Source organism: Rhizobium favelukesii (assembly GCF_000577275.2).
Lineage (GTDB): Bacteria > Pseudomonadota > Alphaproteobacteria > Rhizobiales > Rhizobiaceae > Rhizobium > Rhizobium favelukesii.
The window spans coordinates 455,328-567,400 of the sequence record NZ_HG916852.1; the positions used below are offsets into that span (position 1 = coordinate 455,328).

Annotated in this window: 104 protein-coding genes, 1 tRNA gene and 6 pseudogenes (1 of these 111 only partly in view); 50 read left to right on the forward strand and 61 right to left on the reverse strand. The window is 61.0% G+C overall.

The annotated features are described in order from the left end of the window. From LPU83_RS40560 to LPU83_RS40580, 5 genes are all read right to left on the reverse strand, one after another. A protein-coding gene (locus LPU83_RS40560; RefSeq protein WP_007789348.1) for a NifU family protein crosses the window boundary here: on the reverse strand, positions 1–233 show its start. Its footprint begins 334 nt before the window's first position; the window shows 233 of its 567 coding nt (coding positions 1–233); it begins with the start codon at positions 231–233; the stop codon falls past the left edge of the window. A gap of 110 nt (positions 234–343) precedes the next feature. Beyond that, on the reverse strand, positions 344–835 hold the full coding sequence (locus LPU83_RS40565; RefSeq protein ID WP_007789346.1) for a universal stress protein: 492 nt from the start codon (positions 833–835) through the stop codon (positions 344–346). Between the two features lie 82 nt (positions 836–917). After that, entirely contained in the window at positions 918–1,343 is a 426-nt protein-coding gene (locus LPU83_RS40570) for a cupin domain-containing protein (RefSeq protein WP_024314520.1), read from the reverse strand. Positions 1,344–1,445: 102 nt separating this feature from the next. Beyond that, positions 1,446–2,510, reverse strand: a complete 1,065-nt coding sequence (gene trpS, locus LPU83_RS40575) for a tryptophan--tRNA ligase (RefSeq protein WP_024314521.1) — start codon at positions 2,508–2,510, stop codon at positions 1,446–1,448. 97 nt (positions 2,511–2,607) lie between these two features. Beyond that, a complete protein-coding gene (locus tag LPU83_RS40580; RefSeq protein WP_024314522.1) occupies positions 2,608–3,003 on the reverse strand; it encodes a VOC family protein in 396 nt (131 codons plus the stop codon). Between the two features lie 528 nt (positions 3,004–3,531). Here LPU83_RS40580 and LPU83_RS40585 point away from each other — a divergent pair. Next, a complete protein-coding gene (locus LPU83_RS40585; RefSeq protein WP_024314523.1) occupies positions 3,532–3,957 on the forward strand; it encodes a YcbK family protein in 426 nt (141 codons plus the stop codon). Positions 3,958–3,966: 9 nt separating this feature from the next. On the opposite strand, the gene murJ is transcribed toward LPU83_RS40585, so the two are convergent. The 4 genes from murJ to mutS form a co-directional block, all read right to left on the reverse strand. After that, entirely contained in the window at positions 3,967–5,547 is a 1,581-nt protein-coding gene (gene murJ / locus LPU83_RS40590) for a murein biosynthesis integral membrane protein MurJ (protein ID WP_024314524.1), read from the reverse strand. A gap of 10 nt (positions 5,548–5,557) precedes the next feature. Further along, positions 5,558–8,467, reverse strand: coding sequence for a [protein-PII] uridylyltransferase (locus LPU83_RS40595; protein ID WP_024314525.1), 2,910 nt, complete (start codon positions 8,465–8,467; stop codon positions 5,558–5,560). 105 nt (positions 8,468–8,572) lie between these two features. Continuing rightward, the gene (locus tag LPU83_RS40600; protein WP_024314526.1) at positions 8,573–8,848 is read right to left on the reverse strand and encodes a hypothetical protein; all 276 of its coding nucleotides are present in this window, start codon (positions 8,846–8,848) and stop codon (positions 8,573–8,575) included. Positions 8,849–8,851: 3 nt separating this feature from the next. Further along, positions 8,852–11,584, reverse strand: a complete 2,733-nt coding sequence (gene mutS, locus LPU83_RS40605; protein ID WP_024314527.1) for a DNA mismatch repair protein MutS — start codon at positions 11,582–11,584, stop codon at positions 8,852–8,854. A gap of 112 nt (positions 11,585–11,696) precedes the next feature. Here mutS and LPU83_RS40610 point away from each other — a divergent pair, with 112 nt between their 5' ends. Beyond that, positions 11,697–13,982, forward strand: a complete 2,286-nt coding sequence (locus LPU83_RS40610) for an NADP-dependent malic enzyme (RefSeq protein ID WP_024314528.1) — start codon at positions 11,697–11,699, stop codon at positions 13,980–13,982. Positions 13,983–14,035: 53 nt separating this feature from the next. Here the strand turns inward: LPU83_RS40610 and olsB are convergent, their stop codons facing one another. From olsB to LPU83_RS40635, 5 genes are all read right to left on the reverse strand, one after another. Continuing rightward, the gene (gene olsB, locus LPU83_RS40615; protein ID WP_024314529.1) at positions 14,036–14,908 is read right to left on the reverse strand and encodes a l-ornithine N(alpha)-acyltransferase; all 873 of its coding nucleotides are present in this window, start codon (positions 14,906–14,908) and stop codon (positions 14,036–14,038) included. Positions 14,909–15,017: 109 nt separating this feature from the next. Continuing rightward, positions 15,018–17,288, reverse strand: coding sequence for a hybrid sensor histidine kinase/response regulator (locus LPU83_RS40620; protein ID WP_024314530.1), 2,271 nt, complete (start codon positions 17,286–17,288; stop codon positions 15,018–15,020). A gap of 55 nt (positions 17,289–17,343) precedes the next feature. Next, the gene (lspA, locus tag LPU83_RS40625) at positions 17,344–17,847 is read right to left on the reverse strand and encodes a signal peptidase II (protein ID WP_024314531.1); all 504 of its coding nucleotides are present in this window, start codon (positions 17,845–17,847) and stop codon (positions 17,344–17,346) included. Beyond that, the gene (locus LPU83_RS40630) at positions 17,844–18,704 is read right to left on the reverse strand and encodes a TrmH family RNA methyltransferase (RefSeq protein WP_024314532.1); all 861 of its coding nucleotides are present in this window, start codon (positions 18,702–18,704) and stop codon (positions 17,844–17,846) included. Before LPU83_RS40630 ends, lspA begins: the two co-directional genes overlap by 4 nt. Continuing rightward, positions 18,701–19,789, reverse strand: coding sequence for a class I SAM-dependent methyltransferase (locus LPU83_RS40635; RefSeq protein WP_024314533.1), 1,089 nt, complete (start codon positions 19,787–19,789; stop codon positions 18,701–18,703). Before LPU83_RS40635 ends, LPU83_RS40630 begins: the two co-directional genes overlap by 4 nt. Positions 19,790–19,906: 117 nt before the next feature. Between LPU83_RS40635 and LPU83_RS40640 the strand changes: the two genes are divergently transcribed. Next, positions 19,907–20,359 carry an SRPBCC family protein gene (locus tag LPU83_RS40640; protein WP_024314534.1) on the forward strand — a complete coding sequence of 151 codons (453 nt, stop codon included), beginning with the start codon at positions 19,907–19,909 and terminating at the stop codon, positions 20,357–20,359. Positions 20,360–20,368: 9 nt separating this feature from the next. Then, positions 20,369–20,842 (forward strand): GNAT family N-acetyltransferase, encoded by a 474-nt coding sequence (locus LPU83_RS40645; RefSeq protein WP_051166648.1) that lies wholly within the window; start codon positions 20,369–20,371, stop codon positions 20,840–20,842. Positions 20,843–20,864: 22 nt separating this feature from the next. Here the strand turns inward: LPU83_RS40645 and LPU83_RS40650 are convergent, their stop codons facing one another. The 4 genes from LPU83_RS40650 to sppA form a co-directional block, all read right to left on the reverse strand. After that, the gene (locus LPU83_RS40650) at positions 20,865–21,770 is read right to left on the reverse strand and encodes a S1C family serine protease (RefSeq protein ID WP_024314536.1); all 906 of its coding nucleotides are present in this window, start codon (positions 21,768–21,770) and stop codon (positions 20,865–20,867) included. Positions 21,771–21,959: 189 nt separating this feature from the next. After that, positions 21,960–22,292 (reverse strand): DUF1049 domain-containing protein, encoded by a 333-nt coding sequence (locus tag LPU83_RS40655; protein ID WP_024314537.1) that lies wholly within the window; start codon positions 22,290–22,292, stop codon positions 21,960–21,962. A gap of 118 nt (positions 22,293–22,410) precedes the next feature. Next, positions 22,411–22,710, reverse strand: coding sequence for an integration host factor subunit beta (locus LPU83_RS40660; protein WP_003544934.1), 300 nt, complete (start codon positions 22,708–22,710; stop codon positions 22,411–22,413). 29 nt (positions 22,711–22,739) lie between these two features. Beyond that, complete coding sequence (sppA, locus tag LPU83_RS40665; protein ID WP_024314538.1) at positions 22,740–23,690, reverse strand: signal peptide peptidase SppA; 951 nt, start codon at positions 23,688–23,690, stop codon at positions 22,740–22,742. Between the two features lie 212 nt (positions 23,691–23,902). Here sppA and lptC point away from each other — a divergent pair, with 212 nt between their 5' ends. The 6 genes from lptC (at position 23,903) to ptsN (ending at position 29,088) form a co-directional block, all read left to right on the forward strand. Further along, positions 23,903–24,568, forward strand: a complete 666-nt coding sequence (gene lptC, locus LPU83_RS40670; protein ID WP_024314539.1) for an LPS export ABC transporter periplasmic protein LptC — start codon at positions 23,903–23,905, stop codon at positions 24,566–24,568. A gap of 13 nt (positions 24,569–24,581) precedes the next feature. Beyond that, positions 24,582–25,190, forward strand: coding sequence for an LptA/OstA family protein (locus LPU83_RS40675; protein ID WP_024314540.1), 609 nt, complete (start codon positions 24,582–24,584; stop codon positions 25,188–25,190). A 39-nt stretch (positions 25,191–25,229) separates the two neighbouring features. Next, the gene (lptB, locus tag LPU83_RS40680; RefSeq protein WP_024314541.1) at positions 25,230–26,015 is read left to right on the forward strand and encodes an LPS export ABC transporter ATP-binding protein; all 786 of its coding nucleotides are present in this window, start codon (positions 25,230–25,232) and stop codon (positions 26,013–26,015) included. A gap of 156 nt (positions 26,016–26,171) precedes the next feature. After that, positions 26,172–27,731, forward strand: a complete 1,560-nt coding sequence (gene rpoN / locus LPU83_RS40685; RefSeq protein WP_024314542.1) for an RNA polymerase factor sigma-54 — start codon at positions 26,172–26,174, stop codon at positions 27,729–27,731. A gap of 253 nt (positions 27,732–27,984) precedes the next feature. Next, positions 27,985–28,560 (forward strand): ribosome hibernation-promoting factor, HPF/YfiA family, encoded by a 576-nt coding sequence (gene hpf, locus LPU83_RS40690; protein WP_024314543.1) that lies wholly within the window; start codon positions 27,985–27,987, stop codon positions 28,558–28,560. Between the two features lie 63 nt (positions 28,561–28,623). Then, complete coding sequence (gene ptsN, locus LPU83_RS40695) at positions 28,624–29,088, forward strand: PTS IIA-like nitrogen regulatory protein PtsN (RefSeq protein WP_007529605.1); 465 nt, start codon at positions 28,624–28,626, stop codon at positions 29,086–29,088. Positions 29,089–29,161: 73 nt separating this feature from the next. Here the strand turns inward: ptsN and LPU83_RS40700 are convergent. From LPU83_RS40700 to LPU83_RS40710, 3 genes and pseudogenes are all read right to left on the reverse strand, one after another. After that, positions 29,162–31,502 (reverse strand): annotated as a pseudogene (locus LPU83_RS40700) (methyl-accepting chemotaxis protein). A 220-nt stretch (positions 31,503–31,722) separates the two neighbouring features. Continuing rightward, positions 31,723–32,622: a ribokinase gene (locus LPU83_RS40705; RefSeq protein WP_024314545.1), complete on the reverse strand. Its 900-nt coding sequence runs from the start codon at positions 32,620–32,622 to the stop codon at positions 31,723–31,725. A 47-nt stretch (positions 32,623–32,669) separates the two neighbouring features. Further along, positions 32,670–33,902, reverse strand: a complete 1,233-nt coding sequence (locus LPU83_RS40710) for a DNA recombination protein RmuC (protein ID WP_024314546.1) — start codon at positions 33,900–33,902, stop codon at positions 32,670–32,672. 197 nt (positions 33,903–34,099) lie between these two features. Here LPU83_RS40710 and LPU83_RS40715 point away from each other — a divergent pair, with 197 nt between their 5' ends. From LPU83_RS40715 to truA, 4 genes are all read left to right on the forward strand, one after another. Continuing rightward, a complete protein-coding gene (locus tag LPU83_RS40715) occupies positions 34,100–35,599 on the forward strand; it encodes a globin-coupled sensor protein (RefSeq protein WP_024314547.1) in 1,500 nt (499 codons plus the stop codon). 94 nt (positions 35,600–35,693) lie between these two features. Beyond that, positions 35,694–36,212 (forward strand): peptide deformylase, encoded by a 519-nt coding sequence (gene def, locus LPU83_RS40720; RefSeq protein ID WP_024314548.1) that lies wholly within the window; start codon positions 35,694–35,696, stop codon positions 36,210–36,212. A 173-nt stretch (positions 36,213–36,385) separates the two neighbouring features. After that, a complete protein-coding gene (gene fmt, locus LPU83_RS40725) occupies positions 36,386–37,321 on the forward strand; it encodes a methionyl-tRNA formyltransferase (RefSeq protein WP_024314549.1) in 936 nt (311 codons plus the stop codon). Continuing rightward, positions 37,321–38,127 carry a tRNA pseudouridine(38-40) synthase TruA gene (gene truA, locus LPU83_RS40730; protein ID WP_024314550.1) on the forward strand — a complete coding sequence of 269 codons (807 nt, stop codon included), beginning with the start codon at positions 37,321–37,323 and terminating at the stop codon, positions 38,125–38,127. Before fmt ends, truA begins: the two co-directional genes overlap by 1 nt. 6 nt (positions 38,128–38,133) lie before the next feature. Here truA and LPU83_RS40735 read toward each other — a convergent pair whose 3' ends face one another. After that, positions 38,134–39,291, reverse strand: a complete 1,158-nt coding sequence (locus LPU83_RS40735) for a serine hydrolase domain-containing protein (RefSeq protein WP_024314551.1) — start codon at positions 39,289–39,291, stop codon at positions 38,134–38,136. Positions 39,292–39,463: 172 nt separating this feature from the next. Here LPU83_RS40735 and LPU83_RS40740 point away from each other — a divergent pair, with 172 nt between their 5' ends. After that, positions 39,464–40,363, forward strand: a complete 900-nt coding sequence (locus LPU83_RS40740; protein ID WP_029709985.1) for a LysR family transcriptional regulator — start codon at positions 39,464–39,466, stop codon at positions 40,361–40,363. A 16-nt stretch (positions 40,364–40,379) separates the two neighbouring features. Here the strand turns inward: LPU83_RS40740 and LPU83_RS40745 are convergent, their stop codons facing one another. The 3 genes from LPU83_RS40745 to dapD form a co-directional block, all read right to left on the reverse strand. Next, the gene (locus LPU83_RS40745) at positions 40,380–40,976 is read right to left on the reverse strand and encodes a hypothetical protein (protein ID WP_024314553.1); all 597 of its coding nucleotides are present in this window, start codon (positions 40,974–40,976) and stop codon (positions 40,380–40,382) included. After that, positions 40,963–42,156: a succinyl-diaminopimelate desuccinylase gene (gene dapE / locus LPU83_RS40750; protein ID WP_024314554.1), complete on the reverse strand. Its 1,194-nt coding sequence runs from the start codon at positions 42,154–42,156 to the stop codon at positions 40,963–40,965. Before dapE ends, LPU83_RS40745 begins: the two co-directional genes overlap by 14 nt. A gap of 159 nt (positions 42,157–42,315) precedes the next feature. Next, positions 42,316–43,176 carry a 2,3,4,5-tetrahydropyridine-2,6-dicarboxylate N-succinyltransferase gene (gene dapD, locus LPU83_RS40755; protein WP_024314555.1) on the reverse strand — a complete coding sequence of 287 codons (861 nt, stop codon included), beginning with the start codon at positions 43,174–43,176 and terminating at the stop codon, positions 42,316–42,318. 192 nt (positions 43,177–43,368) lie between these two features. Between dapD and LPU83_RS40760 the strand changes: the two genes are divergently transcribed. After that, positions 43,369–44,235, forward strand: coding sequence for an LOG family protein (locus LPU83_RS40760; protein ID WP_024314556.1), 867 nt, complete (start codon positions 43,369–43,371; stop codon positions 44,233–44,235). 45 nt (positions 44,236–44,280) lie between these two features. Here the strand turns inward: LPU83_RS40760 and LPU83_RS40765 are convergent, their stop codons facing one another. Both LPU83_RS40765 and LPU83_RS40770 read right to left on the reverse strand, forming a co-directional pair. Continuing rightward, positions 44,281–44,919 (reverse strand): EF-hand domain-containing protein, encoded by a 639-nt coding sequence (locus LPU83_RS40765; protein WP_024314557.1) that lies wholly within the window; start codon positions 44,917–44,919, stop codon positions 44,281–44,283. A gap of 110 nt (positions 44,920–45,029) precedes the next feature. Beyond that, entirely contained in the window at positions 45,030–45,737 is a 708-nt protein-coding gene (locus LPU83_RS40770) for a pyrimidine 5'-nucleotidase (RefSeq protein WP_007802038.1), read from the reverse strand. A 157-nt stretch (positions 45,738–45,894) separates the two neighbouring features. Here LPU83_RS40770 and LPU83_RS73395 point away from each other — a divergent pair. Next, positions 45,895–46,044, forward strand: a pseudogene (locus LPU83_RS73395) (magnesium-protoporphyrin IX monomethyl ester cyclase); the annotation flags it as partial. Here the strand turns inward: LPU83_RS73395 and LPU83_RS40775 are convergent. Next, positions 46,039–46,254: pseudogene (locus LPU83_RS40775) on the reverse strand (magnesium-protoporphyrin IX monomethyl ester cyclase); the annotation flags it as partial. The pseudogenes LPU83_RS73395 and LPU83_RS40775 sit on opposite strands and share 6 nt — an antisense overlap. Positions 46,255–46,268: 14 nt before the next feature. On the opposite strand from LPU83_RS40775, the gene LPU83_RS40780 reads away from it, so the two are divergent. From LPU83_RS40780 to LPU83_RS75720, 4 genes and pseudogenes are all read left to right on the forward strand, one after another. Continuing rightward, positions 46,269–46,451 (forward strand): hypothetical protein, encoded by a 183-nt coding sequence (locus tag LPU83_RS40780; protein WP_037068977.1) that lies wholly within the window; start codon positions 46,269–46,271, stop codon positions 46,449–46,451. Positions 46,452–46,505: 54 nt separating this feature from the next. After that, on the forward strand, positions 46,506–47,585 hold the full coding sequence (locus tag LPU83_RS40785) for a bifunctional transcriptional activator/DNA repair enzyme AdaA (RefSeq protein ID WP_024314559.1): 1,080 nt from the start codon (positions 46,506–46,508) through the stop codon (positions 47,583–47,585). Next, positions 47,582–48,355, forward strand: coding sequence for an isocitrate lyase/PEP mutase family protein (locus LPU83_RS40790; RefSeq protein ID WP_024314560.1), 774 nt, complete (start codon positions 47,582–47,584; stop codon positions 48,353–48,355). The genes LPU83_RS40785 and LPU83_RS40790 overlap by 4 nt, the downstream gene beginning before the upstream one ends. Further along, positions 48,339–48,488, forward strand: a pseudogene (locus LPU83_RS75720) (hypothetical protein); the annotation flags it as partial. The gene LPU83_RS40790 and the pseudogene LPU83_RS75720, both read left to right, overlap by 17 nt. On the opposite strand, the pseudogene argB reads toward LPU83_RS75720, so the two are convergent. Then, positions 48,446–49,249 (reverse strand): annotated as a pseudogene (argB, locus tag LPU83_RS40795) (acetylglutamate kinase); the annotation flags it as partial. The pseudogenes LPU83_RS75720 and argB sit on opposite strands and share 43 nt — an antisense overlap. A 134-nt stretch (positions 49,250–49,383) precedes the next feature. On the opposite strand from argB, the gene LPU83_RS40800 reads away from it, so the two are divergent. The 3 genes from LPU83_RS40800 to LPU83_RS40810 all read left to right on the forward strand — a co-directional run bounded on the left by LPU83_RS40800 (position 49,384) and on the right by LPU83_RS40810 (position 51,313). Next, positions 49,384–49,923: a sigma-70 family RNA polymerase sigma factor gene (locus tag LPU83_RS40800; RefSeq protein ID WP_024314562.1), complete on the forward strand. Its 540-nt coding sequence runs from the start codon at positions 49,384–49,386 to the stop codon at positions 49,921–49,923. Continuing rightward, the gene (locus tag LPU83_RS40805) at positions 49,920–50,639 is read left to right on the forward strand and encodes an anti-sigma factor (protein WP_024314563.1); all 720 of its coding nucleotides are present in this window, start codon (positions 49,920–49,922) and stop codon (positions 50,637–50,639) included. The genes LPU83_RS40800 and LPU83_RS40805 overlap by 4 nt, the downstream gene beginning before the upstream one ends. A gap of 116 nt (positions 50,640–50,755) precedes the next feature. Beyond that, positions 50,756–51,313 (forward strand): fasciclin domain-containing protein, encoded by a 558-nt coding sequence (locus tag LPU83_RS40810; RefSeq protein ID WP_024314564.1) that lies wholly within the window; start codon positions 50,756–50,758, stop codon positions 51,311–51,313. Positions 51,314–51,365: 52 nt separating this feature from the next. On the opposite strand, the gene yihA is transcribed toward LPU83_RS40810, so the two are convergent. The 5 genes from yihA to rpmH all read right to left on the reverse strand — a co-directional run bounded on the left by yihA (position 51,366) and on the right by rpmH (position 55,914). Beyond that, entirely contained in the window at positions 51,366–52,025 is a 660-nt protein-coding gene (gene yihA, locus LPU83_RS40815) for a ribosome biogenesis GTP-binding protein YihA/YsxC (protein WP_007802023.1), read from the reverse strand. 163 nt (positions 52,026–52,188) lie between these two features. Further along, positions 52,189–53,502 (reverse strand): IS4 family transposase, encoded by a 1,314-nt coding sequence (locus tag LPU83_RS40820; protein WP_197901944.1) that lies wholly within the window; start codon positions 53,500–53,502, stop codon positions 52,189–52,191. A gap of 66 nt (positions 53,503–53,568) precedes the next feature. Then, positions 53,569–55,356 carry a membrane protein insertase YidC gene (gene yidC / locus LPU83_RS40825; protein ID WP_024316743.1) on the reverse strand — a complete coding sequence of 596 codons (1,788 nt, stop codon included), beginning with the start codon at positions 55,354–55,356 and terminating at the stop codon, positions 53,569–53,571. Next, positions 55,356–55,757: a ribonuclease P protein component gene (rnpA, locus tag LPU83_RS40830; protein ID WP_024316742.1), complete on the reverse strand. Its 402-nt coding sequence runs from the start codon at positions 55,755–55,757 to the stop codon at positions 55,356–55,358. The genes yidC and rnpA overlap by 1 nt, the downstream gene beginning before the upstream one ends. A gap of 22 nt (positions 55,758–55,779) precedes the next feature. Next, positions 55,780–55,914, reverse strand: coding sequence for a 50S ribosomal protein L34 (gene rpmH, locus LPU83_RS40835; protein WP_016552555.1), 135 nt, complete (start codon positions 55,912–55,914; stop codon positions 55,780–55,782). Between the two features lie 92 nt (positions 55,915–56,006). Between rpmH and LPU83_RS40840 the strand changes: the two genes are divergently transcribed. The 4 genes from LPU83_RS40840 (at position 56,007) to LPU83_RS40855 (ending at position 60,236) form a co-directional block, all read left to right on the forward strand. After that, complete coding sequence (locus LPU83_RS40840) at positions 56,007–56,243, forward strand: hypothetical protein (protein ID WP_141652588.1); 237 nt, start codon at positions 56,007–56,009, stop codon at positions 56,241–56,243. Positions 56,244–56,358: 115 nt separating this feature from the next. Beyond that, on the forward strand, positions 56,359–58,359 hold the full coding sequence (locus tag LPU83_RS40845; protein ID WP_024316741.1) for a methyl-accepting chemotaxis protein: 2,001 nt from the start codon (positions 56,359–56,361) through the stop codon (positions 58,357–58,359). Between the two features lie 153 nt (positions 58,360–58,512). Further along, a complete protein-coding gene (locus LPU83_RS40850) occupies positions 58,513–60,036 on the forward strand; it encodes an ATP-binding protein (protein WP_024316740.1) in 1,524 nt (507 codons plus the stop codon). Positions 60,037–60,159: 123 nt separating this feature from the next. Then, positions 60,160–60,236, forward strand: a tRNA-Arg gene (locus LPU83_RS40855). Positions 60,237–60,721: 485 nt separating this feature from the next. Here the strand turns inward: LPU83_RS40855 and LPU83_RS40860 are convergent. The 3 genes from LPU83_RS40860 to LPU83_RS40870 all read right to left on the reverse strand — a co-directional run bounded on the left by LPU83_RS40860 (position 60,722) and on the right by LPU83_RS40870 (position 63,549). Then, the gene (locus tag LPU83_RS40860) at positions 60,722–61,915 is read right to left on the reverse strand and encodes a M14 family metallopeptidase (RefSeq protein ID WP_024316739.1); all 1,194 of its coding nucleotides are present in this window, start codon (positions 61,913–61,915) and stop codon (positions 60,722–60,724) included. 401 nt (positions 61,916–62,316) lie between these two features. Next, positions 62,317–62,787 carry an aminoacyl-tRNA deacylase gene (locus LPU83_RS40865; RefSeq protein WP_024316738.1) on the reverse strand — a complete coding sequence of 157 codons (471 nt, stop codon included), beginning with the start codon at positions 62,785–62,787 and terminating at the stop codon, positions 62,317–62,319. Positions 62,788–62,961: 174 nt separating this feature from the next. Then, positions 62,962–63,549 (reverse strand): cysteine hydrolase family protein, encoded by a 588-nt coding sequence (locus LPU83_RS40870; protein WP_024316737.1) that lies wholly within the window; start codon positions 63,547–63,549, stop codon positions 62,962–62,964. 118 nt (positions 63,550–63,667) lie between these two features. Here LPU83_RS40870 and LPU83_RS40875 point away from each other — a divergent pair, with 118 nt between their 5' ends. The 4 genes from LPU83_RS40875 to LPU83_RS40890 all read left to right on the forward strand — a co-directional run bounded on the left by LPU83_RS40875 (position 63,668) and on the right by LPU83_RS40890 (position 67,457). After that, entirely contained in the window at positions 63,668–64,657 is a 990-nt protein-coding gene (locus LPU83_RS40875; RefSeq protein WP_024316736.1) for a GlxA family transcriptional regulator, read from the forward strand. Positions 64,658–64,768: 111 nt separating this feature from the next. Further along, the gene (locus tag LPU83_RS40880; protein ID WP_024316735.1) at positions 64,769–65,092 is read left to right on the forward strand and encodes a hypothetical protein; all 324 of its coding nucleotides are present in this window, start codon (positions 64,769–64,771) and stop codon (positions 65,090–65,092) included. A gap of 205 nt (positions 65,093–65,297) precedes the next feature. After that, on the forward strand, positions 65,298–65,669 hold the full coding sequence (locus LPU83_RS40885; RefSeq protein WP_024316734.1) for a hypothetical protein: 372 nt from the start codon (positions 65,298–65,300) through the stop codon (positions 65,667–65,669). A 750-nt stretch (positions 65,670–66,419) separates the two neighbouring features. Next, positions 66,420–67,457, forward strand: a complete 1,038-nt coding sequence (locus tag LPU83_RS40890; RefSeq protein ID WP_024316733.1) for a 4-hydroxyproline epimerase — start codon at positions 66,420–66,422, stop codon at positions 67,455–67,457. 3 nt (positions 67,458–67,460) lie between these two features. On the opposite strand, the gene LPU83_RS40895 is transcribed toward LPU83_RS40890, so the two are convergent. Together LPU83_RS40895 and LPU83_RS40900 are read right to left on the reverse strand one after the other, a co-directional pair. Continuing rightward, entirely contained in the window at positions 67,461–67,943 is a 483-nt protein-coding gene (locus LPU83_RS40895) for an RbsD/FucU family protein (protein ID WP_024316732.1), read from the reverse strand. Then, entirely contained in the window at positions 67,927–69,174 is a 1,248-nt protein-coding gene (locus LPU83_RS40900; RefSeq protein WP_024316731.1) for an ROK family transcriptional regulator, read from the reverse strand. The genes LPU83_RS40895 and LPU83_RS40900 overlap by 17 nt, the downstream gene beginning before the upstream one ends. Before the next feature lie 230 nt (positions 69,175–69,404). Between LPU83_RS40900 and LPU83_RS40905 the strand changes: the two genes are divergently transcribed. The 9 genes and pseudogenes from LPU83_RS40905 (at position 69,405) to LPU83_RS40940 (ending at position 76,743) form a co-directional block, all read left to right on the forward strand. Continuing rightward, the gene (locus LPU83_RS40905) at positions 69,405–70,430 is read left to right on the forward strand and encodes a sugar ABC transporter substrate-binding protein (RefSeq protein WP_024316730.1); all 1,026 of its coding nucleotides are present in this window, start codon (positions 69,405–69,407) and stop codon (positions 70,428–70,430) included. Between the two features lie 153 nt (positions 70,431–70,583). Beyond that, positions 70,584–71,648 carry an ABC transporter permease gene (locus LPU83_RS40910; RefSeq protein WP_024316729.1) on the forward strand — a complete coding sequence of 355 codons (1,065 nt, stop codon included), beginning with the start codon at positions 70,584–70,586 and terminating at the stop codon, positions 71,646–71,648. 1 nt (position 71,649) lies between these two features. After that, entirely contained in the window at positions 71,650–72,432 is a 783-nt protein-coding gene (locus tag LPU83_RS40915; RefSeq protein ID WP_024316728.1) for an ATP-binding cassette domain-containing protein, read from the forward strand. Beyond that, complete coding sequence (locus tag LPU83_RS40920; protein WP_024316727.1) at positions 72,429–73,055, forward strand: nucleoside triphosphate hydrolase; 627 nt, start codon at positions 72,429–72,431, stop codon at positions 73,053–73,055. The genes LPU83_RS40915 and LPU83_RS40920 overlap by 4 nt, the downstream gene beginning before the upstream one ends. A gap of 116 nt (positions 73,056–73,171) precedes the next feature. Continuing rightward, the gene (locus LPU83_RS75725) at positions 73,172–73,396 is read left to right on the forward strand and encodes a DUF805 domain-containing protein (protein ID WP_231052197.1); all 225 of its coding nucleotides are present in this window, start codon (positions 73,172–73,174) and stop codon (positions 73,394–73,396) included. Then, positions 73,353–73,520, forward strand: coding sequence for a DUF805 domain-containing protein (locus tag LPU83_RS75730; RefSeq protein WP_425301910.1), 168 nt, complete (start codon positions 73,353–73,355; stop codon positions 73,518–73,520). The genes LPU83_RS75725 and LPU83_RS75730 overlap by 44 nt, the downstream gene beginning before the upstream one ends. 91 nt (positions 73,521–73,611) lie before the next feature. Continuing rightward, on the forward strand, positions 73,612–74,652 hold the full coding sequence (gene pyrC / locus LPU83_RS40930; RefSeq protein WP_024316726.1) for a dihydroorotase: 1,041 nt from the start codon (positions 73,612–73,614) through the stop codon (positions 74,650–74,652). Positions 74,653–74,837: 185 nt separating this feature from the next. Further along, positions 74,838–76,018 (forward strand): annotated as a pseudogene (locus LPU83_RS40935) (GGDEF domain-containing protein). Positions 76,019–76,206: 188 nt separating this feature from the next. Beyond that, positions 76,207–76,743 carry a glyoxalase superfamily protein gene (locus tag LPU83_RS40940; protein WP_024316725.1) on the forward strand — a complete coding sequence of 179 codons (537 nt, stop codon included), beginning with the start codon at positions 76,207–76,209 and terminating at the stop codon, positions 76,741–76,743. 37 nt (positions 76,744–76,780) lie between these two features. Here the strand turns inward: LPU83_RS40940 and LPU83_RS40945 are convergent, their stop codons facing one another. Both LPU83_RS40945 and LPU83_RS40950 read right to left on the reverse strand, forming a co-directional pair. Then, entirely contained in the window at positions 76,781–77,278 is a 498-nt protein-coding gene (locus tag LPU83_RS40945; protein WP_374046202.1) for an anthrone oxygenase family protein, read from the reverse strand. Beyond that, positions 77,263–78,090 carry an NmrA family NAD(P)-binding protein gene (locus tag LPU83_RS40950; protein ID WP_024316723.1) on the reverse strand — a complete coding sequence of 276 codons (828 nt, stop codon included), beginning with the start codon at positions 78,088–78,090 and terminating at the stop codon, positions 77,263–77,265. The genes LPU83_RS40945 and LPU83_RS40950 overlap by 16 nt, the downstream gene beginning before the upstream one ends. Positions 78,091–78,187: 97 nt before the next feature. On the opposite strand from LPU83_RS40950, the gene LPU83_RS40955 reads away from it, so the two are divergent. Then, the gene (locus tag LPU83_RS40955; protein WP_024316722.1) at positions 78,188–78,838 is read left to right on the forward strand and encodes a TetR/AcrR family transcriptional regulator; all 651 of its coding nucleotides are present in this window, start codon (positions 78,188–78,190) and stop codon (positions 78,836–78,838) included. A gap of 52 nt (positions 78,839–78,890) precedes the next feature. Here LPU83_RS40955 and LPU83_RS40960 read toward each other — a convergent pair whose 3' ends face one another. Then, complete coding sequence (locus LPU83_RS40960) at positions 78,891–80,162, reverse strand: MgtC/SapB family protein (RefSeq protein WP_024316721.1); 1,272 nt, start codon at positions 80,160–80,162, stop codon at positions 78,891–78,893. A gap of 240 nt (positions 80,163–80,402) precedes the next feature. On the opposite strand from LPU83_RS40960, the gene LPU83_RS40965 reads away from it, so the two are divergent. Together LPU83_RS40965 and LPU83_RS40970 are read left to right on the forward strand one after the other, a co-directional pair. After that, on the forward strand, positions 80,403–81,092 hold the full coding sequence (locus LPU83_RS40965) for an orotate phosphoribosyltransferase (protein ID WP_024316720.1): 690 nt from the start codon (positions 80,403–80,405) through the stop codon (positions 81,090–81,092). Between the two features lie 90 nt (positions 81,093–81,182). Beyond that, positions 81,183–82,109 (forward strand): carbohydrate kinase family protein, encoded by a 927-nt coding sequence (locus tag LPU83_RS40970; protein WP_024316719.1) that lies wholly within the window; start codon positions 81,183–81,185, stop codon positions 82,107–82,109. A 6-nt stretch (positions 82,110–82,115) separates the two neighbouring features. On the opposite strand, the gene LPU83_RS40975 is transcribed toward LPU83_RS40970, so the two are convergent. After that, positions 82,116–82,916, reverse strand: a complete 801-nt coding sequence (locus LPU83_RS40975; RefSeq protein WP_024316718.1) for an alpha/beta fold hydrolase — start codon at positions 82,914–82,916, stop codon at positions 82,116–82,118. Between the two features lie 269 nt (positions 82,917–83,185). Between LPU83_RS40975 and LPU83_RS40980 the strand changes: the two genes are divergently transcribed. Beyond that, on the forward strand, positions 83,186–83,470 hold the full coding sequence (locus tag LPU83_RS40980; RefSeq protein ID WP_024316717.1) for a BON domain-containing protein: 285 nt from the start codon (positions 83,186–83,188) through the stop codon (positions 83,468–83,470). Between the two features lie 181 nt (positions 83,471–83,651). Here LPU83_RS40980 and pgi read toward each other — a convergent pair whose 3' ends face one another. Together pgi and LPU83_RS40990 are read right to left on the reverse strand one after the other, a co-directional pair. Beyond that, positions 83,652–85,277 carry a glucose-6-phosphate isomerase gene (gene pgi, locus LPU83_RS40985; protein ID WP_024316716.1) on the reverse strand — a complete coding sequence of 542 codons (1,626 nt, stop codon included), beginning with the start codon at positions 85,275–85,277 and terminating at the stop codon, positions 83,652–83,654. Positions 85,278–85,415: 138 nt separating this feature from the next. Next, the gene (locus LPU83_RS40990; RefSeq protein WP_024316715.1) at positions 85,416–87,116 is read right to left on the reverse strand and encodes a long-chain fatty acid--CoA ligase; all 1,701 of its coding nucleotides are present in this window, start codon (positions 87,114–87,116) and stop codon (positions 85,416–85,418) included. A gap of 248 nt (positions 87,117–87,364) precedes the next feature. Here LPU83_RS40990 and LPU83_RS40995 point away from each other — a divergent pair, with 248 nt between their 5' ends. Then, the gene (locus LPU83_RS40995) at positions 87,365–87,757 is read left to right on the forward strand and encodes a PRC-barrel domain-containing protein (protein WP_024316714.1); all 393 of its coding nucleotides are present in this window, start codon (positions 87,365–87,367) and stop codon (positions 87,755–87,757) included. Between the two features lie 118 nt (positions 87,758–87,875). Here LPU83_RS40995 and LPU83_RS41000 read toward each other — a convergent pair whose 3' ends face one another. From LPU83_RS41000 to osmF, 6 genes are all read right to left on the reverse strand, one after another. After that, on the reverse strand, positions 87,876–90,326 hold the full coding sequence (locus LPU83_RS41000; protein ID WP_024316713.1) for a glycoside hydrolase family 2 protein: 2,451 nt from the start codon (positions 90,324–90,326) through the stop codon (positions 87,876–87,878). A gap of 9 nt (positions 90,327–90,335) precedes the next feature. Then, positions 90,336–90,731, reverse strand: a complete 396-nt coding sequence (locus LPU83_RS41005) for a VOC family protein (RefSeq protein ID WP_024316712.1) — start codon at positions 90,729–90,731, stop codon at positions 90,336–90,338. 47 nt (positions 90,732–90,778) lie between these two features. After that, positions 90,779–91,528 (reverse strand): ABC transporter permease, encoded by a 750-nt coding sequence (locus tag LPU83_RS41010; RefSeq protein WP_024316711.1) that lies wholly within the window; start codon positions 91,526–91,528, stop codon positions 90,779–90,781. Then, positions 91,525–92,469, reverse strand: a complete 945-nt coding sequence (locus LPU83_RS41015; protein ID WP_024316710.1) for an ABC transporter ATP-binding protein — start codon at positions 92,467–92,469, stop codon at positions 91,525–91,527. Before LPU83_RS41015 ends, LPU83_RS41010 begins: the two co-directional genes overlap by 4 nt. Continuing rightward, positions 92,466–93,632, reverse strand: a complete 1,167-nt coding sequence (locus tag LPU83_RS41020) for an ABC transporter permease (RefSeq protein WP_024316709.1) — start codon at positions 93,630–93,632, stop codon at positions 92,466–92,468. The genes LPU83_RS41015 and LPU83_RS41020 overlap by 4 nt, the downstream gene beginning before the upstream one ends. Before the next feature lie 68 nt (positions 93,633–93,700). Beyond that, complete coding sequence (osmF, locus tag LPU83_RS41025; protein WP_024316708.1) at positions 93,701–94,609, reverse strand: glycine betaine ABC transporter substrate-binding protein OsmF; 909 nt, start codon at positions 94,607–94,609, stop codon at positions 93,701–93,703. Between the two features lie 419 nt (positions 94,610–95,028). Between osmF and LPU83_RS41030 the strand changes: the two genes are divergently transcribed. After that, entirely contained in the window at positions 95,029–96,222 is a 1,194-nt protein-coding gene (locus LPU83_RS41030) for a LysR family transcriptional regulator (RefSeq protein WP_024316707.1), read from the forward strand. A gap of 30 nt (positions 96,223–96,252) precedes the next feature. After that, entirely contained in the window at positions 96,253–96,975 is a 723-nt protein-coding gene (locus LPU83_RS41035; RefSeq protein WP_024316706.1) for a copper homeostasis protein CutC, read from the forward strand. On the opposite strand, the gene LPU83_RS41040 is transcribed toward LPU83_RS41035, so the two are convergent. The 7 genes from LPU83_RS41040 to LPU83_RS41070 all read right to left on the reverse strand — a co-directional run bounded on the left by LPU83_RS41040 (position 96,972) and on the right by LPU83_RS41070 (position 104,935). Next, on the reverse strand, positions 96,972–97,991 hold the full coding sequence (locus LPU83_RS41040; protein WP_024316705.1) for a zinc-binding alcohol dehydrogenase family protein: 1,020 nt from the start codon (positions 97,989–97,991) through the stop codon (positions 96,972–96,974). The two genes, LPU83_RS41035 and LPU83_RS41040, sit on opposite strands and share 4 nt — an antisense overlap. A 67-nt stretch (positions 97,992–98,058) precedes the next feature. Continuing rightward, positions 98,059–99,030 (reverse strand): ABC transporter permease, encoded by a 972-nt coding sequence (locus LPU83_RS41045; RefSeq protein WP_024316704.1) that lies wholly within the window; start codon positions 99,028–99,030, stop codon positions 98,059–98,061. A gap of 24 nt (positions 99,031–99,054) precedes the next feature. Further along, positions 99,055–100,605, reverse strand: a complete 1,551-nt coding sequence (locus LPU83_RS41050; protein ID WP_024316703.1) for a sugar ABC transporter ATP-binding protein — start codon at positions 100,603–100,605, stop codon at positions 99,055–99,057. Positions 100,606–100,729: 124 nt separating this feature from the next. Then, entirely contained in the window at positions 100,730–101,716 is a 987-nt protein-coding gene (locus tag LPU83_RS41055; protein ID WP_024316702.1) for an ABC transporter substrate-binding protein, read from the reverse strand. A 206-nt stretch (positions 101,717–101,922) separates the two neighbouring features. Next, positions 101,923–102,369: an RbsD/FucU family protein gene (locus tag LPU83_RS41060; protein ID WP_024316701.1), complete on the reverse strand. Its 447-nt coding sequence runs from the start codon at positions 102,367–102,369 to the stop codon at positions 101,923–101,925. A 9-nt stretch (positions 102,370–102,378) separates the two neighbouring features. Continuing rightward, on the reverse strand, positions 102,379–103,398 hold the full coding sequence (locus LPU83_RS41065) for an aldo/keto reductase (RefSeq protein ID WP_024316700.1): 1,020 nt from the start codon (positions 103,396–103,398) through the stop codon (positions 102,379–102,381). Between the two features lie 34 nt (positions 103,399–103,432). Continuing rightward, positions 103,433–104,935 (reverse strand): UxaA family hydrolase, encoded by a 1,503-nt coding sequence (locus LPU83_RS41070; protein WP_037070171.1) that lies wholly within the window; start codon positions 104,933–104,935, stop codon positions 103,433–103,435. A 237-nt stretch (positions 104,936–105,172) separates the two neighbouring features. Between LPU83_RS41070 and LPU83_RS41075 the strand changes: the two genes are divergently transcribed. Beyond that, entirely contained in the window at positions 105,173–106,084 is a 912-nt protein-coding gene (locus LPU83_RS41075) for a GntR family transcriptional regulator (protein ID WP_024316698.1), read from the forward strand. A gap of 511 nt (positions 106,085–106,595) precedes the next feature. Here the strand turns inward: LPU83_RS41075 and LPU83_RS41080 are convergent. Both LPU83_RS41080 and LPU83_RS41085 read right to left on the reverse strand, forming a co-directional pair. Continuing rightward, positions 106,596–106,871, reverse strand: a complete 276-nt coding sequence (locus LPU83_RS41080) for a hypothetical protein (protein ID WP_024316697.1) — start codon at positions 106,869–106,871, stop codon at positions 106,596–106,598. A 122-nt stretch (positions 106,872–106,993) separates the two neighbouring features. Beyond that, complete coding sequence (locus LPU83_RS41085) at positions 106,994–108,487, reverse strand: MDR family MFS transporter (protein WP_024316696.1); 1,494 nt, start codon at positions 108,485–108,487, stop codon at positions 106,994–106,996. A gap of 1,033 nt (positions 108,488–109,520) precedes the next feature. Here LPU83_RS41085 and LPU83_RS41090 point away from each other — a divergent pair. Further along, positions 109,521–110,645: a helix-turn-helix transcriptional regulator gene (locus LPU83_RS41090; protein ID WP_024316694.1), complete on the forward strand. Its 1,125-nt coding sequence runs from the start codon at positions 109,521–109,523 to the stop codon at positions 110,643–110,645. A gap of 8 nt (positions 110,646–110,653) precedes the next feature. Here LPU83_RS41090 and LPU83_RS41095 read toward each other — a convergent pair whose 3' ends face one another. Next, complete coding sequence (locus tag LPU83_RS41095) at positions 110,654–111,973, reverse strand: hypothetical protein (protein WP_024316693.1); 1,320 nt, start codon at positions 111,971–111,973, stop codon at positions 110,654–110,656. Between the last annotated feature and the right edge of the window lie 100 nt (positions 111,974–112,073).

Below are 112,073 nucleotides of genomic sequence, written 5' to 3' on the forward strand. Positions count from 1 at the left end.
AGGATCGCCGGCTTCAGGTGCTGCCACTCGGCATTGTCCTTAGAGACGGAAATGAAGTCGTATCCAAAATAGACGCCGGTGACGCCCGCAATCTCGAACAGCCGAGCAGCAAGCGGCGAAGCCTGCGCTTCGTCGGCGCTACGGAATTCGGCCGTGCCGTTTTCCATCACGACCCGGCCCGGCAGAAACTTCTGCGTGGCGGGATTCGGCGTGGCTTCGGTCTGAATAAACATCTCGCTCTCCTGCGGCGGGCATTGGCCCTCAGCCATCTTTAGAATTCTTCAAAAGAGAAAATAAGCCGATTGGCAACTCTATTCAAGAGACTGGTACTCAAGAAATCGCTTTATGCGAGAGCATCCAGTTCCTCGTCGGTCAATGTATCAGGCAGGACCGTGACGGGGATGGGAAATGTCGCGCCACGCCCGGCGATCGAAGACACCAGCGGTCCTGGACCTTCCTTGGCCGAGCTTGCGGCAAGCACCAGGATCGCAATATCGCGGTCTTCCTCGATCACGGCGTTGATCTGCTCGGTGGCGCTGCCCTCGCGGATGACGATTTCAGGGTCGATGCCGATCGTTTCGCGAACCACATGCGCCGCCTTGGCGACCACAGCCTCGGCCTCCTCGCGCGCCTCGGCGCGCATGATCTCCTCCACCCCCAGCCACTGCTGGAAGTCACCCTCCGGAATCACGTACATCAGCACAAGGCCGCCATTCGAGTTCTTGGCGCGCCGGCCCGCATAATGGACGGCGCGGGAGCATTCGGGCGTATCGTCAATGACCGCCATGAATTTGCGGCGATGACCTTCGAGCCGGGAGAGTCGTTTCGATACCATGGCGCGGACTCTGACACCTGAACCCGAAAATTTGCAAGCCCTCGTTTTTGATCCTGGAAGGATCGTCGGCGCGGGGGCCGCGTCAGGCCGGAACCAGTCCATAGAGGCGCATGATTGCCTTCACATGTTCGATGTCGGGCTTTCCCTGAACGTTGATGGCCAGGGCCATCTCCTCGAAATACCGCCTGCCGATCAAGCCGGGCGTCATGGTGATCAAAGCCTTGGCGGTTTCCCCGTGCAGGTTCTCGTGGGTGTGGACATAGCCGCGCGGAATGAACAGGGTTTGCCCCGGCGCGATCTCGTGTTTGCGCCCGTCCAGCGTCGTCGTCATCGTGCCGGACAGTCCGTGGATCACTTCGTCGACGTCGCGGTGATAATGAGCGGCTGGGACACGCGCTTGAGGCGGGACGATGAATTCGAACATCACCAGACTGCCGGCACTCTGATCCTCGTCGATCAGAAGCCGGATCTCCATGGCGCCGATCTGGATGAGGTTGCGATCTCGCATCGAAGCCCCCTGGTGGTCCGTTCCCAAAAGATTACGCCGCAGGTCCGGGTTCGACAAGTCCGGGGCTGCAAGCCGCCCCGGAAAGGCTGGTGAGGCCGTATCTCAGTACAGGAAGCCGACGATGTCGCGCACTTCCTTCATCGTCACCTCGGCGCGTGCCCGTGCCCGTTCGCCGCCGTTGCGCAGGATCGCGTCGATGTGGCTGGTGTCCGACATCAGGCGGCGCATCTCGGCGGTGATCGGCGAGAGCACGTTGACGGCGAGATCGACGAGCGCCGGCTTGAAGACCGAGAACTGCTGGCCGCCGAATTCGGCAAGCACGTCAGCCTTCGACCTGTCAGCGAGTGCTGCATAGATGCCGACAAGATTGTCGGCTTCCGGCCGACCCTTGAGACCGTCGATCTCGCCAGGCAAGCCTTCCGGATCGGTCTTGGCCTTGCGGATCTTCTTCGAGATCGCGTCCTCGTCGTCCATCAGGTTGATGCGCGAAAGATCGGACGGATCCGACTTCGACATCTTCTTGGTGCCGTCGCGAAGCGACATGACGCGCGGCGCCGGGCCATCGATCAGCGGCTCGACCATCGGGAAATAGGCATGCACCGGCTCATTGCCGACGGTGATGTCAATGCCGTAGCCCGTCTTGCGGATGTGCCCCGCATAGTCGAGGTTGAACTTCATGGCGATGTCACGGGCGAGTTCAAGGTGCTGCTTCTGGTCGTCGCCAACCGGGACATGCGTGCCGCGGTAAACGAGAATGTCAGCGGCCATCAGGCTCGGATAGGCGTAGAGACCGAGCGAGGCCTGCTCGCGATCCTTGCCGGCCTTGTCCTTGAACTGCGTCATACGGTTCATCCAACCGAGGCGCGCGACGCAATTGAAGATCCAGGCGAGCTCGGCGTGCTGCGGCACGGCCGACTGGTTGAAAACGATGTGCCTTTCCGGATCGATGCCGGACGCGATAAAGGCGGCGGCGATCGAACGGATCTGGTTCGGCATGTCCTCATGGACGAGCTGGGCCGTCAACGCGTGCATATCCACGACACAGTAGATGCAGTCGTTGCCTTCCTGCAGCGCCACGAATTTGCGGATCGCACCGAGATAGTTGCCAAGATGGAGATTGCCGGTCGGCTGGACGCCGGAGAAAACGACTTTCTTGAATTCGCTCATTATGTCCTCGATTAGGCTGGTGGAGGGCCCCAGGGTTTGTAACCCATGTTGCTAACGGGCGCGCTTATGCACGCGGAAGACAGGGCAATCAAGGGGTTCAGCCTGTGGCGTGTTCGATCAGGTCGAAGGTGTTGCCGTAAGGATCCGAAAACACGGCGACCGTCCCATAAACCTCATGCCGCGGCGCCTCGAGAAAATGCACGCCCTTGGCCAGCATCGATGCATGGTCGCGGGCAAAATCGTCGCTCTTGAGAAAGAAGCCGACGCGCCCGCCGGTCTGGTTGCCGATCGCCGCCTTCTGCTGGTCGTTGGCAGCCTGCGCGAGCAAAAAGGCTGCGCCGTCGCCGCCCTTCGGCTTGACCACCACCCACCGCTTGCCCTCGGGCTGTCTGTCGTCCTGAAGGCAATCGAAGCCGAGCGCGCCGCAATAGAAATCCTTGGCGTGGTCGTAGTCGTCGACGACAAGGGTCACGAGGAAAAGCGATTGAGACATTGTGGCTCCGATTTGTGGCGTCGTGTTGTTACCAAGGGCGAGTGATCGGTCAAGGGGCGCGGTTTGGTGAACACGTCTTTACTTTCACACGGTCGTTCCTGCCCGTGGTTCGATCCTGCATTGCACTCGGACGGGGCGCTGGAAATTGCCTCGCTAGAGGAAAAAGCATATGGCGCTTCCCAACTCCGGATGAAGGAGCTTGCGTCGTTCTCCATCATCCAGCGCCGATCCCGCCTCGCCGCAACGCCTTGCGGTGTATCCGAAGATGGAACGGCACGATTGCAGGAAGAGCGCCGTAGGGCGGGGAGAATCGGCGACGAATTTCCTCTGTGAGTATCTCTCGCGAATTTACGAAAGGAAAGTTTATACTACCTTTGAGGTATCACTAACCTGCCAATTAGCGGTAGAATATGGGGATGCTGCGTAACGGAAGGTAAACAATTTCACAAAAAGGCCATTTTTAGGGAGAGCGTTCCATCCGCCAAAGGCTGCGCCGGCCGCTCCGGCGTATTTCGAGGGGAGGGAACCATGCAGTCCGCATTTTCCATCGCACTCGCCGGCCTGTTCTGTCTGTCGTGTTTCGACAGTGCCGACGCCCAGAATGTCAGAAGAGTGGCAATACCGCCGCTCAAGCATAATGAAACGCTCGCCTACTCTCTGCAGACTGTCAGCGTTCAGGCGAACTGCTTCCCGCCGCAACTCCGCGGCATTCTTGCCTATATCGCCACTAAGACCGGCCGCCGCCCGATGGTAACCTCGGGGTTGCGGGCGCGCGGGCGATCACACTCCCAACATCGCCATTGCGCGGCCGCCGATATCCGGATCCCCGGCGTATCGGAGCGAACGATCATTGCGATCGCGGCGTCGGCGCCAGGGATCGGCGGGATCGGCCGTTACTGCAACGGCATCGTCCATGTGGACATAGGTCCCAAACGACGATGGACCTACTGCTGAGGTCTAGCGCTAGCCGTCGACTTTTGCGGCGGGCTTGCGGTTCAGGTTGCGCCGGATCATGCCGAGGTTTGCGCCGCCGATCAGGAACGCCGTCGCGAAGTAAACGGCCATGGCGATGATGATCAGAAGGCCGAGTGTGCCGACCTTCGTCGCCAGGTGTGCGCCCGAGGCAAGCCACGGCTCCCACCGGTGCTGCAGGTACATGATCACGCCGCCCATCACGGCTGCGGATACGACGAGCAGCGCCGTGCGCCGCGCCAGGGCCCATTCCCAGGTGAGGTGACCGCGGCGCAGCAGCGTGGTGAAGAGAAGCACCGTGCTGATCCAGCCTGCCGTCGCTTCTGCAACCGCAATGCCGGGAGCGCCGAGAAACGGGAAGAGCGTCAGCGCCGTCGCGCAGTTGACGCCAACGGCAACGGCGGAAAAGCGCATCGGCGTCTTGGTGTCCTCGCGCGCATAGAAGCCCGGCTGCAACGCCTTGATCAGCACGAAGGCAGGTAGGCCGATGCCGTAAACGGCGAGGATGGAGCCGACGATCGCGGTGTTTTCCTGATGGAAGGCGCCGCGCTCATAAAGCACGCGGATGATCTCATCGGAGAGAATCCAGAGTGCAAAGGCGGCCGGGATGGTCAGGAATAGCACGAATTCGATCGACCGGTTCTGCAGGTTTCCGGCCTCGCGCAGATGGCCGCCCTTCAAGGCACGCGCCAATTCCGGCAGCAGCACCACGCCGACCGCGACACCGACGACGCCGAGCGGCAGCTGGTAGATGCGGTCCGCATATTGAAGTGCGGCGATCGCGCCTTCGCGCGCAGAAGCGATCGCCTGCCCGATCATCTGGTTGATCTGGGTAATGCCGCCGGTGACGGCGGCAGGGACTGCGAGGATCAGCAGCCGCTTGACGTTTGGCGTGATGCGGGGAAAGCGAAGGCCGATGCTCATGCCGGCATGCAGGACGCCGAGATAGACGACGACGAGTTGCAGGATGCCAGCTACGAGCACGCCCCATGAGAGGTACCAGGCGGTCTGAAGCGGTTCGGCGCCGATATAGAGCGAATAAAACAGCGCGCCGATCATCACCACGTTGAGGAAAATGGGCGCAATGGCTGCGGCGAAGAAATGATGCAGGGAGTTCAGCATCCCACTCATCATTGCCGTCAGCGACATGCACATGAGATAGGGGAACATCACCGCCGCCATGCGGACGGTGATCGAGAATTTTTCCGCATCGTCGGCAAAGCCCGGCGCGATGACGAAGCGCACGAGCAGCGGCATGCAGAGCTCCATGACGATGGTGATGAGCAGCAGCACGGAAAACAGCACGCCGAAGACTTCCTCGGAGAAGCGCTTGGCGCCGTCGATGCCGTGCGCCTCGATCTCCTTGGCAAAGAGCGGCACGAAGGCGGCGTTGAACGCGCCTTCGGCAAACAGGCGACGGAAGAGGTTCGGAAAGCGGAAGGCGGCGTAGAAGACGTCGGCCATCGGGCCCGTGCCGAGTGCGGCCGCCATCAGCGTTTCACGGGCAAAGCCGAAGATGCGGCTGCCGAGCGTGGCGCCGCCGACGGTGGCAAATTTCTTGACGAGGCTCATGCGTTTGGGCTCATGCGGGCGAATCCGCCTTCTTTTCTGTTTGCGTCGCGGCGCGAGCCGTGGTCGGCGGCGCGATGATGCCGGAGGGCATGCGCTCGCGCAGCTCGTCCTGCTCCTCGGCCATCACCGCCTTGAGGCGCGCGGTGATGTTCGAGCGCTTGCTGTCGCCCGAAATCTTCTGGCCGACGAGGTCGGTCACGTAGAAGGTATCGATGACCTTCTCGCCGAAGGTGGTGATGCGGGCCGACTGAATATCGAGCGAAAGATCCGAGAGAACCGCCGTGATTTCCGACAGCAGGCCTGTCCGGTCGAGGCATTCGACCTCGATGACGGTGAATTTGTTCGACAGGCTGTTGGAGATGTTGACCGACGGGGGAATGACGAAGGCCTTGCTCTTTTTGCGGTTCTTGGTGCGGGTCGCGATCACCTCTGGCAGGCGCTTGCGGCCGGAAAGCACGTCCTCGATCATCCGCCCGATGGTGCCGGCGCGACGCAGCTCGTCGGCATCGTCCTTGAATTCGCGGCTGACATGGATTGTGTCGAGCGCGCGGCCGTCCGAGGTCGTGAAGATCTGCGCATCGACGATGTTGGCGCCGGCGGCAGCGCAAGCGCCGGCGATGACGGCGAGCAGCCGCGGGTGGTCAGGCGATAGCACGGTGATCTCGGTGATCGCATGGAAGCTGTCTGTGCGCACCATGGTCGCCAGCGCCTGACCGGCCTTGTCGGCCTGGCGGATAAAGCCGGCATGACGCACCTGGTCCTCCAGGGGAACGGAGAGCAGATAGGGCTGATAGTGCAGCTTGCTGTAGATCTTGCGGTCCTTCTGGCTCCAGTCGGAGAGCGCGTTGAAGAGTGCTTCGGCTGCGAAGTTGGCGCGCTCCTTGCGAGACACCTCCGAGAAGCCGCCGGCAAGCAGCAGTTCGGTTTCATAGTAGAGCGTGCGCAGCAGCTGACCCTTCCAGCCGTTCCACACGCCCGGTCCGACGGCGCGGATGTCGCAGATCGTCAGGATCAGCAGCATCTTCAGGCGTTCGAGCGACTGCACGACATCGGCAAAGTCGATAATCGTCTTGCGGTCGGTGAGGTCGCGGGTCTGGGCGACCATCGACATCGCCAGATGTTCCTGGATCAGCCAGACGACCATCTCCGTCTGCTTCTGCGACAGGCCGAAGCGGGCGCAGAGCTTGCGGGCGACACGGGCGCCGGCGATCGAGTGGTCTTCCTGGCGGCCCTTGGCGATGTCGTGCAGCAGCACGGCGACATAAAGCGCCTCGCGGTCCTCGATGCCGGGCATCAGCTTGTTGGCAAGCGGATGCAGGTCGTCGGCCTTGCCCTTGTCGATCTCTGACAGCACGTCGAGGGTGCGGATCAGATGCTCGTCCACCGTATAGTGGTGGTACATGTTGAACTGCATCATTGCGACGATCTTGCCGAATTCTGGGATGAAGCGGCCGAGCACACCGGCTTCGTTCATCCGGCGAAGGATAAGCGCCGGATCGCGCTTCGAGGTCAGGATCGACATGAAGAGGCGGTTTGCCTCCTCGTTTTCGCGCAGATTGTTGTCGATCAGGCTGAGCGAGCGGGTGACGCGCTTCAGCGCATCGGGATGGAATTCCAGGCCGTTGATGTCGGCGACGTGGAAGAGGCGGATGATGCTGATCGGGTCGCGCTTGAAGACATCGGGGCTGGCAAGTGCGATGCGGCCGCGATCCTCGACGAACTCGGTGCTGCCGGCGATCTTGCGGCTGCGATGCGCAAAGCGGCTGATGACGCCGGTCAGCCCCGGCGTCGACTTCGCCTGCTGGTCTTCGAGTGCCGCGCAGAGAATACGCGTCAGATCGCCGACATCCTTGGCGACGAGGAAGTAGTGTTTCATGAAGCGCTCGACGGCCGAAAGGCCGGGCCGCGAATGATATCCGAGTGCCTCGGCAATCTCGCGCTGGATGTCGAAGGACAGCCGTTCCTCTGCTTTTCCGGTCAGGAAATGCATGTGGCAGCGCACCGCCCAAAGGAAGTCGTCCGCCTTCTGGAAGACGTGGTACTCGTGCTTCGAGAGAACGCCGAGCGGCACAAGTTCGGCGGTGTCGCGGACATGGTAGTAGTATTTCGAGATCCAGAAGAGCGTATGGAGGTCGCGCAGGCCACCCTTGCCCTCCTTGACGTTGGGCTCGACGAGATAGCGCGTGTCGCCGGCCTTGCGATGCCGTTCGTCGCGCTCTGCAAGCTTGGCGGCGATGAATTCCGGGCCGGTGCCGGTGACGATTTCCTTGTCGAAGCGCGTCTCCAGCTGCGTTTCCAGCGCGCGCAGGCCGCAGATATAGCGCATCTCGAGGATCGCCGTGCGAATCGTCATGTCGGACTTCGACAGCGCGATGCACTCTTCCAGGGTACGCGTGGCGTGGCCGACCTTGAGGCCCATGTCCCAGAGGACGTAGAGCATGAATTCGACCGCCTTGTGTGTCTCCTCCCCCGGTTTCGGCTGGAACAGGAACAGGAGGTCGATGTCGGAACCCGGCGCCAGCGTATCGCGGCCATAGCCGCCAACGGCGGTGACGGCGAACTTGTCCTTCTGCTGTGGGAAGACATGGGTGCAGACGAATTCATAGAGAACCGTGATGATTTGGTCCTGTAGCCAGGAGATGCGGCGGGCGCAATTGATGCCGCTGCCGTCGGCCAAGAGCAGGGTGCGTGCCTTCTGGCGACCCTCGCCGCTTGCCTTCTTGAGAATGGCCAACAGATCGGATCGCAAGACGTCAGGCCGCGTTTTGTTGGCCTCCGTTACAGCATCGCACATCTTCAGCAGATAGTCGGTGTCGAGGATATCGGAGAAATCGATGTCGTTCGTCGTCGCCATGCGCGGGGCGGCTTCCTGTTCGCGCGGCGCAGCTGCTTCTTGCTGCGCCTCTCGTTTCGTCTGCATGCGCTATAGCCTCTTTGCCCGCCGATGACACGGGCTTTCATACTGCAGAACCTTTAATTTTGGCGAAAAGGTGTTGCCACGTCCGAAACCGCCTGCATGCGGCAATCAGGCCGCCACCTGCGCCTGCACCGAATAGAGCACCTTGCGCGTCTCGCTGGCGATCTCCTCTAGTGTCTCGCGGTCACATTCTCGGTAGCCAGCCTTTGCGACACAGGAGGAAAGCTCCAGAATACCGGCACAACAGCGGATGATCTGGAGCAGGCCGAAGGGCGAGGCCCAGCCGCGTGGATTGCCACACTCGTCCGCAAGCCGCAATGCTTCGAGTGCGCTGAAAATCGCCGCAAGCCTCTGCGTCTCGTTGAATAGCCGGTCCATGAACATCGGCTAGCTCCGCTTCAGCTTCTTCTTGAGGTCGTAGAGTGCCTCCATCGCCTCGCGCGGGGTCATGTCATCGAGGCTCATGCCCTTCAACGCTTCTTCCACCTTCGACGGGCCGCGACTAGCGTCCTCGCGACGCACCGCCACCTGAAACAATGGCAGGTCGTCGATCAACTGGCTTGCCGGGTTCTTGCGGTCGGCGTCCTCGAGGCGTGTCAGCACGTCGCGGGCGCGCGCCACGACGGAAGCCGGCAGGCCGGCAAGCCGGGCGACCTGGATACCGTAGGAGCGATCGGCAGCACCCGGACCGACCTCGTGCAGGAAGATCACGTCGCCATCCCATTCCTTCACCCGCATCGTCGCGTTCGATAGCCGGGCAAGCTTTTCGGACAGCACGGTCAGCTCATGGAAGTGGGTGGCGAAGAGGCCGCGGCAGCGATTGGCCTCATGCAGATGCTCGACGGCTGCCCAGGCGATGGAAAGACCATCGAACGTTGCCGTGCCGCGGCCGATTTCGTCGAGGATGACAAGCGAGCGGTCGGTCGCCTGATTGAGGATCGCCGCCGTTTCGACCATCTCGACCATGAAGGTCGAGCGGCCGCGGGCAAGGTCGTCGGAGGCGCCGACGCGGGAGAATAGACGGTCGACGATGCCGATATGGGCGGAGGTCGCCGGCACGAAGGAGCCCACCTGCGCGAGGACCGAAATCAACGCGTTCTGGCGCAGGAAGGTCGATTTACCGCCCATGTTCGGGCCGGTCAGCAACCAGATCGCGCCATCCTTGCCGTCGGCGACAGGCGACAGATCGCAATCATTGGCAACAAACGGGCCCGACGATTGGCGTCGCAGGGCCTGCTCGACGACCGGGTGGCGTCCGCCCTCGATCGCAAACATCTTCGAGGCATCAACCAGCGGCCGGCAATAGGCCTGCTCGTCGGCGAGGAGGGCAAGGCCGCTGGCGACGTCGATGATCGCAAGCGCCCGGGCTCCCGCCTTGATCGCTTCCGCTTCGGCGACGACGGCGGATGTCATGTGGTCGAAGGCGGCGAGCTCGATTGCGAGCGCCTTGTCGGCAGCGTTTGCAATCCGACTTTCGAGGTCGGCAAGCTCGGTCGTGGTGAACCGCATCGCATTCGCCATCGTCTGGCGGTGGATGAATCGGCCCTTGGCTTCGGGTGTGTCGGTCATCGGTCCGGCATTGCCGGCGGTGACCTCGATGAAGTAGCCGAGGATGTTGTTGTGCTTGATCTTCAGCGACTTGATGCCGGTTTCCTCGGCATATTGCAGCTGCAGGCCGGCGATGACACGGCGGGACTGGTCACGCAGCGCCCTGACCTCGTCGAGCTCGGCATTGGCGCCGTCGCGCAGGAAGCCGCCGTCGCGCTTCAACAGCGGCAACGCGTCGCCGAGCGTTGCCGAAAGCAGCGCTGCGAGACCGCAGGGGAGGGCCTGGAGGCTCGAAAGCGCAAGTCTCAGCTCTTCCGGCAGCAGCGCTTCGGCCAGCAATCGGGCGAGATCGCCCGCCGCACTCAGCCCCTGGCGGATGGCGGCGAGGTCGCGCGGCCCGCCACGGTCGAGCGCGAGGCGCGAGAGCGCGCGCGGCATATCGGGCACATGCTTGAGGTGGTGGCGCAGGTCGCCACAGAGCGACGGCTCTTCCATCAGGAAGCCGATCGAATCCAGTCGCTCGTTGATGCGCGCGGGGTCGGTCAGCGGCGACATCAGCCGCTCGGCAAGCAGTCGCGCACCGCCGCCGGTCACGGTGCGGTCGATTGCTTTCAACAGAGAACCATTGCGATCGCCTGACAGCGTGCGGGCAAGTTCCAGGTTGGCGCGGGTCGCCGGATCGATGAAGAGCGTGGAAGCGGCGCTCTCGCGCTCCGGCCGCCCAAGCGGCGGCCGTTCGGCGATCTGCGTCTTCTCGACATAGGCGACGGCTGCAGCGGCAGCGGCAAGCTCGGCGCGCGAGAAGGTGCCGAAGCCGTCGAGTGTCGAGACACCAAAATAACGTGCAATCCGCCCTTCCGCTGTGGCGCTGTCGAACAGCACGGCCGGCTGCGGAACGGCGGTGCGGCCGAGCACGTCGAAGACCGGCTTCAGCTCGGGATCGTGAAAGATCGTGTCCGGCACGATGAGTTCGCGTGGATCGATGCGCAGGATATCGGCAAGCAGCCGTGAGCCTTCGGTCTCGGCAAGCCGGAAAATGCCCGTCGAGATATCGATCCAGGCAAGCGCCAGCAACGGCTCGGCGCTGCCGCGAATGCGGGTAAGTGCCATCAGATAGTTCGATTCCGACGGCGAAAGCAGTTTTTCCTCGGTGATCGTGCCCGGCGTGACAAGGCGAACGACGTCGCGCTTCACCACCGATTTCGAACCGCGTTTCTTGGCTTCGGCGGGGTCTTCGACTTGCTCGCAGACGGCGACGCGGAAGCCGAGGGCGATCAGCTTCTGCAGGTAGTCGTCGGCTGCATGCACCGGCACGCCGCACATCGCAATATCCTGCCCCATATGCTGGCCGCGCTTGGTGAGCGTGATGCCGAGAGCGCGGGATGCTTCCAGCGCGTCCTCGAAGAACAGCTCATAGAAATCGCCCATGCGGTAGAACAGCAGCGAGTCAGGGTTGTTCGCCTTGATGTCGATGAATTGCTCCATCATCGGCGTCGCCGATGCACGGCTTTCTTCCGTAGCAAGCTCGGCAGCCGAAAAGGCTTCTCTTCCAGTGTCTATTCGTTCGTTCACGGAGATGCAGTTTTTTCCAAAAAAGAGGTGCCAACCCTAGCCGCCCGCCGCTATAGATGACAACCGCGATTGAGGAAGAGCAAGGCGTCACCCACAAGACGTTGGAGGAAAAATGCCCGATACCGAGAAGAAGCAGCGGCCGGTTACATCAGTGACCGACAACGAGGCTCTTGAATTCCATGCCATGGGACGGCCCGGAAAGCTGGAGATCAACGCCACGAAGCCGATGGCGACCCAGCGCGATCTGTCGCTCGCCTATTCGCCGGGCGTTGCCGTTCCGGTGAAGGCGATCGCCGCCGATCCGGCCACGGCCTACGACTACACCACGCGCGGCAACATGGTCGCGGTGATCTCCAACGGTACGGCTATCCTCGGTCTCGGCAATCTCGGCGCATTGGCCTCCAAGCCGGTAATGGAGGGAAAGTCGGTGCTCTTCAAGCGCTTCGCCGACGTCGATTCCATCGATCTTGAAGTCGATACCGAAAATGTCGACGAGTTCATCAACTGCGTGCGCTTCCTCGGCCCGTCCTTTGGCGGCATCAATCTCGAAGACATCAAGGCGCCAGACTGTTTCATCATCGAGCAGCGCCTGCGCGAGCTGATGGACATCCCGGTTTTTCATGACGACCAGCACGGCACGGCGATCATTGCTGCCGCCGGTCTCATCAACGCGCTGGAGTTGACCGGTCGCGACCTGAAGACGACGAAGCTCGTCTGCAATGGCGCGGGTGCGGCCGCGATCGCCTGCGTCGAGCTCATCAAGGCCATGGGCTTCGTGGCTGAGAACATCGTCCTTTGCGACACCAAAGGCGTGATCTACCAGGGCCGCACCGAAGGCATGAACCAGTGGAAGTCGGCGCATGCGGTCAAGACCAAAGCGCGCACGCTCGAAGAGGCCATGAAAGGCGCGGATGTCGTGCTTGGCCTTTCGCAGAAGGGCGCCTTCTCCGAAAAGATGATCCGCTCGATGGCGGACCGGCCGATCATTTTCGCCATGGCCAATCCGGATCCGGAGATCACCCCGGAAGAGGTCGCCCGCATCCGCGACGACGCCATCATGGCGACCGGTCGTTCCGATTATCCGAACCAGGTCAACAACGTCCTGGGCTTCCCCTACATTTTCCGCGGCGCTCTGGATGTTCGCGCCACCACGATCAACGACGCCATGAAAATCGCCGCCGTCCAGGCGCTCGCGAACCTAGCCCGCGAAGACGTTCCGGATGATGTCGTTGCCGCCTACCAGGGGAACCGCCCGCGCTTCGGCGCCCAGTACATCATTCCGGTGCCGTTCGATCCGCGCTTGATCTCTGCGATCCCGGTTGCCGTGGCACAGGCCGCGATTGACAGCGGCGTCGCCCGCAAGCCGATCGCCGACATGGCCACCTACGCCCGCGAACTTTCTGCTCGTCGCGATCCCATCGCCTCGACGCTGGCAAGCCTTTACGAGCGCGTTCGCCGCCGTCCGAAACGGGTGGTCTTTGCCGAAGCCGAAGAAGAACAGGTCATGCGTGCGGCAATGTCCTATGCCAACCAGCAGCTCGGTACAGCGATCCTGCTCGGCCGTGAGGACCTGATTCACGCGACCGCCGAACGCGCCGGCATCGATCTCAACCGGCCGGGGCTGGAAATCGTCAATGCGCGCATTTCCACCCGCGTCGAAGTCTATATCGACTATCTCTATGCGCGCCTGCAGCGTAAGGGCTACCTGCATCGCGACGCCCAGCGCCTGATCCACCAGGATCGCAACCACTTCGCCGCGTGCATGGTGGCGCTTGGCGATGCGGACGGGATGGTCACCGGCATCACCCGCAATTATTCGACCGCGCTCGAAGATGTGCGCCGCTGCATCAACATGAAGCCGGGGCATCAGGTGATCGGTGTCTCGGTTGCACTCTGCCGAGGCCGCACCGTCTTCGTTGCGGATACCGCCGTCCACGATATGCCGTCGGCGGCGGAACTTGCCGACATCGCCGTGGAAGCGGCAGGCTTTGCGCGCCGCATGGGTTATCAGCCGCGCGTCGCCATGCTTGCCTATTCGACCTTCGGCCATCCATCGGGCGAGCGCTCGGAGCGCGTGCGCGAGGCCGTGAAGATCCTCGACAAGCGCCGCGTCGATTTCGAGTATGACGGCGAAATGGCGGCCGATGTGGCGCTGAACCGCAAGGTGATGGAGCAGTATCCGTTCTGCCGCCTATCCGGCCCGGCCAACGTACTCGTCATGCCGGCCTTCCACTCGGCCTCGATCTCCACGAAGATGCTGCAGGAACTCGGCGGTTCGACTGTGATCGGCCCGATCCTCGTCGGCCTCGACAAGGCGGTTCAGATCACCTCGATGGGCGCGAAGGATTCCGACATCGTCAATATGGCCGCGATCGCAGCCTATACGGCAGGATCGTAAGCGAATGTGGAGCGGGAGGCAGCCTCTCGCTCCATCTTTCCGTCGGTGGAAAATCAGCTCGCGAACCGCCCGGCATCGGCGCCGTAATAGTTCAGGTAGCGATCGGAAATGCTGGCGATCGGCAGGACGATCAGAACGTCCGTCGTATTGAAGGCCTCGTCGACCACGGCAGTCGAACCGACCATCGCGCCGAGGCGGAGATAACCCTTGATCAGCGGCGGTAGCGCCATCAGCGCCCGCTTCGGGTTGACCGCTTCTGCCGGCATCAGATCCATGTCACGGGCAAGGTGTGGAAGCGCGCCAACGGCCCACTCATCCTTGGCGGCAACGTTGTGATGTAGGAAGGACAGCGCCAGAGCATGGCTTTCCGGGTGAATGCCCGGGAAGGAGGCGCAGCCGAACATGGCACTCATGCCATGCTTCAGCGCATAGGCCCAGTTCCCCTGCCACAGGAGCTCGACGGTGCGCTTGGTGCGGTAGTCGGGCAGCACGCAGGAGCGGCCGAGTTCCATGAACCGCTTATCCGGGTGGCGGGCAAGCAGCTCGTCGATCGCGAATTCCGAAGCCGAGTAAAAGCCGCCGTTCGCCATCGCGACTTCCTGTCGTAGCAGGCGATAGGTGCCAACGATCTGGTCCTCGCCGTCGCCCTCGATCGAGCGATCGAGCACGAGCAGATGATCGCAGAATGCGTCGTAGGAATCGAAATCGCGCTTGCGGCGCATGGCTTCCGGCGAAAGCTGTGCACCCATTTCTTCGACGAAGACTCGGAAGCGGACGGCCTGGGCGGCATCGATCTCGCTGGCGGTGCGGGCTAGGCGGGTCTCAAGACTGCCGATGCGGCCGAGAATATCACCTTCCTTCGGCGCAAGCGGGCTCGACGGCCGATGGACCTCGGCGACGGCACTATTGAAAGCGTCTACTGACATGGCGATTCTCCCGTTGCCGGCTTTTGACACGCCATAAAACACTTATATGCGACAGGAAAGTGACATCATACAGCCGCCGCACGCAAGAAACGTGCCGGTTGTTTGATGGCTACCGCGCTTCCGCGCGGCGGGCCGAAAGCGCAGCAACAGCTTGGACTTCCGTCAGCAACCTTATCGGGTCAACCGGCTTTACCATGACGCGGTTTGCACCATTCAGCAAGACTTGTCTACGGGATTCGTCGCGCTTGTCGGCGGTCAGTACAATGATCGGGACGGGCGGAACATCGAGTCGGCGCTCATGGCCGCGTAGCCGGCCAAGCATATCGATACCGTCGCCGCCCGGCATGGAAAGATCGCTGATCACGATATCGGGGCGTACGCTTCCCTCTGATAGCGCACGGTCGAGAAGCGTCTCGAAATGTTCGACGTGCTCGACGGTATGGCCGGCCTTTTCGAGCATTGCCCGAATGAGCATAGCGTTGATCGGGTCATCTTCCGCGAGCAGAATGCGCAGCCCGCCCTGGAGCCCGGCTTCGGGGATGGAGACGCTGAACCCGGGCTGGTTGTCGTTCAACGCATCGCGCTTTTCCATCCCGCGCATCCGCCCACGCAGCACGTCGATCAGCGACTGTTCGCGCAGCGGCCGTATCAGCCAGGCGTCGAACAGGTCGAGGGGATGGGCGTTGCGCTCTTCGGGGTTGACCAGGAAGATCTTGCGTAGACCGAGTGCCGCGATCTCGGCACGGTCGGCGAGGTGGTCGGCGAACTCTGCCGACATGCGGTGGTCGACGATGATGTCAGTCGGCCCGCGGCCGCGCGACGCCATGGCGAGCAACATGTCACGCGCGCTCGTGCCATCTGTGACCAGGTGGCAATCGCCGCCGAGCGTTGCGATCGTCTCTGATATCGCCATGCGCGCCGCACCGGCAGGCGCCAGCAGCAGCACGACGCTGCCGGCAAGCACGGCGTTGTGGCGACCGCGGCTTTCCTCCGGAATGTCGATCGGAAACCTGATGCTGAATTCGCTGCCGGTTCCTTTCTCGCTGGCCACCGTAAGCGAGCCGCCGAACTCGCGCATGATGCGGGCGGAAATCGAGAGGCCAAGACCCGTCCCGGCGCTCTTCTCGATCGGCGTTCCACCCTGCTCGAACTCGCCGAAGATGCGGTTCTGTTCTTCCTCGGTCATGCCGGGCCCGGTGTCGGTGACGCTGATCAGGACGTCGTTGCCCTGCAGCGATGCCCGCACGAAAACACCGCCCGCCTGCGTGAATTTCACGGCGTTGCCGATGACGTTGAAGAGGACCTGACGCAGGCGTGCCGGATCGAAGCTCATGAGTTCCGGCAACTCGGAAGAAACCGTCGCCCCGATCTCGATACCTTTTTCATGGGCGCGGTGGGCGAGCATTTCGACGACGCTCTCAAGCAGCTTGCGAAGCGATTCCGCCCGCGGACGCAGCTGGAAACGACCAACCTCGATGGTCGAGAAGTCAAGGAGGTCTTCGACCAGCTGTGTCAAGGCATAGCCGGATTGGCGGATGCCTGTGAGATAGTTCTGCTGTTCCTGCGTCAGTCGGGTTTCGGTCAACAGATGCGTCATGCCGAGGATGCCGGATAGCGGCGTGCGGATCTCATGGCTGACGGTGGCAAGCAGGCGCGATTTGGCGGCGCTGTTGTATTCGGCTTTCTGCCGGGCCTCCTCGCGGGCTTGTGCCGTCAGCCGTTCTTCGGTGACGTCGCGAGCGATACTCTGGAGCAGCAGCCGTCCGTCGGCCGGGTCGCGGGTAACGACGTCACGCCAGAAGTAGATGCGCTGGCCCTCGGGTGTCGAAATCTCCACCTCGAAGCGATGCGGCGCCGTGCCGGGACGAAAGGCGATGCCGATTTCCTCACAGGTTAGCCCCTCGGGATTGAGCCGGCCCGTCAGCCGACGAAACGCCTCATTCGCGCCGATGATGCGCCGGTCCATGTGGCGCGTGACGGTAATGTCGCCAAGCGCGTCATGGATATCGGCAAAGAGAGCCGCACCCTGGCTCCATGCAGAGGAGACGCCGGTGGGGTACGTCCTCGAACTTCTCTGCCTGGCGGTCGAAAGGATTGCGAGAAGGACGATAAAGGCAAGTGGGGCGACGCCGAGGCCGATCGAAAGCAGCAACGGGCCCCCCGCCTGCGTTGCGGCGACAAGGACAGAGCCGGCAACAAGTCCAAGGCCGCCCAACCACCATGACAGAAGCTTGCGGCCCACGCGGTTGCGTTGGACTTGCGGAGAAACGAACTCGGTTTGATGAGCAGCAGCATCCGAACCCCGCTCACCTTCGCGATGAGCGGTAGGCCGCCCGAACGCGGCGGCAAGTTTTTCGTGCAATTGACCGAGACCTTGCATGGCCGCCGGATAACATAACGGCGGTTCCAAATGCCTTCAGCAAACCGGTAAGATTTTAACGGTCTGCGTTTTTAGGTTGTATCAGCTCATCCAGAATCACGCATCCCGCGCCGATGGTGATAAAACTGTCGGCCAGGTTGAAGACGGCGAACGACCATGTTTCGGTATGAAACAGGATGTAGTCGATCACGTGACCGTAGAGGAAACGATCGATCAGGTTGCCAAGCGCACCGGCGATAATCAGCGCATAGCCGAGATGGGCGAAGGTGCGTTGCTTGCCGGTGCGATGCCAGAGCCAGATGACGAAAGCGACGATGATCAGGCGCATGCCGACGATAAACCAGCCATCCATGCCCGACAGCATAGAGAAGGCGACACCGAGATTGTAGGTCCGGTAGAGGGCCAACATCGGGATGAGATGCACCGGCTCCTGCAGCGGCAGCGTATGGTCGACGACGATCTTGACGATCTGGTCGAGCACGACGGCGATGATGATGAAGACCAGGATCGGCAACGGGCGGGCAAACAGTGTCGGGCGTTCTAGCGTCTGTTCGGTCATTTGGCCTCGTCGAGTGAGAGGAGATGGCGCCGCGCCTCGAACAGCATGACGGCGCTCGCGACGGCAAGATTGAGCGAGTCGGCGCGGCCCTGCTGCGGAATGCGGGCAAGCGCGTCGGCTTCCTTGGCAAGATGCTCTGGCAGGCCGGACTGCTCGTTGCCCATCAGGATCACGACGGGCCTCTTCTTGTAGTCGATCGTCCGGTAGTCGACCGAGCCTGTCAGGTGCGTAGCGACGACGGAGACGCCGGCATGCTTCTTCCACGAAATGAATTCTTCCGGTGTCGCGCGGGCGACGGGAACGGCAAACACCGAGCCCATGGTGGCGCGCACCGTTTCCAGCGAAAAGGGATCGGTCGTCTCGCCGACAAGGATCACGCCGGAGGCACCGGCAGCATCGGCTGTGCGGATGATCGTGCCGAGATTGCCGGGGTCGCGCACGCGGTCGAGGGCGATCCAGGTCTCGCCCTGCTTCGGGTGGATCTCGCGGAGCGGCTTCCAGCGGCTTTCGAAGATGCCGACTACCATCTGCGGATTGTCGCGGCGGGTGATCGAGGAGATCACCTTCTCGCTGACCTCCAGCACCAGCCCGCCGGAGGCGACGGTCCTTGCCGCCATCTGCTCGACCAGCGGTTTGCCCTTGGCGGCCTTGGCGTAAACCAGCGTGCGGATCGTCCAGCCGAGCTCGATCGCATCGATCACCAGCTTCAGCCCCTCGGCCATGAAGGTGCCGCTCTCTTCGCGCGACTTCTTGTTCGTCAGCGCCTTAATGTCTTTGATGATCGGATTGGCGAGCGAAGTGACCTCTTTCACGTGCCCGACCTTGTGCGGGCCGTGGCCCCGGTGTTCATGGCTCATTTCGGCACCCAGCGGGAGAAGAGGGAGGTGGAGAGTGCGCGTCCCGGCGCTTTGCCGTCCAGTCCGGCCTCGCGAATGACGAGCTCGCCGGATTCGACGGCCCCGCCGGCGCCGCGCATCGTCTCGCGCATCAGTTCATGGATCGAATAGAAGCTGGCCCGGATCGAATAGGCCGTGAGCACCAGCCCAACCGCCTTCGGAGACAGGATCTCGCGGCAGATATCGAGCATCAGCGGCAGATGCTCGAAGAGATGCCAAACCTCGCCATTCGGTCCGCGGCCGAATTTCGGCGGGTCGGTGAGGATGATGTCGTAGCTGTTGCCACGGCGTTCCTCGCGCAGGATGAACTTCATCGCGTCCTCGCAGATCCAGCGGATCGGCGCCTTCTCCAGCCGGCTCAGCGCCTGGTTTTCGCGCGCCCAACCGATTGCCTTCTTGGAAGCGTCCACATGCGTGACCTCCGCGCCGGCGGCTGCCGCAACCAGGGAGGCGACACCGGTGTAGCCGAAGAGGTTCAGCACCTTCAGCGGCCGCCCGGCGGCCTCGACCTGCTGCTTCATCCAGGTCCAGTGGACGATCTGCTCGGGAAAGACGCCGACGTGGCGGAAAGACGTGAAGCGGCCGTAGAAATCCACACCGAGCAGATTGAGCGGCCAGGTCTCGCCGAGCGCTTCCTTGGGAAAGCGCCAGCGCCCTGTGCCTTCCTCGTCGGTATCGCCGGTGAAGACGGCATCGACCTTTTCCCAGACCTGCTTTGGCAACGATGGCTGCCACAGCGCCTGGCCTTCCGGGCGCACGATCCGGTAGGGCCCGTATTGCTCCAGCTTTTCGCCGTTGCCGCTGTCGATCAGATGGAAGTCGCCTGCGCCAAGGGATTCGAGGATGACGGGCACGCGTTCGGCCGGACGCTCGCCCGTACGCGCCATCAGGGGCCGGTCGATGGCGCCAGGCACGGAGGCCGGTTCGCGCACCTTCTCAAGGCCCGGCGCTGGCTTCGCCGGGCGTGTGCCTCGATCGTCGGCGCGGCGTCCGCCGGAGGGGCCGGCGGCGGATTTCAGGCCCGGCCGGCGTTCTTTCTGTCTCACGTGATCTTCCGCGTGCTTCAATTTTATAGAGCTCGTGCAAATAGCATTCCGTTTCACCTTGGCAAAGCGCTTTCCGGCTGTGATAAATTGAGGCAGGTCGAAATGGGAGGATTTCGGATGGACTTGACCGGCGAAGAACGGATTACCGCTCCTCGGGATGTCGTATGGGCAGCGCTCAACGACCCTGAGGTATTGAAGCAGTGCATTCCGGGCTGTCAGAGCCTGGAGATGAAATCTCCGACCGAGCTGGCAGCGGTGGTGAAGGTCAAAATCGGTCCGGTTTCTGCAACGTTCAACGGCGAGGTCTTGTTATCCAACATCAAGGCGCCCGAAAGCTATACGATCTCGGGCGAGGGCAAGGGCGGTATTGCCGGTTTCGCCAAGGGGGGCGCCGATGTGGTGCTGAAGGACGACGGCGGCGAAACGGTCCTGCAATATGCGGCAAAAGCCCAGGTTGGTGGCAAGATCGCGCAGCTCGGTGCGCGATTGATCGACTCGACGTCCACGAAGCTGGCGCAGCAGTTCTTTTCCAGTTTCAACGCTGCTGTCAGTGCCAAGGCCGCAGAATAAGGGTCCGAATTGACAGATTTCTCCGTCCAGACGAAGCCACAATCCGTAAAGTGGACGATCAGATCGCCACGTCAGTCGGATTTGGAGCGGCTTGCCGACATATATCTGGCTGTCCGCCGCGAGACGTTCGTGTGGGTTGATCCCGCCAGCTTCCGCCACGAGGACTTCAAAGCCCACACGCAGGGCGAACATCTGTGGCTCGCAGAGGCACCGAACGGCGAGGCCGCGGGTTTCATGACACTGTGGGCGCCGGACGATTTCATTCACATGCTTTATGTCAGCAAATTCTGGCGAGGGCAGGGGATCGGCGCTGCCCTGCTTGCGGCGCTGCCGGATTGGCCACATAAAAAGTATCGGCTGAAATGCCTGGTCAAGAACGATCGCGCGAACGCCTTTTATCGCTCCAAGGGGTTCATCGTCACGGGATCGGGCACGTCAGCGGAGGGCGACTATGAAGAGATGAGTTTCTATCCGGCCGTCTAGCACCGTTCTTCGCTTGGCAGGCCTATTGCAGTTGCGGCTTCCTCAGAAAAGCGTTGCGATCGGCGGACCTGATGCGCAGCCACGCCTCACGGCCGTCGCGCAGCACCCGCATCGGGATTTCCGCGCCGGCCGGGCCGCTGCTCCAGACCTTGCGGTAGAAATCGGCAAGTCCATCGACTTCGCCATCGCGGATCTCGGAAATGATGTCGCCTCGCCGCAAGCCGGCCTGAGCCGCCGGGCTTCCGTCAGCCACGCTCATCACAACCACATCGCCGTTGCTCTCTGCGGAAAAGGCTCCGAGCCACGGTCGCGGCGGCTTATTGACGCGGCCGCGTGTCATGAGGTCATCGAGAATTGGCGGAAGCAGGTTGATCGGCACGATCATGTTGATATCGGCAATCTCGTCGTTCTGGCTCATCTGCAGGCGCAGTGAACCGATCCCGAGCAGCTTGCCTTCGGCATCAATGAGTGCGGCGCCGCCCCAGGACGGATGGGCGGGTGTGGTAAAGATCGCCTCATCGAGCAGATATTCCCAATAGCCGGCGAACTCCTGCTTTGCCACGATCCTGGCTTCCACGAACTGGCCGATGCCATCCGCCAGCACGACAGGGTCGCCGAGGCTGGCTCCGGCGCCATCACCGAATTCCAATGCCGGCAGGCCGATATCCCCCAGCGCCTGAAGCAGGCCGAACCCGGTCTCCTGATCATAGGCGAGCGGATGGGCTGCGATGACGCGCCCGTCAAGCGTGGTCAGCCAAACTTCCTCGGCCTCGGTGATCAGGTAGCCGATGGTGAGGACCAGTCCGGATGGCTTGATGACGACGCCGCTGCCTTCCCGGCGGGTACCGAGCGTGCCTGCTGTAAAGGCATCTTCCGGAATTGAGGAGCGAACGGCCACGACTGACCGCAGGATTTCGTCGATATTCATGGTCTCATCCTCGCAAGGCGCGGGCGTGTGTCGCGAAACGACTGTGCCTAGCAGATGTGCAGTGGGTTCTATTTTATATAGCTATGAAGCTGGGTCTATGGCTGCAAGTGCTTGCTCGGCCTTATTTCAGCCTGCGCGCCACGCTCCGGTTTGTCGACCCGCTCTAACCTTTAGGCCCTGGCGAGCGCGTCACCTCGACGGCAGTTGCCCCGCAATTTCCTCGGCTCGGGTCTTGTGGCGGTCCGCCTCGGTCTGCCAGTGAACGGCTTCCTTGGCTTCGGTTCGCGCGCGCTTGCGGTATTTGCCCTGGGTGAGCCAGGTCGCAGCAGAGCCGACCAAAATGCCGATGATCAGCGTTATGAAAATGAACACGAAGAACGGCGCCGACAGGGAAAGGACCTGGTCATCCGGCCGGAACGGATTGAAGGCGAGCGTCACGATCTGCCTGTTGGCGACGCAGAAGATGATCAAGATGATTCCAAGTGGCAGAAAAATCAAAAGGTTGGTGATCTTCTTCGCCATGCTCGGCCTCCGTATTTCATCGCGCGCCATCGTCGACGCGGCGCTTTGATCTGGTCAGCAGGATAGTGGGCCGAGAGCCAAGTTCAAGTGCGGGCTTGCCGCAGGCTGCCATGCAGGATCAATCCTCTTCGTCGGCCTGTCCCGGGTTGAGGCGCTCGCGCAGTTCCTTGCCGGTCTTGAAGAAGGGAACCCACTTCTCCTCGACGAAAACGGTATCGCCGGTACGTGGGTTGCGGCCTGAGCGGGACGGGCGGTTCTTTACAGAGAACGCACCGAATCCGCGCAGCTCGACGCGGTTGCCCGCCGCAAGCGCGTCGGTGATCTCGTCGAGCACCGCGTTGACGATATTCTCGACGTCGCGATGGTAAAGATGCGGGTTGCGGGCTGCAACTATCTGCACCAGTTCGGACTTGATCACTTTCGCCCCCTTAAATTATTGATTTCTTATCAGTCATGGCCAACCTGCCAAACTGAAAGGAGCCCGTCAAGGAGCAACTTTTGCGGCAGGATTCCACCGAGATCGCGAGCCTTGGCAAGATCGTCGTAGCCAAGCAGCGTCAGGATCTGAGACGCGCTGTCTGCGAGCAGGAATGACGTGCTGCTCTTCTTGTCCCAATCGACCTCAGGCAAGCTCTTGCTGACCTTGCGTGTCTCAAGGTAGGCCCTGATATCGTCATCCCCGCCGATCTGGTCGATCAGCTTGATCTTGAGTGCCTGGCGGCCCGTGAAAATGGTGCCATCGGCAAGCTTCTGCACTTCCTCGCGCGGCAGCTTGCGGCGTTCGGCGACCAGATCGACGAACCAGCCATAGCTGTCAACAATCATATTGTTGATCATGGCCTTGGCCTCTTCGCTCGCTGGATGGAATGGCGAGGGCTCGGCCTTCAACGGTGAGGATTTGATCTCCTCGAGTGAAACGCCGATCTTGTCGAGCAGCGGCTTGACCTGCGGATATTGGAAGATCACCCCGATCGAGCCGGTGATCGAGCTGTCTCCGGCAATAATCATGTCGCCGGCGGTCGCGATCATGTAGCCGGCGGAAGCAGCCAGCGTGCGCACGTCGGATACAACAGGCTTCTTGGCGGCAATGGCGCGGATCGCCTTGAAGACCCTCTCGCCGCCATAGGTCGTGCCGCCGGGCGAGGAAATGGAGACGACGACGGCCTTCACCGCGTCGTTCTTTTCAATCTTTTTCAGCCGCTCCAGCAGCTCGTCATCATCGGTGATCAGCCCGGAAATGGTCACATGGGCGACGTGCGGCCGGCTGGTTGCGATGTCGCCAAGGAATACCCGGTAAGCAGCGAAACCCAATACCACAAGCAGCAATACCGCGACGACGCGCCAGAAACCGACGTTGCGGCGAAGCCTGCGGCGATCCGCGATCATCGAACTGTCCATTCATTCCTCCAGGGGGTGGCGAGCCGCGCGATCCCGTAAATCTAGGGCTCCTGCGCCGTTCGGACACATCGATTTACCACGCGTCGGCGCCTTTGTTGCTTGTTGCAGAAAAAAATCCATATTGGCAAGTCAGTGTAATAATGCGAAACGAACTGTGATCGGGCGCGGCAATGCCTATATACGCTGCCCGATCACCGACGCGGACCAGGTTTATGCTCAATACATTGAACTCCAGCGGAAGGGCTGACTACGTGAGGCCGCAGCGAAGCGCCTATGGCGCTGCGCGCTTCCATTCCGCACGTGTACGCCGCCTGAAGATCATACTTCCGATCGCAGCCGTTGCGGTGTCGCTGGTCTTCATTGGTGTTTCCGTAATTCGCACCTACCTGCCGGAGAACATCAAGATCGAGGGTGCCAAGATCGAGAACGGCAAGGTGGTGATGGAGAAACCCGCGATCTCGGGCCGCAATTCGGATGGGATCAACTATTCGATGCTGGCCGAGCGGGCGCTTCAGGATATCAAGAATCCCAACCTGATGACGCTTGAGAAGATCAAGGCTGCAGTGCCGATGAAGGATGATCTGATCGCCCGCGTCGAAGCGACGGCTGCAGACTACGACCGTGCGACCGACAATCTCGATGTCAAATCCCCCTTTGTCATCCTTTTGAGCAACGGGCTGACGGCCAACTTCCAGAGCGCCAAGGTCGACATCAAAGGCGGGAAGCTCACGAGCGAGGATCCCGTAAGTATTCAGAAAGATACCGCTTCTATTGTTGCGCAGTCGATCAAGATGACGGATAAGGGGCGGACGATCACATTCGAGGGGAATGTACGCATGAATGTCGATCCCTCCACTATTCACAAACAGGGCACTTAACAGCCGGGTCACCATGACAAACGATTGTCGCATTTCTACCCGCAAGGCGGGAGCAGTATTCCTCAACGGCGCGGTGGCGCTGCTGCTGTTGGCCGGAGGCGCATTGGCGCAGGCAACGACCAGCCAGATGGACGGCCTGAAGCTGAACAGGGACGAGCCGATCCAGATCGAGAGCGACAAGCTGGAGATCCACGATCAGGAACACACGGCCGATTTCACGGGCAATGTGAAAGTGGTGCAGGGCAAGACGACGCTGCAGGCCGGACATATGACGGTCTACTACAAGCCGAAGGGCGGCGACGCGAATGCGGCCCCGGCAGCCGGCGCCAAGGACGCTTCAGCGTCGATTTCATCGGGCAACACTGATATCGATCACATCATCGTGACGGACAAGGTGTTCCTGAACTCGGGCACGCAGACAGCCACCGCCGATAACGGCTCTTTCGACATGACCAAGCAGCTTTTCATCCTCAAGGGCGAAAAGGTTGTCCTTACCGATGGACCGAACGTCTTTACTGGTTGCCAGCTGACGGTGCACATGGAGACGGGACAGGCACAGCTGGATAGCTGCGGGGGGCGCGTCCAGATCCAGCTTGATCCGAAGTCACAGAAACAGAACTGACCCCGGCCTTACCACGTGAAGTTATTCTCGCTATCGACCATGTCCGGCAGGTCCGGCCCCCAAGCGGCTGCTGAGACCCCGGCCGGTGACAAAAGCCGTTACCAGGGCACGCTGATTGCGCGCGGTCTGACCAAGACCTATAGCACCCGGCGTGTCGTGAACGGCGTGTCGCTGGTCGTTCGACGCGGCGAGGCCGTTGGCCTGCTGGGTCCGAACGGCGCCGGCAAGACGACCTGCTTCTATATGATCACCGGGCTTGTGCCCGTTGACGAGGGTACGATCGAGATCGACGGCAATGACGTTACGACGATGCCGATGTATCGCCGTTCGCGACTGGGCGTTGGCTACCTGCCTCAGGAAGCCTCGATCTTCCGCGGTCTGACTGTTGAAGAAAACATTCGCGCGGTTCTGGAAGTGCATATCAACAACAGGGCTGCGCGCGAGAAGAAGCTCGATGAACTGCTCGACGAGTTTCACATTCGCAAGCTGCGCAAGAGCGCGGCCGTGTCGCTTTCCGGTGGTGAGCGTCGCCGCCTCGAAATCGCCCGCGCACTGGCGACCGATCCTACCTTCATGCTCCTCGACGAGCCGTTTGCGGGCGTCGATCCGATCTCTGTCGCTGACATCCAGCATCTCGTTCATCATCTGACGGCGCGCGGCATCGGCGTGCTGATCACCGACCACAATGTGCGCGAGACGCTGGGGCTGATCGACCGCGCCTATATCATCCATGCTGGCGAAGTCCTGACGCATGGTCGTGCCAACGACATCGTCAACAATCCGGAAGTGCGCCGCCTCTACCTGGGCGACAATTTCAGTCTTTGACGCGCTCCGGCGCCGCGGAAATTCACCTTCTGTGACAGTTCCGCTTGACCAAATAGAATAAAAAAGCAATTTTTGGGCCAACTTGGATTTCCGTGGCCTGAGCCCGTGACAGGACGCGGTTTCCCGGAGGAGACGAACGGGAGTTTAGCGTCCGCTATGGCACTGTCGGCCAATCTTTTCCTGCGCCAGAACCAGTCGCTGGTGATGACACCGCAACTGATGCAGTCCATTCAGTTGCTGCAAATGACGCATTTCGAGCTGACGCAGTTCATTGCCCAGGAAGTCGAAAAGAACCCACTATTGGAACTTCCGTCAAATGAAGCGGACGCAATCACCGAGCGCGGAGGCGCGGAGGATGAGGCCTACGCACCGCAGGTGGAAGAACCCGGCGATGGCGGCTACGACAGCCGAACCGAGGTTTTGTCGGGCGACTGGTACGAGAGTGGCAACACCGGCGGTGCAAGCCGCCTCAGCGACGAACTCGATGCCAACTATGCCAACGTCTTTCCCGATGACGGCGTCCCGCAGCGCGCCGACGCTCCAGAGCTGATCAGCCAGTGGAAGTCGATGCCCGGCAACGGCGAAGGGGCAGAAAGCTACGATCTCGATGATTTCGTTGCCGGTCAGATCTCGCTACGCGATCACCTTGCCCAGCAATTGCCCTTTATCTTGCCCGACATGTCCGATCGCCTGATCGCCCAGTACCTCGTCGATCAGCTGGACGAGGCAGGCTATCTCCAGGGCGATGCGACGGAAGCTGCCGATAGGCTGGGCGCGAGCGTCGACGATGTCGAGCGCGTGATCGCCGCCTTGCAGACGCTCGATCCGCCCGGCGTTTTCGCACGCAACCTGGCCGAATGCCTGGCGATCCAGCTTCGGCAGAAGGACCGCTTTGACCCCGCCATGCAGGCGCTGGTCTGCAATCTCGAGCTTTTGGGGCGGCGCGACTTCGCCACGCTGAAGCGGCTTTGTGGCGTGGACGAAGAAGATCTGCTCGATATGTTGGGCGAGATCCGCCAGCTCAATCCGAAGCCGGGCGCGGGCTTCGAAGCCGGAATGTCGGAGGCGATCATGCCCGACGTCGTCGTGCGCGCAGGCTCCGACGGCGGCTGGTTGGTCGAGCTTAATCCCGACACGCTGCCGCGCGTTCTGGTCAATCAAGCGTATTTTTCCAAAGTCACGAAGAGTGGTGACGATTACGCCTTTCTGTCGGAATGTCTGCAGACCGCCAACTGGCTGACCCGGAGCCTCGATCAGCGTGCCAAGACGATCATGAAGGTCGCAAGCGAGATCGTTCGGCAGCAGGATGCCTTCCTGATGGACGGTGTCGATCACCTGCGACCGCTCAACCTTAAGACGGTGGCCGACGCCATCAAGATGCACGAATCCACCGTTAGCCGCGTGACGTCGAACAAGTATATGCTGACGCCGCGGGGTCTCTTCGAGCTCAAATATTTCTTCAGCGTCTCCATCAGTGCTGTCGAAGGCGGCGACAGCCATTCGGCCGAGGCTGTGCGCCATAAGATTCGCGCCCTTATCATGCAGGAAAGCCCGGATGCCGTGCTTTCCGATGACGATATAGTGGATATCCTGAGGAAGGGCGGCGTCGATCTTGCCCGCCGTACGGTCGCGAAGTACCGTGAGGCAATGAATATCGCTTCGTCCGTCCAGCGCAGGCGGGAGAAACGGGCCTTGGCCAAGGTCGCGGGCTTTTGATTGTCGGGTGCGGCGACCAATGCGTGTATTTCCGAGTTCTAATGAATGTGTCTGTTGACATTTTGGTAACTTCTGGCTAGAAGCGCGCCGCAATTGGCGCTGTGGACAGCGTTGGAAGTTATCCCCATCATCCTCAGGGCGCCTGAAGCCGGGAACTTCGGCCGATCTTGCTTGGGATCGCGCGAAGTGCTTGGATGAGGGTGAGCCTTGGCGTAAACTGGTACTCGCAAACCACTATAAGAAGGGAAACTCCATGAGTGTGCGTGTATCCGGTAAACATATGGAAATTGGTGACTCGTTCCGTCAGCGGATTGAGGACCAAATCGGTGTAGCCGTCACGAAATACTTCGACGGAGGGTATTCTGGTCAGGTGATCGTGCAAAAGGCCAACGCCCGGTTTTCCGCCGACTGCAAGCTCCATCTCGATAGCGGAGTTGTATTGCATGCCGCCGGAGAGGCGATGGATCCGCAGTTGGCTTTCGATGCCGCTTCCGAACGGATCGAGAAGCGTCTTCGCCGCTACAAGCGCAAGCTGAAGGATCACCACTCCGGAAATCACCAGAATGGTTCTGCTGAAGTCGCGTACACCGTCATGGATGGGATGTCGGACCAGGACGACGAGATTCCAGACGACTTCGCGCCGGCGATTGTCGCTGAAAGTACCAAGCAACTGAAAACAATGTCGGTAGCGACCGCCGTGATGGCGCTCGACATGACGGACGAGCCGCTGCTGCTGTTCCGTAGCCCCGGCAAGGAACAACTAAACATCGTTTATCGTCGCCATGACGGTAACATTGGCTGGATTGATGCAGCCAGCATCAAAAGCTGAGATCAGGCGATGGGCGGCAGTTAGGCTGCCGCTCTCCCTTTCTTGGCGCAGAAGGAAAATAAAATGGCTTTGGCAGATTTGCTGCAGCAAAATGCGATCATTCCCGCCCTCAGGGTAAATTCCAAGAAACAACTCCTCCAGGAATTGGCTGCAAAGGCGTCGAAAGTCACAGGACTTTCGGAGCGGGAAATTTTCGATGTTGTCCTGCAGCGCGAGCGCCTGGGCTCGACCGGCGTCGGAAACGGCATCGCCATACCGCACGGCAAACTCGCAAGCGTCCACTCCATCGTCGGCATCTTCGCACGTCTCGATCAGCCGGTGGATTTTGAGGCGCTGGACGATCAGCCCGTCGATCTGGTGTTTCTGCTCCTCGCGCCGGAAGGCGCAGGCGCCGATCACCTCAAGGCGCTGTCGCGCATCGCCCGCGTGCTGCGCGACCACGATCTCGTCGCCAAGCTGCGTGCGACCGACTCTGCTTCGGCGATTTATGCCTTCCTCAACGAGGAGCAGACCTCGAACGCAGCTTGAGCATTCAATATTCCAGAAAAAAGGCGCCTGATTGTTCAGGCGCCTTTTTTCGTTTCAAGCCATCGGACTCGGCTTAGAACTCTTCCCAGTTGTCCTGGGCGAGCGCGGCCGAACCGTGCGCCTGAGGAACCGCGCGGCGTGGTGGTGGTGCGGCTGCCGGGCGATAGGCTGGTGCCGCGCTCGGCGCGCGCATCTGCTGAGCCGTGGAGCGCAGCGCCGAAGCGTGGCCCATGCCGGATACGCGGAAGCGCGTCACGAGTTGCTTCAGAGTCTGGGCTTCATCGTTGAGCGTGACGCTGGCGGCCGTCGTCTCCTCGACCATGGCGGCGTTCTGCTGGGTAACCTGGTCCATCTGGTTCATGGCCTGGTTGATCTCCTTCAGGCCAATCGTCTGTTCGCTGGCTGATGCCGAGATCTGGCGGATAAGGCCATTGATGCCCATGACCTGCTCGGAGATCTTGTGCAGCGTATCGCCGGCGCGACCGACCAGATCCACGCCTTCCTTGACCTGCACGGCCGAGGTGTTGATGAGCGTCTTGATCTCTTTGGCGGGCATTGGCGGAACGCTGTGCCAGCTCACGGACTTCCTGTGCGACAACGGCGAAGCCCTTGCCGGCTTCACCGGCACGCGCTGCTTCGACGCCGGCATTCAGCGCCAGCAGGTTGGTCTGGAAGGCGATCTCGTCGATGACGCCGATGATACGCGAGACCTCGGTGGACGACTGCTCGATGCCCTGCATCGAAGCGATCGCCTTGCGCACCACTTCGCCCGACTTTTCCGCATCCTCGCAGGCGAGGTTGACGTTGTCGGCAGCTGTGCGGGCGTTCTCCGCGCTGGAATTGACCTGCGCGGTGAGCTCGTTGAGGGCCGCTGCGGTCTCTTCCAGGCTTGCTGCCTGCTGCTCGGTGCGCTTGGCGAGATCGGAGGCGCTGCCACTGATTTCGCTCGTGCCCGAGCCGATGTTCACGACGCTGAGGTTCATCGTGTTGATGGTTTCTTCGAGGCTTTCCAGCGCCGCGTTGAAATCCTGCTTCAGCTTGGCGTATTCGCCCGGGAAGTCCTCGGTGATGCGGTGGCCGAGATTGCCTTGTGACAGCTCCGACAGGCCGGAGCCGACGATCGAGACGATGTGACGCTGCAACGTAATCGACTGATGCCGCCCGGTTTCCGACCGACCGCGCTCGGCTTCGGCTGCATCACGCTGGCTGTTTGCCTCGGCTTGAAGGCGCTGCGTGTCGGCGAGCGCAAAGCGGAAGCCTTCAAGGGCCTTGGCCACGGAGCCGATCTCGTCGGCGCGATCCTGACCGGCGACCGGCTGTTCGTAGCGGCCGTCGCTGAGCGCCTTGACGCTGGCAACGAGACTGCCGATCGGGCGCTGAACGAGGGAGCGGACGGCGAGATAGAGCGCGAGCATGACGGCTGCGAGCACGAGGATGCCGGCGGCGACCATCATGAAGGTCTGATCCTGAACGGGCGCGTTGATGGCCGTGTGCGGCACGTCGACGAGGATGACCCAGGTCGTGTTCACATCGGGCAGGGCGAAGGGATAGACGACGCGGTCGAACGGCTCGTAGCCGTCAAAGGTCAGATTTTTGACGACCGATGGCTGCAGGGTCGAGAGCGCGCTCTTCACCGCATCCGCGCCTTCGCCGTCATAGTCCTTCATGGAAAGCTCGGCGATTGGCGCGACGATCCATTTGCCGGTCTCTGAGAGCAGCGTGACGCGGCCAGAGCCGAAGGGATGAAGTGTCGAGAGCTTGTCCCGGAGCGACTTCAGGGAGATATCGACGCCACTGACGCCGATCAGCTTGCCGCCCGACATGACCGGGTAGGCAATCGAGGTCATGGCCGTATTCTCGCCGGTCGTCGTCTCGGCATAAGGCGGCGACAGCGCGCCCTTCTTGCTTTCCGCGGCGAGCGCGTACCAGGCAGCCTTGTAGTCGGAATCGAAGGTCGAGAAGGTGAAGCCGCCGTCCTTGCTCTTCGTCCAGTACGGGTTGAAGGTGCCATCCTTGGCGGCGCCGAAATCGACCTTGCCGGCCATCGAAGGCGACTGGCCGTCGAAGGCGTTCGGCTCTTCGGCAAACCAACTGCCGAAGGCGAACTGGTTGCGCTCGACGTTTGCCTTCAGCATGTCTAAAACGGCCTTGCGGTCGAGATACTTCCCTTCCTGACCGCGGCCGATGGTGCCGGCCATTGAGCGTGCGGCCCCTGCCAATTCGCCAACGGAGGAGGCGACCTCGTTGGCGATCGCCTTCGCCTCCAGATCGGCCTGATCCATGGTGAGCGTCTGGACACGGTTGCGCGTCTCACCGATGAGGAAGAAGTTCGAAACGAGGAGGACGAGGGCGATGGCAATGCCGGTAATGAGGATAAGCTTGGCTGCAAGCGACTTCATGCGAAAGATGAACATGGATTCCTCGGGGAGCAAGGATGTGCCGAACGGGGCATTCATCGGCACAGGGGACGAAGGCGTCGCCCCCTCATGGAGCAGCCGTTACAGAGGCCGGCCCCTGAGAGGGGTCCGGTGATGGCTGGAACATCGCCGGAAATCTCTTAAATTTGAATGAAATCCAAAGAAAATCGAAGGTATCCGCGCCAAGCGGCCCAAGCATGCCGCCGTGAGAATTGCTTTATAGCTTGTTTGCGACTTCGGCGCTGGACGGTATCGATGGCTGTGCACCTTGCTTGAGGCAGGCGAGCGAACCCGCGATCGCTGCTCGGCGTAGCGATGCCTCGAAATCGAGCCCTTCGTCGAGGCTTGCGGCGAAGTAGCCACAGAAGGTGTCGCCGGCGCCGACCGTATCGACCGGCTCGATCTTCAGCCCCTTGGCGCGCGAGATGCCGCCATCGCGGATTGCGATGACCCCGTCTGCACCGAGCGTCACGATCAGGGTTTGCCCGGTTTCGGCATTCAGACGCTTCAGCGCGGCCTCGCGATCGTCGGACCCCATGGTTTCCTGGCCGGCAAGGCGCTCGAACTCTGTTTCATTCGCAATCACGATGTCGGCAAGACGGCCGAGGCGTGCAGCGTCGTCGATCAGCGGCGCAAGGTTGAGCACCGTCGTGACCCCCTTCGCCCGGGCGCCGGCCAACGCGCGCTCCACGGCCGGAACCGGCACCTCGAGCTGCAGCATCAGAATGTCGCCTTTGTTCATCGCTGATATCGCTGCGTCGGCGTCGGCTGGTGTCACCGTGCCGTTCGCACCGGGCACCACCGCAATCATGTTCTCGCCGTCGCCGCCGACGAGGATCAGTGCGGTTCCGGTCGGCTCGTCGGCCTGCTTGACGGTTTCAAGCCCCGTGCCGGCCTCCTTCAGCAATGCGAGCGCCGCCTCGGCAAAGCCGTCCCGACCGACGGCCCCTGCCATGTGAACGGCGCGCCCGGCGCGTCGCGCGGCAAGCGCCTGGTTGGCGCCCTTGCCGCCCGCCGCCGTCGAGAATCCATTGCCGGCGACCGTTTCGCCGGGTTTAGGCAAGCGCGCAGTGGTGGCGATGAGGTCCATATTGATAGAGCCGAAAACTGTGATCATGGGTGTCCCGTCCAATGCTTTCTTGGGCGCGACACTGCCCGAAGGCCTTACTCGTCGTCAACCACCCTGAGCTTGAGAAGCCCACTGCGGCTGTCGACGGATTTCGGCGCGGCGTCATTGTCTCGTGCCGTGGTCTTGCTGTTGCTGTTGTCACCGCCCTCGAACTCCAGAGCCTCGATCTTCACTCCACGCTTGTTCAGCTTGTCGGCGGACGTGACGATCATGTCGACGTCCTTCTGCGCCAAAGCGAAATGCCCCTGCAGCTTGCGGACGCGCTCGTCGAGGCGACCGAGATCGTCCATCAGGTTTGCGACTTCACCCTGGATGACGTGTGCCTGGGCCCGCATCCGTTGATCCTTTAGGACGGCCTGAATGACCTGGATGGAGAGCATCAGCAGCGAAGGTGACACGATGACGATTCGCGATCGGTGCGCCTTCTGCACGACTGCTTCGAAATTCTCGTGGATCTCGGCGAAGATCGATTCAGACGGCACGAACATGAAGGCCGTGTCCTGCGTCTCTCCCTGGATCAGGTATTTCTCAGAGATATCGCGGATATGCGTTTCCATGTCGCGACGGAACTGCTGCGAGGCGACCTTGGCTCCATCCGGTCCGCCCGCGTCTCGGATCGCGTTCCAGGCTTCAAGCGGGAATTTCGCATCGATCACCAGGGGCGGCGCGCCGTTGGGCATCCGGATGGTGCAGTCGGGACGCGAGCCGTTGGACAGCGTTTGCTGGAATCCATAGGCGCCCATCGGCAGGCCATCGGCGACAATCGTCTCCATGCGCGATTGGCCGAAAGCGCCGCGTGTCTGTTTATTGGAAAGGATCGCTTGCAGGCCGACGACGTCCTTCGCCAGCGTTTGTATGTTGTTTTGGGCAGCATCGATGACGGCGAGACGCTCCTGCAGCCGTTGTAGGTTCTCGTGCGTCGACTTGGTCTGTTCGGTGATCGTCGTGCTGACGCGCTGCGACATTCCGTCCAGGCGCTGGTTGATCGCCTGGTTCAGCTCAGATTGCCTCGAGCCGAACACTTCGGCCATCGTCGACATGCGCCCGTGCATTTCCGCCTGGATCTTCAAAAGCTCGGCCATGCGCGCATCCGCCTCGGCGGCGCGGAAGCTCGCCACCTCTGCCTGCTCTCTTCGCACCTGCCCGCTGTGGGCGACAAGGACGATCAAAAGCAGGATCAGCGCGGCAATTGCGCCTCCGGCGAGCGCCAGCATGGCGGGGCTTATCTGCGACAGGGCGAGGAGAAGCGACTCAGCGTTGGTGTTCATGCTTGCAACAATAGCAAACTCAAATGAGATATCTAGATCAAAACGTGAACATCCCACAGGCGTGGCGGCAGGCGAGATGACCGGAGAGAACAAACGACGGCTGACGAATCGTAAGCGCATTTAACCATTGCTCAACCATATTGCGCAAAAGCTCTGCTCAAATTTCCTTTCAGCATCAATCGCAAAGCAGAGACATCATGACCAGCCAGCAGTCGGACAGCGCGCTCAAGCAACGCCTCGATTTCATCGAGTTGGATGATGGAGCCCGTACGGCGCTGCGCGAGATGCGCCCGGCAATCTCGGAGCTGCTCGGCGGCGCCCTCGACAAGTTCTACGCGAAGCTGGCGAAGACATCGGGGGTTGCGAACTTCTTTGCCGACAAGGCACATATGGGACACGCCAAGAAGCGTCAGGAAGAGCATTGGGCCAAACTGGCGGGCGGCAACTTCGACGAAAGCTACGTGAAGGGCGTGGTCGCGGTTGGCAAGACACACGCCCGCATCGGCCTCGAGCCGCGCTGGTACATCGGCGGCTATGCCTTGCTGATGAGCGAACTCGTGAAGGGCCTGATGGCCAAGCAGTGGCCCTCGATGTTTGCCAAGCAGCAGGGCAAGGTTCTGGCCGAGAAGCTTGCCGCCGTTATCAAGGCGGCGATGTTGGATATGGATTACTCGATCTCGGTTTACCTCGAAGCGCTTGAAGAGAGGCGCCGCAAGCTGGAGGAAGAGAGGGCGAAAGCCGAACAGGATCAGGCAATTGCGCTCGACCATCTTCGCCGCGGCCTGGAGGCCCTCTCGAACGGCGACCTCGAGGCGACCCTACCTCCTGACCTCCCTGGCAACTTCAGGGCGATGGCCGATGATTATAACCGCGCGGTTGCGGCTCTTCGCACCTCCTTCGCCTCGGTGCGGGCAACCTCTGGTGAAATCCTGAGGGGTACGGACGTGATCGCCAAGGCCACAGATGACCTTGCCGTGCGCACGGCCCAGCAAGCCGCCGGCGTCGAGGAAAGCTCGGCGGCGCTGCAGCAGCTCTCGGTCAGCGTCGGTCAGACAGCCGCAAACGCCGAAAAGGCGTCCGGCGCTGTTCGCGAGACGCAACAGAAGGCCAAGAATTCGGGCGAGCTCGTCACCAGCGCCGTTTCAGCGATGGCCGGCATCGAAAAATCGTCGACTGAGATCGCGAAGATCATCGGCGTGATCGATGAGATTGCGTTCCAAACCAATCTGCTGGCGCTGAATGCCGGCGTTGAAGCTGCGCGTGCTGGCGATGCGGGCAAGGGTTTTGCCGTCGTGGCGCAGGAGGTTCGCCAGCTCGCACAGCGCACGGCAGACGCGGCCAAGGCGATCAAGAATCTGATCTCGGAAAGCTCGACACAGGTGAACGAAGGGGTGGACATTGTCAGCAGCACCGGAGAGGCACTAAACGACATGATCAACCGCATCGATATCATCAACCGCTTCGTTGCCGATATCGCCGCTGCCGCACGCGATCAGGCAACCGGGGTTGACGAGGTCAGCGTCGCCATCCGCAACATGGACACGATCACGCAGCAGAACTCAGGAATGGTGGAGAACACCTCTTCCGAGACTCGGCGCCTGCGCGGCGAAGTCGACAATCTGATCGCGCTGCTGCAGCGCTTCCGTACCGGCGTCGAGCATCGTTCGCTGGCCGTTCCGCGCCGCGCCGCCCGATAGGAACGCGGCGAAATTCCGGGCTGGGGCGTAAAAAAGCGCTCCACCTGCCTGCCGGATAATTCCATCCTGGAAAAAGATGCGTTATGGGAACGCCATGACCATCAAGCCACTCATCATTCTTCCCGATCCGCTGCTTCGTCAGGTTTCCAAGCCGATCGAGCGCGTCGATGCCGATTTTCAGCGCCTTGCCGACGACATGCTTGAAACCATGTACGATGCGCCGGGTATCGGCCTTGCTGCCATCCAGATCGGCGTGCCGCGCCGCATGCTGGTCATTGATGTTTCCCGCGAAGGCGAAGAGAAGCAACCGCTGGTTTTCGTCAACCCAGACGTCGTCGCCTCTTCCGATGAACGTTCGGTGTATGAGGAGGGATGCCTCTCCATTCCCGACTATTACGCTGAAGTCGAGCGACCTGCGACCGTGACGGTCAAGTACCTCGACCGCGACGGCAAGGAGCAGATGGTGGAGGCCGACGGCTTGCTCGCCACCTGCCTGCAGCACGAGATCGACCACTTGAACGGCGTGCTTTTCATCGACCACATTTCCCGTCTGAAGCGCGACATGGTCGTCAAGAAGTTCACCAAGGCGGCGAAGTCGACGAAGGCTCTCTAACCCGGACGTCCGTCGGTGCGGCCCTGCTTGCGAGGCGCGCCGATCCGACGAAGGCGGGCAAATGCATGGCGCCCCGCGGGCCAGCAATGTCGCGGGCAGGTGCCTGAAGGGGCTTGATCTCAAGCTCGTAAACCCGTTTGAAGACGGCTGACCGGAAACATGGCGAGATAGAAATGTCGCTTCGCATCATCTTCATGGGTACGCCCGAATTTTCTGTCCCGACCCTGCGACAGCTGGTCGACGCCGGGCACACGATCCTCGCCGTCTACACCCAACCGCCAAGGCCAGGCGGACGGCGCGGGCTGGACCTGCAGAAGTCGCCGGTGCAGCAGGCGGCCGAACTGCTCGCCATTCCGGTCTTTACCCCGGTGAATTTCAAGGATCCGGAAGAACGCGAGCGCTTCAGGGCCCATGATGCGGACGTCGCTGTGGTCGTTGCCTATGGCCTGCTGCTGCCGGAGGCGATCCTGACCGGCACGCGCTACGGCTGCTACAATGGTCATGCCTCGCTACTGCCGCGTTGGCGGGGAGCCGCCCCGATCCAGCGGGCAATCATGGCCGGCGACGAAAAGACCGGCATGATGGTGATGAAGATGGACAAAGGCCTGGATACCGGGCCAGTGGCTCTCACCAGCGAAGTCGAGATCGGTGCCAACATGACGGCCGGAGAGTTGCACGACAAGCTGATGCATCTCGGTGCCAAGGCGATGGCGGAGGCGATGGTCAAGCTCGAGATGGGCGATCTTCCCCTGACGCCGCAGCCGTCGGACGGCGTGCTCTACGCCGCCAAGATCGACAAGGGTGAGACGCGGATCGACTTCTCCAAGGATTTTGCCGAAGTCCATAATCACATTCGCAGTCTGGCACCGTTTCCCGGCGCATGGTTCGAAGTTGCAATCGGCGGCAAGCCTGAGCGGGTGAAGGTGCTGGCCTCGGAGCTTGCGCAAGGCAGCGGCAGCGCCGGTGAACTGCTGACAGACGATCTGGTCGTTGCCTGCGAAACCGGCGCCGTTCGCCTGACCAAATTGCAAAAGGCTGGTGGCAAGCCGTTGCTGGCTGCCGACTTCCTGCGTGGAACGCCACTTGCATCAGGTACGAGGCTCCCTTGATGCACCGCTACCGCATGATCGTCGAATATGACGGTGGTCCTTACGTCGGCTGGCAGCGGCAGGAAAACGGGCCGTCCGTCCAGGGTGCGATCGAGAAGGCGATCCGATCGGCGAGCGGTGAGACGGTGTCGATCCGTGGGGCAGGCCGCACCGATTCCGGTGTTCATGCCACGGGTCAGGTGGTTCACGCCGATCTCGCCAGGGAATGGTCGGGCTTCAAGCTTCAGAACGCGCTCAACGCCCATCTCAAGCTGGCCGGCGAGCGCGTCGCGATCATCAGCGTGGAAGCGGCGAGTGAGTTCTTCGACGCACGGTTCTCGGCGCTGCGGCGCCACTATCTCTATCGCATCATCAGCCGCCGGGCGCCGCTGGCGCTTGAGGCCGGCAAGGCATGGTGGGTGCCGAAGACCCTTGATCACAAGGCCATGCATGCCGCCGCGCAGACACTTGTCGGCAAGCACGATTTCTCCACGTTCCGCTCCGCCCATTGCCAGGCCAACAGCCCGATCCGCACACTCGATCGGCTGGACGTGACAAGAAGCGGCGAACTGATCGAGATCCGCGCGACGGCCCAAAGCTTCCTGCACAACCAGATCCGGTCATTTGCGGGAACACTGAAGCTCGCCGGTGAGGGCAAATGGACGCCGAACGATGTCCGCGCTGCGTTGGATGCCCGCGACCGCAAGGCTTGTGGCCCCGTTGCGCCGCCCGACGGGCTCTATTTCATGCAGGTCGACTATCCAGACGTCATCACCGACCGCCACCGCTGGCTGGAGGGCAGCGATGACGGTGACGATCTATCATGACCTGGCCTACCGGGCTTGATAGATGGCCGTGCCGATATCGAATGGGAAGGCGCCGAACAACCCTTCGAGCGCCGTGTTCGTAAGCGCCACCACCGTCAGGCTCCTTTCCGGATCGATGAACCACGAGTGGCCGTAGACGCCGCCCCACTGGATCGCTCCCCGCGCCAGCGGCAGCCCGGCGCGGTCGGGATCGGTGACAACAGCCCAGCCGTAGCCGAAACCCAGCCCGGGTCGTTGAAGCCCGGTCAGGCCGTTCGTCTGGTCGCGGATCATCGCGGAAACGGTGCTCGCATCAAGCAGCGGCGCTCCGCCGCGTCTTATGGTTTCCAGTATGGCGAGGATATCGCCGGCTGTGCCTGCCATGCCGCCGCTGGCGGAATGATAGATATCGGGATCGAAGATGCGCCCCGGCGAATAGCCGAACACACCGGAAGGGGTAATGATCGAATCCTCCCATCCCATCGGCTCGGGTTGTGGCGCTGCATTCTTGTAGGGGACGGCAAGGCGGCCGCGGTCGGTTACATGAAACGCAGTGTCGGAAAGTCCAAGCGGCTTCGTGACGAGCGCGGCGACTGCCTCGCCTAGCGGCGCGCTGGTCTCCTTCTCGATGATGCCACCGAGAACATCCATCGAGATCGAATAGCGCCAGCCCTTGCCGGGCTCGTAGAGCAACGGTTCGGTTGCAAGACGGCGAAGCTCTTCTTCGAGCGCGATGCTGGGGTGTCTGCCCGCGATATCGGCGCCGTCGGGCTTCCGCTTGTTTGCATCCCCATTGAAGCCGTCGCCGAGACCTGCCGTATGCGTCAACAGATGATGGATGGTGATGACGGGTGCTGATCCGTCCGCCAGCGGGGGATAGAAATAGGGCAGCCAGCGGGCGACGGGATCGGCCGGATTGATGCGCCCCTGCTCGACAAGCCGCATGGCGGCGATGGCGACTATCGGCTTGGTCACCGAAGAAAGCCGGAAGATCGTGTCTGTGCTCATCGGCTGGCCGCTCTCCCGGTCCGCCATGCCGGCGGCACGGCTGTAGACAACGCGGCCCTCCCGCGCGACCAGGACGACGGTGCCGACGAGCCGCTTCTCGTCCAGCGCGGAGTCGATTGCGCTGTCGAGTAGCCGCGTCATTTTCGGGTCTGGCCTGACGATTGCGAAGGAAGACATGTTTTTCCTCTCGAAGGAACGGCGGGCGCACTCGGCCGCCTCAGGGACGGCTGGAAAATTTGGACGAGCCTTGGTGCCCGGCCCGTTGCATTGACTATGGGAGACCTTAATGCTTGCGTCCGACTGCGATAATCGTCTCTATATCCGCAAGAGCTTTGCGTGGAGGACAAAGATGACGGGTTTCGCGGATCGGCTGGATGTCTTTCTCAGGGTTGTTGCCGGAGGGAGCTTTTCCGCCGCCGGCCGGGATATGAATATGCAGGCATCATCGATATCGCGGCAGATCGACATGCTGGAAGGCGAGCTTGGGGTGGAGCTGTTCTACCGGTCCACACGCCGGCTCGCATTGACATCGGCAGGTGAGACGCTTTGCCACCGCGCCCGGCAGGTACTCGGCCAGCTCGAGGAGACCCGAAGCATCGTCGCGGCGATGGCGAACGAGCCGCAGGGATGGCTGATGATCTCGGCGCCGGTCTGCTTCGGCCAGCGTCACGTTGTTCCGCTGGTGCCGGTCTATCTGGAGCGGTTCCCGAAGGTGCATCTCGAACTGTCGTTGGAGGATCGGGCCGTGAATCCTCTCGAGGATGGCATCGATCTTGCCGTCCGCATTGGCAAGCTGCAGGATTCCGCGCTTCTCGCGACGAAGCTTGCGACAACGGAGAGCGTCGTCTGTGCCGCGCCGTCCTATCTTCAGCGGCACGGTGTTCCCGCGGTACCGGCAGACCTCGTGCATCACGCCTGCCTGACCACACCGAAGCCAATGAAGGCCGGGATGTGGCAGTTCGGCGAAACCAGCTCCGAAGACCGACTTGAGGTTTCGGGTCGTTTTGTTTGCGGCGACATGGACGGGCTTCTTGCAAGCGCCATCGCCGGGCTTGGGATCATCCACCTGCAGACATGGCTGGTGGCCGAGCCATTGAGAGATGGCAGGCTGGTGCGGCTCTTCCCGACAATGCTGCCGAGGCCAGATGGCAGCGGCATCTACGCACTCCGGCCGCCGGGCGCGCTGACGATGAAGGTGAAAGGGATGGTCGACCTCCTGAAGGCGCGCATGATTGCACTGTCGGAATAGGTCGATCCCGGTCGATTTATACCGGATAAATGCCGAGAAAGCGCTGCAGGTATTCCGACAGCATGAGCGATGGCACGAGCAGCAGCAGCGTGAGTGCCCCGATCATCAGGCCCTGGCCGTAGAAGATCATCCTGAGAATGCGTGCGATCGCAAAGACCTGCGCCAGCATGAAGGCAAGCAGCAGCAGCGAGACGACGCCGACAAGTTGGGGCAGGAAGAAGACTAGTGCGAGCAGCAGGCCGTTGATATAGGAGAGCGGGACACCCAGCCAATTGACGCTGACGATGACGGGCGCGAAACGCTCGCCCTTCTTGAAGGCCAGCAGCAGCAAGCCTGCAAAGACCAGCGGCACGAACCAATTGGCGGCTTCGACGAGCCCGAGCCGGAAATAGAAAAGCGCGCCGACATCGGTATGCGGCGGCATCGTCTGCAGGAACGCCTGGCGCCACCAGAGCCACGAGATTCCCATCGGCGGCAGGCACCATAGGATTGCCCAGAACGAGCGGTTGACGCCGCGCTCCGACATGTCGAGGAAGCGGAACCCACGCGGATCCATGCGGATCAGCAGCCAGATCCCCGCCAGATAATATTGAACTTCTCTAAAGCCCGGCATTCGCGAACCAGTGCTCGATGAACGTTTCATAGATTACTGTCAGTCGCTCGAGGTCGGAAACAGCGACGCGTTCATCGACCATGTGCATGGTCTGGCCGACAAGACCGAACTCCACGACGGGGCAGTAGTCCTTGATGAAACGGGCGTCCGACGTGCCGCCTGTGGTGGAGAGTTTCGGCGACTGGCCGGTCACACTCTCGACAGCGGAGGAGAGCGAGGCGATCAGCGCGTTGTTGCGCGTCAGGAAGACGTGGCTCGGCCGCTCTGCCCAGACGATATCGTACTTCAGTGGCGCGCGACCGGGACGGAACACGCTGTCGGCGGCGGCTGCGTCAAGGCGGCGCAGGATCTCCTGCTGCAGGCTCTGGGCCGTCCACGTGTCATTGAAACGGATGTTAAAGCTCGCCGTCGCATTGGCCGGTACGACATTCGTCGCAGGATTGCCGACATCAATGGTCGTCACCTCAAGGTTGGACGGCTGGAAATTGTCGGTACCGCCGTCGAACGGCGGGTCCATCAGCGCCTGAGTCAACTGTACGATACCCCGCACGGCATTGTCGGCCAGATGTGGATAAGCGGCATGGCCCTGTACACCGTGCACCGTGATCTTGCCGGAGAGCGATCCGCGCCGGCCGATCTTGATCATGTCGCCGAGCTTGTCCGGGTTGGTCGGTTCGCCGACGAGGCAGGCATCCCAGCGTTCGCCGCGCTCGGCTGCCCATTGTAGTAGTTTGATCGTGCCGTTGATCGCCGGGCCTTCCTCGTCGCCGGTGATCAGGAAGGAGACCGAACCCTTCGGCGCTCCATGCTTCTCGATATGGCGTGCGATGGCCGCAACGAAGCAGGCAACCCCGCCCTTCATGTCGACGGCACCGCGGCCGAAGAGCTCGCCACCTGATATCTCGGCGGCAAAGGGCGGGTGCGACCATGCCTGCTCGTCGCCAACCGGAACCACGTCGGTATGGCCGGCAAACATCAGATGCGGGCCGTCATCGCCAAGGCGCGCATAGAGGTTCTCGATGTCGGATGTTCCCGGTGCTGTCGCCTTCACCTTGTCCACCTTGAAGCCAAGCGGCGACAGCATGGCATCGAGCGCCGAAAGCGCGCCGCCCTCGGCTGGCGTGACAGACGGGCAGCGAATCAGAACCTGGAGATTGGCGACGGGATCGGTAGCGGTCATGGGTGAGGAACTATCCAGCGGTAGTGGCAAAGAAAAGGCAAGGCGGCGATACCGCCTTACTGAAATGTGCCGTCCATTTTGCCGGATCGATGTCCAGCGTCAGCGTTCGGGCGGCGCGTATCTCCCAAGACGCGCAGGCCGCCGGAACATCACGACTTGTCAGTCGCGCAACAGTTCGTTGATGCCGGTCTTCGAGCGGGTCTTTTCATCGACGCGTTTGACGATGACGGCGCAATAGAGGTGCGGTGCCGGCAGGCCGTTGGCCATCGTGGCGTTGCCCGACGGCATCGATCCCGCGACAACGACGGAGTAGGGCGGCACTTCGCCGTACATGACTTCGCCTGTCGCGCGGTCGACAATCTTGGTCGACTTGCCGATATAGACGCCCATGCCGAGAACCGAGCCCTCGCGGATGATGCAGCCCTCGACGACTTCCGAACGCGCGCCGATGAAGCAGTTGTCTTCGATGATGGTCGGGCCTGCCTGCATAGGCTCGAGCACGCCGCCGATGCCGACGCCGCCCGACAGGTGAACGTGCTTGCCGATCTGCGCGCAGGAACCGACCGTCGCCCAGGTGTCGACCATCGTGCCCTCATCGACAAAGGCGCCGAGATTGACGAAGGACGGCATCAGCACGACGTTTTTGGCGATGTAGGCCGAGCGGCGCACGACGCAGTTCGGCACGGCGCGGAAGCCCGCGGCGCGATACTGGTTTTCGCCCCATCCCTCGAACTTGGATGGCACCTTGTCCCACCAGGTCGAGTTGCCCGAACCGCCCTTGACGACTTCCATGTCGTTCAGACGGAACGAGAGGAGCACGGCCTTCTTCAGCCACTGATTGACCTTCCAGGCGCCGTCGCTACCGCGCTCGGCAACGCGTGCCTTGCCGCCGTCGAGGAGTTCGAGCGCTGCCTCGACGGCATTGCGGACCTCGCCCTTCGTGGACGTATTGACGTTGTCGCGGTTATCGAAAGCAGCTTCGATGGTCTTTTCGAGGGAAGAAAGGTCGGTGGCGCTCATGGGAATTCCTTAAACTTCGATCTCTATCGTGGAGACCGAAGCCTCCGGGAATTGTGATTGGCGGGATGCGATCTGCTCTATCCCATGCAAGGGTAAAATGGAATGATTTTTCGGGGCATGGTAATTCTCCCGATTCACGCATGAAACGACCTACCGGCAGTGTTTGCCGGCTATACTGAAAGGCATTTCGACATGGCAAAGGCAAGAAACGGCAGGCTGCGGCGCAAGGATGGCGTCTGGGACCCGCTGAAGACGAGCGCAACCGACAAGCACCGCGCCGAGGCCGTGCCGAAGACGCCGCAGACGCTGTCGCCCGCCTACCGTCTTGCTTATGCCGATGAGGACTTTCTGTGCCGCGAGGAGCTGCGGCCGATCCGCCTGCAGCTGGAATTGATGAAGCCGGAAATGTTGCTGACGGAGCGCGGCATCAAGTCGACCGTCGTCATGTTCGGCGGTGCGCGCATTCCGGCTCCCGGCCAGAGCGCCTGGGCGGCGAGAAACGAGACGCAGCGCGCCAATCTGGAAGCAGCGTCGGTGTACTACGACGAAGCACGCAAGTTCGCGCGGCTGTGCTCGAAATATTCGGCAGGCTTCGATTTTCATGAGTATGTCGTCGTCACGGGCGGCGGTCCGGGTGTGATGGAAGCCGGCAATCGCGGCGCGGCCGACGAGGGCGCCCCCTCGATCGGCCTCAACATCGTGCTGCCGCACGAGCAGGCGCCGAACGTCTACGTCACGCCGGAACTGAGCTTCAATTTCCATTATTTCGCGATCCGCAAGATGCACTTCATGGTGCGCGCCAAGGCGATCGCGGTCTTTCCCGGCGGCTTTGGCACGCTCGACGAGTTCTTCGAATGCCTGACGCTGATCCAGACGGGCCGCATGGAAAAGATGCCGCTCATCCTGTTTGGGGAAAAGTTCTGGCGCAGCATTATCGATTTCGAGGCGTTGGCTGAGTTCGGCACGATCGCGCCCGACGATGTCGATCTGATCAGCTTCGTCGACACTGCGGACGCCGCGTGGAAGATCATCGAGGATTTCTACGAGCACCACGAATAGAAAGGCCCGCCGGAGCGGCAGGCCTCGCTATCGGTAAGTCTTTGCTTACGGGAGCGGCCGATCCGGCATGTCGTCGAGCGAGATCACGCCGTTCTTGTCGCGGTCCATCCAGGTAAAGAACTTCTCGAAGGCGGCTTCGGCTTCCTGCTTGGAAATCTGGCCGTTCTCGTCGGTATCGAAGCGCTGCATCATCATCATGCCGCGCATCATCCCGCCATGCATGCCGCGGCGATCGGGGCCGCCGTCGGGTCCGGGCTGCGATGGTGCCGGCTGCGCGTTGTCGGCATCGGTCGGCGGTGCCATCGGTGCAGCATCGTCATCCGCGGCATCGTCGGCTGGAGCTTTCGCCTTGGCCATCTTGGCTTCGTGGTACTTGCGGATCTCGCCCGGCGTCAGCGAGCCGTCCTTGTCGGTATCGATGGCAACGAAGATTGCCTCCATGCCATCCTTGGCTTCCTGCTTGGAAATCTGACCGTCCTTGTTCGTGTCGAACTGCTTCAGCATCCGAACGAAGATGACTTCACGGATCGCGCCCATGCGCGGTCCCATCATCATGCCCATGCCGTGTTGCTGGCGAGGCGGATGATGCTTCTTGTCGTGTGACGCAGCAAAACTGGTGCCGGCTGCGGCACCGACGATCATGACGGAGGAGAGTGCGGCCAGTATCAGCTTGTTCCGAGACATTTCAATTCCTTTCAATCTGCAATCTTAATGGGGATTACAGATGAAAGGGTAGGGCCGGTGCGGCAAACTGCCCAATTAAAGATCGGTAAGCTGGATGAAACTTTGGTAATCTAGCCGGCAATCTTCGCAAGAAAATCAGTAAGATCGTCAGTCACGAAGTCGATGTGATCGTCCTCGCCGCTGGTCTTTTCCCACCATTCGACAACCGTATCCTCGAGGTTGTTCGGCACCAGCAGGACGGTCTGCATGCCAAGCGTCTTTGGAACTTTGAGATTGCGGGGCAGGTCCTCGAACATTGCCGCCTTGCCGGTCTCGATGCGCTTGAGCGCCGCGAACTTGTCATAGGTCGCCTGCGCTGGCTTCGGCACAAAGTCCGCCGCCACAATGTCGAAGATATCGTCGAAATGCTCGAGGATGCCGAGCGCGCCGGCCGCCATCTCGGCATGCTTGACGCTGCCGTTGGTGAAGATGAACTTGCGACCCGGCAGGGCCTTGATTGCCGCACCCAGTTCGGGCTGCGCCGTCAGGCTCGAATAGTCGATCGCATGCGCCTTCTCGAGGAAGTCATTCGGGTCGACGCCGTGGTGGATCATCAAACCCTGCAGCGTCGTGCCATGATCGAGATAGTATTGCTTCTGCAGCTTGCGCGCCTCGTCCCGCTCCATCTGCAGCAGCGTCGAGACGTAGGCCGTCATATTCTTGTCGATCTGCGCGAAAAGGTTGACGTGGTGCGGGTAGAGCGTGTTGTCGAGGTCGAAAACCCACTCGGTCACATGCGAGAAGTCCGCCTTGGTTGGCGTGCGATCTATCTTGGTCATGGGGGCGTTATGGCATGGCCTGCGGCCTGTGCCAAAGTCTTTCGGCGCAAATCTTCGCAAAAATGCCTTCGGAAGTTCTCAACTTTAAGACGATATTCGCTGATTTTTGCCATCGTGTGGGTCTGTTCTGCAGCGTCTGCAACCCGGGGGACAGCCAGTGAAGATCACCCTGATAAATCCGCCGCATACCGCAATCGGCAGCCGTATCCCGGATGATCATCTTCCGCCGCTTGGCCTACTTTCGATCGGCGTCCCGCTGATCGATGCCGGGCATGAGGTCACTTTGATCGACGCCGAGTTCGCGCCAGCGGGTCCAGAAACCACGCCGGCCGCAATAGTTGCAGAGATACGGACAGCCGCGCGAGAACTGCATGACGACCGCGCGCTTGCCGCCCCAATAGCTGTAGCGAGCGTGGTCGATCAGCTCCCAGGCGACACGGTAGCTGTCGAGCGATGCAATCGCTCGGGCGGGTTGGGTCGCGGATGCTTCGCCCCGGCGGTCCCGAAAAGCAATGCCGTGGACCTACGCAGATGGGAAGGCGCGTCTGGTTTCACGAGCTTGTCGAGTTCTTCGTTCGCAGACGGATGGTGAAGAATGGCCCGACGCTGGAGGCCTTCTGGGGAGCACCGCAGGATGCGGAGGAGGAATCAATGCTGCTGCCGGCGCGTTCGCCCAGGCGGTCGATACCAGCCGTCATTGATGCCGCCGAATAAAATAGACGCCCGATTTGCGGCAGACGCGGCCCGCAAGGGATGGTAGAACGCCTCATGCTTTTCGATCTTCCTAGTGACGATGCGCTCTACGATGCGCTGATTGCCCGTAGCCCGGCCTACGAAGGCCTTGCCTACGTTTGCGTCAAGACAACGGGTATCTTCTGCCGGCTGACCTGCCCGGCTCGCAAGCCCAAACGGGAAAACACGCTGTTCTATGATACCGTCGCCACCTGCATGCAATCGGGATTCCGACCCTGCCAACGGTGCCGGCCGCTGGAAGAGGCGGGCCGGGAGCCGCTCGTCGACGAGCTGCTCAATGCACTCGACGGCGATCCGGCAGCGCGTTGGACGGAGGACGACCTGATCGGTCGCGGCTACGATCCCTCGACCGTACGGAGGGCTTTCAAGCGGACGCTCGGCATGACTTTTCTCGATATCGCCCGCTACCGGCGTCTCGGCGAGGCGGCAAAACAACTGGCGAACGGCGCGCGGGTCATCGATGCTCAGATCGAGGCTGGATATGAGTCCGGCAGCGGGTTCCGCGCCGCATTTCGGCGGCTGATCGGCAAAGCGCCTGTCATGTCGCAGAACCGCGATCTTCTGGTTGCCGATTGGTTTGAAACGCCGCTCGGCCCCATGGTGGCGGTGGCCGACAAGACGCATCTGCATCTTCTTGAGTTCCATGACCGCAAGGCGTTGCCAGCAGAACTGGAGAAGCTGCAGCGCAAGACGCGCTCCTCGGTTGCATCCGGCCGCACGCCGGCGATCGAGCAGATCGATGCCGAGCTGAAAGCCTATTTCGGTGGCCGGTCCACGGCGTTCCGGACGCCGCTTGCGCTGGGATTCGGCACGGCTTTCGAGCGCCGGGTCTGGTCGAAGCTGATGGAAATACCCATTGGCGAGACACGCGCCTACGGCGACATTGCACGTGGCATGGAGAACCCGCAGATGGTGCGTGCCGTCGGCCGCGCCAACGGGGCGAACCAGATGGCGATTGTCATCCCCTGCCACCGGCTGATCGGTGCCGACGGGTCGCTGACCGGTTATGGCGGCGGGCTCTGGCGCAAGCAATGGCTTTTGCAACACGAAGAGAAGATGAAGCCCAAGAGGCTGTTTGTGGAGGAAATTCAATGAACCAGGCTGAGAAAGCAAGGGCGTTCGGCGCGCTGCACCAAAAGGGCAATCCGGTCGTCCTTTACAACATATGGGACGCTGGAACGGCGAAGGCCGTGACCGAGGCTGGGGCCAAAGCGCTGGCGACGGGAAGCTGGTCGGTTGCCGCAGCACAAGGCTATGGGGATGGTCAGAAGATTCCGCTGGACGCCTTGGTAGCCACGGCTCGCCAGATCACGGCGGTCAACGACCTGCCGCTTTCCGTCGATTTCGAAGGGGCGTACTCGACCGAGCCTGCCGGAGCGGCCGCCAATGTCGCCACGCTGATCGACGCGGGCGCCGTCGGCATCAATTTCGAAGACCAAGTGGTTGGCGGAGAGGGGCTGCATCCTGTGGATAAGCAGACTGCCCGCATCCGCTTTATTCGCGAGATGGCGCACGGCCGTGGCATTGCCTTCTTCATCAATGCGCGCACCGATCTGTTCCTGCGCGAAGGCGACCAATCCAAGCATGCGGGCCTCGTCGACGAAGCAATCGAGCGCGGCAAGGCTTACGCTGCGTCCGGTGCCAGCGGCTTCTTCGTGCCTTGGCTGATTGATCCAGCGTTGATCGAGAAAATCTGCGGCGCGTCAACACTGCCGGTCAACATCATGATGAGGCCGGGGGCGCCGGATGTGAAGACGCTCGCAAGACTCGGCGTCGCTCGCGTCAGCTACGGACCGGGACCATATCGGGCGATGATGGAGAAGCTGAAGGAAGCTGCCGCGGCGGTCTATGCCGCCGCGGGTTAAATGCGATCAGGGAACGATCAGCGTTCCGGCGCCATGCTCGGTGAAGATCTCGAGCAGCACGGAATGGGCCGTCTTGCCGTTCAGGATGACGACGCCCTGGACGCCTGCCTTGATCGCATCGATGCAGGTCTCGACCTTCGGGATCATGCCGCCTGAGATCGTTCCGTCGGCGATAAGCGCGTGCGCCTGCGCAACGGAAAGTTCTTTGATCAGGTTGCCCTGCTTGTCGAGAACGCCGGGAACATCCGTCAGGAAAAGCAGGCGGGTGGCATTCAGCGCACCGGCGATCGCCCCGGCAAACGTGTCGGCGTTGATGTTGTAGGTTGCGCCGTCGCGACCGGGAGCCACCGGAGCGATGACAGGGATCATCTCGGAGCGGGCAAGCAGGTCGAGCAGCGTGCGGTCCACTTCGACCACCTCACCGACGAAGCCGAGGTCGAGCACGCGCTCGATGTTCGAATCCGGATCCTTGACCTTCTTCTGCGCCTTTTCGGCAAAGACCATGTTGCCGTCCTTGCCGCAAAGGCCGATCGCCCATTCACCGGTCTGGTTGATGAGCGCGACGATCTCCTTGTTGATCGAGCCGGCGAGAACCATCTCGACGATCTCGACGGTCTTGGCGTCGGTGACGCGCAGCCCGCCTTCGAATTTCGATTCGATGCCCATCTTGGTCAGCATCGCGCCGATCTGCGGTCCGCCGCCATGGACGACGATCGGGTTGACACCCGATTGTTTCAGCAGTGCGATATCGCTCGCGAAAGCCTTGCCGAGTTCGGCGTTGCCCATGGCATGGCCGCCGTATTTCACGACGATCGTCTTGTTTTCGTAACGCTGCATGAAGGGCAGGGCCTGTGCAAGGAGGCGTGCCTGGGTTTCGCTTTCGGACTGGTTCATGGGATACCCCGCGGAATTGATCGCGGCCTTTTATCTCAAGTTTTTGACAGATGGAATAATCTAGAGCCCATTAGTTTTCCGTATGTGCTGGCGAGCGGGTTCGAGGAGGCGGGGCGTTTGGCAAGAGGCATGGGATGACCAGCGACGAAATCGCATATTTGATAAGCCTCGTTGCGATCGGCGATCGCAAGGCCTTTGCGACGTTCTATCGCGAGACGAGCCCGAAACTCCTTTCCATCTGCCTGCGTATCTTGAGAGACAGGACCGAGGCCGAGGAGGCGCTGCAGGAAGTCTACGTCAAGATCTGGCAACGCGCCGGCGTCTTTGCCGCCGGCTCCGGGTCGCCGTCCTCCTGGCTTGCGGCAATTGCCCGCAATCAGGCGATCGATATCATGCGCGCGCGCAAGCCGGTCGCCGACGAACTGGACAGCGCATACGACCTCGCGGATGACGATCCTTCCCCAGAGATACAGACTGTGATCAAGGATGAGGGAAGGCGGATTGACACCTGCATGGAAGAGTTGGAAGCTGATCGGGCAATGGCGGTGAAGAAAGCTTACGTCGAAGGACAAAGCTATCAGGAACTGTCCGATCAGTTTGGCGTCCCTTTGAACACGATGCGCACATGGCTGCGTCGCAGCCTTTTGAAACTGAGAGAGTGCATGGAACGATGACATCGCCGGATCAGAGCAAGGGAGGCCGCTCCCGCGACGAGGTACTCGCCGGTGAGTATGTTCTTGGTGTTCTTTCTTTCAAGGATCGGCGGGTCGTGGAGGAGCGGATGCGCCGCGATAGACAGTTCGCAGCCATCGTCAGCCGCTGGGAGACCAACCTCTCCGCTTTCAACGATGATTACGACGTCGTCAGCCCCGGTCAGGAAACGTTCAAGCAGATCGAAGAGCGGCTGTTCGGCTCGCCAGAGGCGACCGCGGCTCCTGCACGCGGTCTGTGGGCCTCCATCGTCTTCTGGCGCTGTCTTGCGCTCGTCTCGCTGCTAATGACGGTGGGCGCACTGACGATTGCGACCGTCGTTGTCGCTCCGCCGCAGACTTCCGCGCCGCTTGTGGCTGAGCTGACCGCCGCCAACAGCCAGGTCAACCTCTTGGCCTCTTATGAGCGGCGGAGCGGAAAACTGAAGATCGTACCCGTGGCGACCGGCAAGCCTGAAGAGAAGTCCTTGGAGCTTTGGCTTGTTCCGGCAAGCGGCGCGCCAAGATCGCTTGGCCTGTTTCCTCCAGATCAGGCAGGCGAGTTGGTCATACCCGCTGAAATGCGTGGCAGTATAGACGAGGGCGCGACCCTCGCCGTTAGCCTCGAACCCTTTGGCGGGTCGCCGACGGGGCAGGTCACGGGGCCGATCGTGGCGAGCGGCACGGCGCATCGCCGCTGATGTTTTTCAGCAAGCGCACTGAAACTCTTCCTACGAGCCTTTCGTAGATCCTCATGTCCGCAACGGAACGCCGGCATTCGGCCGGTCTTGTGCGCGGACGTTAGAGGAGAACAATCATGATGAAGTCCGCACTGCGCTTGAATGTGCTTGCTGCTGCCGTTTCCGCATTTGCTTTCGCTGCGCAGGCCAAGAACCCGATGGTCGGCGGCGCTGCCATGTATCCGACGAAGGACATCGTCCAAAATGCGATGAACTCGAAGGATCACACGACACTGGTTGCCGCCGTCAAGGCAGCCGGCCTCGTATCGACGCTGGAAAGCAAGGGACCTTTCACCGTCTTCGCTCCGACCAACGAAGCCTTCGCGGAATTGCCCGCCGGCACCATCGATACGCTGCTGAAGCCTGAGAACAGGGCCCAGTTGACGAAGGTTCTGACTTGCCACGTCGTCGCCGCTGATGCGATGGCCAAGACGGTTGCCAAGATGATCAAGGCCGACGGCGGCGAACACGACATCACGACGGTCGGCGGCTGTTTGCTGAAGGCCAAGGAAAGCATGGGCAAGATCACGCTCACCGATGAAAACGGCGATGTCGCCCACGTCACGATCGCCGACGTGAAACAGTCCAACGGCGTCATCCACGTCGTTGACAAGGTTCTGCTGCCGAAGATGTAAGCAAGTTCAGGCAGGTTCTAGAGGCGCCCAATTCCACCCCGGGGCGCCTCTTTCATTTCCAGTTGGCGATGCCGACCGTTTGTGCGATCGCCTCGCGCAGGTCATCAAGCCCCTCGCTCTTTTCCGATGACGTGGCAATGATTCCGGGATAAGCGGCTGGCCGCTTCTTGATCTTTTCCGTCGTCTCCGCGAGCAGCTTGGTCACCGCCGGCGGCTTGATCTTGTCCGTCTTGGTGAGAACGATCTGGTAAGAGACGGCCGCTTTGTCGAGCAGATCGAGAACCTCGTCGTCGTTCTTCTTCACTCCGTGGCGGCTGTCGATCAGCACGTAAACGCGTTTCAACGTCGCGCGCCCGCGCAGGTAGTCGAAGACGAGCTTCGTCCAGGCATCGACCTGATCTTTCGGCGCCTGCGCGTAGCCGTAGCCCGGCATGTCGACCAGCGCCATCGGCGGCAGGTCGCCGCCTTCACCCGAATAGCCCTCCGGCACGAAGTAGTTGAGTTCCTGCGTGCGGCCAGGCGTATTGGAGGTGCGCGCCAGCCCCTTGTGACTGACGAGCGCGTTGATCAAAGAAGACTTGCCGACGTTCGAGCGGCCGGCAAAGGCCACTTCCAGCGGCCCTTCCGGCGGCAGGAATTTCAGGGATGGAACGCCCCGGATAAAGGTCCAGGGGCGCCCGAAGAGCGGCTTGTCGTTCTTGTTGTCGGTCATTCGGCCTTTTCCAGTCTAAATCCAGTGAGCCTATGGCATTCAGGTTTCAGGCGATTTTGTCAACCGCCGCTCCGCCAGTCGCCGGGACACGGCGGCAATGTCAGCACAAATGAAAAGCCCCGCCGAAGCGGTAATGCAGTTCACTTAGGTTTGCTTACGGCTCTTATCGGGTATCTGGCAGGCAGTTTTTTGACGACACGGGGCATGATCGCCCCCGTTTTTCTGTCAGCAGCAAGTCTGCCAATCTGTTTCTCAATCTGGTGAGGTGGGCGGGGATTTTGCCGGGTGCTTCGATCGCCATCCATCCCCATTCGTGACGCAGGTAATGCAGGGCTGTGATAAAGCTTAGTCGGGTTGGCTCGACTTGGGCTTCGGTCGCGACCTCTGCCATTTCGAGCCGCACCAGATTGTAGGCCAGCAACGCGCCCCAGACCTCCTGATAGACAGTCTCCGGCGTGCCGCTTCGCAGGGTCAGTTCGCTACCGAGAAGCTCCTGCTTGAGTTCGCGATAACTTGTCTCGATGCGCCATCGCTCTTCATACTGATGGACGATTTCGCTTGCCGGATAAGTTTGTCTGTCCATCAGCGATGTCAACAATATGCGCTTTTTGCCATGGCTGGTGGTCGTCTCGATGGCCCTGACCTCCCAGAAGGCCGGCAAGTCCGGTTCTGCCTGCCGCGCCTGGGGCGAGACCTTCATGCGCACCCGATAATCGGTGGGGTGCGGATCCAGTCGTTCCCATGTGCTGTTGGCTTTGGCCGGAATCAGCCAGTGACGCTCATGTCCCTTCGTCTGCAATTGCAAGAGAAGGCTGGCACTGAAGAAGCCCTTGTCGAAGACCGTCAGCGAATGGTCCGGAACCCGGTCGAGCAGGCTTTTGGCATAGAGCATCTCGTTTGTGCCATAGGCTCCGAACACCGCATCACGCACCAGATGCGTCGCCAGCGCCGTCAGCGTCAGCAGCCGCAATTGCGGATAGCTTGCGACAACGCCAGACGCGTAGGCCTGCGCTCCAAAATGCGCCCGGTTCTCCGGGCTGTCGGACGTCCGCAGCGTGCTGCCGTCCACGGCATAACGACAAAGACCCCGCCAGGCACGCCCGGATTGGTGGCGTTCATCCCAGCATGATGCACTCATTGCAAACAACTGCGCCAACGGTGCCTGACCCAAGCGCTGCCGTGCCTGTGTCAACGCGCTCTTGGCAATATCCGCGTTGACCTCATCGGGCAAAACCAGATCAAGATGGGCCACCACCTCCGGGATCGACTGATGACGATAAAGGGCCAACGCAATCACCAGCCAGACGACCTGCTCGGCTGGCAGCTTGCGCTTGCGGATGCTCGCCTTGCCTGTCGTGGCGAGAGCCTGAGCGATCCAGTCCGGGTCGATCGCCTGCGAAAGAGCCGATAATTCGGCCGAATGTCCAAGGGTGCGTGACATCACAAACAAAAACAGGATGGGAAAACGAATCCCCATCCTGAACCATCAAACTTGCCCGCAGCTCACTAAGTGAACTGCATTACCGCCGAAGCGGGGCTTTCGTCATTTTTCTGTCGGTGCCGGCTTTCGTTTGAAGAGGCCCTTCAGATTGCTGAAGAGTTCGATCTTCACGCCGTGGCGGCGCATGATCACCGACTGCTGGATGACCGAAAGCGTGTTGTTCCAGGCCCAGTAGATGACCAGACCGGCCGGGAAACTCGCCAGCATGAACGTGAAGACCAGCGGCATCCAGTTGAAGATCATCGCCTGCGTCGGATCCGGAGGCGTCGGGTTCATGCGCATCTGCAGGAACATCGTCACGCCCATGATCAGCGGCCAGACGCCGAGATGCAGGAAGGTCGGAGCCGCAAACGGCAGCAGGCCGAAAAGGTTGATGAACGAGGTCGGATCGGGCGCTGAAAGATCCTGGATCCAGCCGAAGAACGGGGCGTGGCGCATCTCGATGGTGATGTAGATCACCTTGTAGAGCGAGAAGAAGATCGGGATCTGCAACGCGATCGGCCAGCAACCGGCGATCGGATTGATCTTCTCGTCCTTGTAGAGCTGCATCGTTGCCTGCTGCAGCGCCATGCGGTCGTCGCCCAATTTCGCCTTGAGCTCTTCCATCTTCGGCTGCACGCGCTTCATGTTCGCCATCGAAGCGTACTGCTTGCTGGCGAGTGGGAAGAACAGCGCCTTGACGACGATGGTGGTCATCAGGATGGCGACACCAAAGTTGCCGAAGTAGCGGAAGAAGAAGTCCATCAGCCTGAACATCGGCTTCGTCAGGAAGTAGAACCAGCCCCAGTCGATGAGCCGATCAAATTTCGGGATCTCATAGGTCTTTTCGTAGCCGTCGATAACTGGAACTTCCTTGGCGCCGGCAAAGACGAGGTTCTTCAACTCGAGCGACTGGCCCGGTGCCACCGTGACGGCGTTCTGCTTGTAGTCGGCCTGGAAGCGCGGCTGGCCATCCGTAAAGTGCGTGAAGCGCGCATCGTATGGTGTCTGCTGCGGCGGAATAATCGTCGCTGCCCAGTATTTGTCTGTGATGCCGAGCCAGCCACCAGTTGCCGTTGCCGGCGTGACCGCTTCCTTCTCGACGGCTGCGTATTTGCTTTCGATCAGGCTGTCGCCGATGACGCCGATGAAGCCTTCGTGCAGAACGTAGGTCGAGGCGACTGCCGGCTTGTTGTAGCGCGTGACGCGGCCATAGGATGACAATGCAGCTGCCGCCTGGCCGGCGTTGGTGATCTTGTCGGTGACGGTGAACATATAGTGCTCATCGACCGAGATCGTGCGGGCGAAGGTGATGCCCTTGTCGTTGGTGTAGGTGAGCGTAACCGGCGTCTTCTCGGTCAGTTTTGCGCCTTCCGGTGCCGTCCAGACCGTCGAGGGGCCGGGAACCGCGCCGGTGGCAGCATCGCCGATGTAGCCGAGTTCTGCAAAATAGCCGTCCTTGGTTTCAGACGGGCTGAACAGCGTGATGATCGGGCTCGTGTCGTCGACGGTCTCGTGGTAGCCCTTGAGCTTCAGGTCGTCGAGACGAGCACCAACGAGATTGATCGAGCCTGCGAGAGCGGCGGTATCGATCGTAACGCGCGGCGACTTTGCCAGCGCGTCGATCAGGGACGGGGGCGTCGTTGCGGTCGGAGCCGTCCCATTCGGTTGGGCCGGATTGGCGCCGCCAGCTGCCGGCGTCTGCATCTGTTCGGTCTTCTGCTGCGCCTTTTGAGCGAGTTCTGCCTTGCGCTGCGCTTCGATGCGCGGATTCATATAGAGGAATTGCCACCCGAGAACGATCAGCACGGAGAGAGCGATCGCAATGAAGTAGTTGCGGTTGTTTTGCATCATGCGTTCCTGGGGCGGCCGTCTCCGGACCGCTTGTGTTTCGGCTTGGTCTCGACGCGAGCTTTGAGCTCTGCGGCTAATTCTCTGAAGGGCGCCTTGAGCACGTCCCTTCGCGCGACAACCACATAGTCGTGTCCGGGCTGCATTGCAAACCCTGCATGAAGTCGCACCGCCTCTTTCAGGCGCCGCCGCATGCGGTTTCGCTCGACTGCATTGCCGTGTTTCTTGGTGACGGTGAAGCCGACGCGGGCTTCGGTCTCGGGTTCCTTCCGGTCGAGCACCTCGAGCAGAAAGAAACCGCCCTTGCGTTTTTCGCCTTGGCGGACAGCAAGAAACTGCGGGCGGCTTTGCAGTCGCCCGGCAGTCATTTTCTTATTATTGGTCGTCAATTCGCCCGCCATCTCTTATCGGGCAATTCCGGCCTTAGGCCGAAAGACGCTTGCGGCCGCGTGCGCGGCGAGCAACGATAACCTTGCGGCCGCCCTTGGTGGCCATACGTGCACGGAAACCGTGGCGGCGCTTGCGAACAAGCTTGGATGGTTGGTACGTACGCTTCATTTATTTAAACACCGCGGAGTGCGGCCCTTCTTGAATTTGCATAATGCAAGGAGCGTTGTTTTTCGAACGGGCGAGGCTAACGAGAGCCTTAAATGACCGGACGTGCGGCGGCTTATACGGATGAAGGCCGCCAAAGTCAATTATCGCCCGGAATTTCCGAATTCGCGGCTGCGATACAAGATTTAGCGAGCCTCATTAATGTTTGTGATGACGTGTTAACGCGGCGCGTGCGTAATATTTTTCTTCGATCGCAACCGCCGCGCGCATTCTTGCGGCAGTCTAGCGTTTCCGGCGCAAAAAAAGAAACGGTGACGAGTAAGTACAGGTAATTTTTTGTAGTGATGCGGCCAAGCATCCGAAAGCTGACGTTAATTTATTTCGGCCAAATTTAGCTAGCGGCCGGGATGCTTTCCCGGCTTGTGATTAGTCTTGGGGGGGCTTCCTTTGAAAATTCGAGGTAAGATCAATCTGCTTGTCTCCGCCATGTGCGGCGTCGCACTGCTGATCGGGGCAACGGCACTTTGGGCCGTGCATCAATACGATGAGAACCTGTCGGCATATGGAGATGCGTCCGATCGCGCTTACGCCGGCGAGCGCCTTAACCGCTTCGTGACGGCAACAGTGATGGAGGCGCGCGGAATCTATAACGCGCAGTCGACAAAGGAGGCCGCAAACTTTGCCAAGGGACTGCTGGCCGACCTCGACCAGATAGACAAGGTCATTGTTTCCTGGGCTCCGCTGGTTCCGGAAAGCCAGAAAGATACCTTCGTGAAAATGACCGAACGCGCGAAGGAATTCCGGACATTCCGCGCCGAAACAGCGCGTCTTGGCACTGACGTGAGCCCCCAGGCTGCGAACGAGCAGGGTAACAACGACGCCAACCGCGCCAACCGCAAGGCTTTCCAGGCGGAGATCGATGCGATCGTCGCCACTGACAAGGCGACGCTGGACGCCGTCAATGCGCAGGTCGAAAGCTCGCGCACCTCCGTTTTGTGGCTGGTGGTTACGATCACCTGCGTCGGCATCATGGCCGGCGTCGGCATGGGCTTCTACATCGGCACCATTCAGCTCAGCCGCCCGATCAAGAAGGTCACGGACGCGATCAAGGAAGTCGCCGATGGCAACTTTGACGCTGAAGTGCCTTTCGCCGGCCGCCAGGATGAAATCGGCGAAATGGCTGCTGCCGTTGCCGTCTTCAAGGAAAATGGGCTCGCTGTACGCCGCATGAATGCGCAGGAAGCCGCCATGCGCGCCAAGAGCGACGATCTGCAGTCCAGCATGTCCGTTGTCGTTGCATCCGCAGCTGCGGGTGATTTCAGCCGCCGCATCGAAAAGGACTATGGCGACGACAACCTCAATCAGTTCGCCAGCAACATCAACCATCTCCTCTCCAGCATCGATGCCGGCGTCGGCGAAACGCGCCGCGTGATTGCAAGCCTGGCGGAAGGCGACCTCACGCAGACGATGCGCGGCAGCTTCCAGGGCGCCTTCGCCGAACTGCAGCAGAACGTCAACAGCACCTTCGCGACGCTGCAGACGACCATGCGCGAAGTGCGCGAGACGGCAGAAGGTTTTCACGGCAACACCAACGAGTTGCGTTCAGCAAGCGACGATCTCTCCAAGCGCACCGAGCAGCAGGCCGCTGCTCTCGAGCAGACCTCGGCCGCCCTCGACGAGATCACGGCGGTGGTCAACAATTCGACCGAGCGCGCTCAGGAAGCCAGCGTCATGGTATCCGAGGCCAAGGACGACGCCGGCAAGTCTGGCGTGGTTGTCCGCAATGCCGTCGACGCCATGGGCCGGATCGAGCAGGCCTCGCGCGAAATCAGCCAGATCATCAACGTCATTGATGAGATCGCCTTCCAGACGAACCTGCTTGCTCTCAACGCCGGTGTCGAGGCCGCGCGTGCCGGCGAGGCAGGCAAGGGCTTCGCCGTCGTCGCCCAAGAGGTTCGCGAACTCGCACAGCGCTCGGCTACGGCCGCCAAGGACATCAAGGGCCTGATCACCAAGTCCGGCGACGAGGTCCAGGTCGGCGTCAAGCTGGTGCAGGCGACCGGCGAGGCGCTGTCCCAGATTGAACGCCGTGTCAACGCGATCAACGACCACATTCACTCGATTGCGACCGCCGCGAAGGAGCAGTCGACCGGCCTTAAGGAGGTCAACACGGCGGTCAACCAGATGGACCAGGTGACTCAGCAGAACGCCGCCATGGTCGAGGAGACTTCGGCTGCAACGCACAAGCTCTCCGGCGAAGCCGACGGCCTCGTCCGTCTCATCTCACGCTTCAAGGTCTCGAACGTGGCGGCTGCGGCCCCGGTTGCCGTTGCCCGCCATCAAGAACATCGTCCCGTCGCCTCTCCGGCCCGTCGTGCCATGGGCACCGTCGCCCGGGCGTTCAGCGGCAATGCCGCCGTCGCCGAGCAGAATTGGGAAGAGTTCTGATCCTTCTTCATCTTTTCGATCGATTGGAAACGCCGCCTCGGGCGGCGTTTCCTTTTGTCGCAAATGGCTTTGCTCGCAAAGATTTGAAAGCGGACCGTCATGGTCTAATATAGAAGGCGCAAAGGGCGCCCGGCGCCGAGCGGACGAAAGACGATGCAAGCCCACGATCAAGGCGACAATCTTCCCCAAGGCGGTGCTGCCGGGACCGAGGCCGACAAGGCGGAACAGCGGCCGTCCGGGAAGTTCGGCGGGCTTACTGGCAAGCTGCTGTGGCTGACGGTTGTCTGCATCATGCTCGCCGAGGTGCTGATCTTCTTTCCCTCGGTGGCCACTATGCGCCTGCGATGGCTGGACGAGAGGTTGAACGCCGCGGCTGCGGCCGCGATCGTCATCGACGGACTGCAGCCGGTGGAGCTACCGCGCGCGTTGCAGAAGGAGACGCTGGAGGCGACCGGCACCAAGGCGATCGTGCTGCGCAAAGAGGGCACCTCGCGTCTGCTGGCGACGACCGACATGCCGACCTCCGTCGACGAGCAATACGACCTGACCAATGTGCCGGCCCTGACGGCGATCAGCGATGCGCTCGATACGCTGATCTTCGGCGGCAACCGCATGATCCGCGTTTATGGCCCGGTGCAGGACACCAACACCGGCGTCGAAGTGGTGATGAAGGACAAGCACCTTCGCAATGCGATGCTTGTTTATTCCCGCAACGTTTTTCTGTTGTCGATTTTGATTTCGCTGTTCACCGCGACACTGGTGTTCTTCGCGATCAACCGCATTCTAATCCGGCCGATTCGCAAGCTGACCGGCAGCATGCAGCAATTCTCCTCCGATCCGGAAAATCCGCAGAACGTCTTTGTCGGTGATGGCGGGCGCGATGAACTCGCGGTCGCCGGCCGGCACCTGACCTCGATGCAGATGGAACTGCAAAAGACGTTGAAGCAGCAGAAGAACCTGGCCGCGCTCGGTCTTGCTGTCTCGAAGATCAATCACGACATGCGCAACATCCTGGCCTCGGCACAGTTGATGTCGGACCGTCTCGTGGATGTCGATGATCCGATGGTGAAGGCCTTTGCGCCAAAGCTGTTGCGCACCATCGATCGCGCCGTCGGTTATACGACCGAGGTGTTGTCCTATGGTCAGGCAAGCGAAGCCGCGCCTCGCCGGCGCCGCATTCGGCTTTTTGACCTGACCCAGGACGTGAAGGACATGCTGGCGATTGATGCTCAGAGCGGCATTGAGTTCATTGAACAGATGGGGCCTGAGCTCGAGGTCGATGCAGACAGCGAGCAATTGTTCCGCGTCATCCACAATCTCTGTCGCAACGCCGTGCAGGCGCTGAATGGGCAGGGTGCGGTACGCGGACCAGATGGCAGCAAGCGTATCACGGTTTCGGCCCAGCGCGTCGGCAGCGTCGTCAGCATCATCGTCGACGACACCGGCCCCGGCATGCCGCAGAAGGCCAGACAGAATCTCTTCGCCGCCTTCCGCGGCTCAGCCCGCTCCGGCGGCACGGGCCTCGGGCTGGTGATCGCCCGCGAACTGGTGCTGGCCCACGGCGGCACGATCGCGCTTGTGGAAAAGCCCTCGGTCGGAACGCAGTTTCGCATCGAGATTCCAGACCGCCCGGTATCCCTGGACGATTACCGCAGCCGCGCGCTCCACGAAAAGTGATGCATTTCTGCGCATTTCGGTTCTGCACCACCAAAGTCGCGATTTTTTCAGAAAGCCTATTGCAATCCCCGGAAGGACCCTTTAGAGAACCGCCCACGCAAGCGGTTCGGCCGCTTCCGGCACGCACCCGTAGCTCAGCTGGATAGAGCACCAGACTACGAATCTGGGGGTCAGGAGTTCGAATCTCTTCGGGTGCGCCATTTTCTCTATAGCTACTGTGGGTGGCAAATGAGAGCCGGTATGAGACACGTCAGAGTGACGCTCATTGCCTTCATGGACCACAGTCCTCAAGAAATACCCAATCTGCTTGACGTTTCGCACTCTTCCGCTCTTCTGGTGTCTGTCAGCGCCGGAGTGGCAATCTCCGCGTCTTGACCCATCACTTTCTCGGCAATCCGGGGGGCGATGTCTGCGATAACCGAGCGGGCATGCTAAAAGGATGATCTAGCTCGCGGACCGTGCACCCTTGACTGCATCGAACGCCCTGCAACGGGCGGCATGTACTGGGAAATTCATTCTGCCGAAAACATATAGAAACGGGACGCAGCGATGAGGCTGCGCGCCGCTAATGGCGCTGCGGGTGGCGCATATCATAGAGCGCCAGCAATAAGATATTGGTTTCCAGTTTCATCCTCTCCAGTGCGCCGTTTCACGCCATTCCAGACGAAGAATCGCTCATACGGGATCACTCGGGATAAGACTCAACGCCCTCCGGCGCCGCCTTGTGGAAGAGGATGAATACCAGGGGGTTGCCGGGCTCGGACATTGCATCGCTGCGCTGGCCCGTTATCTCTCCGGCCACGCCGCTCGTATACTCCGCGACCACTTCGCCGAAGCTATTGCGCTGGATGGCCACCTTCTGTCCGGGTTCGACCTTGTCGTTGAGCTTGACCAAATGCTCGACGATCCCGCCCTGGGTTGCCAGGATCGGCAACGCACTGTTGCCGACGAAGACATTCACGTCCTTGGCTGTCCGGCCCATCGGCCCGGCAACGATGCCGTGATGCTTGAGGACGTTCATCGTGCCTTCCACGAACAGCGAGATCATCTCGATGTCCAGAACGCGAGCAGCGCCAATCTCCGGCGTAAAGGACGGTATGCCCGCGTCCATAAACGCGTTGTGCAAGACACCGGGATAGACATGGTTGTCGAAGATCTGGCCGACGGGATAGAGCTCCACCATCGCCTTGACCTCGGGCACATCCATGCCGCCAATATTAAATGCGGTGACTTCGAATCCGGTTGTTCCGGTGTGGAAGTCGATCGCGAAGTCGGCGTTCGGCCGCAGCAGCCGGTTGAACAGCAGCCCGGCGTGTCGGCTAGGCGCGGCGGCACCGTTCTCGTTCCCGGGCCATTCCCGATTCATATCGATCAGATCTAGGCCCCTGCCGTGATTGGGCCACCTTCGCTGCATGTTTTCAATGGCCGGGCGTGCCACGTCGGTGACCGCCATGACCGTGCCCGACATCTGCGCCGGATCGAGCTGGTTCATCACGGTCTGGACCGTGTGAATGTTACTCATTTCGTCGCCATGCACACCACTGGTCAGGACGCCGCGCTTACCCGGCCTTGCCCCCTTGGCGACCGTCACAGACACATACCAGTGCTGACCCGTGGGCATCTGCGCACCCTGAAAATATAAGAAGTGCTTCTGCCCCGGCTCCAGGTCGTTGACGTCGAGCGTGCTGACGACTTTTTTCCCCTGGATAACATCGCCGGTATAGGCCGTTCCTGATGCCGGATGGGCAGCGGGTGTCGCTGTGTCCTGGGCATTCGCAGCACCAGCGTTGACGGCGAGGGTAGCCGACGCGCCGACCGTGGCAATAGATGCAATCAACAGATCGCGGCGATCGATGCCTTTCTTCGATTTGTCCGACATGATGGAGGCCCTTTGTGATTTGAAAAGCTACGTTAGAACAACGGCGTGCACATCGGTCGCGAAAATCCCGCGCGACTTCAAACTAGGGTATGCTGCTGAACTGGCAAGGTTGCGTAATTTCTGCGAAGCTATGCCGGGGCTGAATCTTGCGGTGTCGTTCGGCAAGATCCGGAGATAGCGCGACGTAGGCCTGCCGCTTAAAAATCGACAGCGATAACAATTATATACCCAGTTCGCATTCTCATCTCGTCCGGTGCGCCATTTCTTTCCGAGGCCTGCCAAAAAAGAGATGGCAGCGAGCGTCGCGTCCGGTATGCGCCCCTTAACGTACCAGCCGGCAGGATTGGCCGACTTTTCGGGCCGTATCGAGTCCAGCGTCGGTAGCCCCTGCAATCACAACATTACGGCCGGTGACTGAAGCGGGCGATTTGCGCATTCTTCATGAGGTTGCGAAAGTTGGGTCCGCTGACATGCACCAGCGTCGTGTGGTCGCCGCCCTCGAAATAGACGTCGCTGGCGTTGCCGAGGCTTTCGTCGAGGATAACAGGCACGTTGTAGGCCGATCCGATCGGCGGAACTGCGCCAATGTCGCAATCGGCGAAAAGTGAGCTGACCTCATCTTCTGAGGCGAGGCCGAGACGCTTGTTCATCAGATCCTGCAAAGTACTGAGCTCGATCCGGTGTGTGCTCGGAACAACGGCCAGGACGTATCCCATTTCATGATGTACGACGACGGACTTAGCCAGCCGGCTGCCCGGAACATGGGCGGCTTGTGCCGATTGGCTGGTTGTCGCTGTTCGATGATGAGGGACGGTGTCGTAGGCGATACCTTCACCGTCGATATAATCCTGAAGTTTCCTTGCGATAGTCATCTTGGGCACCCCTTATATTGCGCGGGGAAGCATAGAAGGCATTCTCCTCTCATCGCCTGCGAAGTCAACGGCGAATGGCCGCAGCTGCCTGCGGCGGGTTCCGTTGGCCGATGACCGCCACGGGCAAGGGCGGTCACCTCGTCACTCCAGTGCTCCGCAGGCAGTCGACACGCGTCAGTTATCGCCGGCTTCAGCAGAGGCTCTCGGCTCGCCGCGCATGGCCAGCGCCTCGTTCGTCGAGAGTACAGAGGCATAGGCAAAGGCGAGCCCCGCCATGAATGCCGCGTGCGCCTGAGCGGCAGGGACCAGCGTGCCGTTGAATTCGAGGTCGCGCATTGCGCAGGCATCATGGATGACGGTTACCCGATAGCCGAAATCGCTGGCCGCCCGCGTCACGGCATCGATGCACATGTGTCTCATGCTGCCGACGACCGTGACGTCCTCGATGCCATCGCGGTCGAGTGTCGCCTTTAGATCCGTTTCACGGAACGAGTTGACATGGTTCTTGACAATGACCGTCTCGCCGGGCCGGTTTAGCACCTTCGGGTGGATCTGCGCGCCCTCCGAACCGGCCAGGAAAAAGGCGGCATTCTCGCCGACGGACTCATGTCTGATGTGGATGACAAGTTCGCCTGCATCGCGGGCTGCCGCGATGATCCGGGCGGCATTGTCGGCGGCCGTTTCGGCGCCGCTCAACGGCCACTTGCCGTTCGGAAAATAATCGTTCTGAATGTCGACGACGATGAGGGCTCGCTTGTGCATGTCCTTGTATCCTTTCATTCCTTCGGGGGACGACCCCCGTCCGTTGATGGACAAACTATGTCTGAAGCGGCATGGTGTGGATTGGCGAAATTGACATTATCAAGGTCAAAACTGACAAATGAGCCCGACCGACCTGCCGGCCGAGATCGGTATCCTGCTTTATCCGAACGTCCAGCTCGCAGCCGTCTACGGCCTGACCGATCTCTTCAACCTGGCCAATCGGTTCGCAACGGCCCGGCAATCGTCGCGAAGCCCCGCCCTGCGTGTAAGTCATTGGCGAGGGACAGAAGCCTCGGTGGCTGTCGAGCGCGTATTCGATACCGCACCCGGTACCCCGCCAGGATCGCCGACCGCACTCATCCTGCCTCCAACCTTCGGCGAGCCGATGACATCGGAGGAAGCCGTTCCGTTGGCGCGTTGGCTTTGTGAGCGGCATGCCGAGGGAACGACGCTTAGTTCCGTCTGCATCGGCGCCTTCCTGCTTGCCGAAACGGGTCTCCTGGCGCACCGCATGGCCACGACCCACTGGGTCTATGCGGAATTGCTGGCGCAGCGTTTTCCTAAGGTGCGGGTCGACACCGACAAGCTCATCATCGATGACGGCGATGTCATTACGGCCGGCGGCCTGATGGCCTGGACCGATCTCGGCCTCAAACTCGTCGACAGATTGTTAGGATCGACCATCATGCTTGAGATCGCGCGCTACCTTCTCGCCGATCCGCCGGGCAGAGAACAGCGCTGCTACAGCAGTTTCTCGCCGCGCCTGAACCATGGCGACGAGCAGATCCTCAAGGTGCAGCACTGGCTGCACGCGAGCGGTGCGCGCGAGGTGACGCTTGCGGCGATGGCGGAGCGCGCCCGCCTGGAGGAGCGCACTTTCCTGCGTCGTTTCCGCAAGGCGACCGGCCTTCGACCGACTGAATATTGTCAGCACCTGCGGGTCGGCAAGGCGCGGGAAATGCTGGAGTTCTCGAACCGCACGGTTGAGCAGATAGCCGTTGCAGCCGGTTACGAGGACACGGGCGCTTTTCGGAAGGTGTTCCAGAGGATCACCGGGCTGTCACCGGGAGACTACCGCAGCCGCTTCGGGGTGAGTGGGCGAACATAGTCTGAGGTCCGCCACCAGGGCCGGCTGGCTAGCTTGGCGCAATATTGCGAAGCGATGGTGAGGTCGGCGCTGCGCGCGTGCAGCGATTCATGGCGCATGGCCGGAGGGAATATGCTGAGGAGTACGGTGCAAGCGTTGGCGTTGTGCGCGGTTGTTGCGGCGCTTGCCGGCTGCGTCGATGCCAATGCGCCGATCCTGGTGCCAGTCGCCGCGCCCTTTGACCCACCGCTCAACCTGCCGGGCATCGCGCATCACATCTGCACCGCCGATGGCAATTTCATGTACCGCGAGGCGAAGAAGCAATACGAACTGCGCGCCGGCATGACTGGCTATCCGATCGATCCGGCCGAGGAGGAAGCGAACGCGACCGCTGCCGCACACCGGCAGTATGTCACATGCCTGTCGAGCCAGGGATACCGTATCTACGACAGATAAGTTCGGCTCGGTGAGTTTACCTTCGAGGGGCACTGGATCGCTCGATGCGCCATCTCGGCGTCGAGTGCGCAGTTGCGTGCGACCAAGGACCTACACATCACGCGCAGTCGCTGTCGATCACGACCGCAGGAGGCTGCGTGTGATCGCGGAACTTTACTACGACAGAACGCATTTTTCTCAGGTAAATCCGAAAGGAGGGTTTATCATGAAAATGTCCAGATTCGCTTCCGCCCTGTTGGCTGGAACTCTTCTCGCGCTGGCATCCATCACTCCCGTTCAGGCGGCACCTGTGCAGCAGGTTCCTCTCCCACGTGCCTCGAATATCGAAATGGTGCAATACAATCAGCAGCGGGCAGGCTATTTGAACGGCTATCGTGGTTCGCGCACTGAGCGTGCCGGTACCCGCCGCGGTCCGGATGGCTATTGGTATCCGCTGGCAGCCTTCGGTGTCGAGGGCGGCACCACAGGTTCGATCGGCAATCAGCAGGTGCGGCCGATGCAACGGCAAACCTACTGCCAAAACTCGTTCGGCGGCACCAATGGCGATGGCAGCATGCCATGCGATAGCGGCTATTGATCGCGTTGGGCCAAAGGGAAAGGCGGGACGATCTCCCGCCTCTCCCATCATCGATTTTTTTCAATTTCTGGTGATATTTTCGCGGCGGCATGGCGCGCCAGCGGCCCGGGCGCCATCTGGTAGAATGTGAGCCGCCCTCTGAGCAGATTTGGCCTGCTTCGCCTAGGAAATTGACTAACTGATCAAAAATGCCGCAAAAAGAGGCTGCATGGCCAGCTAAGCTATGCGCAAAATGCATTGCTGCATTGCGGTAATCTCCCTATTCCTGATCGAAACAATGGGCTATCTATTATCTCGAAGGCAGCGCACTCCTCCTCCCAGCGCTCCTTCATCGGACTGACAACACTCCTCCTCCCAGTTGTCAGTCAGGATCAAGAGCCCGGTGCACCTCCTCCCGCGCCGGGCTCTTTTCTATTTCAGCCCCCATGAATCCTCTTCGTCGGTGAAGCTCCGACGCTTGCCGCGATCCGATCTGCTGAAGGCTGCCGCAGACCGCCAGGATGCCACGAGGCATGGCGGCGTCGGGAAGTTTGTGCTCCGCGAAAAATTCCCGTAGGCAATCGTCAGCGATCTGATATATCAGGCCTATCGAGCTGTATCGACAATCCACGCCGGAAACGGCAGACAAGAACTGGATGAAGCACGTCGGCAAGACGACCGCGTCGCTGCTGTCGGAGGCCTCGATACATCGCCGGACAGACTTTCGCGTTGATGGCGGCATCACGCGGCACGCTTGAGAGGAGTTGACTGATGAGATGGAAGCGCACGATCCAGCTTCTGGACGTTCACGCCGAGGGTGAAATCGGCAAGGTCGCGATCGGCGGTGTGCCGAAGATTCCTGGCGATACCGTCGCCGAGCAGCTGAACTGGCTGAACACCGATCCGAAGGGCCAGGAACTGCGCCGCTTCCTCTGCCTCGAGCCGCGCGGCGCGCCGATCGGCTCCGTCAATCTGCTGCTGCCGCCGAAGCATCCGGATGCCGACGCGGCCTTCATCATCCTGCAGCCGGACCAGGCGCATGCAAGCTCGGGCTCGAACTCCATCTGCGTCACCACCGCATTGCTGGAATCCGGTATCGTCGAGATGAAGGAGCCGGAAACCGTCATCACGCTGGAGACGGCCGCCGGTCTCGTCAAGGCGACGGCATCCTGCCGCGACGGGCGCTGCGAGAAGGTGAAGCTCACCATGGTCCCGTCTTTCGTGCACGAGCTGGATGTGGAGGTCGACACGCCGCACTGGGGCAAGATTAAGGTCGATCTCTGCTACGGCGGGATCTTCTACGCGCTGGTCGACGTGGGTCAGATCAACCTGACAATCGAGAAGGGCAATGCCGCTTCCCTGGTGCAGGCAGGCATGGTGTTGAAGGAGCTGATCAACCGCAGTATTGCGGTTGTCCATCCTGAAATCCCCGCAATCTCGGGCGTTGCCTATGTCATGTTCCGCGACCTCGAGGCGGACGGTACCGTTCGTACATGTACCACCATGTGGCCGGGCCGGGCCGATCGTTCGCCTTGTGGCACCGGCAACTCTGCCAATCTCGCGGCGCGGCATGCGCGCGGCAAGGCAAAGGTCGGCGATGTCTTCAAGTCGCGCTCGATCATCGGCTCGGAGTTCGAAGTTGGACTGCTGGCGGAAACCGAGGTCGCCGGTCGTCCCGCGATCGTTCCCACCATCACAGGCCGTGGTTTCACCTTCGGCCTTTCGCAGGTCGCGCTCGATCCCTTCGATCCGCATCCGGGCGGCTTTGCCCTGACAGACGTGTGGGGGCCATTGGCCGGCGAGATCTAACGCTTAGTAGGTGAACGGGTCGACCTCTGCCTTCTCAACGGCATGATCGGCCGCCTGCTCTGGGTAGATGACGCCCTTGCGCAGGATGATATTGGCATAAAGTCGGGGCTCGCTGGTCTGGATCACGGCATGAGCGGCCCGCACACGATTGTAAAAATCAGCACCGACGAGCGGCACGACCTGCCGATGCGGCTCGTGGCGAGTACAGCAGTCGATCATTTCCTCATGAACCGGGTCGAGCTTGTCGCGCTCGGCCTTGACGGTTGACCGGAAGATCGCGTCCTGGACGAAGTCGTCAATCGGCAGGACGCTCAGAACGGCATCGAGAACGGGCACGATGCCGTGGCCATCGAGGCGGATTAATCGGCGGGCATGTTCGATGCCGGGATAATTGCCGTCGACGATGGCGATTTCGTCACCATGCCCCATGGCACGCAGCGTCGAAAGCAATTCCGGGCTCAGAAGCGGGTTAAGTCCCTTCAGCATTTTCGACCTCCTTGAATAGAACGTTCTGGTCGGTGAGATAGCGCGCGAAGATCGGTAGGCTGGCACCACCGATGGCGCGTGCATGGGCGCCGACCGCGCCTTCGATGATGTCGGGCATGACGACGCCCTGAAGATCGAGCATGGCTGCCTCGTGGATCGTTGCCTGCACAATCCGTTCTCGCACCCATCCGGGAAAGCCGCCGTCAATCACGGCAGCACTGAAGTCAATGATCGAGGCGGCTGCGACGATTGCCTGCGCGAGCGCTCGAGCAGTATCCTGGATCCACATCTCCAGAGGCTCGCCGAAGTCGATCCAGTCGTCGGCCGAATACCAGAGAGGCTGCGGGTCGAGCCCGCGCTCGCGCAGCATGTTTTCCAGAACAAAGATTGACGCGACTTCGAGCAATTGCAGCGTTTCGCCGTTCTTGCCGCGGACGGGGAGGGGGCCGATGGCACCGGCGGTACCCGTGCGCCCGGAAAAGATAGCGGAATTGAGGACAATGCCGCCGCCGATGAAGGAGCCGATGAAGAAATAGACGAAATCGGGATAGGAAGGGCCGATACCGAACACGAGTTCCGCGCCGCAGGCACTTGTCGCGTCGTTCTGCAGGTAGACGGGGTAGGGCACGCGGGCAGCAATCTCGGCGTGAAGATCGAAATCGCGCCACACATCCATCGCGCCCTTGGGCGAACCCACTTCCTCTTCCCAGTTCCAAAGCTCGAAAGGTGCTGCAATGCCGATGCCGGCAATGCGGCTACGCTGCTTCTCGTCGAGCCGGCTCTCAAGTTCGCGGATGCCTGATGTGATGAAATCCAGGAAAACGTCGGGCAGCGGATAGGCATAGGTCTGGTGAAGCTGCAGGCGGATCTTGCCCAGGAAATCCATCAGCACCAGGTCCGCGCTGCGTCGGCCCATCTTCACGCCGAAGGAGTAAACCGCGTCGGGATTGAGTCGCATCGGGATAGACGGTTGGCCAACCCGGCCACGCACCGGCTCTCCGCGCGAGAGCAGCCCTTCCTTCTCCAACGCGCGCATGATGACGGATACCGTCTGCGCCGAAAGCCCGGTTCGGCGGGCGATATCGGCCTTGGACTGGGAGCTGTAGAGGCGCACCAGCGACAGCACAAGCCGCTCGTTATAGGCGCGCACCCTGATCTGGTTCGCGCCTCCTGCCGGACTCAAAATAGGCAGTTGAGCCGGCGTATGTACCGGACCGTCCAAAGACGACATTGGCCATCCTCCCGTCTCTTGGCCTATGCCCTATTTTCATCAAGCATGCCATATCGAATTAATAATTCAATTGGATTTATTTATTGACAAGGCAATTTCTTTCGCTCTTAATTGCCATCGTCAACGGCGCGGAACGGCTTGGAGGAGGCCGCCGGCGAGACTGCAGCGTTTCTCGCGCCTGTCAATCCGGCACCGCCAAGGGGTGGGTCGACTAATCTCGGGAGGACTAAATGAAGAAATCAGTGCTTTCTGCCGCGCTTGGCGCGCTCGCCCTCGGTGTCGCCTTTTCGGCGCCGGCAATGGCCGCGGATGTTTCCGCCTGCCTCATCACCAAGACCGACACCAATCCCTTTTTCGTCAAGATGAAGGAAGGCGCGACGGCCAAGGCCAAGGAACTGGGTGTGACGCTCAAGTCCTACGCCGGCAAGATCGACGGTGACAGCGAAAGCCAGGTTGCCGCGATCGAAAGCTGCATTGCCGACGGTGCGAAGGGCATCCTGATCACAGCGTCGGACACGAAGGGCATCGTCCCCTCGGTCAAGAAGGCCCGCGATGCAGGTCTCCTGGTGATCGCCCTCGACACGCCGCTCGATCCGGCTGACGCTGCCGACGCAACCTTCGCAACCGATAACCTGCTCGCCGGCAAGCTGATCGGCCAATGGGCCAAGGAAACGCTCGGCGACAAGGCAAAGGATGCCAAGGTTGGCTTCCTCGACCTGACGCCGTCGCAGCCGACCGTCGACGTTCTGCGTGACCAGGGCTTCATGATGGGCTTCGGCATCGACACCAAGGACCCGAACAAGATCGGCGACGAAGACGATGCGCGCATCGTCGGTCACGACGTGACGAACGGCAACGAAGAAGGCGGCCGCAAGGCGATGGAGAACCTTCTGCAGAAGGATCCGAGCATCAACGTCATTCACACGATCAACGAGCCGGCCGCCGTCGGCGCTTACCAGGCCCTCAAGGCTGTCGGCATGGAAAAGAACGTTCTGATCGTCTCGGTTGACGGCGGTTGCCCAGGCGTCAAGTCCGTCAAGGAAGGCGTCATCGGCGCCACCTCCCAGCAGTATCCGCTGCTGATGGCTTCGCTCGGTATCGAGGCGATCAAGAAGTTCGCCGACAGCGGCGAAAAGCCGAAGCCGACCGAAGGCAAGTCCTTCTTCGATACGGGTGTTTCGCTCGTCACCGACAAGCCGGTCTCTGGCCTTGAGTCGATCGACACCAAGATCGGCACCGACAAGTGCTGGGGCTAAGTCTCACGATATGAATCAAGCGCCGGCCGGGGCTTGATCCTCGGCCGGTTTCGACCGACCATAGCTGCTGTCTCAGGAGCCGGCGAACAAAGACCGGTGTCATATGGGGCACGGCTTCCGCGCGCGGTTTGGCGCGAAAGCGGAGGAGGAACAATGACCGGAGCACAGGACTTCGAACGGGTGCTTGACGGCAGCGACAAGAATGTCGCGTCGTTCGAACATCAAGCCGTACCATTTGTGAAGCGTGCGCAGCATTTTCTGCACTCGACGCCGGCCGCCGTGCCGCTGATCGTGCTGGTGCTGGCGATCATCATCTTCGGCATCGCGATCGGCGGGCGGTTCTTCTCGTCCTACACGCTGACGCTCATCCTGCAGCAGATCGCCATCGTCGGTATTCTCGGCGCCGCGCAGACGCTGGTCATCCTGACCGCGGGCATCGATCTCTCGATCGGCGTCATCATGGTGATATCAGCCGTGATCATGGGCAATTGTGCCATCACCTATGGCATCCCGACGCCGATTGCCGTGCTTGCCGGCATGCTTGTCGGCGGTCTCTGCGGCCTCCTCAACGGTTTCCTCGTTGCTTACATGAAGCTGCCGCCGTTCATCGTCACGCTCGGCACGTGGAACATCGTGATGGCCACGAACTTCATCTACTCGGCGAACGAGACGATCCGCGACACCGACGTCGACGCGCAGGCGCCGCTGCTGCACTTCTTCGCGCTCAGCTTCAAGCTCGGCAGTGCGGTGTTGACGCTTGGCGTTATTGCCATGGTGCTGCTGGTGCTCGTGCTCTGGTACATCCTCAATCACACCGCCTGGGGCCGCCACGTCTACGCCGTCGGCGACGATCCGGAAGCAGCCAAGCTCTCTGGCATCCAGACCAAAAAGGTCCTGCTCACGGTCTACACCGTCTCCGGCGTCATCGCCGCCTTCGCGGCCTGGGTATCGATTGGCCGCAACGGCTCCATCTCGCCGTCGTCGGCTGTCACCGACTACAATCTTCAGGCCATCACGGCGACTGTGATCGGCGGCATCTCGCTCTTTGGCGGTCGCGGCTCGATCCTCGGCACCCTGTTCGGCGCGATGATCGTCGGCGTGGTGTCGATGGGTCTCAACATGCTCGGCGCGGATCCGCAGTGGAAGGTGCTGCTCACCGGCGTACTCATCATCGCCGCCGTCGCAATCGACCAGTGGATCAGAAAGGTGTCGGTGTAACATGGCAAACGAACCCATTCTTTCGGCTCGGGGCCTCGTCAAGCGCTATGGACGCGTCACCGCGCTCGACAACGCCGACTTCGACCTCTACCCCGGCGAAATCCTTGCGGTGATCGGCGATAACGGTGCTGGCAAGTCGTCGCTGATCAAGGCGATCTCAGGCGCGGTCACCCCCGATGAGGGCGAGATCACGCTGGAGGGCAAGCAGGTCCACTTCAAGTCTCCGATGGAGGCGCGCGAAGCGGGCATCGAGACCGTCTATCAGAACCTCGCGCTTTCCCCGGCGCTGTCGATTGCCGACAACATGTTCCTTGGTCGCGAGATCAGGAAGCCGGGCGTGCTCGGCAAATGGTTCCGCATGCTCGACCGTCCAGCGATGGAAAAGCGGGCCCGCGACAAGCTCACCGAACTCGGCCTGATGACCATCCAGAACATCAACCAGGCCGTCGAAACGCTTTCGGGCGGTCAGCGCCAGGGCGTGGCGGTGGCGCGTGCCGCTGCCTTCGGCTCCAAGGTCGTCATCATGGACGAGCCGACGGCTGCGCTCGGCGTCAAGGAAAGCCGCAAGGTCCTGGAACTGATCCTCGACGTGCGGTCGCGCGGCCTGCCGATCGTGCTGATCTCACACAACATGCCGCATGTTTTCGAGGTCGCCGACCGCATCCATATTCATCGGCTTGGCCGCCGTCTGACGGTGATCAATCCGAAGGAATACACGATGTCCGATGCCGTGGCCTTCATGACCGGCGCCAAGTCCGTACCGACGGAGCCGGTCGCCGCATGAGCATCACCATCGAAGACATCGCCGGCGAGGTCATCGGCCGCGCCGGCGACACCAAGCGTTTCCTGATCGCCATTGCCGGTCCGCCCGGCGCCGGCAAATCCACCATGGCGGACAATCTCGCCGAGGCGCTGAGAGCGAATGGCCAAACCGTGGAAGTCCTGCCGATGGATGGCTTCCATATGGACAATGCCATTCTGATCGAACGCGGCCTGCTGGCCCGCAAGGGTATTCCGGAAACGTTCGATGTCCGCGGCTTTCTCGACATTATCCGGGCCGTGCGTCCGGCCGACCAGGAAGTATTGATCCCTGTCTTCGACCGGTCCCGCGAGATTGCCATCGCCTCGGCGCGCGTCGTCTCGCCCGAGCATCGCTTTATCATCGTCGAGGGAAACTACCTGCTTTTCAGCCAGGGCAAGTGGGCCGAACTCGAAGACATCTTCGACTACTCGGTCATGCTGGCGCCGCCGATCGAGGTGCTCGAGGAACGGCTGTGGGCGCGCTGGCGCGGCTACAAGCTGAGTGAGGAAGAAGCGAACGCCAAGGTCTACGGCAATGATCTGCCCAATGGCCGGTTAATTCTCGGCAATCGCCGCCGCGCGGATGTGACGCTCGACATAGCCTGATCAGCCCGCCTTCGGGCTGGAGCGCAGGACTTGCGGCTCCCGATGGAATCGTTGCAGGTTCACCTTCATGCAACTTTTGCTCTAAAGCAAACCTGTGCGGTATGGAGGGAGCGCGCATGAGCTTTACGGAAGCCGTCTTGTCAGTCTTCTCGAAATACGCCGTCGTCAGCGGCCGCGCCGGCCGACCGGAATTCTGGTGGTTTGCACCCTTCAACGTCATCGCCTCCCTGATCCTGGCCGTCATCGACAAGTTCCTCTTCGGCTACGAAATACTTGGCGCCATCTACGGCCTTGCCCATGCTGCTTCCCGGCCTCGGCGTGGCGGTGCGCCGTCTCCATGATATCGGCCGTTCTGGTTGGTGGCTTCTGGTTGGCATCATTCCGCTGGTGGGCTGGATCGTCCTGCTCGTCTGGTATCTCGGCCGCGGCACGCCCGGCTCCAACGAATACGGCGCGCCTGCCTGAAAAACCGCCGGCAAAGTGTTTGCCATGCAGCGCATCGGGGTGATAATGCGCAGGGCTGAACCTTATAGGCCAGCCCGCGGAGTTTCAGCGCATGCAATCGATCACCATCCGTCGCCCCGATGATTGGCACCTGCACCTGCGTGACGGGGCCATGTTGGAAGGCGTGATCGGCGATACGAGCCGCGACTTCGCCCGCGCGATCATCATGCCGAACCTGGTACCGCCGGTGGTTACAACTGCCGATGCGGAGGCCTATCGCGGCCGCATCATGGCGGCGCTGCCGAAGGGCGACAAGTTCCAGCCGCTGATGACGCTCTACCTGACGGAGCATACGAATCCCGATGACGTCGAGGCGGGCAAGACGAGCGGGCTGATCACGGCGGTCAAGCTCTACCCGGCCGGCGCCACCACCAACTCCCACGGCGGCGTGCGCGATATCGAAAAGGCGATGCCGGTGCTGGAGCGTATGGCAAAGATCGGCCTGCCGCTTTGCGTCCACGGCGAGGTGACTGCGCCAGAGGTCGACATTTTCGACCGCGAGGCTGTGTTCATCGAAACCGTGCTCGATCCGCTCCGCAAGCGTCTGCCTGAACTCAAGGTAACGATGGAGCACGTCACCACCAAGGACGGCATCGACTACATCAAGTCCGCGAAGAGCAATCTCGCAGGCTCGATCACGACGCACCACCTGATCATCAATCGCAACGCCATCCTCGTTGGCGGCATCCGCCCGCACTACTACTGCCTGCCGGTCGCCAAGCGCGAGAACCACCGCCTCGCCCTCCGTGCCGCCGCAACGAGCGGCGATCTGCGCTTCTTTCTCGGCACGGATTCAGCCCCGCACGTCGACCCATTGAAGGAATGCGCCTGCGGCTGCGCCGGCATCTACACCTCGATCAATACGATGAGCTGCCTTGCGCACGTCTTCGAACAGGAAAATGGGCTCGACAGGCTCGAGGCCTTCGCATCGCTGAACGGACCTGCTTGGTATGGCCTGCCGGTCAACGAAGAAAGAATAACGCTGGTCAAGCGCGACGAACCCGTCAGGTTTCCGGCGAAAGTTGAAACCGGCGCCGGCCTTGTTACCGTTTTCGATCCAATGTTCCCGCTTTACTGGGACGTTGATCGCTAAGGATCGTCTACCATTCACGCAATTTTTACTCGCCTCTTCTTCGAGGGCGGCGCAGCTATGCTATTCGCGTAATGATACTGATTTAAATGCATGATTTTTTAACGAAATAAGTAAGACATTCGTCATAGCAAACCCGTAGGCTTCGCACGAATGAGGGACGCGGCAGCCGTCGCGATTTTTGAAGCATGACGCTTGATTACAATTCCCTTTTGATGGCGCTTGCAGTCTCGGCCACGTGCCTTGCCGTGACGCTGCTGGGCAGCTGGTTTGCGCGCCGCTCCGAGACTTTCCTATTGAGCTGCACGCTGGGGCTCGTCTTTATCGTCAGCGGCATCGTTGCGTATGGTCTGTATGTCGACAATCCGGTTGTGGCGTTTGGTGTTGTCTCGTTCGTACTTTTGCACGCGGGCTTTGCAACCGTCTGGGGGGCCGGCTATCAGTTCCGTACCGGCAGGCTGCCGCGTGTTGCCGTCGTCGCCTGCGCCCTCGCGGCAATGGTCGTTTCCATACCACCGCTGCTGATCGGTTATGACGGGCTCGCATTTATGGCCGACAACGCGGCGATCGCTGCTATGCTCTTCGCTACCGCCTATCAGTATTGGCGGGCGCGGTCAGTGGCGCCGGCGCCCCCCTGACCGGAATTACCGCCCTGTATTGCCTGACGGCGATCTCCTTCGTCCTGTGTGCCGCCGTCCTGATCGCCGATGGAAAAATGGTGCTGGGCGTTGCTCCGAGCAATTGGGCCGAGGATCTCAGCCTTGCAATCTGTATCGCCAGCATGACCGGCATCGGCGCCCTGTCGCTGGCGCTTCACCAGTGGCGGCTCGCTGCACGGCACCGCTTGGATGCCATGACGGATCCGCTGACCGGGCTCGTGAACCGTCGCGCGCTTTTCGATTGCTACGGACAGGGGCTGATGGGACCGGCCACCGCGGTGCTGATCTTCGATCTCGACCACTTCAAGTCCATCAACGACACCTTCGGGCATGCTGGGGGCGACCGTGTGCTGAAGGTTTTCGCCGCCGAGCTCGCGGCGAACTGCCGAACCGGCGATACCGCCGCGCGCCTTGGCGGCGAGGAGTTTGCGCTGGTTCTGAAGGAGATCATGCCGGGCCGCGCCGAAACGGTGGCCGAGCGCATTCGCAAGGCCTTCGCCGGCCGCGAGATCTACCTCGACGATGAAACCCTCGCATGCACGGTCAGTGTCGGTGTCGCGCCGGGGCGCTCCACACCGATGGATTTCGACGCCATGCTGAGTGCGGCCGACAAGGCGCTCTACGCGGCCAAGCGCGCGGGCCGGAACCGGATCGAACTCGCAAGCCATCTCCATGCCGTGCCGGCGGGTGCGGCTCGCACCGGCTCTTGATCGAAAACCTCAGCTCGCCTATTGTCGCCGTCGGCCGGATGCGGCCAGCCGCCCCGCGGCGCGAAAGCGCGATGGTGAATGCATCCAGATACATCCTTCACATCCTTGCCGTTTGGCGATTGATGGCGAACGGGTCAGCAGTCGCGGGCACTGATCATCCTGTTTGCCGCCAACGGAAAGAATGAACCATGCGCGATTTTCGCGACGCCAAGCTGATGGCGAAAGCTCTGCGGCAGGCTCTGGCTGCCCGCGACATAGACTTCACCCATAGCGAAACCCTGGAGATCGTTGCCCGCCAGTTCGGGTTCGATCAGTGGAATATCCTCTCGGCCAAGCTTGAAGAGCCGGAAGCGGCAACGCCCGCGATTGCCATTCAGCCGCCGATCCCGATTTTCCGCATCTTCGACGTCGCCAAGGCGAAGGAGTTCTATTGTGGCTTTCTCGGCTTCGCGCTGGATTGGGAGCACCGCTTCGGCGATCATTTCCCGCTCTACTGCCAGGTGTCGAGAAGCGGCATGATCCTGCATCTCAGCGAACATTCCGGCGATGCCAGCCCCGGCGCTCGCGCCTTCGTGCCCGTCACGGGCGTTCGTGCCTTGCAGTCCGAGCTCTCGGCCAAGCAATATCGCTACATGAAGCCAGACCTGCAGGAGGTGCCTTGGGGCCTCGAAATGGAGGTCATCGACCCCTTCAACAACCGGCTCACCTTCTGCGAACGGACGTAATGCCGTCAGGCGGGAGGTATCCCCCTCCCGCCTTATTTCACACGAGCATCAAGGCGCGCACGAAGGCGATTGAGGCGAGCAGTGAGGCGATCGTCCTCACATGGTTCCACCATGTCCAATCCTTGAGATAGGCCGTCCAGAGCGCGGTGGCCTCGGCGCCGCTGCCGCTGACTTTCACCAGCGCGTCGTTCATCGGCACGTTGAAGACGATCGTCGAGAGGAACGATGCAAACACGTAAAGCACTGCTCCGGCCAGCATCCAGACGCTGACGCCACCGCGCCAGTTGAAGAACGCGAAGGCAGCGATCACGAGGCACAGGACCACGGTCGGTACGAAAAGCAGCATGAAGGGCGAGCGCACGATCGTGACATTGATGGAGTTCATCGCCGCTATGCCTTGCTCAGTGGGAATGCGGGCGAACGACGTCATGATAAAGGTCGAGAACGCAAAGAAGATGCCAGCAACCAGGCCGCTGCCGATCGCAGCGGCCGCCAAAGCGATACTGAGTACAAGCGTCACTATCCTACCTGCCATGTCCCATTGGCAGCAGCTTCGCGTGCATAGTCACCGAAATCCTTGGCGGGGCGGCCGAGAATTTCTGCGACTCCATTCGCAACCCCCGAATTTCTGCCATCGAGCACCTGCGTGAAGAGCTCTTCGAGCAGGTCGATCATGCCTTTCGGCAGCCCGGCGGCAGCAAGTCCCTCTTTGAACTCTGCCATGGATATCTGCTGATAGGCGATATCCCTGCCGCATGCTTCCGCGATCTCGGCGACCGCTTCGCAAAAGGTCAGCGCGCGCGGGCCGGTCAGTTCGTAGGTCTTGTCAACATGGCTGGCATCGGTCAACGCCGCAACGGCCGCATCGGCGATGTCGTCGGTATGGATGAAAGGCTCCTTCACAACACCTGTTGGAAGAGCCAGTTTGCCTGCAGCGACCTGCTCGGCAAAGGCGCCTTCGCTGAAATTCTGGCAGAACCATGATGCCCGCAGGATGGTGTAGCCGATGCCGGACGCCTTGAGCGCTTCCTCGGCGTGTTGCGCGCCTTCCTCGCCGCGGCCCGATAACAGGACGATATGGGTGAGACCGCAGTCGATGGCGGTGCGGGCGAGCGCACCGATCGCATCAGCTGCCCAGGAGACGGCAAGGTCGGGCTGGAAGCTCACGTAGGCGCGCTTTGCGCCGGTAAGGGTTGCTGCCCAGTCCGCCCGCTTCTCCCAATCGAATGGGCGAGCACTGGAGCGCGAGGCAACGCGGAAGCCAAGACCTCTCTTCGCCAGCCGGTCTGCGATGCGGCCGCCTGTCTTGCCTGAGCCGCCGATGAGGACGATTTCGGAATTCTGCATGGGACCACTCCTCCGATTTAAATACGAGAAAGTCTCTCATTTGCAAAATGAGATAAACTCTCTTATTTTGTTCGTCAAGTGAAAAACGGAGGATGGAATGGGCGAAGAGGTTGCCGTCAGACGTAGAAGACAGCCGGAACCGACCGGCCAGCCGCGCCGGATTCCGCAGCAGAAGCGCGGCCGGGAGCGCTTCGAAAAGATCCTGTCGGTGGCGCTGGCGCTGATCGAGAAGAATGGCAGCGATGCGCTGAAAATGAGCGAGATCGTTGAAAAGGCTGAGCTATCCTTTGGTGCGCTCTACCAGTATTTCCCGGACAAAAGCTCGATCATCCGCACGCTTGCCGAACGCTTCAACGGACAGGGCAGGGCTTGCGTCAAGGCCGAGCTTGCAACGGTGACGGATGCCGCAACACTACGGCAGGCGCTTTGCAACATTGCCGACCAATATTACGACTTCTTCCGTCAGGAGCCCGTGATGCGTGACATATGGGTCGCCACCCAGGCCGATCGGCTGCTGCAGGAGATCGATGCCGACGACATGGAGTTTCACGCTCAGGCGTTGTTTTCCGTTCTTGCAAAGCTGGAGCCGGAGCGGCGCAAGGCCGAGCTGCTTGCCATCGCCAGGCTTACTATGCAGCTTCTTGCAGCGGCCGTTCGTTACGCGATTTCGCTGGATGATGTGGACGGACGGGCCGCGATTGCGCTTTACCAGCGGATGCTGCCCACCGCTATCGCCCGGCTGTCGTAGTCGCTACAGCGATTCATTCCCGTGTGGATTTGGTCGCGTTGGCGCAATCGGCTCAGGTCGGCAGAAAGCTGCGCATCGCAAAATACCCGACGGCTCCGAGCACGACTGCCGCCGCCGATGCCTCACCGAGTGCCATCGCGTACTCCCGGCGCCCCGCGGTGAAGGCAAGCACCACCTTCGTCACCGTGTTGACCGCGACGGCGATCAGGATGACATCGGCTGCCGTCGTCACGTCGATCGTCGAGCCGACGAGGCGTGCGGTGGAAAGCGTGATGGCATCGACGTCGACGAGGCCGGAGATCGCAGCCACGACGAAGAGCGCGGATGGCCCGACATAATCGATCGCCATCTTCGAGACGAGGCTGATGAGGCCGAGCAGCAACGCAAAGGAGATGACGGTTCTGAGCTCGAAGGGGTTTTTTAGATCGATCTCCGGTGCCTCAGTCGCTGTCTTGGAACGCCACACCGAAAACAGGCCGGCCGCCAGGAAACCGATGATCGCCGGGACGAGCGCGGAAGCGAGCGGCATCAGCATGGCGAAGGAGAGCGCGCTGGCGATGACGAGAACACGCGCGAAGGAGAGGGCGCCGGCAATGCCTGCCCCGGCCGCAAGGTGCCGTGCGCCCTCGGGGGCTTCCGCCGAATAGCGGGCGAAGGAGAGTGTCAAGGCGGTCGACGAGACAAGTCCGCCCGCGGCCCCCGCCAGCAGAACGCCACGGCCCGTGCCCATCAATCGAATCGCGGCATAGCCGGCGAAGGACAAAGCTGCGATGGTGATCGTCAGCAGCCAGAGCGAGTGGGGATTGAGCGCGTCCCAGGGATCGAGCGCCCCGTCTGGCAGCAGCGGCAGCGCGATCACGGTCATTGCAAGCAGCATAAGGGCGGAGCGGAGTTCAACCCAGGTCAACCCTCTAAGAAAGCCATGCAGGCTGTGGCGGGCCGCAAGAATTGCTGTCGTTGCGACGCCGCCGGCGGCCGCAGTAACAATGTCGCCGACGGCAGCCAGAACGCCGAGCCCGAACACCACAAGGGCGGCCACGACCGATGTGATGCTGTAGTCTTCGTTCTCCTTTGTCTCCTGCCACTTGCCGGCAATGTAGACGAGACCCAGAAGCACAGCGATTGTCGCCGGCAGAAGGGGACCGGTCATGGACTGAAGTGTTCCGGCTATTCCGCCGAGAAAGCCGGTCAGGCCGAAAGTGCGGATACCCGCAGTCCTGCCTCCCGCGCGAATATCACGCTCCTGCCAACCTCGCTCGACGCCGACGAGCAGGCCGATGGCAAGTGCGACGCCGAGGCGCTGGAAAACTTCGATATGGTCCATCGCATGACGATATCGCCGCCGCGCGGGTGCGCAAGCGCAAATATCTGAAAGAATTGATGCATTGCGGATCTGCGTGCCGCGAACATGGCTTTCGTCAGCGTTTCTTGAGCGGGGGACACCCTATCTTCCTCGATCATCAAGGCGTTTTTGCCGTCATTCTCGGTATGGAACCACTCGCTGTTCTGGAAACTTGCCGCGCTTGCTGCTATTGGCCCATAAATTTGACCAAAGGAGAGAGCGATGATCCAGGCGACATTCACCGACCGCGCAGTCATGGCGGAACTCGTGGCGAAGATGCTCTGGGAGATCAAGGCGGTGCACTTCAACGCGGCGCAGCCTTACAAGTTCGCCTCCGGTATGGCGAGCCCCGTCTACATCGATTGCCGCAAGCTGCTGTCCTTCCCGCGCGTCCGCTCGACCGTCATGGATTTTGCCGCCAGCGTCGTGTTGCGCGAGGCCGGTTTCGAGCAGTTCGATTGCGTGGCCGGCGGCGAGACAGCAGGCATTCCCTTTGCGGCATTGCTCGCCGATCGCCTCAGCCTGCCGATGATCTATGTCCGCAAGCAGCCGAAGGGTCACGGCCGCAATGCGCAGATTGAAGGCAATATGCCGGAAGGCTCGCGCGTGCTTGTCATCGAGGACCTGACGACCGCCGGCGGCAGCATGTTCAAGTTCATCGATGCCGTTCGCGCTGCCGGCGGCGTGGTCGATCACGGCATAGCGCTCTTTTACTACGGCATTTTCGACGAAGGCGCGCTGCGCTTTGCCGATGGCAAGGTGAAGCTGCACTACATCGCGACTTGGCGCGATGTGCTGGCGGTCGCAAAGGCTCTAAAGCTGTTCGACGAGAACACGTTGAGCGAAGTGGAAGCCTTCCTTGATGCGCCGCTTGCCTGGTCGGGACGCAACGGGGGCATTTCATCACTTTGAATGAAGAATTGCGTCGCGGTGCTTTGCTTTTGCCACGAAATTATCTAATCGATTTGAATACCGATGGATCGTAATGCATGGGAGGCCGGAATGATTTTGTGCTGTGGTGAAGCGCTGATTGACATGTTGCCGCGGGAGACGACTCTCGGCGAGAAGGGCTTTGCCCCTTATGCCGGCGGTGCAATCTTCAACACGGCGATCGCGCTCGGCCGCCTCGGAATTCCGACGGCTTTCTTCACCGGCCTCGCCGATGACATGATGGGCGAGATTTTGCGCGATACGCTGAAGGCGAGCAACGTCGATTTCGGCCTCTGCGCCATCACGCCGCGCCCGTCCACGGTCGCTTTCGTCAAGCTGGTCAACGGCCAGGCAACCTACGCCTTCTACGACGAAGGCACGGCCGGCCGCATGATCACCACCGACGATCTGCCTGTCCTCGGCGACGATTGCGAAGCGCTGCATTTCGGCGCGATCAGCCTCATCCCGAGCCCTTGCGGCGAAACCTACGAGGCGCTGCTCGACCGCGAATGCGATAAGCGCGTCATTTCGCTGGACCCCAACATTCGCCCCGGCTTCATCAAGAACAAGGAAGTCCACATGGCGCGTATCAAGCGCATGGCGTCCAAGTCGGATATCCTGAAGTTCTCAGATGAGGATCTGGATTGGTTTGGCCTCGAAGGCAGCCACGACGATCTGGCCGCCTACTGGCTGCAGCAGGGCGCCAAGCTCGTCGTCATCACCAAGGGTGCGGAAGGCGCTTCCGGTTACACCAAGGAGCGCAAGGTCACCGTGCCGAGCCAGCGCGTCACCGTCGTCGATACGGTCGGCGCGGGCGACACCTTCGATGCCGGCGTACTTGCTTCTCTGAAGATCGGCGATCTGCTGACCAAGGTGAAGGTCGCCTCGCTCAGCGAGAAAGCCCTGCACAACGCCCTCTCGCTCGGTGCGAAGGCCGCTGCCGTTACGGTCTCGCGCGCCGGCGCCAATCCACCTTGGGCGAAAGAAATCGGCATCTGAGACAGGCTATAGCCGGTCGAGGAAGCTGAGCACTTCGCGGTTGAAGTGCTCAGGTCGCTGCAGCGGCGCGAAATGGCTTACGTCTGGAATGAGGATCAGTTCGGCATCGGGAATGCTGCGCGCAAGATAGTCGGCGTGCTCGCGCTTGATGAATTCGTCATTCTCTCCGAGAACGACCGCCACCGGCACCTTGATGCCGGCAAGGTCAGCAGCCGTGTAGTTCGGCTCGGTCTGCATCATCTGCGACACATCGGTCACGAAGCTATCGAAGGCGTCGGGTGTGGCCGACAGTGCCTGGTAGTCTTTCCTGTGGCGGCTGAAGCAACGATCGATGACCGGCGTCGGCCGGAACTCCAGCGTGCCGCTCGGATCCATGTTGCAGGCAAAAAAGAAGACACCGGAGACACGGTCCGGCCGCCTGTCGGCAAGTATCAGCGCCGTGCAGGCGCCGTCGCTCCAGCCGACGAGGGCGGTCCTTGCGAGGTCCAAATGATCCATGACGGCGAGCACGTCTTCGGCCATCTGAGCATAGTGGAACGGCCGGTCGTCGCGGGTGCTGCGGCCGTGCCCGCGGCTGTCGATGACGACCGCCTGCCGGCCCGAAGCGACCAATGCCGGCACCTGATAACCCCAGTTCCTGGCATTGCCGAGCCCGCCATGCAGCAGCATGACGGCGGGGCCGGAACCGTAGGTCGCGTACCAGATGCGAGCCCCGTCGTTCTCGACGAAGCCTTCATCCTTGGGTTTTGCTAACGGTGCCGCGCCATGTGCGTCGAAATCTACAAGTTCGTCGTCCGTCACGTACATTCAACCTCTCCTGAAGCGTATACTAAGAACGCGTTGTGAGGTCGAATTTCGACACTGCCAATAAAAAAATTGGTCGCAATGATCGGCGCTGCTGCTTTTGGGCTGAGCAGCCTTCTGATCTCCGGCATTCGCCCGCCCCCAACCGAAGAGATTCTATGCCCGCATGGGGCAGGAGAGGGCTGTGGCCAGGAAGACACCCTGGCATGTCATACTTAATAGACGGCTAATATTCATATCCGTAGGTTCGACGTTTAACGTTGGAGGAGAAAATGATTCTACGGTTGGACGGTCAAGGCTGGTCACTCGGCAGCGTCGAAGCGGGACATTGCTCGGCGGCGACCAAGGCTGCAGTCAAATGTGCGCTGGAGGTGGCATCGGAGTTCGATAGCACGCAGATCATTGTTTCAATGCTTGGCGACTTCGTCGTGCTTGAAGGGTTCGTCCGATGTCGCGGCGATGACGAACTTGCGGTGGATGTTGCCGCCTCAATCGTCGGGTCGGAACATGTTCACAATCGGCTGATATGCCGCGGCTTCCCGAAGCGGCCGAGCTAGAGGGCGGTCGAGACTGCGTTCCTTGCTTTCGGCCTCGCGGCCGATTGCCGTCGGGGCCGTTGTCGGCGCGAAGCGGCCAGGGAGCCTCATCCATAGCCACGATCGAGGTTGGCCGAAGCGGCTCGTGTGCATGAGAGTGTCCCGCTGCGCGAGCCGCGGGAGCACTCGATGTCGGTCGCTGTTACTTGGTGAGCTTCGCCAGCGCTGCAACGAGCCCCTGCGTCGAGGAATCGTGGCCGGAAGGGCTTTCCTTACCTTCCACGACGGGCAGCAGGCCGGTCGCCAGTTCCTTGCCGAGCTCGACGCCCCATTGGTCGAAAGAGTTGATGCGGAAGAGCACGCCTTCAACAAAGACGCGGTGTTCGTAGAGAGCGATCAGGCGGCCAAGCGCATAGGGCGTCAGCTTATCGTAAACGAAGGTGATCGACGGACGGTTGCCTGTGAAGACGCGGTGCGGCGCGATGAAGTCCGCTTTCTTGTCGTCCATGCCCTTATCGGTCAGCTGCTTCTTCGCTTCCTCGAAGGTGCGGCCTTTCATAAGCGCCTCGGACTGGGCGAGCACATTTGCCATCAGAAGCTGGTGCTGGTGGCGCAGATTTGGCTCGAAAGCGTTTGCCGCGATCATGAACTCGGCCGGGATGACGCTGGTGCCCTGGTGGATCAGCTGGTAGAAGGCGTGCTGGCCGTTGGTGCCTGGCTCGCCCCAGACGACCGGGCCGGAATTGCCCTCGACCGGCGTACCGTCGACCGTCACGCCCTTGCCGTTCGATTCCATGTCAAGCTGCTGCAGGTAGGCCGGGAAGCGCGACAGGCGCTGGTCGTAGGGCAGGATCGCGCGGGTCGAATAGCCGAGCACATTGCGATGATAGAAGCCGATCAGACCGAGCAGCATGGGCAGGTTCTTGGCAATTGGCGCCTGACGGAAGTGATTGTCGACAGCATGCGCGCCGTCGAGGAACTTGCCGAAATTTTCCGGCCCGACAGCGATCATCAGCGGCAGGCCGATCGCCGACCAGATCGAGTAGCGGCCGCCGACCCAATCCCAGAAGCCGAAGACGCGTTCGCTCCCGATGCCGAAGGCGGCGACCTTGTCGAGTGCCGTCGAAACGGCAGCGAAATGATGCTGGACGGCCGCCTCGCCGAGCGCGTCGGCAATGAACTTGCGCGCCGTCTGCGCGTTGGTCATCGTTTCCACGGTCGTGAATGTCTTGGAGGCGACGATGAAAAGCGTCGTTTCAGGCTGAACGAGCTTCAGCGTGTCGGCGATATGGGCGCCGTCGATGTTGGAAACGAAGTGCGCGCGGGGGCCATCATGGAAAGGCGCCAACGCCAGCGTCGCCATGACGGGGCCGAGGTCGGAACCGCCGATGCCAATGTTGATGACGTCGGTGATCGCCTTGCCGGTCGCCCCCTTCAGGCTGCCCGAACGGATTCCGTCGGCAAACTTGCCCATGGCGGCAAGCACGGCATTGACGTCAGGCATGACATCCTTGCCATCGACGATAACGGGCGTATTGGAGCGGTTGCGCAGCGCGGTGTGCAGGACGGCGCGGCTTTCCGTGAAGTTGATCGCCTTGCCGGAGAACATCTCGTCACGCTTGGCTTCGACGCCGCCCGTTTCGGCGAGCTTGACCAGCAGGGCCAGGATATCGTCGTTCACGGACGTCTTGGAATAGTCCATCAACAGGTCGTCGAGTGACACGCTGAAGCGCGAGAAACGCTGCGGGTCGGCGACGAAGGCGGCGCGCAGATCCGTTGCCTTGGAGGCGGTCGCCGTGCTCTTCAATTGTTCGACGATGGCATTCATGGGAGGCTCCTTTTCAGGGCGAGAGGGTCGCGGAAACTATTCGCTTTGTAGGGCGCAAATCAAGTTCGGCGACGTGTCGAAGCGCAAAAAAGCCACCCGCGGCGGCGGATGGCCCGTAATTTCACGCAACCGTCAAAATCAGCCGCGCAGATCCTTGCGCAGGATCTTTCCGACCGGCGTCTTCGGCAGTTCGGTGCGGAATTCCACGAAGCGCGGCCGCTTGTAGTTGGTGAGGTTTGCTGCGCAATGGGCCTTCACGTCCGCCTCCGTCAATGCCGGATCCTTGCGCACCACGAAGAGCTTGACCGCCTCGCCGGAATGGCCGTCGGCAATGCCGACGGCTGCCGCTTCGAGAATGCCTGGATGCATTGCCGCCACTTCCTCGATCTCGTTCGGATAGACGTTGAAGCCCGACACGAGGATCATGTCCTTCTTGCGGTCGACGATCTTGGTGTAGCCGCGCGCATCCACGAAGCCCATGTCGCCGGTGCGGAAATAGCCGTCCGGCGTCATCACCCGCGCCGTCTCCTCCGGCTTGTTCCAGTAGCCGGCCATCACCTGCGGACCGCGGATGCAAATCTCTCCTATGTCGCCAAGCGGCAGCGAGTTGCCGTCCTCGTCGCGAATATCAAGTTCGGTGGACGGGATCGGCAGCCCGATCGAGCCGGTGAACTCCGCCGAATCGAAGCGGTTTGCCGTTGCCACCGGCGATGTCTCAGAGAGACCATAGCCTTCGGTAATATGCGAGCCGGTGATCTTCAGCCAGCGCTCCGCAACCGGCCGCTGTACCGCCATACCGCCGCCAAGCGACATCACCATGGAGGAGAAGTCGACCTTGGCGAAATCGGCATTGTTCATCAACGCGTTGAAGAGCGTGTTGAGGCCGGGGAATATGTGGACCTTGACCTTCCCGAACTCCTTGACCAGCGCCGGAATATCGCGTGGGTTGGCGACGAGGATGTTGTGGGCGCCGAGCGACATGCCCATCAGCGAATTCACTGTCAGCGCGAAGATATGGTAGAGCGGCAACGCGCAGAGGAAATTCAGCACCTCGGGGCGCGGCTTCCCGTCAAAGGCCGATTGCAGCCAGAGTTCAAGCTGCAGCTTGTTGGACAGCAGATTCTTGTGCGTGAGCACCGCGCCCTTGGCGATGCCCGTCGTGCCACCAGTGTATTGCAGGAAGGCGATATCGTCACCCTTGAGGCCTGCGGGCTTCAGGGCCTTACTCGCGCCTTCGCCCAGCACCTGCTTGAAGGTCTTATGCTGCGGGATGGACCAGGAGGGAACGAGCTTCTTCACCTTGCGCACGAGCAGATTGACGATCAGACCCTTGGCGCCCAGCATTTCGCCGAGTGAGGTGACGACGACATGGCGCACGTCGGTCTTGACCAACACCTGCTCCACCGTGCGCGCGAAATTCTCCAGCACGAAGATCGCCTTGGCGCCGGAGTCCCGCAACTGATGTTCGAGTTCGCGCGGCGTGTAGAGCGGATTGACGTTCACCGCGACAAAGCCGGCGCGCAGGATGCCGTAGACGGCGACCGGGTTCTGCAGCACGTTCGGCATCATGACGGCGACACGGTCGCCCTTCTCGAGGCCGAGGGCCTGAAGCCATGCCGCGATCTTGCGCGTCTGGTGTTCAAGCTCGCCGTAGGTCAGCGTCCTGCCCATGCTGGAGAAGGCGGTGCGATTGGCATAGCGCGCGCAGGATTTCTCAAGCAGTTCCGCCAATGATTCGTATTCCAGCGGGGGAAGCTGCGCCGGCACGCTGTCAGGATAGGTGGCAAGCCAGGGTTTTTCGGGCTTCGCACCGCCTGGATGGACGGAAATGCTGTTCATCTTGTCTCTCTCCCTCTCGCTGCCGGCCGGTCCCACCGGCAAGCCGATTGGACGATCCTCCATCTTCCAACACGGCAGCTTATGTCATCGCCTGAATGGTTCAAGCTGAGATTAGAGTTACACTAACCTTGACGTAAACGTCAATATTGCCGTGTCGATGATGAGGTTCATTGAATCGGGAACCTTGAGTTCAGGGCGGCGTTGTCAAACCGTGGACCAACCACGAGGAAACAAGAAGGAGGTGCACGATGCTGCACCAGGACGCCGACAACACGCGCCGTGACCCGAATGTGAAGGATACGCCGACGTTGATTGCCAGCGACCGCGTGGAAGGGACCCGCGTATATGGCGCCGATGGCAAGCATATCGGCTCGATTGAACGGTTGATCCTCGGCAAGCAGGATGGCCGCGTTGCCTACGCCGTGCTCGAGTTCGGCGGCTTCATGGGCATCGGCCACGATCACTATCCGCTGCCGTGGGAAAAGCTGACCTACGATACCCAGCTTGACGGCTACCGCATCGACCCGACCAAGGAGCAGATCGAAGGCGCGCCGAGCTATGCGGATGATGACGACACCTGGTACAACGATAATGGCCGCCGAGTTTATGACTATTATGGCGTGCCACCCTACTGGATGTAACGTCGTCCGCATACGCGCGGTCCATTGATCGCGGGTACATGCGCTGCGCCACAAGAACTCTTTGGGCGCGGGGCGTGGTAAAACGACTTGGATGGGCCCCGTCGCAGACGGGGCCTTTTCAGTTTGCGTTGACGAGATCGTTGGCCGACCGCAGTACAATGCCGATGGTGATATCGCCCGCCGACAGCGGGTTTGCGGTCTGCAGCTGGAACACGTGGCTTTCGCCAGGCAGCAGCGTCACCAGCATGGAATCGACGACAGCAGTCGGGTCGAGACGATCCGCCATCAGGCAGAGATCCTTCAGGAACGTTTCGGCTGTTACCTTCACCGCATAACCACCCACGCTGGGGCTCGTCTCGACCGACAGTTTCGGCTGCGGAAGCTTGAGGTCGACATCCTCCACGAAATAGTGGAACGCACGCCGGTCGAGCATCTGCACGACGATGACCTCGCTGTCAGCATTGCCCGGCGTTGCGATATCAGCCGGTAGCGGAAATTCCTTTGCCTCGAAGCGGGCGCAGAGCTGCCGCCAGAACTCGAATTCGGCAAGCACCGTTCCGTCCAGCCGCAGGCGATTGCCTGATATCTTCGCCCGCCAGAACAGCGTCCGCTCGTTGACGGCTACGGCCGCCAGTCCGCCGGCGTGTGGCTGGATCGTGAGGAGCCGCGGGTCGAAAGCCTGCTGCATGGCGTACCAGAGCGGCTTGCGGCGTCCGGCCGAATCGAGTGCCGCCCAGGAGGTCACCGGCCAGCAATCATTGAACTGCCAGACGACGGCGCCCTTGCAGACGGCGCGGTGCGAGCGCATGTGCTCGATCGCGAAACGGATGGCGCGCGCCTGGTTGAGCTGCGTGGCGAAGTGCCAGTCATCCATGGTCTGTGGGACCGGAAGATGCCCGGCAAGGCCGCGGATCAGCTTGTCGTTGCCCTGGGTCGCCTTCTGATGGTGGAAGACGCCATTCGAGGTCGGCGTGAGCGGCGCGTCATGCACACTTTCCTCGATCGTCGCCCAGTTTGGCGGCGCCTGCCAGCCGAACTCCGAGCAGAAGCGCGGTATGTAGTTGCGATAGACCTCGTAGCCGACATCGTTCCACACGTCCCAGATGTGCTTGCACCCATGCTCGTCGGCATTGGGATCGATCTCCATCGTGCCGGAATAGGGGCTACCGGGATAGTATGGCCGATCGGGGTCGAGCCCTGCGCAAAGCTTCGGCAGAATGTCGAGATAATAGCCGAGCCCCCAGCTCTCGCCCTCCTTGATGATCGGTCGCCAGCCCCACTCGTCGAAGCCCCAGATATTCTCGTTGTTGCCGTTCCAGACGATCAGCGACGGGTGTGGCATCAGGCGCACGACGTTGTCGCGCACCTCCGCCTCGACCTCGCTGCGCAGCGGCTCTTCCTCGGGGTAGGAGGCGCAGGCGAAAAGGAAATCCTGCCAGACGAGCATGCCGGCGCGGTCGCAGGCCTCGTAGAACTCGTCGCGTTCGAAGATGCCGCCGCCCCAGACGCGCAGCAGATTGACGTTGGCCTTCTTGGCTTCCTCGATCCGGGATGCATAGCGCTCCGCCGTGACGCGAGAGGGAAAGCAGTCGTCCGGAATCCAATTGGCGCCGCAGAGGAAGAGCGGAACATCGTTGATAACGAAAGTGAAGGCGGAGCCGTGCTCGTCGGGTGCGGTATCGAGCCTGACGGAGCGGAAGCCGATCTCCTTGACGTAGGCATCGAGTAAGTCATCGCTTACGCTATCACGCAATTCGATCCGCAGCGCATAGAGCGGTTGCGCACCAAGATGATGCGGCCACCAGATCTGCGGTGCAGGAACGGTCAGCTGGAACTCGACTTCGTCCGATCCCTCCACGAGCTCGGCAACATGGCTGATGCCGGCAATGCTTGCGACGAGCCTTGCACCCACGCCGTCTTGCCGCTCGATGCGCGCGCGAACCGTCACACGCCCGTCGCCGCCAGCCAGCGTTGTCGAAACCCGCGTCTCCGCGAGCCTCGCTTGGTTCCAGCTTTCCAGCCGCACAGGCTTCCAGACACCCGCCGTCACCAGCGTCGGCCCCCAGTCCCAGCCGAAGTTGCAGGCCATCTTGCGCATCAGATTGCCGGGGCCGGGATAGTTGTTCGGCCGGTAGCCGTAATGCGCTTCCATCTCTGCGCCATAGGCATAGGCGGAGCGGAAGGTCACAACGAGCTCGTTCGAGCCTCGTTTCAGCCGCTCCGAGACATCGAAGCGATAGGTGCGGTGCATATTGGAGGTGCGGCCGAGTTCCTCGCCGTTCAGCGCGATCGTCGCGACCGTATCAAGACCGTCGAACACCAGCTCGCGGACTTTTCCGGCGTCCGGCGATGCATCGAAGACGCAGCGGTAACTCCAGTCTTGCTTCCCGACCCAGTCGTTGGTGATCTCGTTGACGTCGAGATAAGGATCTGGGATCAGCCGGTTGGCCAGAAGGTCGAGATGCACGCAGCCCGGCACTTTGGCCGGAATTTCGGTTGGCAGGTCGTGTCGGCCTGCAACGTTGCAGATAAGAGTCCAGCCCCGGTTCAGTTCGATCTTTTCGATCATGGGGAACTCTTAGAGGTAGCGGCCGTGGCGCTGCAGGACTTCGATCTTGTAGCCGTCAGGATCGGTGATGAAGAAGAACAGCGCCAAGAGCTTGCCGTCGCGATTGAGCTCGACGATCTTGCCGGGGTTCAATCCCGCTTCCGTCAGATGCTTGTGCTCGACTTCGACTTCCTGGACGGAGAGAGCAAGATGCCCATAGCCGTTGCCAAGATCGTAGGGCTCGGTGCGCCCCTTGTTGACCGTCAGCTCCAGCTCGAAGCCGGTCTCGTCATTGCTCATGTAGATCAGCGTGAAGGTGTCGAAGTCGATGCGATCGGCGACTTTGAGGCCGAAGACCTTGCCGTAGAACTCGACGGAGCGCGCCTCGTCGAGAACGCGGATCATGGAGTGAATCATCTTGGCCAAGGCTGCCTCCCATTGCCGATATCAAGGCAGTCTTGGTAGCCGCCGCCTCATGCCGGGCGCAAGCCAATTCTTTGCGTGATCGCTTTTTCGATAAGCCCCAGCGCATCATAGATCAGCACCGCCATCAGGCCGACGATCAGACCGCCTTGCAGGATGAAGGCGGTGTTGTCGGAGATCAGTCCGGCAATGATGACTTCGCCAAGCCCCTTGGCCGCCACCGTCGAGCCGATCGTCGCGGTGCCGATGTTGATGACCGTCGCAACCTTTAAGCCCTCCAGAATCAGCGGCAGGGCGAGCGGCAGTTCCACCCGAAAGAGCCGCTGCGTGCCATTCATTCCCATGCCGTCGGCGGCATCCAGCACGGAGGGAGAGACTTGCTTCAGGCCGGAGACAGTATTCTCGAAGATCGGCAGCAGGCCATAGAGAAAGAGGGCGATCAATGTCGGTCCGGCACCGAATCCGGTCGCCGGCACGGCCAAGGCGAGCACCGCGACTGGCGGGAAGGTCTGGCCGGCATTGGCGATCGCCCGCGACAACGGCAGGAAGTCTTCGCCGCTCTTGCGGGTAACGAAAATGCCGCCGAGGATCGCGAGGACCGCGCTGCCCGCGATCGAGATCGCCACAAGGAAGAGATGCGAAGCGGCAAGCTGAGGAAGGCTGTTTTGCGTGTAGACGACCGGCGCATTGTTGCTCGTCAACGGCACCAGCAGAAAGGACAGCCACTCTGTCCTGAACAGCAGGATCAGGAGCAATAGCAGAGCGCCAACACGGAATAGGTTCGCAAAGACGAGCTTCATGCCTTGCGGCCCAGCTCGAGCAGCCGTGTCATCGAGATCGAGCCGACCGGCGCCTTGTCGGCGTCCTGGACGGCGGCTTCGCCGACCCCTTGCCAGATCATCTCGGCCAGAGCATCGCGCAGGCTGAGCGATTGCGGCAATGCGTAGGCCAGACCCGACTTTGCCGGCTCCATGCTTTCCTTCAGCGGCAGCAGCGACATCAGTTTCAGCGCCCGGTCGGAGGTGCCGGTCAGTTGCTGCACGAAGGGGTCGGCCGGTTCGGTCAGGATTTTCTCCGGTGTCGAGCATTGCAGCAGCTTGCCGGCGCTCATGACGGCGATCTGGTTGCCGAGGTGGAAGGCCTCGTCCATATCGTGCGTGACAAGGACCACCGTCGTGCCGAATTGTTTCTGGATCGCGAGGAGATCGTCTTGCGCCTTGCCGCGGATGACAGGATCGAGCGCGCCGAACGGCTCGTCCATCAGCAGCAGTTCCGGCTCCGCCGCCAGCGCTCGCGCAACGCCGACGCGCTGCTGCTGGCCGCCGGAAAGCTGGTGCGGATACTTTTCGGCAAAGGTCGCCGGATCGAGGTTGAAGAGGCCAAGCAGTTCTTCGACGCGGCTGTTGATCTTTGTCGTGTCCCAGCCGAGAAGCTGCGGCACCGTGGCGATATTCTGTGCGACTGTCCGATGCGGAAAGAGACCGTGGCCCTGGATGGCGTAGCCGATCTTGCGGCGAAGTTCCGTCACCGGCACGTCCATGATGTTCTGGCCGCCAACAAAAATCTCACCCGCTGTGATCGGCACGAGACGGTTGATCATCCGCATCAGCGTCGATTTACCCGAGCCCGAGGTGCCGACAATGACGGTGATCGAGCCTTTCTCGACATCCATCGAGACATTGTCGACGACGGTTGCCGCGCCGTAGCGCTTGGTAACGTTCCTGATCTCGATCATGCTCATGCGGCGGATCCCCGTATGCTGTCGATGACCGCATCGAGGATGACGGCCGAAGAGAAGGCGAAGAAAACGGTCGGCACGGCGCCGAGCAGAACGAGGTCCATGGCCGTCTGACCAAGCCCCTGGAAGATGAAGATACCGAACCCGCCGCCACCGATCAGCGCCGCCACCGTTACCAGGCCGATCGCCTGCACAAGGACGATGCGGATGCCCGTGAGAATGACGGGAAAGGCAAGCGGCAGGTCGATGCCGGTGAGGACCTGTCGGCGCGTTAATCCCATCCCCGCGGCGGCATCGCGGACTGAGGGATCAACACCCTGAAGACCGACGACCGTGTTGGCAACGATCGGCAGTAGCGAATAGAGGATGAGCGCGATCAGCGCCGGCGCAGCGCCGATGCCGCGAATGCCAATGGAGGCTGCAGCAGGAACGTGCGTCGCGAGATAGCCGAGCGGCAGCATCAGGATACCGAAAAGCGCAAGGCTCGGGATCGTCTGGATCAGGCTCAGTGCCTGCAAGACGGCAGCGCGCAGTTTTGGTACCCAGAAACAGATGATGCCGAGCGGCAGGGCGATGACGACGGCGATCGCCAGCGAGCCGAGTGCCAGAAGCAGATGGGTCACCGCCTCGGTCCAGAATTGCGCGGACCGGGTCGCGAATTCCTTCATGATCGAGAGATTGTCGAGCAGACCCGAGGTGAGGAAGATGCCGAGCAGGCCGGTGTAGGCGGCAAGGGCTGCGATCCGCATCCACGGGGTAAGCCTGATCTTTACGAGCGCGTCCGAGATGATGAGGCCGATGACCGCGAACAGCACCCAGAATCCGCCGCCAGGCGTCATGCGTGCGGCATTGCTGTTCGGCGGTGTGAATGCTGCAGCCGCAAGCCCGATCGTCGCAAGCAGCGCCGCAAAGCAGAGGGTCGCAATCACCAGCCGCAGCAGCGCATTTTGCAGAAATAGAACGGACAGAGCGGTGACGATGAGGAGGATTGTCAGGATGACGGCGGACGGCTGGTCCAGAAGCTGCATCAGCAGCATGGGCTTTCCGGCGGCGATGCGGTTTGCCTTCACATAGATGAAAGGCAGGAGCGCAGTTGCGACGACACCGGCCGTCACAAGCACCACGCCGAGCCGGTCCAGCTTGCGGACCGCTAAGGTTTCTTCCATCGATCCATCCCTGTCCGGTCAGAAAGGCTGCTCCGCCCGCGGGCAGGGCGGAGCTTCGGGCGACGAGATTACTTCAGGAAGCCTTTTTCCTTCAGGTAGCCCTCAGCAACGGACTTCGCCGGTTCGCCATCCACCTGGATCTTGCCGTTCAGCTTGCGCAGTTCATCGGCGCTCAGGCTCTTGAAGATTGGTGCAAGGACTTCCTCGATCTTCGGGTTTGCCTTCAGCACTTCCTCGCGAATGATCGCGGTCGGCGCATAGACCTGCTGCACGTTCTTGTCGTCTTCGAGAACCGTCAGCTCGGCGGCCTGAATTGCGCCGTCCGTGCCATAGACCATGGCGGTGTTGGCACCGTTCGTCTGGTCGGCTGCCGCCTTGATGGTAGCGGCCGTGTCACCGCCCGACAGAACGATTTCCTGATCCGGCTTCAGCGCGAAGCCATAGGTCGTCTGGAACGCCGGAAGCGCGCCGGCCGAGTTGACGAACTCGGCGGAAGCCACAAGCTTGGCAGCGCCGCCACCGGCGACCCACTTGCCGAAATCGGACATGGTCTTCAGGTTGTTCGGACCGGCGACGTCGTTGCGTACGGCGAGCGCCCAGGTGTTGTTGGCCGGAGATGGAGTCAGCCAGACGATCTTGTTGGCGTCGTAGTCGAGCTTCTTCGCAAGCTCGTAGCCCTGCTCGAGGTTCTTCCAGGCTGCGTCATCAGCCTTGTTGAAGAAGAAGCCGGCATTGCCGGTATATTCCGGATAGATGTCGATCTCGCCGGCGGTGATCGCCTTGCGAAGAACCGGCGTCGTGCCGAGCGCAACGCGGTCCTGCGTCTTGATGCCGCTTGCATTGAGCGCCAGCACGATCACGTTGCCGAGCAGCGTGCCCTCAGTATCGATCTTCGATGAAACGACGACGTCTGCAGCGTGGGCCGCGCCTGCCGCAAAAGCGGAGAGCGAAACGGCAAGAGCGAATTTCTTCAGCATGGATTGTCCCCTTGATTTACACCGTTTGACTGCATGGAAAGCCCCGGCGGAAGGCTCCCACGTATAAAATACCGGCGAAAGCAGCCCCGCTGCGATCATGCCGGAAATACGTGCGTGATGGAAATAGCGTTCGCGTTCAAAAAATCGATGCAAGCCTCTCCAGTTTTGCGGTCGCGGCGTGATTATGGCGGTGAATGCAAACGCTTGCGCGAAAATGCATTTCCTTTTCCATCGCCGCCGCGATTTGTTTTTGTTCCCTTGGGCGTTTCCGCAGATGTCCGGTGCTCTTTTGTGGTTCTACTGCCACGCCCGGTTTTGTTCTTGGCAAGAACGATAGCCTTCTGATTTCGCGACAGGGATATCTTTTTTGGCGAACACATCATATCGTTCGATTTTTCATATCGTTACGGAGAAAGCGGTTGCAGCTCGGCACGTTGTTTGTTGCTAGTCACGTGCTCTCGTCCGGCTCGGTCAGAGAAACGGCACGAAACCTTTCACTTTCGGCATCGACCGTCTCGACGGCAGTCCGCAACCTTGAGACCGAATTGGCGCTCAAACTGACCGAGCGCAGTTCCGGCGAGCTTGCGACGTTGCTTGCCAGCGACGACGTGCGTGAAAAGCTCCGGCCGATTGTGCAGTCGGCCGAGGCGCTGGCGGGATGGATGGGAACTGACAGGCCATCGCGCCTGCCGTTCAAGATCGCCACCATGGAGCGTTTTCTCGAGGTCGCCGATCAGGGCAGCATCAACCGTGCGGCGCGGCGGCTGAAGCTTGGTCAGCCGCAGCTTTCGCTTCAGATCGCGACTTTGGAGAAGGCGCTGGGTCATCGCCTGTTCGAGCGGCAGGCTCAAGGCTCTGCGCTGACCGAGCAGGGCAACCAGGTCTATGCCATCTTCCAGGCAATCGCTCAGGGATGGAATGAACTGAAGGCATCCGCCGACGAGCGCTATCAGCGCACGGCGCGGGCGCTGCGCATCGGTTCGATCATTCCAACGGGATCGGAAAGTTGGGTTGCGCGATGCCTTGGCGCGCTCGTCGCCGAATGGAATGCCGGCCGCAATAAGAACGCGATCTCGCTGGTGTTGATGACCGCGGATGATTTGCGCGAAGCCCTCAAAGCTGGCCGTATCGATGTTGCAATTCTCGATTCCGTCTTCGGCCTTGAGCGTTTCCAGCACCGCGAACTGCTGCAGACGAATATGGTTCTTATCGCGCCGCCGCAGAGCCGCGAGCGGACGGTGGCCGAACTTGTCGAAAGGCACGCGATCTGCACGCCGAGTTCGCGCACCGGTCTCGGACACGCCACGATGTCGCTGAGCCATGAGCGCACCAACAATCGCCGATACCGAAACCAGGATATCACGGCCGCCGACTCGCTACCGGTCATCGTCGACCTTGTCGCCAACCACGGCTACATCTCGTTTCTCGGCCGCGTCAGCGCCATGCCTATTGCGGGCAAGGTTCGGATCGTCGAGCTCGACGAGTATATTCCGATGTCCTATCACATCGCCTTCAACCATCGGAAAGCCTCAGCGGATGCAAGCGCCATGATCCTCGACGCCGTCGCCAAAATAATTGCCGAGCCCGTCGCGCAAGAGACTGCCTTCGCTTAAAGAGACAGTGGCGGAGAAGGAGATTCGAGCGTGGCCGTTTTGCTGGAAGTATGCGTGGACAGCCCACAGGGCCTTGCGGCTGCAATCTTGGGCGGCGCCGGTCGCATCGAACTCTGCTCGGCTCTGGAGCTTGGTGGACTGACGCCGCTTGCAGGGCTCATGAAGGCTGCTTCCGCAGCACCTATTCCCGTCTATGCGATGATCCGGCCGCATCCCGGGCCCTTCGTATTCGATGCGGCTGACGAGGAGGCGATGACGGCCGATATCGATGCCGTGCGCGCCTTTGGCCTCGCCGGAGTTGTCATCGGCGCCAATCGCGTGGACGGCACATTGGATATGCCTCTGATCAGCCGGCTAAAGGCTCGCGCCGAGGGACTTGGATCGACCTTCCACCGGGCCTTCGACCTCGTCCCGGATGCCGATGCGGCGCTGGAACAGGCGATCGAGCTTGGCTGCGAGCGCATCCTGACATCAGGTTGCGTGCCGAAGGCAATCGACGGCCTCGAGACGTTGAGCCGTCTTTCCAGCAAGGCGGCTGGCCGTATCTCGATCATGCCCGGCAGTGGCTTAAGACCGGGCAACGTCGCCGATATACTGCGAGCCACAGGGGCGAGCGAGGTTCACGCCTCTTGCAGCTCACGGGTCGACAGCATCGATCCACGGGCCGTTGCCTTCGGCTTCGAAGCAGCGACGACGAGCCGGACGGATGCTGACGTCGTCCGTCAGATGCGGGCGGCGATCGAGGCCATTTAGGCGCTGACCTTGATAACAGCTTTGATCAGACCACTTTTTTCGTGCGCCCAGCGTGCCAAGTCGCGCGGTGCATCCGCCAGGGTCGTTCGGTGAGTGATCAACTGTTCGACGGGCACGAGGCCCTTGGCCATCGAATCCGCGACATGTTCGAAATCGACGCGGGTCGCATTGCGGCTGCCGACCACCATCATTTCGCGCTTATGAAACTCCGGGTCGGAAAACCGGATGTCGTCTTTCACGACGCTGACCAGAACCAGCGCGCCGCCATGGGCGACGAAGCCGAAGGCCTTCTCCATCGAGGGGCCATAGCCGGTGGCATCGAAGACGACGTCGAAACCATCGCCACCGGTTTTGGCCTTGACTGCCTCGGAAGTATTTTCGTCGGCAACGATGCCCGAAGAAAAGCCAAACCGATCGGCAGCCATCTGCAACCGCTCCCGGCTGGTGTCGAGCAGTGTCACGTCATGCCCGGCAATCCGCGAGAAGATCACGGCCCCGAGCCCGATCGGACCTGCACCGATGACGAGTGAGCGTGATCCGGTCGGCGCCATCGAACGGCGAACGGCATGGGCGCCGATTGCCAGGAACTCGGTCGTCGCTGCGGCCTCCAGGCTCACGCCCTTTGCTGCATAGAGATTGCCAGCCGGCACCGTGATCTCATCACAAAAAGCTCCGTCGGTGTGCACGCCGAGTACCTTGATGTCTATGCAGCAATTCGGCTTGCCCTGGCGGCAGGCGACGCAGTTGCCGCACGAAAGATAGGGGTTGACGATGACAGGCGTGCCAACTGCCATGGCGACGCCGTCACCGGCTTCCAGAACCGTCGCCGAGATCTCGTGCCCCATCACGCGCGGATATTCGAGGAACGGATGCTTGCCCTCGAAGATGTGGTAGTCAGTGCCACAGATGCCGACATGGCTGACCGCAAGGCGGACCCAGCCGGCTGACGGCGTGCCGGGGGAAAGGCGCTCCACGAGTTCGAGGACGCCGGGTTCTTGGCAGAGCACTGCTTTCATGATGGTCTCGCATTCCTGAAGTTGAAGAAGCCAGCCTCTGGGCCGGCTTCGTGTCCCCACGCCGGGCTTACGGGTTGCGGCGGCGGCGCAGCTGATCGAAGTAGACGATCACGATGATCAGCAGACCGGTGATGATGCGCTGCCAGAACGAGTTGACGTTGAGCAGGTTCGCACCGTTGTTGATGGTCGCCAGAATAAAGGCGCCGATGAGCGGCCCGTGAACCGAACCGACAGCGCCGAACAGGCTGGTGCCGCCGATCACTGAGGAGGCGATCGCCTGCAGCTCCCATCCGTCCGCCTGCGTCGCATTACCGATCGCGATGCGCGAGGCAAGCAGAACGCCGACGAACGCAGCGAACGTCGCCGAGAGAATGTAGGCGAGATAGATGATGCCGTTCACCCGGACGCCCGACAGGCGGGCGGCTTCGCGGTTCGAGCCGACGGCAAAGAGATAGCGCCCCCAACGGCTCAGATGCAGGAAGACGTAGGAGGGGACTGCGACCAGAATGACCATCCAGAACAGGCTAGGCACGCCGAGAAAATCGGCGCGAGCAAAGTTGGTGAAGGGCTCGTTGATGATATTGATCGTGGAACCGTTGGTGATCAAAAGCCCGATGCCGCGCAGCGACGTGAGTGTCGCCAGCGTGATGATAAAGGGCGGCAGTCCCATCTTGACGATGCCGAAGCCATGGAACGCGCCGATGGCGACGCCGATCATCAGTGTTATCAGGATGGACGCCCAGACCGGCACGCCCGCCTGCAGCAGCCAGGCGAGGATGACGCTGGTGAAGCCGACGATCGCGCCGACCGAAAGGTCGATGCCTGCGGTGATGATCACGAAGGTCTGGCCGAGCGCCAGGATCGCCGTCATTGCGCCTTGGCGCAACAGGTTGGAGATGTTCAGCGGCGTCCAGAAGCTGGCGGTCACGAAGCCGAGTAGAATCCAGAGGAAGGCCAGCAGACCGATAAGGGTCAGGCCGAAGAGGATGTTCACTTTCCGGCGCGGCGGCGCAGCGATTTCGGTCGGGGCTACGGTCATTGGTTCTCTCTCCCTCTTGTTCTTTTAGACGCCGATCGCTTCGCTGAGCACTTCTTCGTGCGTTGCCGCGTGGAAGTCGTGACTGGCGACAAGCTGGCCACGACGGAAAACGTGCAACCTGTCGGCAAGTTCGTAAACCTCCGGCAGATAGGACGAGATCAGGATGATCCCGGCCCCCTGCTTCAGAAGCTTGGCAAACAGCCGGTAGATTTCCGCCTTCGTGCCAACGTCGACGCCCACGGTCGGTTCATCGAAGATAAAGAGGCGTGCGCCGTAGCTCAGCCACTTGCCGATAACGACCTTCTGCTGATTGCCGCCCGACATCGCGGAAACGAGGACGCGCCGGCTTGGCGTCTTGATCGAAAGGTCTCGGATCTGCTGGTCGGCGTTCTGCGATTCCTCCCTGTGGCTGATAACCGGGCCCTTACTCATCCGCTTGAAGACGGGGAGATTGATGTTCAACCCGATCGGCAGGTTGAGGCAAAGACCCTGGTCGCGGCGGCTCTCCGGCGCCAGCGCAATCCCGAGCTCCATCGCCGTGCGCTCGTTTTTGATATCGACCTTCCTGCCCATCCAGTGGATCTCACCGGCCGTTGTCTTTTCCCGGCCGAAAAGGCCCAGCGCGAATTCGCTTCGTCCCGCACCGATCAGGCCGTAAAGGCCGACGATCTGCCCGGCCTTTACCGAGAGCGACACGTTCTCGAAGCCAGGCCCGGAAAGGCCCTGCACGTCGAGGATCGTTTCTCCGATCGGGATCTCTTCCTTGTGATAGATCTGCTCGATCGAGCGGTTGATCATGAGGGCGATCAGCTCGGCCTCGTTCGTCTCGCCGATGGCGCGCGTGCCGACATGCGTGCCGTCGCGCAGCACTGAGACACGATCCGCGAGCTCGAACACTTCCTCCATGCGGTGGCTGATGTAGACGATCGTCACGCCTTCGCCCTGAAGGCGACGGATCAGCTTGAAAAGTTGCGCCGATTCCTGACGCGTGAGGTAAGCGGTCGGTTCGTCGAAGATCAGAAACTGGGTGCCGCGCATCGCCGCACGCGCCGTCGCGACGAGCTGCTGCTGGCCGATCGTCAGATCGGCGAGCGGGATGCCGGCCGGTAGCCCGAAGCCGAGATCGTCGAGCACGGCTTGCGCCATCTTCTCCATCTCTCGCTTGCGCATCAGGCCATATTGATTGACCTCGTCGCCAAGGAAGAGGTTGGCCGCGACCGTCAGATGCGGGCAGAGCACCACTTCCTGGTGGACGGCGTTGATGCCGCGCACGATCGCCTCATTTGGCGTCGCCAGGGCGACGGGATGACCGCACCATAAAATCTCGCCTGCCGTTCTGGTGATAACGCCGGTCAGCAGCTTGATCAGCGTCGACTTGCCAGCGCCGTTCTCACCGACGATCGCATGAATCTCGCCGGCCAGGAACGTCACCGTCGCCGGTTTCAGCGCCTGCACGTAGCCGTAATTCTTCTGCAATCCCTTGAGTTCGAGGATCGGGGCGCCCGCGGGAATGCGGTTTGCCTCCGTCAGTGTGGCGCTGTCATCGTGGCGATGACTGACCTCTTCCAGGCTCATTGGCGCGTCTCCTCCTCGCGAATTGCCGTCTTTCCACCGGCCGTCCGCGCTCCTGATGCGGACGATAACACAGGTGAAGCAAAGGCCGCGCGGGATTTGTCTCGCGCGGCCACCGTCACATGACTTACTTGATCTTCGGGTTCAGCAGAGCGTCGATCTTCGGGTCGCTCATGTTCGCCTTCGTGACCAGGTTGGCGCCCGTATCGACCTTCTCTTCGACCTTCTCACCCTTGGATACGGCGAGTGCCGTCTTCACGCCGTCATAGCCCATGCGATAGGGATCTTGAACAACAAGACCGGCAAGCGAGCCGTCCTTGAGGAAGCCAACCGTCTTGCCGTCGCTGTCGAAGGCGATGACCTTGATCTTCTCGCCGAGCTTGTTTTCCGCAATCGCTTGGCCGACACCCTGTCCCAAGATGAGGTTCGAGGCGAAAACACCCACAAGGTTAGGATTGGCCGTGATCAGATCGGTCATCATGTTGAGGCCGGTTGTCGCCTGGCCATCACCGTATTTGTCGGCAATGACCTTAAGGCCGGGATGCTTCGTCTTCACTTGATCCAGGAAACCTTCGCGGCGCTGCTCGAGCGAGCCGACGCCGGGAAGGTTGGTGAGGATGACGACTTCGCCCTCTTCCTTTCCGGTCATTTCCTTGACGGCCGCGGCAAGGCCGTCGGCTGCGATGCGCCCGCCCTGAACGTTGTCGGTCGTCAGGAACGACTTAAACGCCTGGGAGTCCGCACCCGAGTCGATGCCGATGATCGGAACGGACTTGGCGGCTTCATCGATCGGCTTGCCGAGCGCCTTGAACTCCGTCGGCGAGATCACGATTGCAGCCGGCTTGCCGGCAACCGCGTTCTCAAGAATGCTGATCTGGCCGTTAATGTCGGATTCGGCCTGTGCACCGAGTTCCGGCACCTTGACGCCGAGATCCTTGCCGGCAGCGCGGGCGCCGGCCAAAACGATCTGCCAGTAGAAGGACGTCGTGTCCTTGACAATAATCGGGATCGTCACGTCAGCCGCGAACGACGTCATCGGCATTGCGGTGGCGATGACGGCGGCGCCCGCGAGAGCCGTGAAGGCTCGGCGGGAGAGAATGGATTTCATGCGCATGTAGTTCTCCTCCAAGATGCGTTCTCCTCCTGACAAACCGTACCGCTGAACGCATGCGGACGATTTTTATCGATAAAAAACATTTACCACGAGAAGCTAGCCGAGCGAAAGTCAAATTGCAAGTAGCTTGGCAGGCTCAATTGACGTTTCTTCGTTCGCCGCAAGTGGTTGTTTTTACGTTTATTCAACCGCAGTCTGAAGTTCTATCAACCGCGATATACTTCATACGGGTGAACAACGCCTTTCTTCAAAATCAAGTTGCCGTAGAGCCGGAATTCGGTCGTCGCCACGATATAGGCAGCCGTGCGAGCGCGCTCGTAAAAGGCAAAGCGTTCGAGGGAGGCGATCCTGAAGTCGCCAGCCCGCCTCGCCACGATTTCCTGAAATTCGGCACAAACTTCGGGCACGGCCTTGGGATCGCCGACCACCTCCATGCGCCACGCCGTTTCCGGCACGAACGTATCGAGCGGAAAATGTGTCAGGATGGCCTCGGCCATGTCGGTCGCGCTGACGCCGTCGGCGCGAATGACCTCCGGTCCCATCGTGCTCGACGGGAAATTGGCGTCGGCAATGACGATGTCGTCGCCATGCCCCATGCGGGCGATCGCGCGCAGCAGGTCGGGATTGAGGATGGGATGGATACCTTTGAGCATGGTCGGTCCTTAAACACGCACGGCGTCTTCGCCGAGCGGCGGCGCGACGAGCGTCAGAGCTTCGAATTCCGGGAAGATGGAGTCTGGCAAGGCCGGCTCGAAAAGCTCCATGTTGCGCTGCAGGCTCGATGCCTTGGCCGTGCCGATCAGCACGGACGCGACGAGCGAATCGCGGAGCGGAAATTGCAGGGCAGGGGCGGCCAGCGGCACACCGTGCTTAACGGCAATCTTTTCCATGCTCGCGACCTTGGCGAGCACTTCATCTGTCGCGGGCATGTAGTCGAAATGCGAGCCGGGCACGGGTCCGGTTGCAAGGATGCCCGAATTGAAGACGCCGCCGACCACGAGCGATGTGCCCTTCTTCCTGCAGAGCGGCAGCAGCTCAGCAACCGCCGACCGATCGAGTAGGGTGTAGCGACCGGCCACCAGGATGCAGTCGATGTCGGCATTGCGCATCACGTCGAGGCAGACCGGGACCTCGTTGACACCGAGCCCGAAGGCCTTGATCGCACCGGAGGATTTCAGCTCCTCCAACGCCTTGATACCGCTATCCAGGAATTGCTTCTGAAGGACGGCGTTCTTCGCCCCGCCATGCGTATACCCACCGATATCATGCACATAGAGGATATCGATCCGGTTCAGTCCAAGACGGGCGTAGCTGAACTCCACCGAACGCATGATGCCATCGTAGGAATAGTCGTAGTCGGCATCGAAGGAGAGCGGATCGACATAGCTGTAGTCTGGAACCGTCCCCGTCGCTACTGGGCGCAGCAGCCGGCCAACTTTGGTCGAGAGCACCCACTCCCTCTCCGGCTTGTCGCGCAGGAAGTCGCCGAAGCGACGCTCGGCAAGGCCGAGGCCGTACCACGGCGCGACATCGAAGTAGCGAATGCCGCTGTCCCATGCAGCCTCCAGCGTCCCCATGGCCTGCTCGCGCGGGCAGGCGCGGTACAGGCCGCCGAGAGCGGCGCCACCGAAGCTCACTTCGGTCACCTCCAGCTCAGTCCTGCCGATTCTCCTCGTCCTCATCATTCCTCCTCTGAAGACTTGATATCCGTCTGATTTAGAGCGTTGCTCCCAGATGCCACGGCACGAACTCATTGTCACCGTAGCCGAACTCTTCGCTCTTCGTCTTCTTGCCCGATGCCGTGTCGATGATCAGGTCGAAGATCTCGCGGCCCTTGGCGCTGATCGTCGCATCGCCCGTCGCGATCGTGCCGCAGTCGATATCCATGTCCTCTTCCATCGAGGCATAGAGAGCCGAATTGCTGGAAAGCTTGATCGAAGGCGCCGGACGACAGCCGAAGCAGCTGCCGCGACCGGTGGTGAAGGCGATCATGTTCGCACCGCCGGCCACCTGGCCGGTCGCGGAGACCGGATCGTAGCCTGGGGTGTCCATGAAGACGAGACCCGGCGCGCTGACGCGCTCGGCATAGCCATAGACGGCCGTCAACGGTGAACGACCGCCCTTGGCGACGGCGCCGAGCGATTTTTCCAGGATGGTCGTCAGGCCGCCGCGCTTGTTGCCCGGCGAGGGATTGTTGTCGAGCGATGCCCCGTGCAACGCCACGTACTTCTCCCACCACGCGATCTTGTCGTCGAGCTTCCTGGCAACCTCGTCGTTGACGGCACGGCTGCGTAGCAGGTGCTCCGCACCGTAGATCTCGGAGGTTTCGGAAAGTATTGCCGTGCCGCCGGCAGCCGCCAGCAAGTCGGCGGCAACTCCAAGCGCCGGGTTGGCCGTGATGCCGCAAAAGCCATCAGAACCGCCGCACTGCAGACCGATGATGATGTCGCTGATCGGCAGCGACACCCGCTTTTCCTTGCCGACATCCTGTGCGATCTCGCGAAGCATGCCCATGGCGCGCTCGACCGCACGGCGCGAGCCGCCAGCATCCTGGATGTTGAAATGGCGCTTGGAATTGCCGGCGCCGCTTTGGCCGTAGAGCGTGAGCTGGTTGACTTCGCAGCCGAGGCCGATCATCAGCACGCCGCCGAAGTTCACATGCCTGGTATAGCCGGCAAGGGTGCGGTGCAGCACCGCCATGCCGTCGCCGGTGGCGCTCATGCCGCAGCCCTGGTCATGCACGATCGGCACGAAACCGTCGATGCCCTCGAAATGCGGAAGTATCGACCGGTTGGCCTCCTCGGCGATCGCGCGACAGACCGTGGTGGAACAGTTCACACTGGCAATGATGCCGATGTAGTTGCGTGTCGCCGAGCGACCGTCGGCACGACGATAGCCCATGAAAGTGCGCGCCCGGTCGGCGGCACTTGCTTCCTCGGGCGCCGAGTTGGCGGTTGCAGCGAGGCGATCGTTTTCGAAATGGAGATTGTGGCTGTGAATATGGTCGCCGGCCTTCACATCGGCCGTCGTCCGCCCGATCGCCTGCCCGTATTTGACAACGGGCTGGCCGAGCGGAATATCGGCCAGTGCGATCTTGTGGCCGGGGTCGATCTTCTCGCGTGTCTGGACGCCGGCGACCGTCGTGCCGGAGGGGACTGTCGCCGTCGCGACCGCAACGTTATCGCCAGCAGACAAGATGATCCAGGGGTCTTTGGTCAACATTCTTCTCCCTAGGGAAACACTCGCTGCGTCGGCGAATGTTCATTGATTTTGTTTTTTATCTACAATAAACATTTTCAAGTCAACGGGATTATTGATCCTGTGGACGAGGGAGGCAAACAGCCGCATGCGATCCAAAATAAGATAAGGATTGCTGAGAGATAAGCTTCTGCCACGCTTCGCGCCGCGCCCTGCGGCCGGCCGATCCGTGTTGCCGAGGCAAGAGGGCGGGCGCGTATGGCAAGGCAGAATACAGTCTTCAAGGAAGCATACAACCGCTATGCTGCGGCCCTGCATACGGATGCGGCATTGCCCTCCGAGCCGGAAATTGCAGCCCAGCTCGGCATCAGCCGCAGCACCGCGCGAGCCATCCTGACACGGCTCAGCGATGCCGGCATCATTCGCTGGAACAAGCGTCAGAAGGTCGTCCTGCGGCAGCCGACCGAGGCCGATTTCTTTCCATCGGAAGAGACGAACTCGCTGCACGACATCATCGAGCGCAGCTTCATGCGCCGCATTCTGTCGGACGATGCTGCTCCTGGCATGCAGATCAATGAACTGGAACTTGCGCGCGAAATCGGCACCGGGACCACGAGCGTTCGCGAGTTCCTGATCCGCTTCTCGCGGTTCGGCCTGATCGAGAAGCGCCCGAACAGCCACTGGATCCTCAAGGGATTCACACGCGATTTTGCGCTGGAGTTGGCCGACGTGCGCGAGATGTTCGAGCTGCATTCGGCGGCTGAATTCGGCAAGCTTCCACCTGAGAGCGACGCATGGCGCGCGCTGGCGGACATCAAGGCCGAGCATCAGTCGATGCTGCACGATCTCGACTCGCGCTACAAGGAGTTCTCCACCCTCGACGAACGCTTCCATCTGCTCATCCACGGGGCCTCGAAGAATCGCTTCATCGCCGATTTCTACGATGCGATCGCGATCATCTTCCACTATCACTACCAGTGGAACAAAGCTTTCGCGCGCGAGCGCAACGAACGCGCCATTCACGAGCACTTGGATTATATCGCCGCACTGGAATCGCGCGATCAAGGGGCGATCGATTTCTCCTGTCGCCTGCATTTGCGCTCGGCGCGGCAGACGTTGCTACAATCGATTCCGCAGGTGCCTTCCGACGAGTTTCTGGCACAGAGTTAATCTAAAACCCGGCCGAGGCCGGGTTATCGGCACGCCTGCTGCGTGTCGGGCGAAGTCATCGTAGTGCTTAGCGTTGGGTTGGATGTGCCGTTGGAGTCGCGGCGCTCCACAGTCGTTCAGGTCGCCGCCCGAGATGCCCGACTGCCCGTTCGGGCTCGTCACGCTATTGGTAGCGTTCGGATCCATCGGCATGCCGGTGCCATTGCCGTTATTGTTGATGCCAGGCGAGTTGTTGTTTCATGCCCAGCGTCGCTGCAGAGCCGCTGCCGGTTGCATTTGCTCCGCCGCTTGCGGTGGCACCACCGGTGCCACCGCAAGATGCGCCATGGCGCTGGTTGCAAGTCCGATTGCACGAACGGGCGCTCCTATCGCTTTTAGGAGCATGGAAGGTTCTCCTTTGGCTTCGTAGGCTTCGTGACCGACAATAGTCCTCTCCCCTCGGTCGAGGCGCTTCATCGCGTCGCATTTCGGGATTGGGAGCTTTGCGCGAGAGGCCGGCCATCATTCGCGGTTATCTGCAGCGGCGTACCGTCTTGGTGACCTCGTCGCCATCATCGGTCATTGTTGTGACCGTCTTGGTGTAGCAGCGATCGCGATAATAGCGGTCACGATCTCGGAGGGCGCCAACTCTGATGCCGTGCTCGTTGATGGTAATTCCGGGACGCACACGATCATAATCGTCGTCGCTGTGTTCGCGCGTCACGGTCACGCTGTCAGCCATGGCAGGAGCGACGACCGAACAGAGCGCCATCGCCGCAACAGTACAGTTCATAAGGGTCTTTCGCATGTCGATTCTCCTTCATTCATGAGAAGACCAACGAAGGAGAAAAGAACTGGTTCCTCGAAAAATGACGCGCCGACCCGTCGGATTGCCCTCTTTCGAGGATCAAACGGGGCGGCGGCGAGGATCTATTGCGACGCTTCGCTGGCCGCTGCGGCAACCGGCGTCCGGCCGTGTTCACGTCCCACTGGAATGAGCCAAGCCGACAGGAACGTCAGTACGGCAACCACGGCCACACCCCAGAACGTCCAGTGAAGCGAGGCATCGAAGACCGCGCGGATCGTGGGATCGGCGGCCAATTCGGAAAGCCCGGTTGGCTGGTTCAGTACATCATGCAGCGAGCTTGCTGCATCGCCGGCGGCATAATGGCTGATGCCGGCATTGAGAATGGCGCCGAGCACGGTTGCGCCGAGCGTATTGCCGAGGCTGCGGGCGAAGATGATCGAGGCAGTGGCGCTGCCGCGCATCGACCATTCGACGCTGTCCTGCACGAGTGCGATGCTGGTGAGGCTGATCAGCCCCATGCCGAAGCCCATGAAGAAGGAGCCTGCTCCGGCAAGCGCCGGATGGCTGTCGGGCGTCAGAAAGAGCAGGAAACTTGCGCCGAAGGGAAACATCAGGCTGCCGACCCGCAGCGTCCGGCGGATGCCGAACGCCTTGAAGAAGCGGCTGGAGAGCATTACCGCCAGCGGCCAGCCGACGACCAGCATGGTCAAGGTAAAGCCGGCCACGATCGACGATCGCCCGAGGACGCCCTGGACGTACATGGGCAATACCGTCGATAGACCGATCAGCGCCATTCCGGCCAACAGCGTGGCGGCGTTGCTGGTCGCAACCAGCCGGCGGCTCCACAGCGCGATGGAAATGATCGGCTCTGCCGCCCGCTTCTCCTGCCGCAGGAAAAGGACGGCGGCAACGACGAACACCAGGGCGAGCAATGCCAATACCCACGCTTTGGCATCCGCGGCCTCCGTGAGGATGACGAGCAATGCGATGACGGCGATCGAAAACAGAATGGCGCCGAGATAATCGATCTTTGCCTGCTTATGTGCGACCGATTCCTTGAGGAAGAAGGCAAAGGCGGCGATCGACACGATGCCGATCGGCAGGTTGATCCAGAAGATCCAGGCCCAGGAAATGGTGTCAACGATCACACCGCCGGCGAGCGGCCCGACGACCGCCGATGTGGCCCATACCGTTGCCATGATCCCTTGCACGCGACCCCGCTCCTCCAGCGTGAAGAGGTCGCCGATGATCGTCATCGTTACCGGCTGGATCGCCCCGGCGCCGAGCCCCTGCAGCAGACGGAAGACGATCAGCGACGCCATCGACCATGCGAGGCCGCAGAACAGGGAGCCGACGAGAAAGATCAGAATGCCGGCGATCAGCACCGGCTTGCGCCCGAAGATGTCCGAAAGCTTGCCATAGATGACGGTTGTCGTCGACTGCGCCAGAAGAAACGCCGAGAAGACCCAGCTGTAGTAGGTAAAACCGCCTAACTGCCCGACGATCTTCGGCATTGCGGTCGCGACGATCGTTGCCTCGATGGCGACCATGAAGGTCGCGAGCATGATGATGGCGACGACGAGCGCACGGTTCGAGCGCTGAGCTGTAGTGGACATGACATCTTCTCCGGGTACTCCGCGAAGTGCCGGAAATGCTCGGCAGGTCGGCAGGCGGGAAACGCGCCGGCGCGAAGTGTTGCACCGTTCTATGCCGCCAACGAAAACCCGTCAATTATTATCCGTTTGGTTACGAGTGCAGTTTTCCTGCGTCGCGGCGAAGGTGGCCAGGGGCGCGGCATTCTGGACCGGACCTCGACGACACCGTCGAGGTCGCCGCCGCCGCAACCACCCTCGACCGCGCCACCGGCCAGCTCTTCTAGCTCCCGTCGCTCTCGCTTGCTGACAAAATCCTCATCAAGGACAACAAGCTCATCCTCGGAATGCCCGTCGAGGTCTTGTCCAACCGCCGAGCGAACCGCCCTCGCATCGTTCATCAAACCATTCACCGACCAAACGATGAAGGCATTAGAGACGAATGAGGCACGTAGAAGGGGAGTGGCGTGCGCATCGCGCGACACCTGTTTCAGGCGCCGCAAACCTCAGCGGGATGATGGAACAGGGTTAAAATTCAATTACCGGCTGTCGGCGGCTTTTACCAGATTGCAATAATATATATACCTATTGTCGTAAGAAGTGGATAGATGTTAGGCATTTTACAACAGGAAGGCGCATGCTATTCTTAGAAAGCTCTAGGTTTTTAGAGTTGATGTTGGGATTATTCTCGACATGGTAGCTGCTTCTATGGCTCGGTTTGGTCTTTGACCAAATGAGCGCGTTGCTTGTTGTCGGCGTGGCCGTACGACTTGAAGATATAAAAACAATCTGGAGGAGATATCCGATGTTTCATATGGAGATTTTGCTTCCCTTCGGCCTTTCCTAAAGGCCGCCGAGGCATTGAGCCATCAGGCGAGTGGCTGGGAACCACCTTCGACCGCACGGTCGGACCGCGATGAAGGTAGCCTGAAACATTCATAAAGGTGAAAGCGCGGCAATTGTGCTGCTGTATGCAATATCGGGCGGACGGCGTCATGAAACGACGCGGGCCGTACGTGAAACTCTGGAAATTCGCCACAGCATTGGAGTGGGTCCGATGATCAATAGCTTTGGTGAAGACATCTGCTTGCCCCTGGTACAGTTGATCTACGAAACCGTTGTGAGTCCGCCCGAATGGGAAAAGGTCATAGCGGAGTTGATCGACATCACCAAGGCTGCCGCAGGTGCAGTTGTGGGCTTCAAAGGGGCGGAGGATCGGCGCGCGAGCGTGTTTGCAAAGGGCGTTCCGAAAGCCTCCCTCTGCAATCCGCAGATGATCGCCGCATTGCATGCAGCGACGCTCACCCTGGGGCAAGGGGCGTTCCTGACGATCGATTTGAAGGCCAAGCTCAATCCGCAATGGGACGTGCCCGTGCACGAATGTTTTGGTGCCGAGGGCAGCCTTCTTATACTCGTCCTCGTCAAGGAAGGCGGGCGCCGCATTGCACTCGTGCTTCATTTCGATCGGGGAGGTCGAAGCGATACGGACAGAGCGGCCGAAACGCTGATGAAATTGCTGCCGCACTTTCAGACGGCCTTTGCAATACAGAAAACGACACTTCTGGAGCGGGAGAAATCCGCGCACATGGAGAGTGCCTTCTTCAGTTCCTCGGCACCCTCTGCAATCATCACGGAAGACTATCAGGTGCGCCTGGCGAATGGCAGTTTCGAGAAATTTGTCGAAGCGTCGCATCTGCTCGTCGAATACAGCGACTCGGTGATCGATTTTGTCGATACCACTCTTCAGGATGAGGTTGCTCGACTGATCGGCATGGCGGCGTCGCATGGACGCGTTCGCCATGTTGCCTGGGTCGAGGACAAAGTGAAGAACATCAAATGGCTCGTCAGCGTCGATGCGCTGTCGGGACGCGTTGGCCTAGGATCGCAATTCAAGAACGTCTTTGCCACCAACGAGCGTGTTTACATGCTCACGATACGCGAACTTGGTGGAAACAGCCTGTTGGCGCCAGACACCATCAAGTCCATCTTTGGCCTGACACCGACAGAGGCCGATCTTGCGTATTGCCTTTTGAGGGGAGAAACGGCATCGGAGATCGCGCGGCAACGCGGGGTCTCAAAGAACACGGTCCACAACCAGCTTGCCTCCGCGATGGCCCGCGTCGGGGTGAACCGGCAGACGCAATTTCTCCACTGCCTATCGATGCTTTCCGCGATGTGCTGACGTGTTGCTCAGAACCGCCAGGTAATGCTGACGGAAACGTTGTAGTCGATCGCGTGACTCATTCCGATCGTGGGCGATACACCATCACCGGCATCCGCGACATAGTTGATCGTCGGTACTTTGTTGACGAAGTTCACGCCGGCGTCCAAGCCGACCACCAGGTTCTCGCTTGGCGCGTAGCGCAGCCCGGCGCCCACGCCGGCAAGCAGGCTGGCGTCATCGCGCGTTTCGGAGACAAAGTCGAAAGCGCCAGTCGATACGCTCGGCAGAATCGCAGAGTAATGGCTTCGATAGTGGGAATGGAGGTAGGCGCCGCCAAATCTCGCATCGAACGAGACACTGAGATCCGGCTGCAGCGCCCTGCTTATGCCCAGTTCCGCGAGGGCGCCGACATAGCGCGCATCAAGTTCGTCGGTCTGCCCGACGCCGATCTCGGGGACTACCGTGCCAGGAATGCTGGCCCCTATGACGAGTGTCCTGCGAAAATCCACGTCGCGATCGATGGAGCGATACATCGGGCCGAATTTGGGCGTAATCGTCCAGCCGCCTTGGAGATCGATCGGAGCGCCGAGTAGCAGTGTCTGATCGATGACAGTGGCATCCTCGCTGCGCTCATCGATGATTGCGCTGTTGCTGAGGTCGCCGATTGCTCGCAGAGTGATACCGGTATTGTCGGCATAGGCAGCATAGGCTGCGGCACTTGGGGTGCCGCCATTGGTCACGAGCGCGGTAAATACGCCGCCGGCAACCGAACTGCTCGAAGCAAATTGTGTAATCCGGCCATCTGCAAGCGCCGATGACGCGGCCGAGTGGATGTGCGCCGTCCCCCCCGCGCTGTCGTTTACCGTGACATCTGCCACCGCGGCCGCAGGCAGCGTACCCGTAGGTGATGCCGTCAGAGTATTGATGCTGCCGTTCGCCGAGTTCCCGAAGCTCAGGTTCAGCGAATTTTGCCCGGCAAGGCTCGTTCGGTCCGTGGAACCGGAAGAAAGGTCTGCGATGCTGCCGTTCCACTCCAGGATAAACGGCTGCGATCCAATCTGCCCAAGCGGCAGATCCAGGCTGATGCCGAGGTTGAGGCCATCGTCAACGACCCTGCTGTCTCCGCTTCCGAAGAAATCGGGCCGGCGCGAACCCCAGCTTGGCAGGCTCAACCAGTTGATCCCGGTCCCGATCTGCAAGCTTGCTACGGGTTCCTCATTCTGCGCCGTTGGCGTCAGTTTGATGTCGTCCGCAACTGCAATGGAGGTGGTGCTTGCAAGGCTTGCCAGAGCCGCAACCATGATCGCAGCCAGTTTGTGCGACTGAACGGCAAGGCAGATCCGCATTCTCTCGTCACCCCAATATGGCCGCCGAAGCACGCCGGCACGACACACCGAGGTCTATTACTATTATAATTTAGTATACAATCAATTAGCCGCGGTTTCC

Bases quoted from the DNA above. Each gene is read 5' to 3' on its own strand.
- LPU83_RS40565 (WP_007789346.1), bottom strand. From the start codon at position 835: ATGGTATCGAAACGACTCTCCCGGCTCGAAGGTCATCGCCGCAAATTC.
- LPU83_RS40570 (WP_024314520.1), bottom strand. From the start codon at position 1,343: ATGCGAGATCGCAACCTCATCCAGATCGGCGCCATGGAGATCCGGCTT.
- trpS (WP_024314521.1), bottom strand. From the start codon at position 2,510: ATGAGCGAATTCAAGAAAGTCGTTTTCTCCGGCGTCCAGCCGACCGGC.
- LPU83_RS40580 (WP_024314522.1), bottom strand. From the start codon at position 3,003: ATGTCTCAATCGCTTTTCCTCGTGACCCTTGTCGTCGACGACTACGAC.
- LPU83_RS40585 (WP_024314523.1), top strand. From the start codon at position 3,532: ATGCAGTCCGCATTTTCCATCGCACTCGCCGGCCTGTTCTGTCTGTCG.
- murJ (WP_024314524.1), bottom strand. From the start codon at position 5,547: ATGAGCCTCGTCAAGAAATTTGCCACCGTCGGCGGCGCCACGCTCGGC.
- LPU83_RS40595 (WP_024314525.1), bottom strand. From the start codon at position 8,467: ATGCAGACGAAACGAGAGGCGCAGCAAGAAGCAGCTGCGCCGCGCGAA.
- LPU83_RS40600 (WP_024314526.1), bottom strand. From the start codon at position 8,848: ATGTTCATGGACCGGCTATTCAACGAGACGCAGAGGCTTGCGGCGATT.
- LPU83_RS40610 (WP_024314528.1), top strand. From the start codon at position 11,697: ATGCCCGATACCGAGAAGAAGCAGCGGCCGGTTACATCAGTGACCGAC.
- olsB (WP_024314529.1), bottom strand. From the start codon at position 14,908: ATGTCAGTAGACGCTTTCAATAGTGCCGTCGCCGAGGTCCATCGGCCG.
- LPU83_RS40620 (WP_024314530.1), bottom strand. From the start codon at position 17,288: ATGCAAGGTCTCGGTCAATTGCACGAAAAACTTGCCGCCGCGTTCGGG.
- lspA (WP_024314531.1), bottom strand. From the start codon at position 17,847: ATGACCGAACAGACGCTAGAACGCCCGACACTGTTTGCCCGCCCGTTG.
- LPU83_RS40630 (WP_024314532.1), bottom strand. From the start codon at position 18,704: ATGAGCCATGAACACCGGGGCCACGGCCCGCACAAGGTCGGGCACGTG.
- LPU83_RS40640 (WP_024314534.1), top strand. From the start codon at position 19,907: ATGGACTTGACCGGCGAAGAACGGATTACCGCTCCTCGGGATGTCGTA.
- LPU83_RS40650 (WP_024314536.1), bottom strand. From the start codon at position 21,770: ATGAATATCGACGAAATCCTGCGGTCAGTCGTGGCCGTTCGCTCCTCA.
- LPU83_RS40655 (WP_024314537.1), bottom strand. From the start codon at position 22,292: ATGGCGAAGAAGATCACCAACCTTTTGATTTTTCTGCCACTTGGAATC.
- sppA (WP_024314538.1), bottom strand. From the start codon at position 23,690: ATGGACAGTTCGATGATCGCGGATCGCCGCAGGCTTCGCCGCAACGTC.
- lptC (WP_024314539.1), top strand. From the start codon at position 23,903: ATGCTCAATACATTGAACTCCAGCGGAAGGGCTGACTACGTGAGGCCG.
- LPU83_RS40675 (WP_024314540.1), top strand. From the start codon at position 24,582: ATGACAAACGATTGTCGCATTTCTACCCGCAAGGCGGGAGCAGTATTC.
- lptB (WP_024314541.1), top strand. From the start codon at position 25,230: ATGTCCGGCAGGTCCGGCCCCCAAGCGGCTGCTGAGACCCCGGCCGGT.
- rpoN (WP_024314542.1), top strand. From the start codon at position 26,172: ATGGCACTGTCGGCCAATCTTTTCCTGCGCCAGAACCAGTCGCTGGTG.
- hpf (WP_024314543.1), top strand. From the start codon at position 27,985: ATGAGTGTGCGTGTATCCGGTAAACATATGGAAATTGGTGACTCGTTC.
- ptsN (WP_007529605.1), top strand. From the start codon at position 28,624: ATGGCTTTGGCAGATTTGCTGCAGCAAAATGCGATCATTCCCGCCCTC.
- LPU83_RS40705 (WP_024314545.1), bottom strand. From the start codon at position 32,622: ATGATCACAGTTTTCGGCTCTATCAATATGGACCTCATCGCCACCACT.
- LPU83_RS40710 (WP_024314546.1), bottom strand. From the start codon at position 33,902: ATGAACACCAACGCTGAGTCGCTTCTCCTCGCCCTGTCGCAGATAAGC.
- LPU83_RS40715 (WP_024314547.1), top strand. From the start codon at position 34,100: ATGACCAGCCAGCAGTCGGACAGCGCGCTCAAGCAACGCCTCGATTTC.
- def (WP_024314548.1), top strand. From the start codon at position 35,694: ATGACCATCAAGCCACTCATCATTCTTCCCGATCCGCTGCTTCGTCAG.
- fmt (WP_024314549.1), top strand. From the start codon at position 36,386: ATGTCGCTTCGCATCATCTTCATGGGTACGCCCGAATTTTCTGTCCCG.
- truA (WP_024314550.1), top strand. From the start codon at position 37,321: ATGCACCGCTACCGCATGATCGTCGAATATGACGGTGGTCCTTACGTC.
- LPU83_RS40735 (WP_024314551.1), bottom strand. From the start codon at position 39,291: ATGTCTTCCTTCGCAATCGTCAGGCCAGACCCGAAAATGACGCGGCTA.
- LPU83_RS40740 (WP_029709985.1), top strand. From the start codon at position 39,464: ATGACGGGTTTCGCGGATCGGCTGGATGTCTTTCTCAGGGTTGTTGCC.
- LPU83_RS40745 (WP_024314553.1), bottom strand. From the start codon at position 40,976: ATGCCGGGCTTTAGAGAAGTTCAATATTATCTGGCGGGGATCTGGCTG.
- dapE (WP_024314554.1), bottom strand. From the start codon at position 42,156: ATGACCGCTACCGATCCCGTCGCCAATCTCCAGGTTCTGATTCGCTGC.
- dapD (WP_024314555.1), bottom strand. From the start codon at position 43,176: ATGAGCGCCACCGACCTTTCTTCCCTCGAAAAGACCATCGAAGCTGCT.
- LPU83_RS40760 (WP_024314556.1), top strand. From the start codon at position 43,369: ATGGCAAAGGCAAGAAACGGCAGGCTGCGGCGCAAGGATGGCGTCTGG.
- LPU83_RS40765 (WP_024314557.1), bottom strand. From the start codon at position 44,919: ATGTCTCGGAACAAGCTGATACTGGCCGCACTCTCCTCCGTCATGATC.
- LPU83_RS40770 (WP_007802038.1), bottom strand. From the start codon at position 45,737: ATGACCAAGATAGATCGCACGCCAACCAAGGCGGACTTCTCGCATGTG.
- LPU83_RS40780 (WP_037068977.1), top strand. From the start codon at position 46,269: ATGGGAAGGCGCGTCTGGTTTCACGAGCTTGTCGAGTTCTTCGTTCGC.
- LPU83_RS40785 (WP_024314559.1), top strand. From the start codon at position 46,506: ATGCTTTTCGATCTTCCTAGTGACGATGCGCTCTACGATGCGCTGATT.
- LPU83_RS40790 (WP_024314560.1), top strand. From the start codon at position 47,582: ATGAACCAGGCTGAGAAAGCAAGGGCGTTCGGCGCGCTGCACCAAAAG.
- LPU83_RS40800 (WP_024314562.1), top strand. From the start codon at position 49,384: ATGACCAGCGACGAAATCGCATATTTGATAAGCCTCGTTGCGATCGGC.
- LPU83_RS40805 (WP_024314563.1), top strand. From the start codon at position 49,920: ATGACATCGCCGGATCAGAGCAAGGGAGGCCGCTCCCGCGACGAGGTA.
- LPU83_RS40810 (WP_024314564.1), top strand. From the start codon at position 50,756: ATGATGAAGTCCGCACTGCGCTTGAATGTGCTTGCTGCTGCCGTTTCC.
- yihA (WP_007802023.1), bottom strand. From the start codon at position 52,025: ATGACCGACAACAAGAACGACAAGCCGCTCTTCGGGCGCCCCTGGACC.
- LPU83_RS40820 (WP_197901944.1), bottom strand. From the start codon at position 53,502: ATGGGGATTCGTTTTCCCATCCTGTTTTTGTTTGTGATGTCACGCACC.
- yidC (WP_024316743.1), bottom strand. From the start codon at position 55,356: ATGCAAAACAACCGCAACTACTTCATTGCGATCGCTCTCTCCGTGCTG.
- rnpA (WP_024316742.1), bottom strand. From the start codon at position 55,757: ATGGCGGGCGAATTGACGACCAATAATAAGAAAATGACTGCCGGGCGA.
- rpmH (WP_016552555.1), bottom strand. From the start codon at position 55,914: ATGAAGCGTACGTACCAACCATCCAAGCTTGTTCGCAAGCGCCGCCAC.
- LPU83_RS40840 (WP_141652588.1), top strand. From the start codon at position 56,007: ATGACCGGACGTGCGGCGGCTTATACGGATGAAGGCCGCCAAAGTCAA.
- LPU83_RS40850 (WP_024316740.1), top strand. From the start codon at position 58,513: ATGCAAGCCCACGATCAAGGCGACAATCTTCCCCAAGGCGGTGCTGCC.
- LPU83_RS40860 (WP_024316739.1), bottom strand. From the start codon at position 61,915: ATGTCGGACAAATCGAAGAAAGGCATCGATCGCCGCGATCTGTTGATT.
- LPU83_RS40865 (WP_024316738.1), bottom strand. From the start codon at position 62,787: ATGACTATCGCAAGGAAACTTCAGGATTATATCGACGGTGAAGGTATC.
- LPU83_RS40870 (WP_024316737.1), bottom strand. From the start codon at position 63,549: ATGCACAAGCGAGCCCTCATCGTCGTCGACATTCAGAACGATTATTTT.
- LPU83_RS40875 (WP_024316736.1), top strand. From the start codon at position 63,668: ATGAGCCCGACCGACCTGCCGGCCGAGATCGGTATCCTGCTTTATCCG.
- LPU83_RS40880 (WP_024316735.1), top strand. From the start codon at position 64,769: ATGCTGAGGAGTACGGTGCAAGCGTTGGCGTTGTGCGCGGTTGTTGCG.
- LPU83_RS40885 (WP_024316734.1), top strand. From the start codon at position 65,298: ATGAAAATGTCCAGATTCGCTTCCGCCCTGTTGGCTGGAACTCTTCTC.
- LPU83_RS40890 (WP_024316733.1), top strand. From the start codon at position 66,420: ATGAGATGGAAGCGCACGATCCAGCTTCTGGACGTTCACGCCGAGGGT.
- LPU83_RS40895 (WP_024316732.1), bottom strand. From the start codon at position 67,943: ATGCTGAAGGGACTTAACCCGCTTCTGAGCCCGGAATTGCTTTCGACG.
- LPU83_RS40900 (WP_024316731.1), bottom strand. From the start codon at position 69,174: ATGTCGTCTTTGGACGGTCCGGTACATACGCCGGCTCAACTGCCTATT.
- LPU83_RS40905 (WP_024316730.1), top strand. From the start codon at position 69,405: ATGAAGAAATCAGTGCTTTCTGCCGCGCTTGGCGCGCTCGCCCTCGGT.
- LPU83_RS40910 (WP_024316729.1), top strand. From the start codon at position 70,584: ATGACCGGAGCACAGGACTTCGAACGGGTGCTTGACGGCAGCGACAAG.
- LPU83_RS40915 (WP_024316728.1), top strand. From the start codon at position 71,650: ATGGCAAACGAACCCATTCTTTCGGCTCGGGGCCTCGTCAAGCGCTAT.
- LPU83_RS40920 (WP_024316727.1), top strand. From the start codon at position 72,429: ATGAGCATCACCATCGAAGACATCGCCGGCGAGGTCATCGGCCGCGCC.
- LPU83_RS75725 (WP_231052197.1), top strand. From the start codon at position 73,172: ATGAGCTTTACGGAAGCCGTCTTGTCAGTCTTCTCGAAATACGCCGTC.
- LPU83_RS75730 (WP_425301910.1), top strand. From the start codon at position 73,353: ATGCTGCTTCCCGGCCTCGGCGTGGCGGTGCGCCGTCTCCATGATATC.
- pyrC (WP_024316726.1), top strand. From the start codon at position 73,612: ATGCAATCGATCACCATCCGTCGCCCCGATGATTGGCACCTGCACCTG.
- LPU83_RS40940 (WP_024316725.1), top strand. From the start codon at position 76,207: ATGCGCGATTTTCGCGACGCCAAGCTGATGGCGAAAGCTCTGCGGCAG.
- LPU83_RS40945 (WP_374046202.1), bottom strand. From the start codon at position 77,278: ATGGCAGGTAGGATAGTGACGCTTGTACTCAGTATCGCTTTGGCGGCC.
- LPU83_RS40950 (WP_024316723.1), bottom strand. From the start codon at position 78,090: ATGCAGAATTCCGAAATCGTCCTCATCGGCGGCTCAGGCAAGACAGGC.
- LPU83_RS40955 (WP_024316722.1), top strand. From the start codon at position 78,188: ATGGGCGAAGAGGTTGCCGTCAGACGTAGAAGACAGCCGGAACCGACC.
- LPU83_RS40960 (WP_024316721.1), bottom strand. From the start codon at position 80,162: ATGGACCATATCGAAGTTTTCCAGCGCCTCGGCGTCGCACTTGCCATC.
- LPU83_RS40965 (WP_024316720.1), top strand. From the start codon at position 80,403: ATGATCCAGGCGACATTCACCGACCGCGCAGTCATGGCGGAACTCGTG.
- LPU83_RS40970 (WP_024316719.1), top strand. From the start codon at position 81,183: ATGATTTTGTGCTGTGGTGAAGCGCTGATTGACATGTTGCCGCGGGAG.
- LPU83_RS40975 (WP_024316718.1), bottom strand. From the start codon at position 82,916: ATGTACGTGACGGACGACGAACTTGTAGATTTCGACGCACATGGCGCG.
- LPU83_RS40980 (WP_024316717.1), top strand. From the start codon at position 83,186: ATGATTCTACGGTTGGACGGTCAAGGCTGGTCACTCGGCAGCGTCGAA.
- pgi (WP_024316716.1), bottom strand. From the start codon at position 85,277: ATGAATGCCATCGTCGAACAATTGAAGAGCACGGCGACCGCCTCCAAG.
- LPU83_RS40990 (WP_024316715.1), bottom strand. From the start codon at position 87,116: ATGAACAGCATTTCCGTCCATCCAGGCGGTGCGAAGCCCGAAAAACCC.
- LPU83_RS40995 (WP_024316714.1), top strand. From the start codon at position 87,365: ATGCTGCACCAGGACGCCGACAACACGCGCCGTGACCCGAATGTGAAG.
- LPU83_RS41000 (WP_024316713.1), bottom strand. From the start codon at position 90,326: ATGATCGAAAAGATCGAACTGAACCGGGGCTGGACTCTTATCTGCAAC.
- LPU83_RS41010 (WP_024316711.1), bottom strand. From the start codon at position 91,528: ATGAAGCTCGTCTTTGCGAACCTATTCCGTGTTGGCGCTCTGCTATTG.
- LPU83_RS41015 (WP_024316710.1), bottom strand. From the start codon at position 92,469: ATGAGCATGATCGAGATCAGGAACGTTACCAAGCGCTACGGCGCGGCA.
- LPU83_RS41020 (WP_024316709.1), bottom strand. From the start codon at position 93,632: ATGGAAGAAACCTTAGCGGTCCGCAAGCTGGACCGGCTCGGCGTGGTG.
- osmF (WP_024316708.1), bottom strand. From the start codon at position 94,609: ATGCTGAAGAAATTCGCTCTTGCCGTTTCGCTCTCCGCTTTTGCGGCA.
- LPU83_RS41040 (WP_024316705.1), bottom strand. From the start codon at position 97,991: ATGAAAGCAGTGCTCTGCCAAGAACCCGGCGTCCTCGAACTCGTGGAG.
- LPU83_RS41045 (WP_024316704.1), bottom strand. From the start codon at position 99,030: ATGACCGTAGCCCCGACCGAAATCGCTGCGCCGCCGCGCCGGAAAGTG.
- LPU83_RS41050 (WP_024316703.1), bottom strand. From the start codon at position 100,605: ATGAGCCTGGAAGAGGTCAGTCATCGCCACGATGACAGCGCCACACTG.
- LPU83_RS41055 (WP_024316702.1), bottom strand. From the start codon at position 101,716: ATGCGCATGAAATCCATTCTCTCCCGCCGAGCCTTCACGGCTCTCGCG.
- LPU83_RS41060 (WP_024316701.1), bottom strand. From the start codon at position 102,369: ATGCTCAAAGGTATCCATCCCATCCTCAATCCCGACCTGCTGCGCGCG.
- LPU83_RS41065 (WP_024316700.1), bottom strand. From the start codon at position 103,398: ATGAGGACGAGGAGAATCGGCAGGACTGAGCTGGAGGTGACCGAAGTG.
- LPU83_RS41075 (WP_024316698.1), top strand. From the start codon at position 105,173: ATGGCAAGGCAGAATACAGTCTTCAAGGAAGCATACAACCGCTATGCT.
- LPU83_RS41080 (WP_024316697.1), bottom strand. From the start codon at position 106,871: ATGCGAAAGACCCTTATGAACTGTACTGTTGCGGCGATGGCGCTCTGT.
- LPU83_RS41085 (WP_024316696.1), bottom strand. From the start codon at position 108,487: ATGTCCACTACAGCTCAGCGCTCGAACCGTGCGCTCGTCGTCGCCATC.
- LPU83_RS41090 (WP_024316694.1), top strand. From the start codon at position 109,521: ATGATCAATAGCTTTGGTGAAGACATCTGCTTGCCCCTGGTACAGTTG.
- LPU83_RS41095 (WP_024316693.1), bottom strand. From the start codon at position 111,973: ATGCGGATCTGCCTTGCCGTTCAGTCGCACAAACTGGCTGCGATCATG.